Source organism: Erythrobacter sp. JK5, from assembly GCF_018205975.1.
GTDB lineage: Bacteria > Pseudomonadota > Alphaproteobacteria > Sphingomonadales > Sphingomonadaceae > Erythrobacter.
On record NZ_CP073577.1, the window covers coordinates 2264404 to 2375049 of the forward strand.

General features: G+C 65.7%; 113 protein-coding genes, 1 tRNA gene and 1 pseudogene (2 of these 115 cut by a window edge). 47 read left to right on the forward strand and 68 right to left on the reverse strand.

Annotated elements, in window-relative coordinates; all coding sequences use genetic code 11:
- The 14 genes in view from KDC96_RS10945 to flgB are tightly spaced (at most 49 nt apart) and all read right to left on the reverse strand, a layout consistent with a single transcriptional unit that may run on beyond the window.
- Positions 1 to 194 carry the 5' end (the start) of a flagellar motor protein MotB gene (locus KDC96_RS10945; protein ID WP_212452618.1) on the reverse strand. The gene continues 712 nt to the left of window position 1, outside the view, so 194 of the gene's 906 nt are visible here — the first part of the coding sequence; its start codon is at positions 192 to 194; its stop codon lies beyond the left edge, outside the window.
- Between the two features lie 49 nt (positions 195 to 243).
- Positions 244 to 1107: a flagellar motor stator protein MotA gene (motA, locus tag KDC96_RS10950; protein WP_212448468.1), complete on the reverse strand. Its 864-nt coding sequence runs from the start codon at positions 1105 to 1107 to the stop codon at positions 244 to 246.
- A gap of 16 nt (positions 1108 to 1123) precedes the next feature.
- A complete protein-coding gene (locus tag KDC96_RS10955; RefSeq protein ID WP_212448469.1) occupies positions 1124 to 2041 on the reverse strand; it encodes a flagellar biosynthesis protein FlgL in 918 nt (305 codons plus the stop codon).
- A gap of 13 nt (positions 2042 to 2054) precedes the next feature.
- On the reverse strand, positions 2055 to 3395 hold the full coding sequence (gene flgK / locus KDC96_RS10960; RefSeq protein WP_212448470.1) for a flagellar hook-associated protein FlgK: 1341 nt from the start codon (positions 3393 to 3395) through the stop codon (positions 2055 to 2057).
- Entirely contained in the window at positions 3395 to 3697 is a 303-nt protein-coding gene (locus KDC96_RS10965; protein ID WP_212448471.1) for a hypothetical protein, read from the reverse strand. The genes flgK and KDC96_RS10965 overlap by 1 nt, the downstream gene beginning before the upstream one ends.
- Positions 3694 to 4791, reverse strand: a complete 1098-nt coding sequence (locus tag KDC96_RS10970) for a flagellar basal body P-ring protein FlgI (protein ID WP_212448472.1) — start codon at positions 4789 to 4791, stop codon at positions 3694 to 3696. Before KDC96_RS10970 ends, KDC96_RS10965 begins: the two co-directional genes overlap by 4 nt.
- Before the next feature lie 13 nt (positions 4792 to 4804).
- A complete protein-coding gene (locus tag KDC96_RS10975) occupies positions 4805 to 5497 on the reverse strand; it encodes a flagellar basal body L-ring protein FlgH (RefSeq protein ID WP_212448473.1) in 693 nt (230 codons plus the stop codon).
- 14 nt (positions 5498 to 5511) lie between these two features.
- Positions 5512 to 6303, reverse strand: a complete 792-nt coding sequence (flgG, locus tag KDC96_RS10980) for a flagellar basal-body rod protein FlgG (protein ID WP_212448474.1) — start codon at positions 6301 to 6303, stop codon at positions 5512 to 5514.
- A gap of 25 nt (positions 6304 to 6328) precedes the next feature.
- A complete protein-coding gene (locus tag KDC96_RS10985; RefSeq protein WP_371815477.1) occupies positions 6329 to 6874 on the reverse strand; it encodes a flagellar basal body rod C-terminal domain-containing protein in 546 nt (181 codons plus the stop codon).
- Entirely contained in the window at positions 6808 to 7068 is a 261-nt protein-coding gene (locus KDC96_RS16695; RefSeq protein WP_371815478.1) for a flagellar basal body protein, read from the reverse strand. Before KDC96_RS16695 ends, KDC96_RS10985 begins: the two co-directional genes overlap by 67 nt.
- A gap of 28 nt (positions 7069 to 7096) precedes the next feature.
- Positions 7097 to 7909 carry a flagellar hook-basal body protein gene (locus KDC96_RS10990; RefSeq protein ID WP_212448475.1) on the reverse strand — a complete coding sequence of 271 codons (813 nt, stop codon included), beginning with the start codon at positions 7907 to 7909 and terminating at the stop codon, positions 7097 to 7099.
- A 33-nt stretch (positions 7910 to 7942) separates the two neighbouring features.
- A complete protein-coding gene (locus tag KDC96_RS10995; RefSeq protein ID WP_212448476.1) occupies positions 7943 to 8275 on the reverse strand; it encodes a flagellar hook assembly protein FlgD in 333 nt (110 codons plus the stop codon).
- Positions 8272 to 8688, reverse strand: a complete 417-nt coding sequence (flgC, locus tag KDC96_RS11000; protein WP_371815479.1) for a flagellar basal body rod protein FlgC — start codon at positions 8686 to 8688, stop codon at positions 8272 to 8274. The genes KDC96_RS10995 and flgC overlap by 4 nt, the downstream gene beginning before the upstream one ends.
- Positions 8685 to 9032 (reverse strand): flagellar basal body rod protein FlgB, encoded by a 348-nt coding sequence (flgB, locus tag KDC96_RS11005; RefSeq protein ID WP_212448478.1) that lies wholly within the window; start codon positions 9030 to 9032, stop codon positions 8685 to 8687. Before flgB ends, flgC begins: the two co-directional genes overlap by 4 nt.
- A 254-nt stretch (positions 9033 to 9286) precedes the next feature.
- Here flgB and KDC96_RS11010 point away from each other — a divergent pair, with 254 nt between their 5' ends.
- Both KDC96_RS11010 and KDC96_RS11015 read left to right on the forward strand, forming a co-directional pair.
- The gene (locus KDC96_RS11010; RefSeq protein ID WP_212448479.1) at positions 9287 to 9940 is read left to right on the forward strand and encodes a MotA/TolQ/ExbB proton channel family protein; all 654 of its coding nucleotides are present in this window, start codon (positions 9287 to 9289) and stop codon (positions 9938 to 9940) included.
- A gap of 15 nt (positions 9941 to 9955) precedes the next feature.
- The gene (locus KDC96_RS11015) at positions 9956 to 10372 is read left to right on the forward strand and encodes a hypothetical protein (RefSeq protein WP_212448480.1); all 417 of its coding nucleotides are present in this window, start codon (positions 9956 to 9958) and stop codon (positions 10370 to 10372) included.
- 27 nt (positions 10373 to 10399) lie between these two features.
- On the opposite strand, the gene KDC96_RS11020 is transcribed toward KDC96_RS11015, so the two are convergent.
- Entirely contained in the window at positions 10400 to 11524 is a 1125-nt protein-coding gene (locus KDC96_RS11020) for a GGDEF domain-containing protein (RefSeq protein ID WP_212448481.1), read from the reverse strand.
- A 193-nt stretch (positions 11525 to 11717) separates the two neighbouring features.
- Between KDC96_RS11020 and KDC96_RS11025 the strand changes: the two genes are divergently transcribed.
- The 6 genes and pseudogenes from KDC96_RS11025 to KDC96_RS11050 all read left to right on the forward strand — a co-directional run bounded on the left by KDC96_RS11025 (position 11718) and on the right by KDC96_RS11050 (position 16829).
- A complete protein-coding gene (locus KDC96_RS11025) occupies positions 11718 to 12245 on the forward strand; it encodes a flagella basal body P-ring formation protein FlgA (protein ID WP_212448482.1) in 528 nt (175 codons plus the stop codon).
- Between the two features lie 109 nt (positions 12246 to 12354).
- Positions 12355 to 12630, forward strand: coding sequence for a flagellar biosynthesis anti-sigma factor FlgM (locus KDC96_RS11030; RefSeq protein WP_249171763.1), 276 nt, complete (start codon positions 12355 to 12357; stop codon positions 12628 to 12630).
- Between the two features lie 4 nt (positions 12631 to 12634).
- Positions 12635 to 12967: a flagellar protein FlgN gene (locus KDC96_RS11035; RefSeq protein WP_249171764.1), complete on the forward strand. Its 333-nt coding sequence runs from the start codon at positions 12635 to 12637 to the stop codon at positions 12965 to 12967.
- Positions 12968 to 13073: 106 nt separating this feature from the next.
- Positions 13074 to 13988 carry a transglycosylase SLT domain-containing protein gene (locus KDC96_RS11040; protein ID WP_212448484.1) on the forward strand — a complete coding sequence of 305 codons (915 nt, stop codon included), beginning with the start codon at positions 13074 to 13076 and terminating at the stop codon, positions 13986 to 13988.
- Positions 13989 to 14032: 44 nt separating this feature from the next.
- A pseudogene (locus KDC96_RS11045) lies at positions 14033 to 16095 on the forward strand (flagellar biosynthesis protein FlhA).
- Positions 16092 to 16829: a sigma-70 family RNA polymerase sigma factor gene (locus KDC96_RS11050; RefSeq protein WP_212448485.1), complete on the forward strand. Its 738-nt coding sequence runs from the start codon at positions 16092 to 16094 to the stop codon at positions 16827 to 16829. The pseudogene KDC96_RS11045 and the gene KDC96_RS11050 overlap by 4 nt, the downstream one beginning before the upstream one ends.
- A gap of 37 nt (positions 16830 to 16866) precedes the next feature.
- Here the strand turns inward: KDC96_RS11050 and KDC96_RS11055 are convergent, their stop codons facing one another.
- From KDC96_RS11055 to KDC96_RS11065, 3 genes are all read right to left on the reverse strand, one after another.
- On the reverse strand, positions 16867 to 20172 hold the full coding sequence (locus KDC96_RS11055; RefSeq protein ID WP_212448486.1) for an amidohydrolase family protein: 3306 nt from the start codon (positions 20170 to 20172) through the stop codon (positions 16867 to 16869).
- 361 nt (positions 20173 to 20533) lie between these two features.
- On the reverse strand, positions 20534 to 21820 hold the full coding sequence (locus KDC96_RS11060; RefSeq protein ID WP_212448487.1) for an acyl-CoA dehydrogenase family protein: 1287 nt from the start codon (positions 21818 to 21820) through the stop codon (positions 20534 to 20536).
- 148 nt (positions 21821 to 21968) lie between these two features.
- Positions 21969 to 23333, reverse strand: a complete 1365-nt coding sequence (locus KDC96_RS11065) for a phosphotransferase (protein ID WP_212448488.1) — start codon at positions 23331 to 23333, stop codon at positions 21969 to 21971.
- An 81-nt stretch (positions 23334 to 23414) separates the two neighbouring features.
- On the opposite strand from KDC96_RS11065, the gene KDC96_RS11070 reads away from it, so the two are divergent.
- The gene (locus KDC96_RS11070) at positions 23415 to 24755 is read left to right on the forward strand and encodes a dienelactone hydrolase (protein ID WP_212448489.1); all 1341 of its coding nucleotides are present in this window, start codon (positions 23415 to 23417) and stop codon (positions 24753 to 24755) included.
- 55 nt (positions 24756 to 24810) lie between these two features.
- On the opposite strand, the gene KDC96_RS11075 is transcribed toward KDC96_RS11070, so the two are convergent.
- Entirely contained in the window at positions 24811 to 26238 is a 1428-nt protein-coding gene (locus tag KDC96_RS11075; RefSeq protein WP_212448490.1) for an aldehyde dehydrogenase family protein, read from the reverse strand.
- A gap of 205 nt (positions 26239 to 26443) precedes the next feature.
- Here KDC96_RS11075 and KDC96_RS11080 point away from each other — a divergent pair, with 205 nt between their 5' ends.
- Positions 26444 to 27148, forward strand: coding sequence for a glutathione S-transferase family protein (locus tag KDC96_RS11080; protein WP_212448491.1), 705 nt, complete (start codon positions 26444 to 26446; stop codon positions 27146 to 27148).
- 57 nt (positions 27149 to 27205) lie between these two features.
- Positions 27206 to 28078 (forward strand): S-methyl-5'-thioadenosine phosphorylase, encoded by an 873-nt coding sequence (mtnP, locus tag KDC96_RS11085; protein WP_212448492.1) that lies wholly within the window; start codon positions 27206 to 27208, stop codon positions 28076 to 28078.
- Here mtnP and KDC96_RS11090 read toward each other — a convergent pair.
- From KDC96_RS11090 to KDC96_RS11110, 5 genes are all read right to left on the reverse strand, one after another.
- On the reverse strand, positions 28075 to 28653 hold the full coding sequence (locus KDC96_RS11090) for an isochorismatase family protein (RefSeq protein WP_212452622.1): 579 nt from the start codon (positions 28651 to 28653) through the stop codon (positions 28075 to 28077). The two genes, mtnP and KDC96_RS11090, sit on opposite strands and share 4 nt — an antisense overlap.
- A gap of 91 nt (positions 28654 to 28744) precedes the next feature.
- Entirely contained in the window at positions 28745 to 31276 is a 2532-nt protein-coding gene (locus tag KDC96_RS11095; protein ID WP_212448493.1) for a TonB-dependent receptor, read from the reverse strand.
- A 68-nt stretch (positions 31277 to 31344) separates the two neighbouring features.
- Entirely contained in the window at positions 31345 to 31755 is a 411-nt protein-coding gene (locus KDC96_RS11100) for a nuclear transport factor 2 family protein (protein ID WP_212448494.1), read from the reverse strand.
- Entirely contained in the window at positions 31755 to 32186 is a 432-nt protein-coding gene (locus KDC96_RS11105; protein ID WP_212448495.1) for a nuclear transport factor 2 family protein, read from the reverse strand. Before KDC96_RS11105 ends, KDC96_RS11100 begins: the two co-directional genes overlap by 1 nt.
- Positions 32186 to 32938, reverse strand: a complete 753-nt coding sequence (locus tag KDC96_RS11110; protein ID WP_212448496.1) for an aspartate/glutamate racemase family protein — start codon at positions 32936 to 32938, stop codon at positions 32186 to 32188. Before KDC96_RS11110 ends, KDC96_RS11105 begins: the two co-directional genes overlap by 1 nt.
- A gap of 185 nt (positions 32939 to 33123) precedes the next feature.
- On the opposite strand from KDC96_RS11110, the gene KDC96_RS11115 reads away from it, so the two are divergent.
- The gene (locus KDC96_RS11115) at positions 33124 to 33798 is read left to right on the forward strand and encodes a GntR family transcriptional regulator (RefSeq protein ID WP_212448497.1); all 675 of its coding nucleotides are present in this window, start codon (positions 33124 to 33126) and stop codon (positions 33796 to 33798) included.
- Positions 33799 to 33804: 6 nt separating this feature from the next.
- Here the strand turns inward: KDC96_RS11115 and KDC96_RS11120 are convergent, their stop codons facing one another.
- Entirely contained in the window at positions 33805 to 34986 is a 1182-nt protein-coding gene (locus tag KDC96_RS11120; RefSeq protein WP_212448498.1) for a CaiB/BaiF CoA-transferase family protein, read from the reverse strand.
- Positions 34987 to 35174: 188 nt separating this feature from the next.
- Between KDC96_RS11120 and KDC96_RS11125 the strand changes: the two genes are divergently transcribed.
- The 3 genes from KDC96_RS11125 to KDC96_RS11135 are packed head-to-tail and all read left to right on the forward strand — an operon-like array spanning position 35175 to position 40076.
- Positions 35175 to 36083 (forward strand): hydroxymethylglutaryl-CoA lyase, encoded by a 909-nt coding sequence (locus tag KDC96_RS11125; RefSeq protein ID WP_212448499.1) that lies wholly within the window; start codon positions 35175 to 35177, stop codon positions 36081 to 36083.
- Positions 36084 to 36113: 30 nt separating this feature from the next.
- Positions 36114 to 38171: a hydantoinase/oxoprolinase family protein gene (locus KDC96_RS11130; protein ID WP_212448500.1), complete on the forward strand. Its 2058-nt coding sequence runs from the start codon at positions 36114 to 36116 to the stop codon at positions 38169 to 38171.
- Between the two features lie 3 nt (positions 38172 to 38174).
- Positions 38175 to 40076: a hydantoinase B/oxoprolinase family protein gene (locus KDC96_RS11135; RefSeq protein WP_212448501.1), complete on the forward strand. Its 1902-nt coding sequence runs from the start codon at positions 38175 to 38177 to the stop codon at positions 40074 to 40076.
- 5 nt (positions 40077 to 40081) lie between these two features.
- Here the strand turns inward: KDC96_RS11135 and KDC96_RS11140 are convergent, their stop codons facing one another.
- Positions 40082 to 40822, reverse strand: coding sequence for a hypothetical protein (locus KDC96_RS11140; protein WP_212448502.1), 741 nt, complete (start codon positions 40820 to 40822; stop codon positions 40082 to 40084).
- A 57-nt stretch (positions 40823 to 40879) separates the two neighbouring features.
- Between KDC96_RS11140 and KDC96_RS11145 the strand changes: the two genes are divergently transcribed.
- From KDC96_RS11145 to KDC96_RS11160, 4 genes are read left to right on the forward strand one after another with little or no spacing between them, the layout of a single operon-like run.
- The gene (locus KDC96_RS11145; RefSeq protein WP_212448503.1) at positions 40880 to 41533 is read left to right on the forward strand and encodes a hypothetical protein; all 654 of its coding nucleotides are present in this window, start codon (positions 40880 to 40882) and stop codon (positions 41531 to 41533) included.
- The gene (locus tag KDC96_RS11150; protein WP_212448504.1) at positions 41530 to 42507 is read left to right on the forward strand and encodes a quinone oxidoreductase; all 978 of its coding nucleotides are present in this window, start codon (positions 41530 to 41532) and stop codon (positions 42505 to 42507) included. Before KDC96_RS11145 ends, KDC96_RS11150 begins: the two co-directional genes overlap by 4 nt.
- A 10-nt stretch (positions 42508 to 42517) precedes the next feature.
- Positions 42518 to 43012 carry a DUF4440 domain-containing protein gene (locus KDC96_RS11155; RefSeq protein WP_212448505.1) on the forward strand — a complete coding sequence of 165 codons (495 nt, stop codon included), beginning with the start codon at positions 42518 to 42520 and terminating at the stop codon, positions 43010 to 43012.
- The gene (locus KDC96_RS11160) at positions 43009 to 43593 is read left to right on the forward strand and encodes a carboxymuconolactone decarboxylase family protein (RefSeq protein ID WP_212448506.1); all 585 of its coding nucleotides are present in this window, start codon (positions 43009 to 43011) and stop codon (positions 43591 to 43593) included. The genes KDC96_RS11155 and KDC96_RS11160 overlap by 4 nt, the downstream gene beginning before the upstream one ends.
- Before the next feature lie 10 nt (positions 43594 to 43603).
- On the opposite strand, the gene KDC96_RS11165 is transcribed toward KDC96_RS11160, so the two are convergent.
- The 11 genes from KDC96_RS11165 to KDC96_RS11210 are packed head-to-tail and all read right to left on the reverse strand — an operon-like array spanning position 43604 to position 52589.
- Entirely contained in the window at positions 43604 to 43909 is a 306-nt protein-coding gene (locus KDC96_RS11165; protein ID WP_212448507.1) for a YciI family protein, read from the reverse strand.
- Positions 43909 to 44808 (reverse strand): hypothetical protein, encoded by a 900-nt coding sequence (locus KDC96_RS11170; RefSeq protein ID WP_212448508.1) that lies wholly within the window; start codon positions 44806 to 44808, stop codon positions 43909 to 43911. The genes KDC96_RS11165 and KDC96_RS11170 overlap by 1 nt, the downstream gene beginning before the upstream one ends.
- Complete coding sequence (locus KDC96_RS11175) at positions 44805 to 45560, reverse strand: enoyl-CoA hydratase/isomerase family protein (protein ID WP_212448509.1); 756 nt, start codon at positions 45558 to 45560, stop codon at positions 44805 to 44807. The genes KDC96_RS11170 and KDC96_RS11175 overlap by 4 nt, the downstream gene beginning before the upstream one ends.
- Positions 45557 to 45853 carry a hypothetical protein gene (locus KDC96_RS16455; protein WP_249171765.1) on the reverse strand — a complete coding sequence of 99 codons (297 nt, stop codon included), beginning with the start codon at positions 45851 to 45853 and terminating at the stop codon, positions 45557 to 45559. Before KDC96_RS16455 ends, KDC96_RS11175 begins: the two co-directional genes overlap by 4 nt.
- Positions 45814 to 46443, reverse strand: coding sequence for a polysaccharide deacetylase family protein (locus tag KDC96_RS11180; protein ID WP_249171766.1), 630 nt, complete (start codon positions 46441 to 46443; stop codon positions 45814 to 45816). Before KDC96_RS11180 ends, KDC96_RS16455 begins: the two co-directional genes overlap by 40 nt.
- On the reverse strand, positions 46443 to 47243 hold the full coding sequence (locus KDC96_RS11185) for an SDR family NAD(P)-dependent oxidoreductase (protein ID WP_212448510.1): 801 nt from the start codon (positions 47241 to 47243) through the stop codon (positions 46443 to 46445). Before KDC96_RS11185 ends, KDC96_RS11180 begins: the two co-directional genes overlap by 1 nt.
- 1 nt (position 47244) lies before the next feature.
- On the reverse strand, positions 47245 to 47553 hold the full coding sequence (locus tag KDC96_RS11190) for an REDY-like protein HapK (RefSeq protein ID WP_212448511.1): 309 nt from the start codon (positions 47551 to 47553) through the stop codon (positions 47245 to 47247).
- Positions 47544 to 48719, reverse strand: a complete 1176-nt coding sequence (locus KDC96_RS11195) for an amidase (protein ID WP_212448512.1) — start codon at positions 48717 to 48719, stop codon at positions 47544 to 47546. The genes KDC96_RS11190 and KDC96_RS11195 overlap by 10 nt, the downstream gene beginning before the upstream one ends.
- Positions 48716 to 50083 (reverse strand): phenylacetate--CoA ligase family protein, encoded by a 1368-nt coding sequence (locus KDC96_RS11200; RefSeq protein ID WP_212448513.1) that lies wholly within the window; start codon positions 50081 to 50083, stop codon positions 48716 to 48718. The genes KDC96_RS11195 and KDC96_RS11200 overlap by 4 nt, the downstream gene beginning before the upstream one ends.
- Complete coding sequence (locus KDC96_RS11205) at positions 50080 to 51363, reverse strand: MmgE/PrpD family protein (RefSeq protein WP_212448514.1); 1284 nt, start codon at positions 51361 to 51363, stop codon at positions 50080 to 50082. Before KDC96_RS11205 ends, KDC96_RS11200 begins: the two co-directional genes overlap by 4 nt.
- Positions 51360 to 52589, reverse strand: coding sequence for an MmgE/PrpD family protein (locus KDC96_RS11210; protein ID WP_212448515.1), 1230 nt, complete (start codon positions 52587 to 52589; stop codon positions 51360 to 51362). Before KDC96_RS11210 ends, KDC96_RS11205 begins: the two co-directional genes overlap by 4 nt.
- Before the next feature lie 41 nt (positions 52590 to 52630).
- Here KDC96_RS11210 and KDC96_RS11215 point away from each other — a divergent pair, with 41 nt between their 5' ends.
- Entirely contained in the window at positions 52631 to 53389 is a 759-nt protein-coding gene (locus tag KDC96_RS11215; protein WP_249171767.1) for a GntR family transcriptional regulator, read from the forward strand.
- Positions 53390 to 53397: 8 nt separating this feature from the next.
- Here KDC96_RS11215 and KDC96_RS11220 read toward each other — a convergent pair whose 3' ends face one another.
- The 5 genes from KDC96_RS11220 to KDC96_RS11240 are packed head-to-tail and all read right to left on the reverse strand — an operon-like array spanning position 53398 to position 58267.
- Positions 53398 to 54498, reverse strand: a complete 1101-nt coding sequence (locus KDC96_RS11220; protein WP_212448516.1) for a CaiB/BaiF CoA-transferase family protein — start codon at positions 54496 to 54498, stop codon at positions 53398 to 53400.
- A gap of 5 nt (positions 54499 to 54503) precedes the next feature.
- Complete coding sequence (locus KDC96_RS11225; RefSeq protein WP_212448517.1) at positions 54504 to 55721, reverse strand: CaiB/BaiF CoA-transferase family protein; 1218 nt, start codon at positions 55719 to 55721, stop codon at positions 54504 to 54506.
- A gap of 13 nt (positions 55722 to 55734) precedes the next feature.
- Complete coding sequence (locus KDC96_RS11230) at positions 55735 to 56919, reverse strand: acyl-CoA dehydrogenase family protein (RefSeq protein WP_212448518.1); 1185 nt, start codon at positions 56917 to 56919, stop codon at positions 55735 to 55737.
- 21 nt (positions 56920 to 56940) lie between these two features.
- The gene (locus KDC96_RS11235) at positions 56941 to 57450 is read right to left on the reverse strand and encodes a MaoC family dehydratase (RefSeq protein WP_212448519.1); all 510 of its coding nucleotides are present in this window, start codon (positions 57448 to 57450) and stop codon (positions 56941 to 56943) included.
- Positions 57443 to 58267 (reverse strand): CoA ester lyase, encoded by an 825-nt coding sequence (locus tag KDC96_RS11240; RefSeq protein ID WP_212448520.1) that lies wholly within the window; start codon positions 58265 to 58267, stop codon positions 57443 to 57445. Before KDC96_RS11240 ends, KDC96_RS11235 begins: the two co-directional genes overlap by 8 nt.
- Before the next feature lie 141 nt (positions 58268 to 58408).
- Here KDC96_RS11240 and KDC96_RS11245 point away from each other — a divergent pair, with 141 nt between their 5' ends.
- Entirely contained in the window at positions 58409 to 59341 is a 933-nt protein-coding gene (locus KDC96_RS11245) for a DUF1838 family protein (RefSeq protein WP_212448521.1), read from the forward strand.
- A 9-nt stretch (positions 59342 to 59350) separates the two neighbouring features.
- Complete coding sequence (locus KDC96_RS11250; protein WP_212448522.1) at positions 59351 to 60772, forward strand: NAD(P)/FAD-dependent oxidoreductase; 1422 nt, start codon at positions 59351 to 59353, stop codon at positions 60770 to 60772.
- 68 nt (positions 60773 to 60840) lie between these two features.
- Here KDC96_RS11250 and KDC96_RS11255 read toward each other — a convergent pair whose 3' ends face one another.
- A complete protein-coding gene (locus tag KDC96_RS11255) occupies positions 60841 to 63327 on the reverse strand; it encodes a TonB-dependent receptor (protein WP_212448523.1) in 2487 nt (828 codons plus the stop codon).
- Positions 63328 to 63477: 150 nt separating this feature from the next.
- Positions 63478 to 64158, reverse strand: coding sequence for a hypothetical protein (locus KDC96_RS11260; protein ID WP_212448524.1), 681 nt, complete (start codon positions 64156 to 64158; stop codon positions 63478 to 63480).
- Positions 64159 to 64343: 185 nt separating this feature from the next.
- On the opposite strand from KDC96_RS11260, the gene KDC96_RS11265 reads away from it, so the two are divergent.
- Genes KDC96_RS11265 through KDC96_RS11300 form a run of 9 tightly spaced genes read left to right on the forward strand, consistent with a single transcriptional unit; the run spans position 64344 to position 75021 of the window.
- Positions 64344 to 66902 carry a TonB-dependent receptor gene (locus KDC96_RS11265; RefSeq protein ID WP_212448525.1) on the forward strand — a complete coding sequence of 853 codons (2559 nt, stop codon included), beginning with the start codon at positions 64344 to 64346 and terminating at the stop codon, positions 66900 to 66902.
- Positions 66902 to 67933, forward strand: a complete 1032-nt coding sequence (locus KDC96_RS11270; protein WP_212448526.1) for a VOC family protein — start codon at positions 66902 to 66904, stop codon at positions 67931 to 67933. The genes KDC96_RS11265 and KDC96_RS11270 overlap by 1 nt, the downstream gene beginning before the upstream one ends.
- On the forward strand, positions 67923 to 68048 hold the full coding sequence (locus KDC96_RS16580) for a hypothetical protein (protein WP_256439005.1): 126 nt from the start codon (positions 67923 to 67925) through the stop codon (positions 68046 to 68048). The genes KDC96_RS11270 and KDC96_RS16580 overlap by 11 nt, the downstream gene beginning before the upstream one ends.
- 26 nt (positions 68049 to 68074) lie before the next feature.
- Positions 68075 to 69127 (forward strand): serine hydrolase, encoded by a 1053-nt coding sequence (locus KDC96_RS11275; RefSeq protein WP_212448527.1) that lies wholly within the window; start codon positions 68075 to 68077, stop codon positions 69125 to 69127.
- Positions 69124 to 70422, forward strand: coding sequence for an MFS transporter (locus KDC96_RS11280; protein ID WP_249171768.1), 1299 nt, complete (start codon positions 69124 to 69126; stop codon positions 70420 to 70422). The genes KDC96_RS11275 and KDC96_RS11280 overlap by 4 nt, the downstream gene beginning before the upstream one ends.
- On the forward strand, positions 70422 to 71978 hold the full coding sequence (locus tag KDC96_RS11285; protein ID WP_212448529.1) for an FAD-binding oxidoreductase: 1557 nt from the start codon (positions 70422 to 70424) through the stop codon (positions 71976 to 71978). The genes KDC96_RS11280 and KDC96_RS11285 overlap by 1 nt, the downstream gene beginning before the upstream one ends.
- Positions 71979 to 73136 (forward strand): nitrilase-related carbon-nitrogen hydrolase, encoded by a 1158-nt coding sequence (locus KDC96_RS11290; RefSeq protein ID WP_249171769.1) that lies wholly within the window; start codon positions 71979 to 71981, stop codon positions 73134 to 73136. It begins immediately after the preceding gene.
- A complete protein-coding gene (locus KDC96_RS11295) occupies positions 73136 to 73858 on the forward strand; it encodes a hypothetical protein (RefSeq protein WP_212448530.1) in 723 nt (240 codons plus the stop codon). The genes KDC96_RS11290 and KDC96_RS11295 overlap by 1 nt, the downstream gene beginning before the upstream one ends.
- Positions 73858 to 75021, forward strand: coding sequence for an FAD-dependent monooxygenase (locus KDC96_RS11300; RefSeq protein WP_212448531.1), 1164 nt, complete (start codon positions 73858 to 73860; stop codon positions 75019 to 75021). Before KDC96_RS11295 ends, KDC96_RS11300 begins: the two co-directional genes overlap by 1 nt.
- Positions 75022 to 75023: 2 nt before the next feature.
- On the opposite strand, the gene KDC96_RS11305 is transcribed toward KDC96_RS11300, so the two are convergent.
- The 9 genes from KDC96_RS11305 to KDC96_RS11345 are packed head-to-tail and all read right to left on the reverse strand — an operon-like array spanning position 75024 to position 82374.
- Positions 75024 to 76073: an NAD(P)-dependent alcohol dehydrogenase gene (locus KDC96_RS11305; RefSeq protein ID WP_212448532.1), complete on the reverse strand. Its 1050-nt coding sequence runs from the start codon at positions 76071 to 76073 to the stop codon at positions 75024 to 75026.
- 4 nt (positions 76074 to 76077) lie between these two features.
- On the reverse strand, positions 76078 to 76326 hold the full coding sequence (locus KDC96_RS11310; RefSeq protein WP_212448533.1) for a hypothetical protein: 249 nt from the start codon (positions 76324 to 76326) through the stop codon (positions 76078 to 76080).
- A complete protein-coding gene (locus KDC96_RS11315; RefSeq protein WP_212448534.1) occupies positions 76323 to 77510 on the reverse strand; it encodes a class I SAM-dependent methyltransferase in 1188 nt (395 codons plus the stop codon). Before KDC96_RS11315 ends, KDC96_RS11310 begins: the two co-directional genes overlap by 4 nt.
- Complete coding sequence (locus tag KDC96_RS11320) at positions 77507 to 78016, reverse strand: DUF1330 domain-containing protein (RefSeq protein WP_212448535.1); 510 nt, start codon at positions 78014 to 78016, stop codon at positions 77507 to 77509. Before KDC96_RS11320 ends, KDC96_RS11315 begins: the two co-directional genes overlap by 4 nt.
- The gene (locus KDC96_RS11325) at positions 78013 to 78474 is read right to left on the reverse strand and encodes a hypothetical protein (protein ID WP_249171770.1); all 462 of its coding nucleotides are present in this window, start codon (positions 78472 to 78474) and stop codon (positions 78013 to 78015) included. Before KDC96_RS11325 ends, KDC96_RS11320 begins: the two co-directional genes overlap by 4 nt.
- A complete protein-coding gene (locus KDC96_RS11330) occupies positions 78471 to 79904 on the reverse strand; it encodes an aldehyde dehydrogenase family protein (RefSeq protein ID WP_212448536.1) in 1434 nt (477 codons plus the stop codon). Before KDC96_RS11330 ends, KDC96_RS11325 begins: the two co-directional genes overlap by 4 nt.
- A complete protein-coding gene (locus KDC96_RS11335) occupies positions 79886 to 80797 on the reverse strand; it encodes a polysaccharide deacetylase family protein (RefSeq protein WP_212448537.1) in 912 nt (303 codons plus the stop codon). The genes KDC96_RS11330 and KDC96_RS11335 overlap by 19 nt, the downstream gene beginning before the upstream one ends.
- On the reverse strand, positions 80794 to 81687 hold the full coding sequence (locus tag KDC96_RS11340) for a polysaccharide deacetylase family protein (protein ID WP_212448538.1): 894 nt from the start codon (positions 81685 to 81687) through the stop codon (positions 80794 to 80796). Before KDC96_RS11340 ends, KDC96_RS11335 begins: the two co-directional genes overlap by 4 nt.
- Before the next feature lie 3 nt (positions 81688 to 81690).
- Entirely contained in the window at positions 81691 to 82374 is a 684-nt protein-coding gene (locus KDC96_RS11345) for an isochorismatase family protein (RefSeq protein WP_212448539.1), read from the reverse strand.
- A gap of 185 nt (positions 82375 to 82559) precedes the next feature.
- Here KDC96_RS11345 and KDC96_RS11350 point away from each other — a divergent pair, with 185 nt between their 5' ends.
- The 7 genes from KDC96_RS11350 to KDC96_RS11380 are packed head-to-tail and all read left to right on the forward strand — an operon-like array spanning position 82560 to position 89008.
- Entirely contained in the window at positions 82560 to 83831 is a 1272-nt protein-coding gene (locus tag KDC96_RS11350; RefSeq protein ID WP_249171771.1) for an alpha/beta fold hydrolase, read from the forward strand.
- Entirely contained in the window at positions 83828 to 84328 is a 501-nt protein-coding gene (locus tag KDC96_RS11355; protein ID WP_212448541.1) for a DUF3598 domain-containing protein, read from the forward strand. The genes KDC96_RS11350 and KDC96_RS11355 overlap by 4 nt, the downstream gene beginning before the upstream one ends.
- Before the next feature lie 7 nt (positions 84329 to 84335).
- Entirely contained in the window at positions 84336 to 85715 is a 1380-nt protein-coding gene (locus KDC96_RS11360) for a 3-isopropylmalate dehydratase large subunit (RefSeq protein WP_212448542.1), read from the forward strand.
- Positions 85712 to 86320, forward strand: a complete 609-nt coding sequence (leuD, locus tag KDC96_RS11365; protein WP_212448543.1) for a 3-isopropylmalate dehydratase small subunit — start codon at positions 85712 to 85714, stop codon at positions 86318 to 86320. The genes KDC96_RS11360 and leuD overlap by 4 nt, the downstream gene beginning before the upstream one ends.
- Positions 86317 to 87237 (forward strand): hydroxymethylglutaryl-CoA lyase, encoded by a 921-nt coding sequence (locus KDC96_RS11370; RefSeq protein WP_212448544.1) that lies wholly within the window; start codon positions 86317 to 86319, stop codon positions 87235 to 87237. The genes leuD and KDC96_RS11370 overlap by 4 nt, the downstream gene beginning before the upstream one ends.
- Positions 87234 to 88415, forward strand: coding sequence for a CaiB/BaiF CoA-transferase family protein (locus KDC96_RS11375; RefSeq protein WP_212448545.1), 1182 nt, complete (start codon positions 87234 to 87236; stop codon positions 88413 to 88415). Before KDC96_RS11370 ends, KDC96_RS11375 begins: the two co-directional genes overlap by 4 nt.
- A complete protein-coding gene (locus tag KDC96_RS11380) occupies positions 88412 to 89008 on the forward strand; it encodes a VOC family protein (RefSeq protein WP_212448546.1) in 597 nt (198 codons plus the stop codon). The genes KDC96_RS11375 and KDC96_RS11380 overlap by 4 nt, the downstream gene beginning before the upstream one ends.
- Before the next feature lie 4 nt (positions 89009 to 89012).
- On the opposite strand, the gene KDC96_RS11385 is transcribed toward KDC96_RS11380, so the two are convergent.
- From KDC96_RS11385 to KDC96_RS11410, 6 genes are read right to left on the reverse strand one after another with little or no spacing between them, the layout of a single operon-like run.
- Entirely contained in the window at positions 89013 to 89261 is a 249-nt protein-coding gene (locus tag KDC96_RS11385; RefSeq protein ID WP_212448547.1) for a DUF6356 family protein, read from the reverse strand.
- A 14-nt stretch (positions 89262 to 89275) separates the two neighbouring features.
- A complete protein-coding gene (locus KDC96_RS11390) occupies positions 89276 to 90373 on the reverse strand; it encodes a YeiH family protein (protein ID WP_212448548.1) in 1098 nt (365 codons plus the stop codon).
- A 4-nt stretch (positions 90374 to 90377) separates the two neighbouring features.
- Positions 90378 to 90683: a DUF1330 domain-containing protein gene (locus tag KDC96_RS11395; RefSeq protein WP_212448549.1), complete on the reverse strand. Its 306-nt coding sequence runs from the start codon at positions 90681 to 90683 to the stop codon at positions 90378 to 90380.
- 12 nt (positions 90684 to 90695) lie between these two features.
- Positions 90696 to 91388 carry a hypothetical protein gene (locus KDC96_RS11400; RefSeq protein WP_212448550.1) on the reverse strand — a complete coding sequence of 231 codons (693 nt, stop codon included), beginning with the start codon at positions 91386 to 91388 and terminating at the stop codon, positions 90696 to 90698.
- 24 nt (positions 91389 to 91412) lie between these two features.
- The gene (locus KDC96_RS11405) at positions 91413 to 91772 is read right to left on the reverse strand and encodes a hypothetical protein (protein WP_212448551.1); all 360 of its coding nucleotides are present in this window, start codon (positions 91770 to 91772) and stop codon (positions 91413 to 91415) included.
- The gene (locus KDC96_RS11410) at positions 91769 to 92995 is read right to left on the reverse strand and encodes a class I SAM-dependent methyltransferase (RefSeq protein WP_212448552.1); all 1227 of its coding nucleotides are present in this window, start codon (positions 92993 to 92995) and stop codon (positions 91769 to 91771) included. The genes KDC96_RS11405 and KDC96_RS11410 overlap by 4 nt, the downstream gene beginning before the upstream one ends.
- A gap of 227 nt (positions 92996 to 93222) precedes the next feature.
- On the opposite strand from KDC96_RS11410, the gene putA reads away from it, so the two are divergent.
- Entirely contained in the window at positions 93223 to 96330 is a 3108-nt protein-coding gene (putA, locus tag KDC96_RS11415) for a bifunctional proline dehydrogenase/L-glutamate gamma-semialdehyde dehydrogenase PutA (protein WP_212452633.1), read from the forward strand.
- 26 nt (positions 96331 to 96356) lie between these two features.
- A complete protein-coding gene (locus KDC96_RS11420; RefSeq protein WP_212448553.1) occupies positions 96357 to 96887 on the forward strand; it encodes a hypothetical protein in 531 nt (176 codons plus the stop codon).
- Positions 96888 to 96910: 23 nt separating this feature from the next.
- Here KDC96_RS11420 and KDC96_RS11425 read toward each other — a convergent pair whose 3' ends face one another.
- Positions 96911 to 97501 carry a GNAT family N-acetyltransferase gene (locus KDC96_RS11425; RefSeq protein ID WP_249171772.1) on the reverse strand — a complete coding sequence of 197 codons (591 nt, stop codon included), beginning with the start codon at positions 97499 to 97501 and terminating at the stop codon, positions 96911 to 96913.
- A 140-nt stretch (positions 97502 to 97641) separates the two neighbouring features.
- On the opposite strand from KDC96_RS11425, the gene dcd reads away from it, so the two are divergent.
- Positions 97642 to 98196: a dCTP deaminase gene (gene dcd / locus KDC96_RS11430; protein WP_212452637.1), complete on the forward strand. Its 555-nt coding sequence runs from the start codon at positions 97642 to 97644 to the stop codon at positions 98194 to 98196.
- Between the two features lie 65 nt (positions 98197 to 98261).
- Here dcd and KDC96_RS11435 read toward each other — a convergent pair whose 3' ends face one another.
- Positions 98262 to 98900: an FAD-binding oxidoreductase gene (locus KDC96_RS11435; RefSeq protein ID WP_249171773.1), complete on the reverse strand. Its 639-nt coding sequence runs from the start codon at positions 98898 to 98900 to the stop codon at positions 98262 to 98264.
- Positions 98901 to 99290: 390 nt separating this feature from the next.
- Here KDC96_RS11435 and KDC96_RS11440 point away from each other — a divergent pair, with 390 nt between their 5' ends.
- Positions 99291 to 100466: a trans-acting enoyl reductase family protein gene (locus KDC96_RS11440; protein ID WP_212448554.1), complete on the forward strand. Its 1176-nt coding sequence runs from the start codon at positions 99291 to 99293 to the stop codon at positions 100464 to 100466.
- 90 nt (positions 100467 to 100556) lie between these two features.
- Here the strand turns inward: KDC96_RS11440 and KDC96_RS11445 are convergent, their stop codons facing one another.
- Both KDC96_RS11445 and KDC96_RS11450 read right to left on the reverse strand, forming a co-directional pair.
- Complete coding sequence (locus KDC96_RS11445; protein WP_212448555.1) at positions 100557 to 102746, reverse strand: TonB-dependent receptor; 2190 nt, start codon at positions 102744 to 102746, stop codon at positions 100557 to 100559.
- A gap of 353 nt (positions 102747 to 103099) precedes the next feature.
- Positions 103100 to 103174 (reverse strand) — tRNA-Gly (locus tag KDC96_RS11450).
- 225 nt (positions 103175 to 103399) lie between these two features.
- On the opposite strand from KDC96_RS11450, the gene trxA reads away from it, so the two are divergent.
- From trxA to KDC96_RS11465, 3 genes are all read left to right on the forward strand, one after another.
- Positions 103400 to 104329 carry a thioredoxin gene (gene trxA, locus KDC96_RS11455; RefSeq protein ID WP_249172018.1) on the forward strand — a complete coding sequence of 310 codons (930 nt, stop codon included), beginning with the start codon at positions 103400 to 103402 and terminating at the stop codon, positions 104327 to 104329.
- An 8-nt stretch (positions 104330 to 104337) separates the two neighbouring features.
- The gene (locus tag KDC96_RS11460) at positions 104338 to 104949 is read left to right on the forward strand and encodes an LON peptidase substrate-binding domain-containing protein (protein WP_212448557.1); all 612 of its coding nucleotides are present in this window, start codon (positions 104338 to 104340) and stop codon (positions 104947 to 104949) included.
- A gap of 134 nt (positions 104950 to 105083) precedes the next feature.
- On the forward strand, positions 105084 to 105731 hold the full coding sequence (locus KDC96_RS11465; RefSeq protein ID WP_212448558.1) for a TetR/AcrR family transcriptional regulator: 648 nt from the start codon (positions 105084 to 105086) through the stop codon (positions 105729 to 105731).
- Between the two features lie 135 nt (positions 105732 to 105866).
- Here the strand turns inward: KDC96_RS11465 and KDC96_RS11470 are convergent, their stop codons facing one another.
- The 5 genes from KDC96_RS11470 to argB all read right to left on the reverse strand — a co-directional run bounded on the left by KDC96_RS11470 (position 105867) and on the right by argB (position 109555).
- A complete protein-coding gene (locus KDC96_RS11470) occupies positions 105867 to 106493 on the reverse strand; it encodes a MarC family protein (RefSeq protein WP_212448559.1) in 627 nt (208 codons plus the stop codon).
- Between the two features lie 49 nt (positions 106494 to 106542).
- Positions 106543 to 107307 carry a hypothetical protein gene (locus KDC96_RS11475; RefSeq protein WP_212448560.1) on the reverse strand — a complete coding sequence of 255 codons (765 nt, stop codon included), beginning with the start codon at positions 107305 to 107307 and terminating at the stop codon, positions 106543 to 106545.
- Positions 107308 to 107362: 55 nt separating this feature from the next.
- A complete protein-coding gene (gene folD, locus KDC96_RS11480; protein WP_212448561.1) occupies positions 107363 to 108256 on the reverse strand; it encodes a bifunctional methylenetetrahydrofolate dehydrogenase/methenyltetrahydrofolate cyclohydrolase FolD in 894 nt (297 codons plus the stop codon).
- A gap of 14 nt (positions 108257 to 108270) precedes the next feature.
- Entirely contained in the window at positions 108271 to 108564 is a 294-nt protein-coding gene (locus KDC96_RS11485) for a YggT family protein (protein WP_212448562.1), read from the reverse strand.
- Between the two features lie 91 nt (positions 108565 to 108655).
- Positions 108656 to 109555 carry an acetylglutamate kinase gene (gene argB / locus KDC96_RS11490; RefSeq protein ID WP_212448563.1) on the reverse strand — a complete coding sequence of 300 codons (900 nt, stop codon included), beginning with the start codon at positions 109553 to 109555 and terminating at the stop codon, positions 108656 to 108658.
- A 229-nt stretch (positions 109556 to 109784) separates the two neighbouring features.
- On the opposite strand from argB, the gene KDC96_RS11495 reads away from it, so the two are divergent.
- Complete coding sequence (locus KDC96_RS11495) at positions 109785 to 110138, forward strand: DUF2282 domain-containing protein (RefSeq protein WP_212448564.1); 354 nt, start codon at positions 109785 to 109787, stop codon at positions 110136 to 110138.
- 107 nt (positions 110139 to 110245) lie between these two features.
- A protein-coding gene (locus KDC96_RS11500) for a thermonuclease family protein (RefSeq protein ID WP_212448565.1) crosses the window boundary here: on the forward strand, positions 110246 to 110646 show its 5' portion. 157 nt of this gene lie beyond the right edge of the window; the window shows 401 of its 558 coding nt (coding positions 1–401); its start codon is at positions 110246 to 110248; the stop codon falls past the right edge of the window.

The window sequence follows — 110646 nt, forward strand, 5'->3', positions numbered from 1 at the left end:
GGGGTGAAATAGTCGGCGAGCCCCTTGCGCTGGTCCTCGGTGGTCGCGCCGAGCAGCCACAGCAGCAGGAAGAACGCCATCATCGCGGTCACGAAATCGGCATAGGCGACCTTCCACGCACCGCCGTGATGCCCCCCTTCCTCGATCGTGATCTTCTTGACGATGATCGGCGGAAGCGCGGCGGCAGCCGCCAGAGCTTCGCCCGACTGGGTGGGATCGGGGCCCGGGTCTCTTGGTGCCACCTCACTTGCCCCGCATCATGTCGAGCAGCTCGGTCAGCTGCGGGCGGTGCGCCGGAGGCAGGCCCGAACGCGCCGCCTCGAGCACCAGCGGCTGCGGATAGCCGTGCAGCGAGGCGACGATAACCTGCTTGATCGAATGGAAAATCTGCTGGTCGTGGGCGTTGACCTGCTTCAGCCGGCTTCCCATCGGCCCTGCAAAGCCATAGGCGAGCAGCACCCCGAGAAAGGTTCCGACCAGCGCGCTGCCGATCATCTTGCCGAGCACTTCGGGCGGCTCGTTGATCGAGCCCATGGTCTTGATCACCCCCAGCACCGCGGCGACGATCCCGAGCGCGGGAAAGGCATCGGCGAGCGCCTGGATCGCGTGCGCGGGCTCGTCCATCTCGTGCAGCTGGGTCTTGATCGCATTGTCGATCACGTCTTCGACCGCATGCGTATCGAGCGTGCCCGACGACACCACGATCAGCGTCAGCGGATCGCAGATCAAATTGCGGACCATCTCGTCCTTCTGCAGCCTGGGATACTCGCTGAAGATCGCCGAATTGTCGGGATCGGTGACGTGGCTTTCGAGCGCGACCGCGCCTTCGGCCCGCAGCAGTTTCATCAGCTTGCTGGTCAGCGCGATCGCATCCAGATGGTCCTGATCGGAATATTTCGGGCCCTTGAAGACCTTGCCGACCCCGCCGCCCAGCAGCTTGATTTCGTGCATCGAATTGCCGATCAGCGTCGCGCCCAGTGCCGCCCCGCCGATCATCATCAGCTCAAGCGGCAAGGCTGCCACGATCGGCCCGAGCGCGCCGCCCGCCAGCACGTAGCCCCCGAACACGAGGACGATCAGAACGACGATACCGATCGCGGCAAACACGGGCGCTGCCTCCTGCCTAGAGCGCGTTGAAAAGAGTCAGCGAGCTGACGCGGGTGAACGTGGTCTGCGTCGCTTCGAGCGCGGTCAGGGTCTGCTGCAGCCGTGCGATCGCATTGCCGACATCGGTATCGCCCACCAGCGAGCGTTCCTCCGCAAGCGCGATCGTGCGGTCGAACTGGTTCTGCTGCACCACCTCGATCCAGGCGAGCCGGGTTCCCACCACCGTCTGGCTGCGGTTCGCAGCGTCGAGCGCGACGTCGAGCCCGGCCAGGGTATCGCGCGCGATGGCCCCGGGGTCGGCAGCACCGCCACGCAGAGCCGCGGCCAGTCCGGAGATCAGCGCGAACGTGGTCGTCGGCGTTCCGGCTACATCGAAAGCGAAGACCTGTGGCCCGGCGACCCCGCGCTCGATCGCGGTGTCCGGCGCGACCGGGACCGAACCGGCATCCGAATTGCCCGCATAGACCACGCTGCCGTCGGCGGCGCGGATATAGGCCGGCCCCCCTGCGGTTCCGGCGAACAACGGCTCCCCGGTCAGGGTCTGCCCGTTGGCCCGGGTGAAAAGCTCCTCGCTCAACTGCTCCAGCTCGGCGGCGATCGCTTCGCGTCCGCTGGCGCCGAGCGTGTCGTTGCCCGCCTGCGAAGCCAGTTCACGAGCGCGCGCGATCACCTCGCCGACCCCGGCAAGTTCGGTCGCTGCCGAGGTGAGGTCCTGCGAAAGCTTGGTCGCGTTGTATTCCTCGATGTCCCCGAGCTTCTCGCTGCGGGCGATCGCGCGCAGCCGGGCCGCAGCCGCGGGGTCCTGCGAGGCGCGCTGAAGCTTCTGCCCGGTCGCGATCTGGGTCTGCAGCGTCTCGATCGCTTCGCGCAGCGCGCTCATCTGCCCGAGCGAGCGCTGAAAGAAGGTCTGGCTGGAATTGCTGATGATGCTCATCGTTTCGATCCCGTCACCGCAGCGCCAGGATAGTGTCGAACAGCTGGGTCGCGACCTGGATGATCCGGCTGTTGGCCTCGAACGCCTGTTGCAGGCGGATCAGATTGGTCGCCTCGGCGTCGAGATCGACCCCGGTTTCGATCAGCAGGGCGGATTGTGAGCTCTGCGCAATCGTGGCGAGCGCGGAGCGCGTGACCTGCTGTCCTGAAATGCGGCTCGACAGGCCGAGCAACAGCGCGTCGGACCCGGCCACGGGGCCGTCATCGGCCCCGATCGCGGCGATCAGCGCAGCCAGATTGCCGGCGTCGCGGCTGTTGGCGGGCGCTCCGGAAGGCGCGGTGGCAAGACCGCTCGGACCGCCGAGGGCAAGCGCGATGTCGCCCGCGCCCGTGCCCGAGAACAGCGGCTGTCCGGCGCTGCCATCCTGCGCGGCGCCGCTGGCCTGCCCGCTGTTGGCGCGGGTGATGGTCGACAGCGCGATCGCATCGAGCTGGGTCTGCAAATCGGCCTGGGCGGCGAGCGCGCTTGCCCGGCCCGCCAGGGCACCGGTGGCGGGAGCGACAGCGCTGCCTCCCAGATCGAAACTGGCGGTGCCGTCTGCGGCGAAGTTCGAAGACAGGCTCGTCGCGCTGGTGCCATCGACCAGCAGGGGGCCGCTGGCAGTGCCAAGGCGCACATTGGCAATTCCGCGCTCGCCGAACGAGACCGAAATGCCCAGTTCATCCGACAGCGCGGCGAGCGCCGCATCGCGCTGGTCGAGCAGCGCCGCGTGTCCCGCCGTGTTGGGTTCGGTCCGGGTCAGGCGATCGTTGATCCGGGCGAGCGCCGTTGCCTGGCTGTTGACCTCGTCGACCCCGAAGGCAACTTGCGACCGGGCCAAATCCCGCGCGTGGCCCAGCGCCGTGTTTGCCACCTGGAACGTTTCGGCCAGCTGCCGCGCGCTTTCGAGTGCGGAGATGCGCAGGGAGGGATCCAGCGGGTCGCTCGCCAGCCGCGTCAGCGCGGCTTCGAAATCGACCAGGCCTTCGTAGAGCCGCGACTGTTCGAGCGCGGTTTCGGCCCCGCGCAGGCCCGCCAGTTCGGCATCGGCGCGCGCGAGATCGCTGGCGCTGGCGCGGACCTGTTCGCGGGCAAGCACGTTGTCGGCGCGGCGCACATCGCCCAGCCGCACGCCGCCGTAGCTGGTCGAGGAATAATACGCGATGGTGGCGCTGCCGATCAGCTCGGATTGCCCGAGCGACCGGCGCGAATAGTCGCTGCTGCCCGCATTGGCGATGTTCTGCGCGGTGAGCTCGAGGCCGGCGCGCGCCGCAGCGGCGCCGCTGCGTCCGATGGTGATGAGAGCGCTCGACATTATCCGCCCTCTTTCGCATCGATATATTGCGCAAGCTGTTGCTCGATACTCAGGGCAAACCCGAAGGCCCCCGATGACGAAGCGATCTCGGCGATGTGTTCGTCGCGCATCTTCTCGAACTGCCTGAGCCCGCCACCGGTCAGCGGCGTCTGCTCGGCAAAGCTCGCGGCGCGTGCGGTTTCGAGCATGCGGCGGATCATGATCGCCTCGAACCCCTCGGCTGCCTTGCGCAGCTCAAGCCGTTCCCTGGACAGGGGAGCATCGACCGGGTCGGCGGGCAACGAGGCGGGCAGGCCGATCACAGCACCACCATCTCGGCCTGCAGCGCCCCGGCCTGCTTGAGGCTTTCGAGGATCACCACGAGATCGGCCGCGCCGACGCCGAGCAGGTTGAGCGCATCGACAATCTCGCTGAGCGATGCCGCGCCGGGCATCAGCGCCACCCGGTCGGACCGTTCGGAAATCGATATGTCCGAAGCTTCCTCGATCGCGGTCTGCCCCCTGCCGAAGGGTTCGGGCTGGACCACGCGCGGAGCCTCGTCGATGCGGATCACCAGTTTCCCGTGGCTGATCGCTGCGGGCGACAGCCGCACCGCCTCGTTGATCACCACCGTGCCGGTGCGACTGTTGACGATCACCCGCGCCGCGACCGCAGCCGGAGTCACGTCGAGCATTTCGATCATCGCCAGCCTCGCCGCGCGCTCGTCGTTTCCGAACGGCAGCACCAGCTCGATCGAGACCCCGTCGGCAATCCGTGCGGTTCCCGGGAATTCGGCGTTGATCGCATCGCGCACCCGCGCGGCGGTAAGGAAATCGGCCTGGTGCAGGTTGAAGCGCAGCGTGCCTTCGCGGTCGAACCCGGTGGCGACCGCGCGTTCGACGCTGGCCCCGTCTGCGATGCGGCCCACGGTGGCCACATTGACGGTCAGCTGCGATCCATCGCGGCCCGAGACGCCGAGCCCGCCGACCGCGACATTGCCCTGCGCCATCGCGTAGATCTGCCCGTCTGCACCGTATAGCGGGGTCAGCACCAGCGCTCCGCCGCGCAGGCTCTTGGCCTGCCCGAGAGTGGAAACGGTGATGTCGATCCGCTGGCCGGGCTTGGCAAAGGCGGGCAGTTCCGCAGTGATGATGACCGCTGCGGCGTTGCGCAGGTTGGGATTGACCCCGGGCGGCAATTGCAGCCCGAGCCGGCCCGAAACCCCGCGCATCGCCTCGGTCACATAGGCGAGATTGTCGTCGCCGGTGCCCTGCAGCCCGACGACCACGCCGTAGCCGGTAAGCTGGTTGGCGCGCAGCCCGTCGAACTGGCCGATGTCGCGGATGCGTTCGGCAGAAGCGCTCGCGGGGACCATGGCTGCCACAAGAGCGGCGAACAGGAGAAGCAGGTAACGCATGATCTTCTCCCCTTCAGAACGGTGAAATCAGGCTGAAGAAGCGCGACAGCCAGCCGGGCCTGCTGGCCTGCTGGACCGCGCCCTTGCCCGAATAGATGATTCGCGCGTTGGCCACCTGCGACGACGCCAGCTGGTTGTTGGCGTCGATATCGATCAGCCGGATGCGTCCCGAAAACTGGACCCATTCCTTTCCCTGGCTGAGCGACATCTGCTTTTCTCCGAGCACTTCGGCGGTTCCGTTGGGGTAGATCGCCGCGATCGTGACCGCGACAGTTCCGCTCAGCCGGCTTTGCTGCGCGGCCTTGCCCCCTCCTGTGAACGACCCGGTGGCCGCAGCATTAAGGGCGTTGGGGTTGAGAAATGCGAGCGGCCCGGCGGTCGGCGGGGTCAGCGCAAGGCTGCCCTCGCGATCGGTCTGGCCGGTGGTGCTTTTCGAGGTGCTGGTGTTTTCGACCAGCACGATCGTTACCATGTCGCCCAGCGCGCGCGCGCGGGTGCCGGTGACGAGCCCGGAATAGCCGGTGTTGACCCGGAAAATCGCACCGGCGGTCTCCTCAGGCGCGGGCATGGCCGGCGCCTGCGCGATCGCCACCGGGCCGCCGGGTGGCGGCGGCGCGGCAAAGCCGGTTTGCGGACTGCCGCCCATGCCCATGCAGGCCGAAGCGAGCAGCGCGAAGAGAAGCGGGGTGATCGTGCGAAGGCGCATCGTGGCAGTCTCCCTCACAGCGTCTGGTTGGCGTTGCGCAGCATCTCGTCGACCGCGCTCACCATCTTGGAATTGATCTCGTAGGCGCGCTGCGCTTCGATCATCTCGACCAGTTCCTCGACGACGTTGACGTTCGAGCTTTCGAGCATCCCCTGCCGCACTTGCCCGCGCCCGTTCTGTCCGGCGGCGCCGACATCGGCGGCTCCGCTGGCGGCGGTTTCGACGAGAAAGTTGTCGCCGATGGCGCGCAGGCCGGCGGGATTGACGAAGCTGGCGATCTGCAGCTGCCCGATCTGGACCGCGCTCGCATCCTGGCCGGTGGTCGCGCTGACCGTGCCGTCGGGTGCGATCGCGATCGAGGTCGCACCCTGCGGAATCTGGATCGGCGGGGTCACGGAATAGCCCTGCGACGTCACCAGCTGGCCTTCGGGCGAGAGCGTGAAATTGCCCGCACGGGTGTAGCCGGTCTGCCCGCCACCCGGCAGTTCGACCTGGAAGAAGCCCGGGCCGTCCAGCGCAACGTCGAGGTTGTTGCCGGTGGTGTTGAGCGTGCCCTGCGTGTCGATCCGGCTGGTGCCCTGGACCTGCACCCCGGTGCCGAGGTTGAGGCCGACCGCATAGGCAGTCTGCCCGGTCGATTGCTGCCCGGCGACACGCTGTTCCTGATAGGCGAGCGTAGCGAAATCCGCGCGATCGCGCTTGAACCCGGTGGTGCCGATATTGGCGAGGTTGTTGGCGATGACGCGCATCCGCGCGTCCTGCGCCTCGAGCCCGGTGCGGGCGACGTGAAGGGCTGAAGTTGGCATGTCGTGTTACTCCGGTTGAATGGGATCAGCGCAGCGTCATCAGGCTCGCGCCCGCTTCGTCGATATCGCTGGCGGTGCTGATGATCTTCGCGCGCTGTTCGAAGGCGCGCTGCGCCTCGATCATGGCGATAAGCGTTTGCGCGGTTTCGACGTTCGAACCTTCGAGCGCGCCGCTGGTGACGGTGGCGGTCGGATCGGGCGGAAGCACCCCGCCGCCCGGAACCTTGAGGAAAGTGTCGATGCCCTTGGCCAGCAGCGAGCCGTCAGGCGAAACCAGCTTCACCCGATCGAGCTGCTGCGCAGGCTGATCGGGCGCGGCGGGATCGCGCGCGAGCACGCTGCCGTCCTTGGCGATGCTGATCTCGAACCCGGCGGGCACCGTGATCGCACCGGCATTGCCCAGCACGGGCAGGCCTTCGCCGTTTTCGAGTATGCCGGAGGCTGCGATCCGGAGATCGCCGCGCCGCGAATAGACTTCGTCGCCGGCCGGGCCCCGGTACGCGATCAGCGCCGCGCCATCGACCGCGATGTCGAGCGGGCGGCCGGTCGGATTGACCTTGGCCGCGTCCATGTCCGCCCGCGCACCGCGCCGCGCGCCACCGCACGGGCTTCGAGCGAACCGTCCCGCAGCGTCGCCGGAGTGACCGCGAACACCTCTTGCCGAAACCCGGGGGTATTGGCGTTGGCAAGGTTGTTCGCGGTCGCACGCTGGCGATCCATCGCCGCGTTCATGCCCGTAAGGGCGGTGTAGATCATCCGGTCCATGGCTTATCCTCGCGGCGATCCAGCGCGGTTAGCGCTGCAGGTTCAGCACGGTCTGCGAGATCGCGGTCGCGGTATCGATCGCGCGCGCGTTGGCCTGGAAGTTGCGCTGCGCGGTCAGCAACGCGACCATCTCTTCGGCGAGGTCGACATTCGAGCGTTCGAGCGTGCCGCTCAGCAATTCGCCGAAATTTCCGATCCCCGGCTCGCCGAATTCGGCCGGACCCGATGCGCCGGTCTGCTCCCACTTGGACTGACCGAGCGAGCGCAGGCCATTGGTCGAAGCGAACGAGGCCAGCGCGATTTCCGCAACCGGCTGCGTGGTCCCGTCGGAATAGGCGGCGGTGACGACACCGCGGCGATCGATCGTGATGCTCGACAGGCCCGAGCCCGCAGCATTGGTGATCGGCACGACGGTATTGCCGGGCACATTGGAGGTCGCATTGCCGTTTGCATCGACGGGAAAGGACTGCACCAGATCGCCGTTGGAATCGGTCAGCTGACCACTCGCATTGAGCACGAAGCCGCCGTTGCGGGTAAAGTTGAGATCACCCGAAATCGGATTGGCGGTGGCAAAGAACCCGCCGCCGTTGATCGCGATGTCGAGGCTGCGCCCGGTCTGTTCGATCGGGCCGAGAGAAAAATCCTGGTTGATCGAGGCAACGGTCGCGCCGATGCCTGGCGTGCGGCGCGGATCGCTGGCCGAACCGCTGGCGACGAGATCGCTGAAATTGGCGTTGCTCTTCTTGAAGCCCGCCGTTTCGGCATTGGCAATGTTGTGCGAGATGACGCGAAGGTCGGTTTCGGCGTTTTTCATGCCGCTGAGCGAGGTGAAGAATGACATGGCGGACTATCCTTTCGTGGAATGGGAAGACGTTCAGGCGATGACAGGCTGCGCCGCCTGGACAGCGGCCCGCTGGGCCTCGATCAGCGCATCGAGCTTGGCCGAAATTTCGCTCAGCCGCGCTTGCGAACTCACCGTTGCCTCGAGACTCGAAAACTGTGCCAGCTGAGCCAGCATCTGTTCGTTGCTTTGCGGTTCGAGCGGGTCCTGATTGGCCAGCTGTGCGGTCATCAGGCGCAGGAAATCGGCCGAATCGAGCGACGCCGCCGCGCTTTGACGCGGGATCGTCGACGGCGCGTTGAGCCGTTCGAGCGTGTCCTGAATTCCGGGATTGCCAGAGGCTGTCGCCTGGGTCTGCATGATCATTGGCTCCTGAGTGTTTCGAGCATCAGCTGCTTGGCGGTGGTCAACGCCTGGACCAGGTTCTGGTACTGGCGCGCACTTTCCATGATCTCGACCATCTCGGCGGTCTCATCGACCGGCGCTTCGAAGATGTGGCCGGTTTCGTCGGCGAGCGGGTGTCCGGGGTCGTAGCGCTTGGTCGGCGCGGTCCGGTCGCGCATCAGCCCGTCGCTGCGCACGCTGGCGAGGCCCGAAGCCTGGTCGAGCTCGCTGGCGAACACGACCCGCAACGGGCGATAGGCGTCCTCCTCCCGGGTGGTCACGGATCCGGCATTGGCGAGGTTCGACGTCGCCGCGTTCATCCGCACCAATTGTGCCGACAGGGCGCGCTCGGTCATGCCGAACAGGGTCATGCGCTGGTCGCCGGGCATCGTCATTCGCCCTTCAGCGCGCGGGTGATGGTGTTGACCTTGCCCTGCACGAACGCGAGCGTGGCGGAATAGGCCACCGCGTTTTCGGTAAAGGCGATCTGCTCGCGCCCCAGCTCGACCGTGTTGCCATCGAGCGAGGGCATGGTCGGGATCTTGTAGACCAGATGCGCGTCGGCGCTGGCGGTAGCGTCGCGACCGTCGAGCCGCGCCTGCAGCGCCGCGCCGAAATCGATGTCGCGCGCCTTGTAGCCGGGCGTCGCGGCGTTGGCGATGTTCGAGGCGAGCACCCCCATGCGCTGCGAGCGCAATTCGAGCGCCGCGCCGTGGATGCCGAAGATCGTTTCGTTCATGGCGATTGCCTTTCACAAGGGCATTCGTGGTTGGTTCGCCATGCCAACAGCAGAAAGCGTGCCAAACTCATTCAAGTGGTTGAAATCCCTGTCTTTCAGGAATGGGCGTCAGGTATCGCCCACGGCGAGCGGCAAGCTCTTGCCGATCGGGGTGCAAGGAACTGCCCCGATCGTGCGGGGGCGCTTAATTCCCGCGCGCCGCAGCCGTTCTCGGTTGGGACGACGACAGGAGAAGGGGTGCAAGAGTGACCGGCGTGATCGCCCAGATGTACGACCCCGGCGCGCTCGTCATCGTCCTTGCCGGAACGCTGATCGCGACCGCAGCCCGCTGCGGGGCCCGCGACCTCGGCGTCGCCGGCGCTGCCCTGGCAGCGCTGGGCCGCACCCGGTTCGACGAGGACGCCAATCGCGTCGCGCTCGCCCGCACGGCGCATGAAGTCGAACAGCGGGGGAAACTGTGCGCCGCAGTCGCAATGCCCCCCGACGCTTCGCTGGCGCGGCTGATCGATGCCTATGTGCGTCACGGTTCGCTCGACGCCATGCACCAGCAGGCCGGGTCCGATCGCGCGACGCGCGAGGCCGCCCGCGCGGTTGCCGTGCGAACCTTCGAATATGCCGGTGAGCTCGCCCCGGTCTTCGGGCTGGTCGGCACGCTGTTCGGGATCACGCGACTGGTGCCTGGTGCCGGCGATACGATCGAGACCACCATGGCCGCGATCGCCACGGCCGTGCTGTCGACGCTGTACGGCGTTCTCACCGCGCACCTCCTGTGCATCCCGCTCGCCCGTGCGATCGAGCGCCGGGGCGAGCGCGAGGAGGAGGCGCGCGAACGGCTTGTCGACTGGCTCGCGCCCCACTTGGGCACCGCCACACCGATCGCGCTGCGCCCGATGCGCGGCGTGGCCTAGGAAGGAGCGACGACGATGCGCAACGCCGCCGGATGGCAACTGATCCTCGCCGATCTGGCGCTGATCCTGTTTCTCGTGACGATCTCTGCCCTGGCGGAGCAAGCGGACGAGCAGGACGCGCCAGAACCGGCAGGCGCGGCGCTCCGCGAGGGCGACACGGTGGAGATCGCCCCGGCGCAGGCGCTGTTCCGGCCTTCCGCCAACGGCCCGTCGATCGCGCACTGGCTTGACGAGCAACAGCGCGATCCGCGCTCCACGCTCAGCATCGTCGCGACCCATCGCCCGGGCGAATCGCGCGAGGGCTGGGAACGGGCCGAGGCGCTGGCCGGGCAGGCGCGCGGACGCGGCATCGATGTCAGGATCGTGATCGGTCCGGCGTCGACACCGGACCTCTATGCGACCCTGGGATACGACGTGCAGCAGCGCGATTGAGGCGCAGGCGTTTTCGCGCGATCCGCGTCAGACCGATACGATCCGGTTTCTGCCCGACGATTTCGCCTCGTACAGGGCGGCATCGGCCCGGGTCAGCGCACTGCGATCGTCGGCGTCTTCGGTGACTTCGGCGATACCTCCCGAAAAGGTGATCTTGCCGAACGGTTTGCCGGTTTCGCGGTTCATCAGCTGGCGGCCGGCAAGCACCCGGCGCAAACCGTCGAGCTTGCGCCACGCCGCTTCCTTGTCGAGACCGTAGAACAGCAGCACGAATTCCTCGCCGCCATGACGCGAAACGAAGCACTGATCGCCGGCGATCTCGTTGAGGGTGCTGGCAATCGCACACAGGATCCGGTCACCGGCCTCGTGGCCGTGGGTATCGTTGACCGCCTTGAAATGATCGACATCGCAGAATGCGACGCACAGCGGGATGCCCTTTGCGCGAGCTTCCTTGGCGGCAGAGGCAAAGCGACGTTCGAACGCGCGGCGATTGGGCAGGCGGGTCAGATGATCGACATCGGCCTCCATTCGCGCCTTGGCCAGGCTGGAACGCAGCTGAGCGGATTCGGACTGGCTGCGTTCCATCGCCTGCTCGACCCGTTCGATGCGTTCGAGCATGACCCGCGCGAGATCGAGCACCTGTGCCATGTCGACCGTCCCACCGGAGGGCCGGTCGACGCTTTCCGAGGCGCGCGCGATCGCGTCGATATGCGCGCCCAGCGCTTCGCGGCCGTCGCTGGTTTCATCCTGCGCGGACTTGGCGGTTTGCGCGAACCGCATCAGCGAATATTCGAGCCGATCCATCAGCCGCTCGAGCTCGCTCATGCGGTCGTTGGAACCGGGATCGAGACGCACGATCGTATCGAGCCAGCGCTGATCGATCGGCTCGCCGGCGCTCTCGCGCGCGGCAAATGCTTCGGCGAGCGGGCCGTTGGAACCGGACAGCGCCCCGCATATTGCCGACAGGTTGGGGCCGGTGACCGCCAGGTCGTGCCTGATCGTGAATTCGGTGATGCTGCCGAGCAAGGCACGCCGTTCCTCGCGCACCTGGGGAGAGGGTCGGTCGCGTGCCGCGCTGCCCGCGCCTTTCGGCCCCGGGCCTGGGGCCTTGCTGTCCCGCGACGGGCGACGGACGACGCTCGGATACGACATGGTGCGACACGATCCTCTTGATCTGCTGTGTTTCGCGTCACTTGGTAGCGGCATATCCTCAACGCCGGACTGCATGAGGCCCTGCGGACAACACCTAGCCCACTGCCTTCCGGCGATCTGGCACGACCCTTGCTGCGTTCTGCGCATGATCGGGACGGTCCCGATTGCCGATCACGACAAAAGGCAGGCAGACATGCGTTCTTTCATCAATCTATTCGGATTTGCGCCGGTGGCGCTGATCATGTTCGTGCCCCTGTTCTCTCCCGCTTTCGGGGCGGGTGCCGGGCAGGCCTTCACCGACCCGGGCGATATCGACCGCGCGGTGGCCGAATTCACCGGCGCCGCGATCGGCGAGGTGGGCGGCGCGCGCGCGCCTGCCGACCGGCGTCTGAAGCTGGCGCGTTGCGACGCGCCGCTGCTCGCCGACTGGCACGGCACTGCGAAGACCACGGTGCGGGTCGAATGCCCCGCCGCCGCCGGGTGGCGTATCTTCGTCGCCACCCGGCCGCATCCGCAGGACGCGCAGCAGCAGCGTGTGGTGAAACGCGGAGACCCGGTGACCGTGCTGGTGCGCGGACGCGGGTTTTCGGTCCAGCAATCGGGCGAGGCACTGGAGAACGGGGCCATCGGAGACTGGATCGGAATCCGGACCGCACGCCACGCCGACCCGGTCCGCGCGCGGATCGAACGCCCGGGACTTGCGGTGATTCCGGCCAGCTGAAAATTCCTCGCTACGCCACTTAAGACTTCCCGAACGGCGCCGTTCTGATGATCAGAAATCCACCTGGAGACGCAACATGCCCTCTATCGAACTGAGCAGACTGCAGGGAGTGAGTGCCCCCCGCGCGCTTTCCGAAAGCGACCGCGCGCAGCTCGATGCCCGTGCCAAACCGCGCGCCGACGGCGCTGCCGACCGTGCCGCCACGCCCGGCGTGGCGATCGAGGTCGGTGCCCTGGTCGACGCAGGCCAGCCTCCGGTCGACAGCGACCGCGTGGCGGAAATTCGTGCCGCTCTCGAAGACGGCAGCTACCCGCTCGTCCCGGCGCGCATCGCCGATGCGATGATCGCGGCGCGGGTCGGCTTCACCCTGGCCGGGGAGCGCTGAAACCGTGCCCGACCGTCATGACGCGCGCGCCGATATCGCCGGCAACCTGCGGCAAATGATTGCCGTTCTCGAGCGCGAGCGGCAAGCGCTTGCCTCGCTCGATGCCGATGGCCTGACCGAATCGACCCGCGCCAAGGAACAGCTGTGCGAAGCGCTGGCGACGGCGGGGCCGGATACGCTCGATGCCGAAAGCCGTGCGCTGGCGGAAACCGCGCGGGCGCTCAACGAGGTCAACCGCCGGGTGCGCAACCTGCTCGCCGCCAATGTCGCCGCCCGCATCGACGCGCTTGGCGGGCCGCGCGCGACCTATTCCCCGGCGCAATTCGCCCACGTCTGATCGCCGGGGATCGCTCCGATCCCGGTTTGGCACGCCTGTTGCTGAGGCTGTGCGTGCGCATCGTCCGTGATGCGCCCGAAAAACCAGGCAAGACGATGGGCCCATTGTGAGCAACCAGAACCCGATCGCCAGCATCCCGCCAGCCGCTCCGGTCACCACCGGCGCGGACGCTGCGTCGAGCGTCCAGCGCGCGATCGCCGATGCCGCGCGGCGCACCAGCATCGACTTCGATTACCTGCTCGCGCAGGCCGAAGTCGAATCCTCGCTCGACCCGCGCGCAAAGGCGCGCACTTCGAGCGCGACCGGCCTTTACCAGTTCATCGAGAACACCTGGCTCGACACGCTCAAGCGCCACGGCCCGCGCTTCGGGCTGGGAAAAGTCGCGGCGCAGATCGGAACGACGCAGGGCGGATCGTCCTATGTCGGCGACCCCGCGCAGCGTCAGGCCATACTCGACTTGCGCAAGAACCCGCAGGTCGCATCGTGGATGGCGGCGGGACTGGCGGAAGACAACCGCGCGCACCTCGTGCCGATCCTCGGCCGCCAGCCGGATCACGGCGAGCTCTATCTCGCGCATTTCCTCGGCGCGGGCGGCGCGGGCCGGTTCCTGTCCGAACTGGCGCGCGATCCCGGCCAGAGCGCCGCCGACCTGTTTCGCCGACCGGCTTCGGCCAACCGCGCGATCTTCTACGAGCGCGACGGATCGCCGCGCAGCCTGGCGCAGGTGATGACCGTGATCGACGGCAAGATGAGCCACGCCCTCGCCCGCGCCGGTGGCCCGGAGAGGGGCGTCGGGCCCCATCCGGTTGCCGATCGGGCCGCATTTATGCCGCGCAATAGGTCCACGGTCGCCCCGATCCCGACGCTCGCGTCGGTCGCCGCCGGCCGGGGCGGTGGCTCGTCCGCGATGTCTGGCCTGCTGCGCGCCGCTTCCGGCGGGGAGCGGTTGCAGCCGCTCAGCGCCGAAGGCAGCGCCCAGGTCAGGCGCGCCTACGACCGGCTGAAAGCGCTCGGCCTGTGACCTCTGCGACTCTCACTTCCGGCTGGCGCAACGCCCCGGTCGCGATGGCGCTTCCGGTCGGCATTTTCGCGCTGTTCACGCTGATGGTGATGCCCATCCCGACGCTGCTGCTCGACATCTTCTTCGTGCTCAACATCGCGATCACGATCGCAGTGCTGATGGTCGCGCTCAACGCCCGCACCCCGCTCGATTTCTCCTCCTTCCCGTCGGTGCTGCTGTTCGCGACGCTGCTGCGGCTCGCGCTCAACGTCGCCTCGACCCGGATCGTGCTGGTCAACGGGCACGAGGGGGGGCTGCGGCGGGCGAGATCATCGAAAGTTTCGGCCAGTTTCTGGTCGGCGGCAATTTCGCAGTCGGCCTGTTCGTCTTCGCGATCCTGCTGATCATCAACATGATCGTCATCACCAAGGGCGCCGGACGCGTCTCGGAAGTGTCGGCCCGGTTCGTGCTCGACGCCTTGCCCGGCAAGCAAATGGCGATCGACGCGGATATCGCTGCGGGTCTCATCACCGCCGAGGAGGCGCGCGAGCGCCGCTCGCAGGTTACGATCGAAGCCGATTTCTACGGGTCGATGGACGGTGCCTCGAAATTCGTGAAGGGCGACGCGATTGCCGCGCTGCTGATCCTCGCGGTCAACGTGGTGGCGGGCTTTGCGCTCGGCATGATCAGCCACGGCCTGTCCGCCGCCGAAGCGGGCGAGCTATACGTCACGCTCGCGGTCGGCGACGCGCTGGTCGCGCAGGTGCCCGCGCTGCTGCTGTCGATTGCCGCCGCAGCAATTGTCACCCGCGTCGCCGACAAGCGCGACCTTACCGGCCAGATCGGCGGACAATTCGCCGATCCGCGCGGGTGGTTGCCGGTGGCGCTGATCCTCGCCGCGATCGGCATGGTCCCGGCGATGCCGCAGCTGGTGTTCTTCCCCGCCGCCGGGATCGCCGGAGCGATCTGGTGGACCCTGCGTCGGCGTGCGGCGCAGCCTGTCGAGCAACCGGCTGTCGAAGAGGAGGCGTCGCCCGACCGGATCGAGCTCGCCGATGTTTCGGACCAGACGCTGGTGACGATCGAACTCGGCTACGGCCTCGTGCATCTGGTCGATGCCGCCAAGGGCGCGCCGCTGCTGACCCGCATCACCGGTATCCGCAAACAGCTTTCGCGCGATCTCGGCTTTGTCCTGCCGCAATTCCGCATTCGCGATTCGCTCGACGCCGGAGCGCAGGATTACGCGGTCATGCTGGGCGGGGTCACGCTCGCCAGCGGCTCCGTGCGTCCGGGCAAACTGCTCGCCATCGATGCGGGCGAGGTGCGCACCGGTCACGGCCTCACCGGCGAGGCGACCCGCGATCCGAGCTTCGATTGCCCGGCGCTGTGGATCGACCCCGCGCTGCGCGACCATGCCGTCGCCGAAGGCTTCATGGCGGTCGATCCGAGCACGGTGATCGCGACCCATGCCAACCAGACGCTGCTCGGGCACAGCGACCAGCTGCTCGGCCCCGAGGAGGTGCGCGACCTGCTCGATGCGCTCAAGGACCGCGCGCCCGCGCTGATCGAGGCGGTCCATCCCGAGCCGCTCTCGCTCGCCGCGGTCACCCGCATCTTCCGCGCGCTGATCGCCGACGGGATCGGGCTGTCGCATCCGCAGCCGATATTCACCAGCCTCGCGCTCGCCCTGCAGACAACGCAGGATTTCGACGCGCTGGTCGACGCGGTGCGGATCGACCTTGGCGCGCGATTGGTCGCGCGGGTCTGCAAGCCGGGCGAGCGGCTCAAGGTCGCGACACTCGATGCCGGACTCGAAAGCGCGATTCTGGGCGGGATGGCCGATCCGGCCACCGGTCAGCCGCTGATCGAGCCCGATTGCGGGGCGATGATCGCCCGGCGCGTCAACGATTTCATCGCCGAAGCCGACGGCCCGATCGCGCTGATCGTCCAGCCCCCGGCTCGTCGCGCGCTGGCCGGGCTGCTCAAACAGCGCGCCCGGTCGTGCCTCGTCCTTTCGATCAACGAATTGCCCGCCACCCAGGGCGTCGAAGTGGTCGGCGTGATCGGCGCGGAAGAGAATGCGGACGAGACGGCCGCCCTGCCGAATGAAGGAGCCCTGGCGGCATGAAGCACGATCCCCACAGTTTCGCCGCTGCCACGCCGGTCGCCTACAGCAACGCCTCGCGCGCCGAGGTCGAAGACCGGGTGCGCCGGTTCCTACCCATGGTCCGGCGGGCCGCGTGGCACATCTACGGCATGGGGCGCGAAGGGCTGGAAATCGAAGACCTGATCCAGGCGGGGATCGTCGCGCTGACCGAGTGCGCGCAGCGCCATTCCGGTCCGGGCGAAGACGGGTTCGCCGCCTATGCCAAGATCCGCGCGCGCGGGGCGATGCTCGATTGCATCCGCAAGCTGATGAACGATACCCGCACCGCGCGAAAGAAGCGCGCGGCCTATCACGACACGCTCGATCGCCTGCGCCAGCAGCTCGGCCGTGAGCCAGGCCGGGCCGAAATCGCGCAGGCGATGGGGATCGGCGATGGTGAGCTGCTCGAAATCGAGGCTTCGGGCGTCGCCATCTCCTCGATCAGCGATGAGTACGACGAAAGCAACACCGCCTTCGCCAGCGACGGCCCCGACCCGTTCGAAGCCCTGTGCGCGCTGGAGGACCGCGAGCGGCTGGTGCGCGCGATGACCGCGCTGCCCGATCGGCTGAAGCTGGTGCTGCAGCTGTTCTTCGTCGAGGAAATGAACCTCACCGAGATCGCCGAAGTGCTCGAAGTCAGCGTCCCGCGGGTCCATCAGCTGCGCGCCAAGGCGCTGAAGGACCTGCGCGCGCTGATGGAGGCGGAACTGGCCTAGTTACCCCCGTCCGTTCGCATCGAGCGAAGCGAGCCGCCTAGCCGCCGTCCGAATGCCCGGCCCCTGCCGCGTGCGCGGCCGCTTCGGATCCGCCCGCGCCGCGACCGCCATCGGCCTCCCACCAATACGCCCGGCGTTTGGCAGTGCCGGTGCCGACTTCGTTCATGGTCTTCGCATCGTAGAGCCGCCCGCCGAGCATCACCTGCACGATCGAATCGGAATTGCGGATGTCGGCGCTCGGATCCTCGCTCAGCACCACCAGATCGGCGAGCTTGCCGACCTCGAGGCTGCCGATATCCTTGTCCATCCCTAGCGACTGGGCCGAGGCGATGGTGCCGGCCTTGAGCGCCTCGACCGGGCTCATGCCGCCGCGTGCGAAGCTCCACAACTCCCAATGCGCACCAATTCCGGCCTGCTGCCCGTGCGCGCCGATCGCCACCTTGACCCCGCGCTGCGCGATCTTCCTCGCCTCGCGCGCGGCATCGTCGTCGACGAACGCCCAGTCGGGCGCCTTGGTCCGCCGCGCATTGTCGGCCAGCAGCTGCCTGGGCGGGGTGTGGATCATCAGCGGATGCGCGAACACGTCCATCGCCTGCCGCCAGTAGGGATCGCCCGCAAGCCCGCCATAGGTCACCGCCAGCGTCGGCGTGTAGTTCGAGTTCGACTGGCCGAAGAATTGCAGCACGTCCTCGTAGAACACGTCGCCCGGCACATTGTGTTCGATGGTCGAGTTGCCATCGGCGATCAGGTTCATGTCCATCCCGAACAGCGAACCGCCCTCGGCCACCACCAGCATGTTCTCCGCCGCCGCCGCGCGGGCGACCATCTGGCGCTGTTCGCGGCGCGGCTGGTTGTAGTTCTTGACCGAGATGCCGCCCTGCGCCTTGATCCGGCGGACATGCGCGAGCGCGTCTTCGTAGCTGTCGATCCGCGCATAGACGCTGGGTGCCTTGGCGCCGTAGATGATCTCCCCGGTCGAGAAGATGCGCGGCCCCAGCATCCGACCCGCCTGCTGGCGTTCGGCAGCGGCGAACACCGTGCTCGCCTGGCTCGACGGATTGTGGATCGTGGTGACGCCCAGCGCCAGGTCCTGCACCAGCGCCCAGTTCTGCTGCGGGATCAGGTCGCCGGTGCCGTAAGGCCCGTGCGCGTGTGCATCGACGAGGCCGGGCATGATCGTCTTGCCGCTGGCGTCGATGGTGGTCGCGTTGTCCGGAACATTCACTTCGCCCGCCGGGCCGATGGCCGCGATCCGGTCGCCTTCGATCACGATGACGCCGTTCTCGATCACGCCTGCATCTTCGGTATCAAGACCGGCGGCCATGGTGAGGATTTTCGCTCCAGTGATTATGGTGGTCCCCGTTGGCGCGGATTTGGGCACCGTCATCGCCAGCGAAATGCCGGTTTCGGGCGGGGTGAAGCCCTGCTCCTCCTCTTCGCCCTTGGGCGCGTTGCGGAAGAACGCGCCGACCTGCGCGCTTTGCAGCTGCGGGCCGATCGACCAGAACAGCGTCGCCCCGCCATTCGCCCAGCCGAGATAGTCGGCCCCGCCGGTCGAAATCTTGGTGACCGGCAACGCGCCGCCGCTTTCGCCGACGTCGACCGGCTTGCCGCCGGGCAGCAGCGGCATCGCGAAGACCTCGTAGTTCTGCCGGAAGGCCACCGTCCTGCCATCGGGCGAAACGCGGAAATCGTTGGCGAGCTCGCCGCGCGCGTGGGTGCGCTGCGCCTCCCCATCGAGATCGGCGGAGACCAGCGAGAGCTTGCCGTCGTCGCTGGTGGTCATGAAGATCCGGCTCGCATCCGCGCCGAACTGCGGGTTCGATCCCGAACGCGAGACGAGCCGCGGCTGGCCGCCGCGTGCGGGCACGACGTAAATCCCGGGATTCTCGGAATATTCGGGCGAGGTCAGGTACCCGCCCGAGCGTTTCTCATAGGCGATCAGCGAACCGTCGGGCGAGAACGCGAGACTGGCATAATGCCCGGGCTGCTGCGTCACCACCCGCCGGTTCTGCCCGTTCGCGTCGGCGACCACGATTTCGCCCAGCCCCTCGTCGCTCCACCGCACGTAGGCGAGGCTGCGCCCGTCGCGGCTGTAGGCGGGCCAGGCTTCGACCGCGTCGGCCCTGTCGCCGGTCAGCGGGCGCGGTGCGTCCTTGCCCCGCGCCGACTTGGTGTGGAGCCGTCCGAGGCTTTCGAACACCACCCGGCTGCCATCGGGCGAGAGCGTCGCGTATTTCGGCATCGCGGTGACGAAGCGGTCGGGTGCGACCGCGATCGCCGGATGCGGCGCATCGGCCACGCCGCGCGTATCGTCGATCGCAAACGGGATATCGGCCAGGTTCGATCCGTTGCGGTCGATCCGCCTGAGCTTGCCGCCCGCCCAGAACACGATGCTGCGGCTGTCGGGCGTCCAGTCCATGTTGGGATAGACGCCGTAGACCGCCCAGGTCTCCTGCAGATCGAGATCGAGCGCGTCGTAGATCATCCGTTCGCGGCCGCTGGCGAACTCCTTGACCCACAGCTGGCTGGTATCCTTGTCGCGCCGGACGAAGGCGATTTCCTTCCCATCGGGCGAGGGCGCCGGACGCACCGCGCCGCCATAGCCATCGACCGCGGTGGTCACTTCGCCGGTCGCGAGCTCGTGTTTCTCGATCGCGAAAATGCCGGTCTGGCTGTCCTGCGCGTAGATGAAGGTGCTGCCCGGCGTGGTGTTGCGGGTGTAGTAGATCGCGCTGCCATCGGGGGAGAAGACCGGCTCGCCGAGCTCCTTCTGCAGGCTCTCGCTCGCGCGCTCGACCACCTGCACGCCGCCGCCGCCGGAGACATGGTACATCCAGATTTCGCCCGTCCCGGCGCTGCGCTGCGTGGTAAAATGCTTCTTGGCTGCGATGAACTCGCCATCGGGCGACCAGGTCGGCTGGTTGAGCAGGCGGAAGTCCTCCTTGGTCACCTGCCGCTTGTCCGAGCCGTCGCGGTTCATGACCCAGATATTGTCCCCGCCGCCGCGGTCCGAAGTGTAGGCGATGCGCTGCCCATCGGGCGAGAAACGCGGCTGCACCTCCCACGACAGCCCCTCGGCAATGCGCGTCGGCGTCCCCCCGGTGATCGGCATGGTGTAGATATCGCCGAGCATGGTGAAGGCGATGGTCCGCCCGTCGGGCGACACGTCGACATCCATCCAGGTTCCTTCGTCCGTCCGGATCGGCACCTGCTCGATGGTCGCGCCGCGCGGAGCCTCGACGTCCCACTTCTCGTCCTTCTTGTCGTCATCTTGCGCGAGCGCGATGGACGGCATCGCGAGTATGGAACCGGCAAGAAGGGCGGTGGCAAAACGGCGCATGAGTGTCTCCCTGTGTTGGAACGAGAGACTAGCGGCGCGAAAGGATATTGCTAGGGGCGTTCATACCTCGGATCGAACCAACCCCTGCTGCGTGGCCAGAAGATCATTGAGGTCAGCATCACGCCAAATACGATTAGCCACGGTATCATCATGTAGTGAATCGTCGCCCAGAAACTTCCGACACAGTGCGGGATGCCCCTTAGTTCGATGACGATATCCCGACCGCTGCCGCATTGCAGATAGTCACCGTTGCCGAAGACAAGCAAGTATAGGAGGGCCACAAGTCCGAGCGGTATGAGCACGAACGTCCTTGCTAGCCAAAGCCTGATCTTTTGCAGTCTTGTCAGATCAGACACCCTTTTCACCCAAACATCCCCTTCTTCGGCCCCAGATACCCGAACAGATACGCCGCCACCTTGCGCATCTGGATTTCCTCGCTGCCTTCGGTGATGCGGTAGCGGCGGTGGTGGCGGTAGATGTGTTCGAACGGCTTGTGCCGCGAATAGCCGATGCCGCCGTGGACCTGCATCGCGCGGTCCGCCGCCTCGCAGCACAGTCGGTTCGCCCAGTAATTGCACATCGAGACCTTGTCCGAAATCGTCCGCTCGATCTCCTCGTGCGGCATGTTGTCCATCTCCCACGCGGTCTTGAAGATCAGCAGCCGCAGCATCTCGGCCTGCGTCGCGAGCTCGACCAGCGGGAACTGGATCGCCTGGTTGCGCGACAGCTCCTGCCCGAACGGTTTGCGGGTGCGGGCGTATTTCACGCTCTCATCGATGCAGAACATTGCCGCGCCGCAACTCGAGGCCGCCTGCCGGATGCGGTTCTGGTGGACGAAGCTTTGCGCCAGCGCGAGCCCGCGTCCCTCGACGCCGAGCATAGCGCTATCGGGCACCCACACGTCCTTGACCGAAAGGCGCGGGTGGTCGGTCGGCATGTTGAAGGTCCACATCCACTCCTCGATTTCGAGGCCTTGGGTGGGATTGGGGACGAGGAAGCAAGTGATCCCGCTCGCATCGCCCGCCGCGCCGCCAGTGCGCGCAAACATCGCGCAATGCGTCGCGACATGCATGCCGGTGATCCACATCTTCTCGCCATTGATCAGCCAGCCATCGACCCCGTCGCGGGTCTCTTTGACCGCGTGCGTTTCCATATGCGTCGCGTCTGAGCCGTGATGCGGTTCGGTCAGGCCGAAGGCGACGCGGCGGGTGCGTTTGAACCCGCCGAGGATGAATTCCTGTTTCTGCTCCTCGGTCCCCCACTGGTCGAACATGGCGACGAAAGGGAAGTTGCCGACAATCGAGTGTTCGTTCTGGAGGTCGTTGTGGAGGCCGAGGCCCATCCGCGCAAAATGCTCACGGATCACCGCCATCCAGAGGTTCGATCCGTCCTTGCCGCCATATTGCTTGGGCGCGGAGAATCGCCAGTGTCCAGCCTTGTCCGCGCGAGCGGTGGCTGCCTTCAGCAGTTCCTCCCATTCCTCACGCGGCAGCCCGCCCGCCTCGAAGTCCGTCCGCGCCCATTCGCGGCGATGGTCGAAGAAGCGGATGTTGTCGTCCTGCTGCTCAAGCGGTTTGATCTCCGCCTCGATAAAGGCGTCGAGTTCGCCCAAATAGGCCTGCAGGTCGGCGGGAATTGCGAAGTCCATTATTGTGTCTCCAAACTCTTCAGCACCCGCTCGCCCTGAGCCTGTCGAAGGGCAGCCGCAAGGTCCGCCCAGCCGTGGGGCAAGCGTCGGCGCGTGTCCTTCGACAGGCTCAGGATGAGCGGGAGTGGTGCAGAACCCGGGCGGGTCACTACAGCCACCGTTCGCGCGCCACAGCTAGCGCCGGGTATTTGGGGGAATCAGTCCTCACACATTCGAGAGCCATGAATCTCAGATCGGATAGGAGATACTTGTCGCTCAGGTCTCTACTGCCCGAGAGTATAGCGAAAGACAGGTCTTCTGGATAATCGGCGACTCGATTGAGGTAGGCCGAAGACGTTTCCCGCTCGATAATCCCTAAGGCATTCCGCGCCACCGCCAACTGAAAGCGATCATGCCCCTTCATTTGATCTTTCATTGAGGCAAGCCATTCCGAAACCGCTACGGCGATTTCACTTGCAGTCGCCTCACCCTTCGGTTCGAAAGGTTGGTCCGTAAGACTGTCCCCAACCTGCGCCCGCCGCAGCTTGAGAGGCGCATCCTCTTCCAGCAGCATCAGCAAATCGAGCTCCTGCTCGCTGGTCCGCCTTGAGATCACCACCCTCTCCAGCATGCGGTCCTGCCCGCTGCGCCAGTGCTGCGCCATCTTTAGGCAGCCGAGCGCCCACCAAACGGTGCGGTGGATCAGCCAGTAGCGGAAGCGCTCGCGGTCGACTGTCACCCCCGCCTCGGCTTCGTAGGCGGCGAAGTAGTCCTCCAACGACCCCAGCCCCAGCGCGGGGCGGTCGTAGCGGGCGAAGCGCCATACCGCCATGCAGCCGAACGCCAGATCCTCGTGTCGGTCGCCGAAATGCGCCAGTTCCCAATCCAGAACGCCGGTCAGCCTGCCCGGCTCGGCGAGGAGATTGCCCATGCGATAGTCGCCGTGGACCAGCACCGGGTGGGCCGGGTCGGGGCAATTGTCCTCCATCCACTTGAGGCCCAGCGCGATGATCGGACGGTCGCCGCCCGCTTCCTCGAACTGCTGACGAAGGTCGGCAATTGCCGCGCGGTAGTCCATCACCGGCACCGCATCGGGCACGTCTCCCCGCTTGATCGAGTGAATCCGCGCCAGATCGCGCGCCGCCTGCCCGAGCAGCGCGTCGGCACCGTCGAACTCAAGGATTTCCCTGGGATTTGGCGTACCCGGCAGCGCGCGCATCACGAAGCCCGAACCGATCTCGTCCTCGGGTTCGAGCTCGACCACCACCTCGGGCGCAGTCACCCCCGCCGCCTTCGCCGCGCGGATTACCGCCGCTTCAACATCGTGGCCATAGGGGCGGTCCTCCATGAATGCGAGCGACGGCGCGCGGCGCAGCACGAACTCGTCACGCCGCCCGTCATTGGCACACGAAAACCGCCAGCTCTCCATAGTCGCGCCGCCGGTCAGCCGGTGCAGTCCCTCTGGCACGCCCAGCCCGGCGCGCTCCATCGCCCGCGTCAGTCCCGCGTTCAATTCCTCAGGCGTAGCCGCCATCGCTTCCTTCTCTCCCCATTCGCTGCCATGAGTGCCTGCAAAACCGGCCCTTCGGCAAGCTCTCAAATGACAGGATCACGCATGAAGAAACGCCATATCGCCCTCGCCGCGCTGGGAGTGCTCGCCGTGGGCGCGGGCACCGCCGCCTATGTCGCGACGCCGACGGTGCACGAAGGCGCGCCGGGCGAAACCCCCGAACTGGGGCGGTTTGGCGATTACACCGTCGGCACCAGCCTGCTCGAAATGACCCTGCCCGACCGCGTCACCTTCGGCGCGCTCGGCATGGCAACCGGCCAGACCGAGACCGGGGACCGCGTGCTCGACGTGCGCCTGTACTACCCGGCGGTCGAACGCACCGGGACCGGCGCGGTCGCCTACACCCACACGATGGACCCGCCCGACATGGAGCCGGTGACGCTCGACTATCAGGGGCGCGCGCTGGACGGCGCGGAGGCGCTGGCGGAGGGGCAGTTCCCGCTCGTTATCATGAGCCACGGCTTCAACGGCTGGAGCACGCAGTTCAGCAACCTCGCCGAACACATCGCCTCGCGCGGTTATGTGGTGGCGTCGATCGACCATGCCGACATGAAGCTGGAGGGGACCTCCGATTTCGTGCTGTCGTTCAGCCGGGTGTTGGCCAGCCGTTCGCTCGACCAGCGGCAGGTTTTGGCGCAGATACTGGCGGCGAGCGGTGAGGGAGCCGAAGGACCCTTTGCGCTGATCGACCCTGAACAGGTCGGCCTGATCGGCTATTCGATGGGCGGCTATGGCGCGCTGGCGACGGCGGGGGCGGATTACGATTACGAAAGCGGCACCTTCGCGACCGTACCCGGCGACGCGCTGGCGCCTTTGCGCGCGGTTGCGGGTGAGGATGCCGGGATCGACGCGGTCGTCGCCTTCGCTCCGTGGGGCGGGCAGCCGGACAACCGCGTGTGGAGCAGCGAAACGCTCAGCCGGATCACCGCACCGGTGCTGATCGTCTCGGGCGGTCAGGACGACGTTTCCAACCACGCCGAGGGCGTCAGCTGGATCTTCGACCAGCTCACCGGCACCAGCCGCCATATGCTCGTCTTCCGCGAGGCGCGGCACAATATCGTCGGCAACGCCTTCGCCATGCCCGAAGATGCGCCGTTCCGCGCGATCGAATTCGTCAGCGAGCCGGTGTGGCGGCAGGACCGGATCAACGGAATCAACCAGCACTTCGTCGCCGCCTTCCTCGACCTCCACCTGAAGGGCGATGCGGACAAGGCGGCCTATCTCGATGTGCCGACCACCGACGCCAACGCGGGCACATGGGAAACCGGCTTCGGCGAGCAGCTCAACGGCAAGTTTGCCGGGTCGGACGAGCCCGACCACTGGCGCGGCTTCCAGAAACGCTGGGCGGCCGGGCTGGATTTGTTCTCGAAGAAAGCAGGCGAATAGCAAACGGCCGCCCGGATCGCTCCGGACGGCCGCAAGCCAGTGCCGAATGCCCTCGTCAGGCGGGCACGTTGTCTTTCTTCACCGTAATGACCTGCGGATAGGTGAATTCCTTGAGCCCTTCCTTGCCGTATTCGGCGCCGAAGCCGGACTGCTTGTGCCCGCCGAACGGTGCGAAAGGCGACAGGTGCAGGTACTCGTTGACCCACACCGTGCCGGTTTCGAGCTGTTCCGCGATCTCGACACCCTTGTCCGGGTTGGCGGTCCACACCGCGCCCGCAAGGCCATAGTCGGAATTGTTGGCGCGCTGGATGACTTCGTCTTCGGTCGAGAATTTCATCAGCGGCATGACCGGGCCGAACTGCTCCTCGGCGACGATCCGCGCGTCTTCCGGCGGGTTGTCGAGGATCGTGATCGGGACGTAATAGCCGGTGCCCGAAGGATCGACATTGCCACCGGTCAGGAACTTGTAGCCCTTGTCCTTGGCGTCCTCGATCAGCTCGAGCACGCGCTCGTACTGCTTCTTGTTCTGGATCGGCCCGACCCCGGTGCCTTGCTGCGATCCGTCGCCGACCTTCACCGTCTTGGCGTATTCGACGATCGCCTCGCTCAGCTCGTCATAGATATCCTCGTGGATGTAGACGCGCTTGGCCGCGACGCAGATCTGGCCGGCATTGGAAAAGCTCGACCAGAACAGCTGTTCGGCAACCTTCTTGGGATCGGCATCGGGCAGCACGATCGAGGCATCGTTGCCGCCCAGTTCGAGCGTGATGCGCTTGAGATCGGCGCTCGCGCCTTCCATGATCTTCTTGCCGGTCGCGGTCGAGCCGGTGAAGGTGATCTTGTCGATATCGGGATGCTGGGTGATCAGCGGGCCGAGCGAATCCTCGCCGGTGATGATATTGACCGTTCCCGCCGGTACCTTGTCCGCGATCAGTTCGGCGAGGCGCAGCGTCGTCAGCGGGGTGAAGGGTGAGGGTTTGAGCACGATCGTGCAGCCGCTCATCAGCGCCGGGATGATCTTCTGCACCGCCATCATCACCGGGAAGTTCCATGGCACGATCCCGCCGACCACGCCCACCGGCACGCGGCGCGAACGATGCAGGCGGGTGTCGTCGTCCTGCACGATTTCCTCTTCGAGCTTGAGCGTCGCCTGCGCCGCCGACATGCCCGCCGCGCCGTAGATTTCGCCCTTGGCCTGTTCGTGCGGCTTGCCCTGCTCGCTGGTCAGCAGTCGATACAGCTCCTCGGCGTTCTCCTTGATCGCGCCGGAGATCGCCATGCAGGCGGCGTTGCGCTCTTCGAAGGAGGTGTTCTTCCAGGTCTTGAACGCGGCGCGCGCGGCGGCGACCGCGCGGTCGAGCTCGTCCTGGCCGCAGGCCGGGACCTGGCCAATCACCTGCTCATTCGCGGGGTTGACCACGTCGAGCCATTCGCCGGTGGCGACCATCTCGCCGTTGATCAGGTTCTTGTACTGGGTGACCATGTGTGTTCCTCTCTCGAATCCCCGCGCGGGGACGTCTCTCTTGCGCGAAAGTGGACTTTCATGCGCAAAAATCAATTGCGAAAACCGATCGCGATCCAGAGTCAGGACCCTAGGCCCTGGGACGCAAGCTTGCGCCTATCAGTTGCACCAAGTCCGTTGCTTCTGGCAACCGAAACCGTATGCAAGGCTGCAAAAGGAGACCCCGATGACCGAATCCGCCCCAGACTTCGTGATTTACGGCAGCCCGGTATCGCCGTTCGTGCGCAAGTGCGCGGCGCTGTGCCTCGAAAAGGACGTTCCGTTCGAAACCGAAGCGGTCAACGTGTTCGACCCGCCGCAATGGTTTGTCGACATTTCGCCGATGAAGCGCATCCCGGTGCTGCGCGATCGCTCGATCGCGGCGGAGGGGGTCGCGGGAACGGTGGCGGATTCCAGCGCGATCTGCGCGCTGATCGAGAAGAAACATCCCGAACCGCCGCTCTATCCCGCCGATCCCTACGCCCACGGCCGCGCGCTCTTCATCGAGGAATATGCCGACACCGTGCTCGCCCCGGTCGGCGGTCTCGGCATCTTCCGCCCGATCTTCTTCGCGGCGCAGAAGGGCGAGGAGCCCGATCTCGCGACCGCGCGCGAGACATGGGCCGCCAAGCTGCCGCCGGTGCTCGATTACCTCGACGGCGCGCTGGGAGATAACGGGTTCTACGCCGGGGATGCGCTGTCGATCGCCGACATTGCGGTCGCCTGCGTGCTGATGCAGATATCGCTGGTGGCCGAAACCCCGATCGACAGCTGGCCGCGCCTCGCCGCGCATTTCGAGCGGATGAAGACGCGCCCATCCATCGCTGGTCCGTTCGCAAAGGCGGACGGCTTCATCCGCAAGGCCTTGCCCGAGCGGTTTAACCTGACTTAAGGCCCTTTGCCTACACAGCGTGGCGAAGCCGCGTTTCGCGAAGGGGGCTGCACATCTATGGCCAGCGAATGGTGCATCGGGATCATCGGCGGATCGGGCCTGTACGCGATAGACGGGCTCGAGGACGAGCAGTGGATCGCGATCGAGACGCCGTGGGGCGAGCCCTCGGACGATATCCTGTGCGGCACGATCGGCGGGGTCAAGGTGCGGTTCCTGCCGCGCCACGGCCGCGGGCACCCGATCTCCCCGACCGAGCTCAACAGCCGCGCCAATATCGATGCGCTCAAGCGCGCGGGCTGCACCGATATTCTCGCCATCTCGGCAGTCGGAAGCTTGCGCGAGGAAATCGATCCGGGCCGCTTCGCGGTCGTCGAGCAGTTCATCGACAACACCAGGAAGCGCGAAAACACCTTTTTCGGCAGCGGCTTCGTCACCCACGTCTCGATGGCCGATCCGGTGTGTCCGCGCCTGTCCGACATGGCGGCCAAGGCCGTGTCCAAGGCCGAGGGCAAGGTCGCGACCGGGGCGACCTATCTCGCGATGGAAGGCCCGCAATTCTCGACCCGCGCCGAGAGCCGGATGTATCGCGCCTGGGGCGCCGACGTGATCGGCATGACGGCGATGCCCGAAGCCAAGCTCGCGCGCGAGGCCGAGCTGCCCTACGCGCTGGTCGGCATGGTCACCGATTACGATTGCTGGCGCGACGGAGAGGCAGTCGACGTGGCAGAGGTGATCGCGCAGATGGAAGCCAACGGCGAACTGGCGCGGGCGATGGTGGCGAATGTCATCGACGCCCTGCCCAAGAAGCGCAAACCCTCGCCGATCGACACCGCGCTCGACGATGCAGTCATCACCGCGCCGGATGAGCATGATCCCGACATGATGGCGAAGCTCGACGCGGTGGCTGGCAGGTTGCTTCGCGACCTCTAGGCGCCGGCAAGCGCGGCCAGGTGCTCCAGTACTTCGGCCTTGCCCACCACGTCGCCGTATTTGGCGTTCATGTCGAACAGGTTCGCGCGGTGCACATCCGCGTGCCGGTCGCCAACCGCTTCCTCGACCACGATCGGAATGAAGCCGTGCTGGCAGGCATCGACGCAGGTCGCGCGCACGCAGCCGCTGGTCGATAGCCCGGTGATGATCAGGCTGTCGTGCCCGTTCGCGGTCAGCGTCGAGGCGAGCGAGGTGCCGAAGAACGCGCTGGCGTATTGCTTCGAGATCACCAGTTCATCCTCGCGCGGCTCCAGCCCCGGGGCCACGCGCCCATCGGATTGCCGCGCACGAAACTGGTCAGCGCGCCGATCTTCTGGGCGAACCGCCCGCCATCGACCATCGAGGGATGGAACTCGACGTTGGTGTAGATCACCCGCACTCCCGCCGCACGCGCCGCTTCGCGCAGCTCCAGCGCGGCGGCGAGCGCGGGTTCGACATCGGCGTAAAGCGGGCTGTCCTTGGCGAAATACGCCGCGACGAAATCGATCAGGATCAGCGCCGGACGCCGCCCGAATCCGATCCGGCCGTCGAAGACGCCCGAATAGTTGCTCCCTGCGTCTTCGCTATCGCCCACCCGAAGGGCTCCCGTTCATGCGGCGCGTGCCGTCAGAAATTGTATCCGACCTCGATCCCCAGCCGCTGCCTGCCGCCGGGTGAGATGAACGATCCGCCGAACTCGATCGCCGGGATCACCTCGTTGAGATACTTGCGGTTGAGCAAATTATCGGCAAACGCGGTGATGTTCCAGTTGTCGCCTTCCAGCCCGAAGCGCAGATCGAGCACCCCGAACGCCTCGCGCTCGGTGATCGAATAATCGGCATCCCCGACAAAGCCCGGCAGCATCAGCGCCGAAATCGGCAGCAGCCCGCTGAACAGCGTCGGCGAGGGATCGTCCTGCACCGTGTGGAACCAGGTCGGCCCGGTAATGCGATAATCGGCGCGCAGCACCAGGTCGAAAGTGCGCGCAATCGGCGCGACCATCTGGGTGCCGAGGTTGATCGTGTAATCGGCGGTGTAGGGCGATTCGTTGCCCACCGTGATCGGTCGCGAGGCGTTGGCCTTGATCTCGCTTTCGGTGACGTTGAACGCGCCGAAGATATCCCAGCCGGGAATGATCTCGGCATTGAGATTCAGCTCCGCCCCGTAGACCTCGACCTCGTCGATGTTCGAGACCACGCGCAGCAGCCCGAACGCGCCGACGAAGAATTCGAAGAACTGCATGTCGTCGATCTCGGTGTAATATCCGGCGAGGTCGAAGGTCACCCGCCCGTCGATCAGCGAGCCCTTGAGCCCCGCTTCGAACGCGCTCGACTTCTCCTTGCGGAAGATGTCCTCGATCAGCACGTTGGTGCCGATGAACTGGTTGAACGCCTGGTCGACGATCGCTGCCGAACCCTGGTTGTTGAACCCGCCCGATTTGAAGCCGATCCCCCAGTTGGCGTAGAAATTGAGATCGTCGTTCAACGCGTAGCGCAGCGAGACCTTGGGCTGGAACTGCTTGAAGGTTTCCGACTGGTCGGCGATCGGCTGCACCACCCCGCCGAGCACCTGCTGACCAGGATTGATCGGGCCGCCCGTGAACGGATCGAACACGGTCGGCACGAGGTTGCGCACGCTGCGTTCCTCGATGTCGTAACGCCCGGCCAGGCCGATCTCGAACCGGTCGGTGACTTCGAAATCGACCGACGCGAACGCGGCGTAGACATCGGTCGAGAAATCATCGTTGTAGAGCTGCGTGGTCGGGTTGATCGAACCCGGCGCGTTGTAGAGCTCGGTGATGATCCCGCCGCCGAGATCCGCGCCTAGGCTCACCCCGACCTCGCGATCGATATGGAGGTAATAGGCCCCCACCTGCCATTCGAACGGTCCGTCGCCATTCGAGGCGAGGCGGATTTCGGCGCTGATGTCGCTCTGTTCGCGGATCTGGTACTGCGTCCCGTCGCAGGTCGTCGGGCTGTAGGGGCCGAAGGTCGATCCCGTCGCCGGGTCGAAGATGAACGGGACCGGCGTCTGGCCGATGAAGGTCGGCGGGTTGATCGGGAAGCCGGTCAGTGCCGCGGTGCTCGCAAAGCACGCATTCGACGCATCGACCGATGCCTGCGTCGCGCCCGGGAAGGTGAAGCGCGCGAAGTCGGCCGATGTTCCGTCCGCGGTCAGTGCCTGGTCGACATCACTGTAGAGCGCCCATGCCGTCAGCGTGACGCCGTCGAATTCATGTTCGATCTTGGCCGACGCCTCGAACGTCTGCTGTTCGTTGGTGGGGCGGATGTTGGAGAAATAGTCGAACGGATGATCGTTCACGTCCTCGAAGAACGCCGGATTGACGCCCGCGAAATTGGGCAGGTGGAACGCGGCGTTGAAATTGATCGATCCGCCCGACAGATCGGCATAGCGCGCCTTGATGTCGACTTCGGTAGCCGGACCGAGCTGCGCCACGAACCGTCCGTCGACCGACCAGACTTCCTGATCGTCGACCGAGTTGGAATTCAGGAAGCGGTTGAAGAAGAACCCGTCGGTGGTGGAATAGCTGCCCGACAGGACGATCCCGGCATTCGTGCCGATCGGTGCCGAGATATAGGCGCTGCCCGCATAGGTATCGTCCTGCGCAGCGGAAAGCTGGATGCCGCCTTCGAGCACGTCGCCGGGCTTGAGCGTCTGGATCACGACCGCACCCGCCGCCGCGTTGCGGCCGTAGAGCGCGCCTTGCGGCCCCTTCAGGATTTCGATCTGGCGCAGCGTGCCCTGGTTCTGGTTGAGTTGCGCGGTGTTGGTCTTGAGAATACCGTCGACCACCAGCGCGACCGAGCTTTCCGCGTCGCGCGCGCCGTTGATTCCGCGGATGTTGATCTGGGTATCGCCCGCTTCGGCGGTGCCGGTAACGATGGTGACGCCGGGGGTGAGCTGCACGAACTGGTCGGCGCGCTCGATCCCCGCCTTTTCCAGTGTATCGGCGGTAAACACCGTGACCGAGGCCGGAACTTCGGCAAGCGATTCCGACTGCCTCCGGGCGGTGACTATGATCTGGTTGCCATCGTCGGCAGCGGTTTCGGTGTCCTGGTCCTGGGCCAGCGCGGGGACAGCGGGCAGCAGCGCGGCCATGGCGACGCCGCCGGCCAGTGCGAATTTGAAGTTCCTCATCGTATTCAGACCTCCTTGGTCCTTGGTTGTCGGGCGCGCGCGGTGGCGGCCAGAAGGCTGTTCTCGTGTCAGGTCAGGACGTTCGCGCCGCTCATGTAGACGTAGACTTCCTGGAATTTCGGACCGTCATCGCCGGGGCGCAGACGCCAGAAGTTGGTGTTGTGGAGCAGGGTCACCTGGCCTTGCGAATCGTGCAGCTCGGCAACGAAACAGGCGGAAATGCGCCCGTTCGCCTCGTCCACGGTGCAGATGAAATCGCGGTGGATGATGGTTTCGTAGGCGGCGAAGAAATCCTCGAACATGCGGCGGATCTCGTCTTTGCCGCTGTGCCGGGTGAAATCGGTCTGGACGCAGAACAGCGCTTCGTCGTGGAAGCAATCGAGCGTCGCCTCCATGTCCTTGGCATCGACATTGGCGAAATATGCCTTGGTCGCGAATTCGATCAGCTGCGCGCGGCCCAGCGTGGGTTCGTACTGCATCAGGCGTCTCCTTCCTTCAGCAGGTTGTCGCCGCTCATGTAGACGTAGACGCGGTGGAACAGCCGGTCCTTGAGGTAGAAGCGGTTGCAGTTCTCGTAGCGCAGCTGATCGCCGCCATTGGGCGTTATCAGCACGGTAAACTGGCTGTTGATCGCGTTGGTCGCCGGATCGGCGGTGTGCACGAAATTGCCGTGCCAGATGTTCTCGAAATCGGCGAACAGCTTGACGAACATCGCCCGGATCGCCTCGCGCCCCTCGTGCAGCGTATCGCTCGTCACCTCGTGCAGATTCGCGTCGGGCGTGAAGCAGTTGAGCACCCGGTCGAGGTTCTTGTTGTCGACCCCGTCGAAATAGCGCTTGGTCACGATATCGACGTAGAACGGGTAGGGCAGCGGCACCTGGCCGCTTCCACCTTCGGTCCATTCGCTCATCAGTACCACCCCTTTCGGATGTCTTCGGTCTTCGGAACTTCGGGCGCGGGAAACGCCTTCTTCGAATGGGTGAGACCCAGCTCGATCTGCGTTTCGAGCAGCTTGTAGGCGACCTGTCCGGGGTTCAGCACCGGGATCGGCAGCTCGCTGTCGAGATAGGCGGCGGACTGGTGCATGGTGGTCGATCCGAGCACGATCACGTCGGCACCGTCCTCCTCCATCGCCTTGGTCGCCTCGGCCTTGAGCTTGCCGAACACGACCTCTTCCTTGCCTTCGAGCAATTCGGTCACGTCGGGCCGGGTGTCGATCGAACGGAGCGAAGCGCACCGGCTCCACCAGCCGTATTCGGTGAGCGTCTTCTCGTAGAGCGGAAACCATTCGGGCCACATCGTCAGCACCGAGAATGTCTTGCCGAGCATCATCGCCATCGCGAAGCTCGCCTCGCCCGGGCCGACGACCGGGATCGACAGCACGCTGCGCAGCGGACGCATCCCGCTATCGCTGACCGTGTCGATCAGGACCCCGGCATAGCCTTCGTCCTCGGCGGTCACCCCGGCCTGAAACACCGTCCAGTCCATCAGCAGCGTATCGTGATAGGAATCGCCCAGCGCTGCACCCCAGCGCACCGCCTCGAACTCGGGCTGGAAACCGGCACGAACGAAATCGTCCGGCAATTGCTCGGCGCGGTTCGAAACCCCGGCCTCATCCATCGGGATGGGGACGATAACCTTGATACGCCTGACCTGCGCCATCGGTGATATCTCCCTTTAGGCCGCGCCATATTGTATACAATTTGCCTGCGTCAAGGAAAATTGGTAGCTGTTGGAAATAAGCTTTCGCGGCGGATGGGATTGATGATTTCTGGTGACACTCGGCAATGGTCAGGCGTCGGTTCGGACCGGTCAGGCCCCCTTCAGCCCGCTTTGAGCACCCTTCAGTGACGCGCGCCTCGGACGCCGCCTATGCGCGCATTCGCGACTTCCTGCTGGGCGGCAACGTGCGGCCCGGCGACCAGCTGACCGAAGAGCAATTGTCCGAAATCGCCGGGGTCAGCCGCACCCCGGTGCGCGAAGCGATGCGGCGGCTCGAAGGCGAAATGCTGCTGGTGCGCAGCCCGTCCAAGCGGATCTTCGTCGCCGACTGGTCGCGCGACGATATCGACGAGATGTTCACGCTACGGCAGATGCTCGAAGGGCACGCCGCCGAACGCGCGGCGCGGCGCCTCGGCCCGGCAGAAATCGACCGGCTGGAAACGGTCAATCGCGAGCTTCACGATGCCGTCGAGCGCTCACCGCCCGACATCAACCGCTTTCTCGATGCCAATCGCGTGTTTCACCAGATCATCACCGACGCCGCGCATTCGCCGCGGCTTGCGCAGGTGCTGGCGATGCTGGTCGAAGCGCCGGTGGTGCTGCGCACCGCGCGGCATTACTCGACGGAGGACCTGAAGCAATCGGCGCGCGATCACGACGAGCTGATCGCGGCCTTTCGCGCGGGAGATCCGGGGTGGGCCAAAGCCGTCATGGGCAGTCACTTGCGCCGCGCTTTCCATACCTTCGCCGACGCGGCAGAGAGCGCCGCCAACGACGATCCGGCACAGGCGGCGGAATAGCCGGCGTCAGATAATGCCGCGCTGTTCCAGGTCGGAGCGCTGCGCCGAATCCATTCCCAGCAGCGCGCCGTAGATTTCTTCGTTGTGCTGCCCGAGCTCGGGGCCGACCCATTCGATCTCTCCCGGTGTCTCCGACAGTTTCGGCGCGACGTTCTGCATCCTGAAGTTCTCGTGGCGCGGATGCGGCAGCGCGACGATCGCTTCGCGCGCAGCGAAATGCGGGTCTTCGAGCATCTCCGGCGCGCGGTAGATATTGCCCGCCGGTACGCCATGTTCTTCACACAGATCAAGCACTTGTTTGCTGGTCAGCTGGCTCGTCCACTCGCCGATCAACTGATCCAGCTCGGCCTGGCGCTCGCCGCGCGCGACGTGGCTGTTGTAGCGCGGATCGTCGCCCAGCTCGGGCATCCCCATCATCGTCGCCATGCGTTTCCACACGCTGTCCTGGTTGCCCGCGACAAGCACGCTGCCATCGCTGGTGGGATAGACGTTGGACGGTGCGATCTTGGGCAGGATCGAGCCGGTGCGCTCGCGGATGTGCCCGGTCACGGTGTATTCGGGCACAGTCGATTCCATCATCGCCAGCACCGCCTCGTAGATCGCCGAATCGACCACCTGGCCCTTGCCGGTCTTGTGCCGATGCTCGAGCGCCATCAGGGCGCCGAGGCAGGCATAGGTCGCCGCCAGGCTGTCGCCGATCGAAAGCCCGGCGCGGCTCGGCGGGCGGTCGGGCTCGCCGGCGACATAGCGCATCCCGCCCATCGCCTCGCCGATCCCGCCATAACCGGCACGGCTCGAATAGGGGCCGGTCTGGCCATAGCCCGAGACGCGGATCATGATCAGCGCCTCGTTGAGCGCGTGCAGTTCGTCCCAGCCGAGATTCCAGCGTTCGAGCGTGCCGGGGCGAAAATTCTCGAGCAGGAAATCGGCCTTGGCGACCAGTTGCCTGGCGATCGCCTGGCCTTCCTTCTCGCGCAGGTTGAGCGTGATCGATTTCTTGTTGCGCGCGACCACCGAGAACCACAGCGGGATGCCCTGCCCCCAATTGCGCATCGCATCGCCGATCCCGGGCGGCTCGATCTTGATCACCTCCGCGCCGTGATCCGCCATCAGCTGCCCGCAAAACGGCCCGGCGATGAGTTGCCCCATCTCGATGAGCCGCAATCCGTCGAGCGCACCCTGAGCCATGTCGAAGCCTTTCCGATTCGCCAGATCCTCACCGCCGTGCCCAAGGGGTGCTGAAAGCATCCCAGAAGGGGCTGAACGCCGCAGAGAGGACCGCAAGGGACGCCGGGCCTATACGCATTGGATTTGCATTTGTATACAATTTGCGTATCACGCGCTCATTCCTCGAAAGATTCGAGAGCCCGACAGACATGACCCGCAACAGCATCGAACTGGTCGAAGTCGGCCCGCGCGACGGGCTCCAGAACGAGCCCGATATCGTGCCGAGCGCCGACAAGATCGCGCTGATCGAGCGCATGATCGGCTATGGCGCGCGACGGCTCGAGGTCGCAAGCTTCGTGCATCCGGGCCGGGTGCCGCAAATGGCCGATGCCGAGGATGTGATCGCCGGCCTGCCCGATCGCGACGACGTTACCTACATCGGCCTCACGCTCAACAAGCGCGGCGTGCTGCGCGCGTTGGCCACCCGCGACAACGGGAAGCGCGGTATCGATCAGGCGGGCTGCGTGCTCGTCGCCAGCGACACCTTCGGGCAGAAGAACCAGGGCCAGACCATCGCGGAGGGCATCGCCGAGAACCGCGCCATGCTCCGCTTCGCCAAGGCCGAGGGATTGAGCGCGCAAGTCACGATCTCGGCCGCGTTCGGCTGCCCGTTCGAAGGCGAGGTGAAGCCCGATACCGTGCTCGCCATCGCCGAGGAAATGGCGGCCGAAGACCCCGCCGAAATCGCGCTCGCCGACACGATCGGCGTCGGCGTGCCCGCGCAGGTCGAGGAGCTGTTCGGCAGGCTCGGCGAATTGCTCGGCGGACGCATTCCGATGCGCTGCCATTTTCACGACACGCGCGGCACGGGGATCGCCAATGCCTGGGCCGCCTATGGCGCGGGCGTGCGCACGTTCGATGCGAGCCTTGGCGGGCTGGGCGGATGTCCGTTCGCACCCAAAGCTACGGGAAATATCGCGACCGAGGACCTGATCTACATGATGGAGCGTTCAGGTATCGAAACCGGAGTCGATCTCGAAGCGGTGATTGCCGCCAATCGCGGCTTTGCCGCAAAGCTGGGCCGCGAATTGCCATCGCGCGTGGCGCGCGCCGCGTAGCGACAACCGGTTGAGGAGCTGGGAGACCATATGACCTACAGAATGGGCGTCGATGTCGGCGGCACGTTCACCGACCTGCTGCTTTTCGACGAGGACACCGGGAACTTCTGGCGGCACAAGACCCCGTCGACCCCGCACGACAGCTCCGAGGGAATCCTCAACGGGGTGAAGGCAATCACCGAGGAGGCCGGAGTGTCGGCGGAGGATATTGCCTATTTCCTGCACGGCACCACGGTCGCGACCAACGCCGTGCTCGAAGGCAAGGGCGCCAAGGTCGGGCTGGTCACCACGCAGGGCTATCGCGACATCATGCAGATCGCGCGCAGCTATGTCCCCGGCGGGCTTGCGGCGTGGATCGTGTGGCCCAAGCCGCAGCCGCTCGCGCATCTCGAAGACACGGTCGAAGTACCCGGCCGGATGGACGCCGACGGCAACGAAGTCGCCCCGCTCGACGAGGATGAAGTCCGCGCTGCGCTGCGCAAGCTCAAGGCGAACGGGGTCGAGGCGGTCACGGTCAGTCTTATCAACGCCTACGTCAATGGCGCGCACGAGCAGCGTATCGGCGAAATCGTCGCCGAGGAGCTGCCCGGCCTGCCAGTCTCGCTGAGCCATGAAGTGCTGCCCGAAATGCAGGAATACGAGCGAACGCTCTCGACTGTCGCCAACGCCGCCGTCCGCCCGGTGGTCAGCAAATACGTGTCCAGCCTGCGCGAAAAGCTTGAAGAGCAGGGTCTGAAGGGGCGGCTGTCGCTGCTGCGCTCGGATGGCGGGCTGATGAGCAGCCAGAAGGCGGAAGAGCATCCGGTCAACATCTTGATGTCCGGCCCGGCTGGCGGGGTGACCGGCGCGCTGTGGGTGGCCAAGAATGCGGGTCTCACCAACATCCTGACGCTCGATGTCGGCGGCACCTCGACCGATGTCGCGCTGATCGAACGGCTGGAACCGCGCCGCCAGCGCACCACCGAAGTCGGCCACCTCTCGGTGCGCGCCTCCGCGCTCGACGTGAAGACCGTGGGCGCGGGCGGCGGTTCGATCGCGCACGTGCCCGAATTGACCAAGGCGCTGCGCGTCGGCCCGGAAAGCGCCGGCGCGGTGCCCGGCCCGGTCGCCTATGGCAAGGGCGGCGAGCTGCCGACCGTGACCGACGCGAATGTCGTGCTCGGCTACCTGCCCGAAGACCTGCTCGGCGGCAGCTTCCACCTCGATCGCGAGGGCGCGAAAAAGGCCGTGCAGACCGTGGCCGACGCGCTCGGCGTGGGTCTGATGGAGGCCGCGCGCGGGATCATCGACATCGTCAACGAGAACATGTTCGGCGCATTGCGGATGATCTCGGTTCAGCAGGGCTACGACCCGCGCGAATTCGCACTGATGGGCTTTGGCGGCGCGGGGCCGCTGCACGTCAATGCCGTAGCAAAGCTGATGGGCAGCTGGCCTGCGGTCTCACCCGTCTCGCCCGGCGTGCTGTGCGCGCTGGGCGATGCCACCACCCGGATGCGGACCGAGACCGCGCGCAGCTTCTCGCGGCTGGCGCGCGATACCTCGGTCGCCGATCTCACCACGGTGCTCGACGAGATGGCCGGGCAGACGCGCGGCGAGCTGCTCGCCGATGGCGTGCCCGAAGACCAGATCACCAGCCAGTTCGAGGTCGATATCCGCTATGCCGGGCAGGCTTTCGAAGTGCCGCTCACGATCGACGCGGGAGTACTCGACCGGGACGGGATCGAAGGCATCCTCTCCCGCTTCGACGAGGAGCACCGGCGGCTGTTCACCTTTAACATGGATACGCCGCACGAGATCGTGAACCTGCGCGCAGTCGCACTCGGCCAGGCGCCGGGGCTGCCCGCCGCCGAACTGCCCGAAGGCGACGGCGATCCCTCCGCCGCGAAGATCCGCGATCATACCTTGTGGATGGACGGACGCGAGCAAGCGGCGGTGATCTACGACCGCAGCAGGCTGCGACAGGGCGACACGATCCACGGCCCCGCGATCATTACCGAGATGGATTCGACCACGCTGGTCGAAAGTGGCTGCGCCGCGAGCGTCGACAGGGTCGGCAACATCCTCATCAATCTCGTGCAGGAGGCCTGAGACATGCCCGCACAAATCGTCCAGACCAACGACACCCCATTCGAGACGATCGAGATCGATCCGGTCACGCTCGACATCATCGAAAACGCCCTGCGCAACGCCCGGATCGAAATGGACGCGACGCTGGTGCGCACCGCGATGTCGCCCGGCATCCGCGAACAGGGCGACGCCTTCCCGCTGATCGCCGATCCGGCGGGCAAGATGATCGTCGGCCAGTTCGGCAGCTTCATCGACGGGTTCCTGAAACAGTTCGACGGAACGATCGAAGATGGCGACATGATCTTCCTCTCCGATCCCTATTCCTGCGACGGCGCGGTGAGCCATTCGAACGACTGGCTGGTGCTGCTGCCGGTGTTCAAGGACGGCCGCCTGATCGCCTACACCGCGATGTTCGGGCACCAGTCCGATATCGGCGGCTCGGTCCCCGGATCGATGCCGATCGGTGCGTCGAGCATCTTCGAGGAAGGGGTGCGCATCCCGCCGGTGAAGATCTGGAAAAGGGGCGAATACAACGACGACCTGATGAAGCTCGTGATGCACCAGACGCGCAAGCCCGACTGGTGCCAGGCCGATCTCAACGCGCTGATCGCCAGCTGCCGCGTCGCTTCGCGCCGCGTGATCGAGATGGCCGAGCGGTTCGGCGACGACGTCTACGTTTCGGCGACGCAGGAACTGCTCGCGCGCAACCACCGCGCAATGAAGGCGCTGCTGCTGCAGGCGGTGGGCGAAAACCCGGTCAGCTTCGAGGATTTCGTTTGCGACGACGGCAAGGGCTTCGGCCCGTACAAGATCAAGTGCTCGATGTGGCGCGAAGGCGAAACCGTGATCCTCGATTTCGACGGCACCGACCCGCAGAGCGCCGCTTCGATCAATTTCTTCCTCAACGAGAACATGTTCAAGATGTTTTTCGGCATCTACATGATCATGGTCTTCGACCCGCAGATCCTGTTCAACGACGGGTTCTACGACCTGATCGAAGTCCGCATTCCCGAAGGCTCGCTGCTCAAGCCGCAGTTCCCCGCCGCGCTGTCGGGCCGCACCCATGCGCTGGGCCGGATCTTCGACATCCTTGGCGGATTGCTGGGCCAGGGCACGCCCGAATTCCTCAACGCCGCCGGGTTCTCATCGTCGCCGCACCTGTTCTATTCGGGCTGGGACAACCGGCCCGCCAAAGGGGGCGAATGGTTCCAGCTGTTCCAGATCGGCTTTGGCGGCATTCCCGGCAGGCCGCTGGGCGACGGGCCGGACGGGCATTCGCTATGGCCGGGCTTTACCAACGTGCCCAACGAGTTCCTCGAACGCTATTTCCCGCTCAGGATCGAGCGCTATTCGACCGAACCCGACAGCGGCGGCGCGGGGCTGCATCGCGGGGGCAACGGCATCCACATGACCTACCGCTTCCTCGCCGATGGGGAAATCGCGATCCACGACGATCGCTGGTTCGTGCCGCCGTGGGGCGTCAATGGCGGGCATCCGGGCAAGCGCGCGAGGAAGGTGCTCGAACGCGCCGATGGTTCGACCAAGATCGTCGGCAACAAGATCGAGGACGTTCCGGTCAAGGCGGGAGACCTGCTGCACTACATCACCTGGGGTGGCGGCGGCTGGGGCGATCCGCTGGAGCGCGATCCCGAAACCGTCGCGCTCGAGATCCGGCAGGGCCTCGTCACACCCGAAGGCGCGCGCGATTACGGCGTGGTCGCCGATGCCGAGGGCACGGTGGACACCGCGGCCACCGACACACTGCGCGGCGAGATGAAGGCGAAACGCGGCGAGCTGCCGTTGTTCGACTATGGACCCGGAATCGAGGAACTGCGCGCACGCTGCGAGGAGGAGACCGGTCTGCCCGCTCCCAAGCAGCCCGAATGGAACGGCGACACGGTTCGGCTCGCCGAAGCGGCGGAGTAGGAGAGCTACTCTACAGGCGGAGCAAAGATCGCCGGGTCGATCGGTTCGCCGACGCGGGTTTCGGTCCACCGCACTATGTTGCTGACGGTCCCGTCGTAAAGCAGGGTTACCGAGCGCGCCTGGACCCAGCCGTTGTCGAGCTTCACGAAGTCATCGTAGAGCCGCTCGTGCCAGCCGCGCGGGGACCGGAACGCCAGATAGCGGATGAAGCCGCTTTCCGCATCGAATCCGAACAGAGTCGCCGATCCCTGCGGGTCGATCACCCGGACCAGATCGACCGCACGACCGCCGATCTCGCGCGGTGGCGCGCTTTCCAGCGTGAAGCCTTCGCCGAGCGCGGAGCGGATGATCCCGAAGCCGAAATTGCTCGCCCAGAACGCATCGGCCTCCGCCTTGGGCACGATTCCGCGCTCGTTCCACGTGGTCTCGCCATCGTATCCGACTTCGAAGAGGATCCGCTCGCCCGCCTTCGCTGTGATGCGCACCTTCCCTTCGGCCCCGTGGGCGGAATCGCGATCGGGGTTCATCACGCGCCACATGCGGTAGTCATCGGCGTGACTGCGCGGTGCGGTGCCATCGGGCGCAAAGAAGGTCGCTTCACCCGAAAGGGTCAGTGTGCCGGGCTCCAGCCAGACGTTGCCGCCATGCGCCGCGACACCCCGTTCGACGATGTCGCGCGGGGTCGGAGGTTCGTCCGCCGCAACCGGTCCGCCCAGCGCAACCAGAATGCCAGTCACAAAGACCATCCAACGCCGCATTGTGCCCTCCCGAATTTGTCCGGACATCTTTCCAACCATGAGGGCGTGGTCTACGCAAGTGCGATGATCATTTCGCTCAGGTCCGTCGCGCTCGCCCTGCTCGCTTTCGCCGCACCCGCTATCGCGCAGGACAGCCTGCCGCCGGGCATCTGGACCAACACCGAAGACGTCTATTTCGCCGAAGAGGAAGGTCGCGAGCGTCATGCGTGGGTCGGATACGAGGTTGCCGAGGATGGCAGCTGGCGCGTCATCGACGCGTTCGGCCAACCGCAAGGCGAATTCTCGGACGCGCCGATCCCCAACCTCTCGCGGCGAGGGGAGGGTTCGGGCTGGCAGGTGTTCGACAGCGAATTGCGCAAGGCCGAGCGGTTCTCCTGCTGGATCTCGGTCCGCAAGTTTGCGGGCAAGCCCGATGGCAGCGACGACTGGTCTTTCGTGCACGGTCTCGACACCTTCGACCAGGGCGGGCGCGTGCGGGTGCCCGGCAAGGGCGAAGCCCCCGACGTCACGTTCCGCCTGCGCAATGTCACCTGGGCCAGGGGCAGCCGCAACCGCCCCTCGCTGGTGCTTTACGTTCACAAGCAGGATCCGGAGCGCGCCGAAAGCTACAGCTGGGCCTCGCCCGATGCCGCGCTGATCGGGATCAACCTGCGCTGGGTGCAGGGCAGTTGCAGCCGGATCGAGGAGGATGAGCAATGACGCTGACACGCGCACAAATCGCGCAGCATGGCGGTCCCGAGGTGATCGATTGGGTCGAGGACGGCATTCCCGCTCCCGGCCCCGGCGAAGTGTTGATCGAGCATAGCGCGATCGGCCTCAACTTCATCGATACCTATCACCGCACCGGGCTCTATCCGGTCGAACTGCCAAGCGGCCTCGGGCTCGAAGCGGCAGGAACCATCGCCGCGTTGGGTGAAGACGTCCACGACTACGCGGTGGGCGATCGCGTCGCTTACATGGGGCCGGGGCTCGGTGCCTATGCGACCCACCGGGTCATGCCCGCCTCGGCAATGTTCAGGCTTCCCGACGCCATCACGAACGAAATCGCCGCCGCCGCGATCCTCAAGGCCGCGACGGTCGAGGGACTCGTCGATCGCTGCGCCGACGTGCAGCCGGGCGACACCGTGCTGGTCCACGCCGCCGCCGGGGGCGTCGGGCTGATCATGGTGCAATGGCTCAAGGCGATCGGCGCGCAGGTGATCGGAACCGTGTCGACCGAAGCCAAGGAGCAGCATGCACGCGAGGCGGGCTGCGATCATGTCATCCGCTACACCGAGACAGAGATCGCGCCGCAAGTGCGCGAGATCACCGGCGGCGCCGGGGTGCCGGTGGTATTCGACGGGGTCGGCAAGGATACCTTCCTGGCGTCGCTCGACAGTCTCGCCCCGCGCGGGCTGCTGGTCAGCTACGGCAATGCCAGCGGACCGGTCGAGAATGTCAATCTCGGCATCCTCGCCCAGAAAGGCTCACTGTTCGTCACCCGCCCGACCCTGTTCCACTATTACGCGACTCCCGAGGAACGCGGCGCCGGGATGGCGCGCGTGTGGGACATGATCGGCAGCGGCAAGGTCCGAATAGAAATCGGCCAAACCTACGCCCTGACCGACGCCGCGCAGGCGCACCGCGATCTCGCGGCGCGCAAGACCACCGGTTCGACAATCCTGATCCCCTGAGGAGCCTGTCATGCAAAGACTGCTGATCCCGCTCGCCGCACTGGCGCTGACCGCATGCACCACCATGGAAGCCCCGCTCGCTGCCACCCCGACCAACGAGCAATCGGCGGAAGGGCTGGTGGAGGCTGGCGAACGCTGGCGGGTACTCTACGAGGCCGGCGAGTGGGAGACGTTGCGCACGCTCTACACCGATGATGCGGTGCTGATGACGCAGGGCCAGCCGAAGATCGAAGGCGCCGACGCGATCCTCGCCTTCCTCCAGCGTCTGTCGCAATCGGGCGCCGAGGTGTCGTTCCGGTTCGAGCCGGAAGAGGCGCTGGTCGAGAACGGGCTGGGTTTCGTCACCGCCAGATATCGCATGGACATCGCCTTCGCCGGGCGCGACCCGGTCGTTGTCGCGGGGCGATCGCTGCTGGTCTACAAATGGCAGGACGGCATGTGGAAGCTGTGGCGCGACATCGACAACCTTGCGCCCGACGCGACGGCCGAAGACTTCGAGCAATGACCCGGATCGCGCCGAAAGACCCGGCCGAAGCGCTGGGCGGAAAAGAGGCCGCCGAGTTTGCCCGCCGGATGATGGGCTATATCCCCAATTCGGTGCTGACGATGGCGCACTGGCCCGAATTGCTCGACGCGTTTCGCGGCCTCGTCAGCGTGATTTACGGCCAGAGCCGACTCGACAACGGGTTCAAACGGCTGATCGGCCACGCCGCGAGCCTTGCCGCCGGGTGCCGCTATTGCCAGGCGCATACCGGGCACGGCGCGATCGAGCAGGGGATCGACCCGGCCAAGCTGGAGGCGCTTTACGACTTCGAGAATTCGGAACTGATTTCGGATGCCGAACGCGCCGCGCTTTCGCTCGCCTTCGCCGCCGGTGCACAGCCCAATGCCGCCACCGATGCCCATTTCGAACGTCTTCGGGCACATTTCGACGAGCGCGAGCAGGTCGAGATCATGGCGGTGATCGCGATGTTCGGGTTTCTCAACCGCTGGAACGACACGCTCGCGACCAGCCTCGAAGCCGAACCGGGCGACTTCGCGGAATCGATTCTCAGTTCACGAGGTTGGGACCGCGGCGCGCACTAGCGCGGGCGCGCTATTTCTTCCACGCTGCGCCGTCGACCCAGTCGCCCGCCACGCCAAGGAATTCGCTGGTGCGGATCGATTGCCACACGCCCGCATCGAAATAGGGGTCGGCCTCGAACTTGGCGCGCGCTTCGGCTTCGTCGTCGGCCTTGATCACCAACAGCGAACCGATCGTCTCGTCGCCCCGCTTGAGCGGCCCGGCGACCGCGTAATCGTCGATATGCGCCTCGATATGGGCGAGGTGCTCGGCCAGCAGGCGCTCGCGCATCCTCGGCGCGTGTTCCCCGTCCTGGCAATAGAAGCAATAGAGCGGCATCAGCCGACCTCTACGCATTCGACCAGCTCGCCGCCAGCCCCGATTGTCGTGGCCGCGCGGCGGCCTTCGTAGAGCACGCCTCCGTGAACCTGGGGTGGTGTCAGCCAATCCCCATCGCACGCGTCGAGATCGCGCACCGCCAGCGTGACCAGCGCGTTTCCCGGCGGCAGCATCCCCTCGTGGCGCGCACGTGCGGATGCGTTCTCCGGATAATCGTCGACCTCGACGATCGGCATCCGGCCATGGCTGACCATCGTGATCGTCGTCTGCGTCTCGGGCGGCAGGCCGAACGCGTCGTTGATCATGCTGTAGGGCAGCGTGTAGTCGGCCCCGCGTACCAGCCCCAGCCGATCGCAATACCACGCGATGCTGTCTTCGCGGCTCGGGGTCGCCAGCACGACGATGAAGATCCGGTCGACCGGCGATCCGGCGCGCGGCAGATCGGTATCGGGCAGGTCGCCGAGCACCTGGTTGAGGTAGATCATCTCGCGCCCCGGCCCCAGCGCCTGCATCGGGATAAAGGCGGGCTCGATGTTCTCGAGCACCTTGGGCGGACCGACGATCTCGAACAGGTCGGGAGGCAGCGCCTCGGGCCAATGCCACACATCCGCGACCGTGGTCTCGAACGCGGCCCAGCCATAGGTGGTGGTCGGCTTAAAGTCGGAATGCGCTGGCTGCTCAACCAGCCGGAACCAGCACGGCGCGCCGCTTGTGGGCCGCAGCACCGCATAGGGCGAACCGGCATTGGCGGGGCAATCCCAGCTTGCGGCGAGATCATGCGCCAGCTCGCCCTGCTCGACCAGCTCGAGGCCGAGCACATCGCGATAGGCGGCGAGCCCCTGCGCGAGATCGGGCAAGGTAGAGAGCCCGCCCAAGATGGTTCCGTGGGGGATCGTCATTTGCCGAACTCCGGTTTGCGTTTTTCCACGAAGGCGCGGGTCCCTTCGAGGAAGTCCTTGCCCGTAAACGCCTCGGCAAAGATCCGCAGGGTCTCGGCGTCGTCCTCCGTCTGACCGTCGAGCACACGGCGCACGAAGCGCTTGGTCTCGCGGATCGAATGCGGACTGGCGGCGAGGATCGCGTCGACCAGTTCGGCAGGATGGTCGGCGACCATTTCGACCAGCCCGATCCGCTGCGCTTCGGCGGCCTCGATCAGGTTGCCGGTGTAGAGAATGCGCCTGGCCTGCCCCGGCCCGACGAGGTCGGTCAACAGCTTCACATCGTGCAGCGGGTAGACGAGGCCGAGCTTGGCCGGGGTGATCCCGAACCGCGCCGCCGGGGTCGCGACCCGCAGGTCGCAGGCGAGCGCGATCCCGCAGCCTCCGCCGATGCAGTCACCCTCGATGAACGCCAGCGTCGGCAACGGATGGCGCGCAAGCTCGTATTGCACGCGGTTGATTGCCGCCTGGTTCCTGGCGCGCCAATCCGCATCGTCCTTGTTGGCCAGCAATTCCTTGATATCCGCCCCGGCGCAGAACGGGCCGCTCACCGCCGCACGCACCACCAGCAGACGCAGTTCGCTGTTGCGCGCCGCCTGGTCGAGCAGGCCCGGCAGCGCTTCCCACATCGCCATGTCGAAGGCGTTGCGCTTGTCGGCGCGGTCGATCAGCAGCTGCGCGATCCGGCCTTCGGTCTCGAGCCGCAGGTTCATGCCGGGTGGGTCGCGATGAAGTGATCGGCGATCGCCTTGCGGGTCGTCACCCACACGCCCTTGTGCCGGCGGACGTGGCGGAAGAATTCCTCCAGCGCCCAGATCCGTCCGGGCCGACCGATGATCCGCAGATGCAGGCCGAGGCTCATCATCTTCGGGTTACCCTCCTCGCCCTCGCGATAGACCTGATCGAAGTTCGCCTTGGCATAATCGAGCCATTGATGCGGGGTGAGCGCCGGATCGGTCCACATCTTCATGTCGTTGTTGTCGAGCTGGTAGGGGACGATGCACATCGGCTTGTCTTTGGGGGCTTGCCGGGACCGGTACCCCGATCCCAGAACGGCACGTCGCCGCTGTAATCGTCCATGTGATAGGTGAAGCCCTCCTCAGACAGCAGCCGCCGGGTGTTGTCGGTGAGGAGGTAGCGGCTGAGCCAGCCGTAGGGTCGCACGCCGCAGGTCTTCTCGATACTGGTCACTGCCTTGCGGATAAAGTCGCGCTCCTCGTCCTCGTCCATCTTGAACTGGTGCACCCAGCGCCAGCCGTGGCTCACCGGCTCGTGGCCGAGGTCCACGATCGCCTCGGCGATTTCGGGATGGTTCTCGAGGCTCAACGCCGCGACGGTCCAGCTGGCCGTGATGTCGTATTGCCAGAGCAGCTTGACGATCCGCGGCGCGCCGGCCTTGATACCGTAGAGGTAGTTGGATTCGTTCGAGTAATTGCGCATCTTGGACTTCACGAACACGCCCAACTCGTCGACCGGTTCCATCCCGCGATCGCCGCGCGCGATGGTCATCTCGCTGCCTTCCTCGACATTGACGACGACCGACAGAGCCATTCTGGCGTTGTCGGGCCAGTCGATACGTTCCTCGGTAAGCGGCATCAGTGCATTTCCTCCCCGCCCGAAATGTTGAGCGCCTCTCCGGTAACATAGAAGGCCTCGTCGCTCGCCAGCCACAGGCACGCCGCCGCCGTATCGGACGGCAGGCCCGGTCGGCCCATCGGGTTTTTCGCGCTCATGTTGGCGAGATATTCTTCCACCGTGCCGAAGCCGAGCAGCTTCGAGAAATACTCGTTCTGCTTGGCGCCCAGCCCGGTGGTGACATGATTGGGGCACACCGCGTTGACCGTGATCCCGTGCGCGCCCAGTTCCACCGCCGAGGCGCGGGTCAGCCCCACCATGCCGTGTTTCGAGGAAACATAGGCGGGCAGGTGCGGAAAGCCGGTCTTGGCGGCCTGCGAAGCGATGTTGATGATCCGTCCGCCCTTGCCCGCCTCAACCATCGCGCGCGCCGCCGCCTGCGTGCAGTAGAACGCGCCCGAAAGGTTGACCGCGATCACCTGGTCCCATTCGTCGGCGGTGTCGACCTCGAGCAGCGGCTTCATCTTGAAGCCGATCCCGGCGTTGTTGACGAACACGTCGACGCCGCCGAAATGCTCCTTTGCCGCTGCGACGAGCGCCTGGCACTGATCGGCCCTCGACACATCGCAAGCAACCGTCGCAACCTTGGCACCGCGCCCACGCAAGTCTTCGGCGACGGTGTCGGCTTCGGCATCGATCGTCAGGTCGGAAACGATGCAGTTTGCGCCTTCATCGGCGAATGCCCGCAAGATCCCTTGCCCGAGCCCCTTCTGCTTGCCCGATCCGGTTACAATGATGGTTTTGCCGGTGAATTTTCCCACCTCACAAATCCTCGGTCAGGATGAATTGCGGGCCGTCGGCATAGTCCTGGAACGGCGCGGCCTTGGCCTGGAACTCGGGGTCCGACACATCGGCGATGAAGGCATCCATGTCGGTTATGTCGAGCACCTCGAAATAGGCGTAGGGCGGTGTCGCATCCGGGTCGCCGAACAGGCCGGTCGCCTTGTGCACGGTAAAGCTTGTGACCGAAGGCAGCGCGCTGGCGGTCGGGATGTCCTTGTCCTTCGCCCACGCTTCGTATTCGGCGATGTCGGTACCGGGCTTGAGGTTGAACGGAACGATTATTCGCATGTCGTTTCTCCCATGGCTGCGGGCGCACGATAGGCGCCGAGATTGTCGTCAAGTTGGCGGGCGAGCGCAAACAGCCCCGCTTCCGAGCCGGCCGCACCAACCATCTGCACACCGATGGGCAGGCCGTCCGTGGTCCAACCGGCCGGAATACTGATCGCGGGCAGCCCCGCGATGTTGGCGAGACAGGTGAAGTCCGCCTGCGCCGCCGGTTCGGGTTCGGCATGCGGGAAAGGCGGGTTGGGCACGGTCGGCAGGATCAGGAAGCCGTGCTTGCGAACGATGTGCTGGACCTCAAGCTGCGCCTGGTTGAGAACATCCATGTCCACCGCCAGTTTCCGCTCGCCCCGGTTCGGGCCGTAGGTCAGCAGGTCTTGCAGGTGCGGGGATAGCCCTTCGACACCGGCCAGGTCGGCAGCCATCGTGTGCGAAACGCGGATGAAACCGGCAAACCGGATTCGCGAGTTGCTCTCGCTCAACCGCTGTTCGGAAGGGCGATGAGGCAGCGCCGACAGCGCGCTTTCGAAGACCGCCGCGACCTCCGGATCGATATCCACGCCGTGTTCCACCAGTGTTGCACCGGCTCCCGACAAATCCCCATCGCCGAAATCCGAGATCGCCCTTCCAACCCGCTCCAGCGTATCAAGATCGAGCGCCAGCGGACCGATCGCATCGAGCGTGGGATCGGCGGGGATCAAACCATCCTGGCTCACCCGGTCGGTCGCAGGCTTGAAGCCGTAGACCCCGCAATGCGCCGCCGGGATCCGCACCGAGCCCATCGTGTCGGTGCCCAGCGCCGCGTCGCACAGGCCCGCCGCGACCGCCGCGCCGCTGCCTCCGGAGGAGCCGCCGGGCGAGTATCCGTGCCGATGCGGATTATGGGTCGGGCCGAAATGCGGATTATCGGTCTTCGCGCCGAGCGCACCCTCTTCCATGTTGGTGATGCCGACAATCGCCGCGCCCGCCTCGCGCAGCCGCCGCACCACTTCGGCGTCGCGCTCGGCCTGCCGATCCTTCCATGCGACCAGCCCGGCGTGGAACGGCATCCCCTCCACCGCAATATTGGCCTTTACGCCGATCGCCATTCCCGCGAGCGGTCCCTCGCCGCCGGTTGCGTGCTCGTCGCGGTAGAGAAAGGCGTTGTAGGGATCGAGCATGGCTATGGTCACACACCCCGTTCGTCGATCAGGCGCAGCGGCTTTTGCCGCGTGTCGATTTCGGTCGCCTTGGCCGTGCCGCCGGGCTCGCACAGCACCACGTCTACCTCGACGCCGAGCCCCTGCTTGAGCGTCTCCGCCAGCGCCGCCGCATCGGTCCCGCCGCGGCTTTCGAGCGTGACCGTCATGTGGTCCTTCTGCTGCGCGTCGCGCCGCAGGTGGCAGACATACTCGCCGGTGAGGTCGCTGCGGTTCTCGATGATCGCGCCGATCGCGTGCGGGAAGACGTTGATCCCGCGCAGCTTGACCATGTTGTCGCTGCGCCCCTTGAAGCCCGCGATCCGCTTGAACGCGATCTCCCCGCGCCCATCCAGTTCATGCGTGATATCGTGGGTGTTGAACCGGATGCAGGGCGCGATGTCGTCCTTGTAGAGGCAGGTGACCACCATGTCCCCGGTCTCGCCCTTCGCCACCGGAGCGCCGCTGTCGATATCGAGCAGTTCGAGATATTGCGCATCTTCCCAGACGTACATGCCGTCGCGCTCCGGCCCCTCGCCCGCGATCGAGCCGGTGTCGCCGACGCCGTACCAGTCGTATGCCTTCGCGCCGTGCCACGCGGCCTCGGTGCTGGCGCGGTCCTCGGTCCCGAGATGGCCGATGATCATGCGGATATCGATCCTGTCGAACAGCCCTTCGGCCTCGGCGGTTTCGGCGAGCTTGCGGACGTAATCCACAAAGCCGACGATGCAGGTCACGCCGAAATCGGCCATCAGCCGCACCTGGTTGACGCTGCGGGTCTCGATCCCCGTTCCAGCGCTCAGGAACACGCTGTTGGTGAAGTGCGTCACCGCTTCGCGGATATAGTGCCCGCCATTGATCATGCCGTGGCCATAGACCGAATGGACAACATCGGTCGGCTCGAGCCCCATCCAGCGATACATCCGCCCGACCAGCAAATTGCCGACCTCGCGCCCCTTCGGCCCGAACATCAGCGTCTGCGGCTTGCCAGTCGTACCGCTGGTGGTGTGAAATATTGTCGGCGGGCGGGTTTCAGGCGCACCCATGCCGTGAAAATCGCCATAGGGCGGATGCTCGGCGATCGATGCCATCAGGTCGCTCTTGTCGTAGACCGGCAGTCTGGTGATGTCCGCAAGGCCGCGAATATCGCCTGGCTCGATCCCCTGTGCCCCCCATAGGCGCCGATAGAACGGCACCTGCCAGCCGCGCTCCATCAAGCGCCGAAATTGCTTATCCTGAATCGCGAATAGCTCGTCGCGTGACATCGATGCATAGCGCGCGGTGAAGGCATCGCCGATCGGGTAATCGTCGAGCAACTGCTTGTGATCGAGCGCTTCGAAATAGGTCGGGTAGGTCATTGCGGGTCCGTGAAATAGGCGAGAGGGTCGTCGAATATGCGCGGGTCGGCATCATCAGGGGCGAGTTCGCGGGCGAGCGTACGCTTTGCCTCGGCCTGCGTGTCGGAAAGCGGGCTTTGCGGACTGCCCAGCGTGTGCGGAACCTCGACGACGATGTGCCCATCGCGCAGTTCGACCACCATTTCCTGAGGGCTCAGCGCGTTGGGATCTGCATTGTCGTCGAGACGGATGGAGATACGTCCCGCGAGTTCGGCGAGTTCGCGATCGGCAAAGGTTTCGGGTGTGAAGCGGCGCGGGTCGATCAACCCGTCGCGGATCGTCAAAGCGCCGAGGAACTGCCCGCACAGCCGGGCATAGGCCGGGGTCATCTCGACCTTGAAGGGGCGCCCGATGAGGCGGTGGACCAGCGGCGGCACCTTCATCGAGAGTGATTTGACGTCGGGCGGTCTGAGAGACAGATCCTGGATTGCAGCGACCAGGGCATGGCTCGCCCGGCCGGAGGGGAACGGCTTTACGCTCACCTCGCTGATCCGCCAGATGTTGCCGAGATCCCTGGTGTAGCGCGACAAGTCGCCGCTATCGAACAGCTTGAAATAGCCGAACTCGCCCTCCAGCGGGTCTTTCGGGCCTGGGAACCCCGCCTTCGCAAGGTCGCTGGCGGTCACCGCCGCGCGCGCGGCATTGGCGATCTGGAACGGCAGCGTCGCCAGCCCCTCGACATGCGCCTGCATCGTCCCGGCGGCGGACGAGTAAGCGATGCCGAGCGCCTCATCCATCGGCGCACCATCGATCCGCGCCACCGCCAGCGCCGCGCCGATCACTCCTGCGGTCGCGGGACGGAAAAAGGTGAGCGCGCTGTCGGCGGCAAGGCCCAGACCCGCAGCGACATCGACGCCGACCGCCAGAGCGATCAACGCTTCCTCAGGGTCGCAGCCGCCCTTGCGGTCGATCGCCGCACCGAGCGCTGCGACCACCGTGCTGAGCGCATGAACCACCGCAGGCTCATGCACCGCGTCCCATTCGAGGCTGTGGATGCGATATCCGTTGACGAATGCCGCGCCGGGCGCGGGCAGGCGTTCGTCGCTGCCGACCACCCGCGACTCCTCGCCGGACCCCATCGCACGCGCCGCCGCCAGTATCGCATCCGCGCCCGGAGCCGTCGCCCCTGCCGCGCCGACCGCCAGCGTGTCGCTGAGCAAGCGCACCGCATCGGCGCGCACGGCTTCGGACAAGGCGTGATCCGCCGCCGCGAATTCCAGCAGGTCCGCAGTCGCGCTCACCGGATCCACTCCTCGAGCATCGCGTCGATTGCTTCGGGATCGTGCTCGTGCAGCGCCAGCGACACCGCCTTGCTCGCCTCGCCTTCGGGCAGGCCGCCCCAGCGCGCGAGGCTGTGCATCTTGGCGATCAGTTCTTTCTCGCCGATCGGGCGCTCCGGATCACCGCGCGTATCGAGCAGTTCGAACCCGTTGACCCGTGCGCCGAAATGCGCCGGATAGCGTGCGGTGATCGCCGGGTCCTCGCTTACCGAAACCTGCTTTCGAAGAGGCGCCAGCGCCGCGATGGCCTCCTCGGTGAAGTCCTCCGGCTCGGCCTTGCGTCCATCGGCCACCACCGCGACCGCGTGCTGGAGCGAGAACTTGGCCTCGAGCTCGGTCGCCGGTTCGGGCCGGTCGCAGAAGGTCAGCGCGTCGCGGAAGGTCTCGACCGTAAAGGGCGGCTCCAGCTTGCCCGCCGCGCGCAATTCCAGCGCCGCGTCGATGGCCGGATGCGCATGGCGGCAGGCGGCGAACGGCTTGAAGCTCACCGTGTCGATCAGCCAGCGCTCACCGTTCGACGCCAGATCGCCGGGTTGTTCGGTCATGGCGGCGAACAATCCCTGCGGCCCTTCGAGAACCGCCTGCGGCCCGGTCGCGCCGTAATGCACGTGCAGCGCCGCATCGCGCCCGGTGCGCACCGCGTGGTAGATATGCCATTGCTTGGTCAGCACATTCGCATCGTGCCGCATGTGCCACAGCCCGCCCGCGACCGATCCCGCGTTGCCCAGCGCGTTGGCGTATTCGACCGGCGCGAAGCCGAGCAGCGAGCCGAATGCCGTGCAGGCTCCGAGCACGCCCATGGTCGCGGTCGGGTGCCAGTGCGCGTAATGATGCGCATCGAACGCCGCCCCGATAGCAATCATCGCCTCGTAACCGCGCACAGCCGCATCGAGCCGCGCGTCCATGCCGGCGCTCGGCAGGCTCATCGCGGCAGGCCACACCACCGGGCCCGGATGGAGCAGCGCGGTGCGGTGGACGTCGTCCATCTCGAGCACGTTGCCGAGATAGGTGGCGCGCTCCCAGCCCTTCAGCGAGATCGCCCCGCCCAGCTCGCCCGCCTCGCTGCGCCGCCCGCCCGCTACGCAGGCGAGCCAGTCGAGCAGGTGGAGACGTGCCCGCGCACGCTCGCTTTTCCCGACCGGGCGCGCTAATGTCTGGACAAACTTGGCAAGCAGCGGGTCGCTCACACCATCGCTCCGTGTTTGCCCGTGGGACGATGGAGCAGGTATTGGCGAGCAAGCCGCACAACAGCAAGAAGCCTGCGCGCACACCGCGTTACCTGCAGCTGGCGGGCGAATTGCGCGAGGCGATCCTTGCGGGCGATTTCGCCGGCGGCAAGCAGTTTCCGACCGAAACCGTCCTGTGCAAGCGCTTCGACGTCAGCCGCTTCACCGTGCGCGAGGCGCTGCGGCGGCTCGAAGCCGAGGGCCTGATCCAGCGCAAGCGCGGATCGGGCACCACCGTGCAGCCGGCGGCCGCGCGCGGCGGAGCGTTGCACCAGCCGCTGTCCAATGTCGGCGAGCTGCTGCAATATGCGCGCGACAGCGAGGTGAGCTACGCCGCGAGTGAATGCGGGGCGCTGCCCGAGCAGGTGGCGGAACAGATCGGCGATCCCACCGACGGCGAATGGAGGTGTTTTCGCGGGGTGCGCCGCCACGCCGACGATGCCCTGCCGATCGCGGTGACAGACGCCTATTTTCACGAATTGCTCGGCGATGCGGTCGACCAGCTCGATCTCGATGCGGGCACCCTGTTCAGCCAGATCGAAACGCTCGCGGGCGTTCGGATCGGCAAGGTCACGCAGGACATTCAGGCGATCGCTGCCGACGCGCCGACCGCCGATGCGCTCGAAGTCGAGGAAGGCAGCCCGGTGCTGCGCATCCTGCGCTGCTACTTCGATCCCGACGGGCGCATTTTCGAGATTTCGGTGAGCCATCACCCCGGCGATCGTTTCGCCTACGCGATGCATATCGACGTCGAGGGGTAGGCACCCGCTCATCCGTCGCGCTCGCCCAGCTCCGGCACCGCGCCGGGATGCCATTCCTCCCCGGCAAAGCGGATCGCGGGCGCGATGTGCCGCCCGCCGCCTGCGCTTTCGACCCACAAGCCACGCTCGGCGACATGCGGCTCGTTCAGCGCTTCGCGGAAATCGAGCACCGGCGAGAAGGCGACGTCCTTGTCGGCGAACCATTGCACCCACTCGTCGCGGGTCTTCGTCGCGAAGGTCGCTTGCAGGAAGGCGATGAGCTCGCCCTGTTCGCCCGCTTCGCGCTCGGCGTGGGGGATGAGATCCTCTCGCCCCATCGCGGTTAGCAGGTTGCGCGCGAACTTAATTTCTCGCCCGCCCAGCACGACGTGCTTGCCGTCACTGGTTCGATAGACCTGGTAAAACCCGGCCCCGCCGAGCGAGCGCTGCCGCGCGGAAACCGGGCTTTCTCCGCCGGCTATCGCGCTGCCAGCCGTGTGCGCGCACCACGGCAGCAGGCTGTCGAACATCGCGCAGTCGATATAGGCACCTTCGCCGGTCCGCTCGCGTCCAACCAGCGCCATCAGCACTGCCGACAGCGCAGTCAGGCCCGCGGCGAGGTCCGCGCTCGGCGCGCCGGGAACCACGGGCGCACCATCCGGCCCGTCATTGACCGCGAGGAACCCGGCCAGCGCCTGCACCGCCATGTCGTGCGCGGGATGGTGCGCCAGCGCACCCTCCTGACCGAAAGCGGAAATCGAGCAATAGACGATATCGGGCCTGATCGCCTTCACCGCCGCATAGTCGAAGCCGAGCCGTGCCATCACGCCGGGCCGGAACCCTTCGACGAAGACGTCAGCGCTGGCGATCAGCTCGCGCAGCGCTGCCTTGCCTCCATCGCTCTTCAGGTCGAGCACCACGCTGCTCTTGCCGCGATTGAGGTTCGCAAACCACACCGAATGCTCGGCATCGCCATAGGTATCGAATGGGGCCTGTTCGCGCGCCGGATCGCCGTGGGCGGGTTCGACCTTGATCACCTCCGCCCCCTGATCGGCCATCATCACCGTCATCATCGGACCCGGCAGGAATTGCGTGAGGTCGACGACCCTGATGCCCGACAGCTTGCCCATTGCGCTCAGACGACCCCGCCCGCACGCAGCCGCGCGATGTCGCCAGAATCGTAACCGAGCTCTTCGAGCAGCGCTTCGCTGTCCGCTCCCAGCAGCGGCGCGGCGCGATTGGGCGGGCGCTGGCCATCGAACTTGAGCGGGCTGGCGAGCACCTTCAGCTGCGAATTGTCGGGATGCGCGACCTCGTCCCGCATCCCGATCTCGTCCAGCCACGGATTGTCGAGCGCATCGGCCAGCGTATAGACCGGCGCGACCGGCACGTGACCGGCGAGCAGCTCCTGCCAATGCGCCATCGGGGCCTTGGAGAATTCCTCGTCGAGCAGCCGGGTCAGCTCCTCGCGATACGCAAGGCGACCGGCATTGTCGGCGAAGCGCGGATCGTCCTTCAGGTCTTCGCGCCCCATCCGCGTCGTCAGGATATCCCAGAACTTGGGCAGCTGGCACATCACGAACATCCATCCGTCGGACGCGCGGAACATCTGGCTGGGCGTGGCGGTCGGATGCGCGCTGCGCGGCGTGCGCTGGGTCTCGTCGCCGTGGTTCATGTACCACAGCGCGGGATAGCTGGTCTGGTGCAGCGCGGCGGAGAGCAGATCGGTGTCGACATCGCGCCCCTTGCCGCTGCGCTGCGCATCGACCAGCGCGCCTAGCAGACCGATGCAGAAGATCGTGCCGGTGATGAAATCGACCATCGACAGGCCCATGCGCTGCGGCTCGCCGCCGGGTTCGCCGGTCACCTGGCAATAGCCCGCTTCGGCCTGCATCAGATAGTCGTAGCCCGGCCACTTGGTGCGCGCATTGTCGCGGCCATAGGCGGAGAGGTGCGCGCACACGATCGCCGGATTGACAGCTTCGAGCGCGGCGTAATCGAGCCCCAACCGAGCGGGCAGGTCACCGCGCATGTTGTTGGCGACGACGTGGCTGGTGGCGACCAGCTTGTGCAGGATTGCTTGCCCCTCGTCGCTGTTGAGGTCGAGCGTCAGCGAGCGCTTGTTGAGGTTGAAGCTCTGGAAATACGTGCTCTCGCCCTCGCGCAGGAAGTGCGGCCCGACGGCGCGCGCCGTGTCTCCTGCACCACGGCGCTTGCCGTCGGGCTCCGCCTTGCCCGGCGGTTCGATCTTGATCACCTCCGCACCCATCTGGGCGAGGAACATCGTGCCATAGGGGCCCGCGCCGTATTGCTCGGCGCTTATGACGCGGAATCCCTTGAGCGGCAGGTGCATGCGCGCACCCGGCCTAGGCCGGGTTTTCCTTGATGTGCTGCTTGGCGATGATGATCCGCTGCATTTCGTTGGTCCCCTCTCCGATACACATCAGCATGCTGTCGCGATAATAGCGCTCGATGTCATACTCCTTGGAATACGAATAGCCGCCATAGATGCGCATCGCCTCCTGGCTGTTTTCGACCGCCGCTTCGGAGGCGAAGAATTTCGCGATGCCCGCTTCCTTGTCGCAGCGTTCGCCCCGGTCGTAGGCTTCCGACGCGTCGAGCGTGAGCAACCGCGCGGCACGGGCGCGCGTGACCATCTCGCCGAGCTTCAGCTGGATCGCCTGATGCTGCGCGATCGGCTTGCCCATGGTCTCGCGCTGCTGGGCATATTCGGTCGCCAGCCTGAGCGAGCCTTCGGCAAGTCCGACACCGCGCGCAGCAACGTTGATGCGCCCGAGTTCGAGCCCGCCGGTGGCCTGGAAGAACCCCTGCCCCTCGACCCCGCCAATCAGCTGGTCGGAAGGTATGCGGTAATCCTCCATGATCAGCTCGGCGCTGTCGATCGACTTGTAGCCGAGCTTGTCGAACTTCTTGCCGGTCGTCAGCCCCTCCCGCTTGTCGGCGATGAACAGGCTCATGCCCTTGTAGCGCGGATCGGCGTTCGGATCGGTTTTGGCCAGCAATGCGAAGCACTGGCCGTTCAAGGCGTTCGAGATCCAGGTCTTCGTGCCGTTGAGGACGTAGTCGTCGCCGTCGCGCTTCGCTACCGTGCGGATCGCCTGCAGGTCGGTTCCCGCGTTGGGTTCGGTCAGCGCCAGCCCGCCACGGATCTCGCCGGTCGCGAACTTCGGCAGCCATTTGGCTTTTTGCTGCGGCGTCCCGAAGCGCTCGACCGCCGCCGCCATGATGAGGTGCGAATTGAAGATGCCGGTGATCGCCATCCAGTAGCTGGAGATGTGCATCACGATCTTGGCATAGGTGGTCGCGGGTAGACCCAGCCCGCCATATTCCTGCCCGATCGTGGCGCCGAACAGGCCCATCTCGGCCATCTGTTCGACCAGTTTTTCCGGCCAGATATCGCCGTGATCGTGCTCCTTCACGACCGGGATCACTTCGCGTTCGAGCCAGCGGTCGATCGCATCCATGAAGGCGCGTTCCTCGTCCGGGTCGATGGTGCGGATCTGGTTGTCGAGATGAGGGGCGGTAGCCATGGCAGGTTCCTTGCGGGGTGATTAAGCGTCGAGATTGCCGAAGCCGCGCTTCCAGACGAGCACGGTTCGCTTGTAATGCGCGACCACGTCGCCATGCTGGTTTTTGGCGATGGTCTTGAACGTCACGATGCCCTGTTCAGGGCGGCTGTTGCTTTCGCGCTTTTCGAGCACCTCGCTCTCGCAATAGAGCGTGTCGCCGACGAACAGCGGCTTGGTCATCCGCACCTCGTCCCAGCCGAGATTGGCGATCGCCTTTCCGCTGGTGTCGGAAACGCTCATCCCGGTCATCAAGGCGATGGTGAACGGGCTGACCACCAGCGGCTTGCCGAATTCGGTGTCTTTCGACAGCTCGTAATCGAAATGCGCCGGATGGGTGTTCATCGTCAGCAGAGTAAACCAGACATTGTCGGCATCGGTGATGGTCCGCCCGGGACGGTGCTCGTAAACATGGCCGACTTCGAAATCCTCGAAGTAGCGTCCCTGGACCTCGCGAAAGCGGCCCGGGGAAATTTCGATCACACCATCACGCATTTGCCTGCTCCTCATGCCGCGCGATCACGGCGCGGTATTTCTTGATGAAGGGCGCTTCGAGCATCCGCCCCCTGAACCGGATCGCGCGCCCGCCGCCCGCCTCGTAGGCATCGAGCGCTTCGCGCGCCTCGCGGACTTCGGCCTCGCTTGGTGCGAAAGCCGTCTTGATCGCTGGTACCTGGCGCGGATGGATTGCAGCCTTCGCGGCAAAGCCGATGCTGCGCGCTTGTGCGCACTCGTCGGCGAGGCCGGCCTCGTCCTCGAGCCGGATGTAGGGAACATCGATCGCCGGCTTGCCAGCCTCTGCGCAGGCGAGGATCAGCTGCTGGCGCGCCGCCAGCAGCGGCTCCCACGCCAGCTCGACCCCCAGTTCGCCCGAAAAATCGCCGCCGCCGAACATCATCGCTGCAACCCGGTGATGCGAAGCGATGTCGAGCGCATGCCGCAATCCGCGCGGCGTTTCGACCAGCGGAACGAGATCGGGGCAGCGATCGCCCAGCGCGCCGGCGACCACGTCGAGCTCGGCAGCGGCTTCGACCATCGGGACCAGCAGCACCTCCGGCAGCGCTTCACTGTCGGACAGCGCCGCAAGATCGCGCACCCCGGCGGCAGTCGTCACCGCGTTGATCCGGATCGCCCAGCCGGCGCGATCGCGTGCAATCTGGCCGAGCGCAGCGTTTCGGGCCGCAATCTTGTCGCCGGCCGCAACCGCGTCTTCGAGATCGATCACGGTCAGGTCCGCACCGCCCGCTCTGGCCTTGCCGAAGCGGTCTTCCCGCGATCCGGGCACGAACAGGAGGCTGGCTGAAGAAAACACGGTCGAGCGATCAGTCCCAATGAGGCCCGCAGAAAGGGCGATTACAGGCTTCACAATTTGTCCGGACAAATCTAAAGTCAAGGACGAAATGAGCAAATGTCCGGACAAATTCCGATCCGGGCGTACAGTCGGAGGGAACTGATGAAATCCACGAAGCCGTTTTTGGTTGCCGCGAGCCTCGCCGCGAGCGCTCTGGCCCTGTCGCAACCGGTCAGCGCGCAAATGCTCGATCCCTCCGATCCCGAAGACGCGCTGGAGATATCCAAGCGGATGCAATGCGGCGTCTCCGCAGACGAGCCGGCAGTATACCACTGGTCGGGCAATATCTACGGTCGCAGTCCCGGACAGCCCGACAAGCTGCTGTTCAAGGGCGAGGGGATGAACATCCGACGCTGCGTCGAGGTCACCGATCCCGAGCGCGGCACCGGCTGGCGGCTGATCAGCCGCGAGCTCATGCTGATGCTCGATCCCGCAACCGGCGAAGTCGTGAACGAATGGGAAAATCCCTACACGGGCAAGACGGTGTCGGTGATGCAGATCCACAATGATCCGGTGAACGGTCGCCCCAACTTCCCGATCGGGCGGCGCGGAGAACCGTTCAGCCTCGGCACGCTGCGCGAGGCCGGACCCTATGTGTTCATGCCGTTCGAAGTGCCGCTGTTCTATACCAACCCGCTGGCGGGCGAATACCAACAGTATGTCGGCGGAACCTATCACGCGATGGAGATCTTCGATTTCGCCGCGCTCAAGGACGAACTTTTCGATTCGACCAGCCCGACCGCCTACCCGATGATCAGCTGGGTGCGCATTTCGGGCTGGGCGCCGTGGATGGAGATGGGCGACCGGCCCGGCCAGATGGTGTTCAACGCGATGGGCCGCAAGCTGCCCGGCGGATTCGAGGAATTGCCCGACGTTCTCAAGACCGAGATCCGGGCCAATTACCCGATCTACGAGCAGGCTCCGCCCAAGGACGATGCCCGCCCGAACGAGACAACCTGGACCAAGTTCAAGCTGCTGACCGACCGCGCGCGCGCAGCCGAAGGGGACGCGGCCAAGCCGGGCGAAGGGCACTAGCCCCGGTCGATGGTCACCCGGCGCGGCTTTCTCGCGGGGAGCTCGGCGGCGATTATTGCCGGCGCTGCCCCGCGGATCGCGTGGGGCCGAACCGAAGTCGATGTCGCGATTATCGGGGCCGGTCTCGCCGGCCTCAACGCGGCTCGCATGTGCGAAGCAGCGGGTCTCAAGGTGGTCGTGATCGAAGCCGAAAATCGCGTCGGCGGTCGGCTCTTCACGCTGGACGATATGTCCGGACGACCGGAAGCTGGCGGAATCCAGATCGGTGCAGGCTATGCACGCCTGCATGCGATCGCCGGCGAACTGGGCGTGGAGCTGTCCGACGGTGCGAGCACGGGCGCGGGTGGAGCCGAATCGAACGGCAATCTCTATGCGATCGGCGGGATGACCAGCACCGCGCCAAGCTGGCCCGAAAGTCCGGCAAACCGCTTGCCGGAAAACGAAAGACAGACCGAACCGGCCGCCTTGCTGCGGCACTATTCCAGGGCCTTGCCCGATCTCGTCGGGCCGCAGGACTGGCTCGATGCGTCGTCCGACCACGACATTTCGGTCGCGCAGGCATTGCACAATGCCGGGGCCAGCGAGGAGGCGCGGCGGCTGATCGCGGCGAATTTCAACGGCAACAGCCTCGCGGGAATGTCGCAGCTGCATCTCGCTCGGAGCCTGGCGATCTTTCGCAGCCAGCCCGGCCCGATATCCACGGTGGCGGGCGGATCGCAGCGGCTGCCCGAAGCTATGGCGGCGAGGCTTGGCGGCGAGATGCGCCTTGGCACAAGGGTGGAGGGAATCTTCGCGCGCGATCGCGGCGTGTCGCTATTGCTTTCACCGTCCGGCAATGCGCTCCGGGCGCGGCAGGCGATCTGCACCATACCGTTTTCGGCGCTGCGCAGCGTGCCGGTGCATTCGGCGATGTCGCCGCACATGGCCCACGCCATGGCCCAGCTGCCCTACACCCGCGCCAGCTTCGCCTATCTGGCTGCCACCGAACCGTTCTGGCTCCACGATGGCTATCCGGACACGCTCTGGACCGACGATCCGCTGATCGGGCGGGTGTTCGCGCTGTCTGACGGCAGTGCAGACGCGCCGCCCAGACTCAAGCTCTGGACCACCGGCGCCGGAGCCGACTTGCTCGACCGCATGGCGCCGGAAGATGCCGGAAACGCGATCGTGAAACGGATCGAGACCATGCGCCCCTCAGCCCGGGGAAAATGCAAGGTCGAGCGCTTGTTCAGTTGGCAACGCATGGCGGGCGCGCGCGGAATCTACCATCACATCGGCACCGGTATGGCTCGCCATCTCGCCACCGCATGCAGGGAGGCAGGCACCGATCTCCACTTCGCGGGAGAGCACCTCGCGATTGCGAGCAGCGGGATGGAAGGTGCGCTCGAAAGCGGAGAGCGCGCCGCGCAACGGGTAATCGCCCGCGCTTGAGCCGCTTCGAGAACACGGGGCGGGAGCATTCGCCCCCACCCCGATCTTCGTTTCGCAGTCGCGGCGCGTCAGAACCCGGTCGAAAGCACCACGCCGAACCGCCGGCCCGGCCGCAGACCCGCGATGAAGCTGCGGCGGAAATCGAGATCGGCATCGGCGTAGCGGATGATCTGCTGCACAGCATCCTCGTCGAACAGGTTGTTGACGTAAAGCTGGACGCGAAAACGGTCGTTCTCGATCCCCATCCGCGCATCGACCTCGATCGCCGAGCCGGTTTCGGCAAGGTTGTGGACCTGCGCGAAGCTCGTCGAAGTGAAGGTGATGTTGCCGCCCGCGAAGAAGTCCCAGTCGCCGCCACCGATGTCGGTCGCCGAGCGGTAATCGAGGTCGGCGAAGATGCGGTGGCGCGGCGCGCGCGGAATGCTCTTGCCCTTGATCGATCCGAACAGGCTCTGACAGCCGGCAACATCGGCGAACTGGTCGCCGGTCGAACAATTGACCAGCCCGTCATCGGCAACATCGTTGAGCACGCCCTGGTTCTCGTCGAACCCGCTGGTGAACTCGCTGTTGGCAAACGCGTAGTTGGCGGTCAGCGTGAGCCCGCGCGACAGCTCGCCCACCAGCTCGGCTTCGAGGCCGATGATCTCGGCGTTGCCGGCGTTGGTGATGACACTCACCTGGTTGGGCGGAACCGACACGTTCTGGGTCAGCTGGTAGCCCTCGATGTCGGTCAAGAACGCGGCGAGGTTGAAGATCACCCGTCCGTCGGCAAAGCTGTTCTTGAAGCCAAGCTCGTAGGACGCGTTTTCTTCCGCGTCGAAGCTGGGCACCCCGGCGGCGATCGCCAGCGGACCGTTGAAACCGCCCGGCTTCTGTCCTTCGGCATAGATCGCATAGAGCAAATTGTCGGGCGAAAGCTGCCAGTCGAACGTCACGCGCGGGGTGAATTCCTTGAACGTGCGCGAGGCGGTGACCGGAGCGGGGCGCGCCTGCCCCTCGTTGAAGTCGAACGCGACCTGGCTGATCTTCTCTTCCGAATAGCGCCCTTCGAGCCCGAGATTGATCTCGGGCGTGATGTGCCAGTTGATCGCGGCGAAGGCGGCGATGTTCTCGATATCGAGCAGGTTCTCATCGCGCGCGTTCGGGGTCGAGGGGCCGAAGAACGGCGCGACCCGGCCACAGTTCGGATTGGCATTGCAGCGCGCGATCTCGTTTGCCAGCCGCGCGCCGAAACTCGCGCCTGCGCGTGCCGCCGCATCGGCGGGCACATCGCGGATCGAGAAATTGTCGTCGCTCTGGTCGAAATAATATCCTCCGAGGATAAAATCGAAGGCGTCGCTTTCGTAAACCAGCTTCAGTTCCTGCGACCAGTCCTGCGTCTCGTTGCGATTGGCGAAGCTGAAATCGACCGTGGTGCCGACGAAACCGAACGGGAAGATCGGACCGGCCGGGCCGAACCCGATCGGAGCGCCTGCCGGGAACCGCGCGAAGACCGCGGTCTGGAAGCTGTTGGGGCCATAGTCGCCATCGGTCAGGATGGTCTGGGTGCGGTCGTTGTAACCGGTCAGCGACACCAGCGTCAGTTGGTCGGACAGTTCGTATTCCATCCGCAGCGACACGTTGTAGGTGTCGGCCTCGATCCCGACATCGCTCGGGTCGGCGAACTGGCGGGCGTAATCGGTGTTGATCTGACCCGGTGCGATGATGCCGCAGAAATACCGCCCGCCCCCGGCATAGAGCGCGCCGTTGTCGAACAGGCAATTGTTCTGCCCCGCCCCTTGCGCGAAGATCGCGGGCTGGCCGTCATCGGTGCGGTTGTAATAGCCGCGCAGCGTAGCGGTGAAGGGTCCGCCATCGTCCCAGCGCAGCACCCCCGATGCCGACCACGAGCTCTGCTTTCCGACCTTGTTGCCGTCGAACTGATTGGTGAACTCCCCGCCGAAATCGTAGAACCGGCCGTTGATTCCGAGCGACAGCCCGTCGCTGATCGGTCCGCGGATCCCGGCGGTCAGTTCGTAGCGGTCGTGTTGGGCGATATCGGCCGAAATTCGCCCCTCCCAGGTGTCGCCGGGAAGCTTCGAGATGATGTTGATCGCGCCCGAGTAGGTGTTGCGGCCGTAGAGCGCGCTCTGCGGCCCCTTGACGATCTCGATCCGGTCGATCGTGTCGACGTCGTAATCGGCGAGGCTGCCGGTGTAATAGATACCGTCGATGAAGAACGCGACGCCGGATTCGCCGAGGATGTTGGCCTGCCCGCGGATCACCGGGCGGTTGCCGTCGCGACCGAAGCTGTCGTCGAAGACGAGGCCCGGCGTGGTCTGCGCGATGTCCTGAAGATTGTTGAGGTTGAGCCGCTCGATCGTCTCGGAAGTCGCCACCGCGACCGTTGTCGGTACCGATTGCAGCGTCTCTTCGCGCTTGCGTGCGGTGACGATGATTTCCCTCGGGTTGCTATTGGCCGACGCGCGCTCCTGCGGAGCGACCTCGTCCTGAGCCCAGGCTGCGCATGGCGTGAGCGCTGTGGCCAGCAATGCGCCGCGAAATACGTTTCTCATGTCTTTCCTCCCATCCAGTTGCCGCGATCCCGTTGCGGCGTGATCCGTCCCTTCCGCCAAATCTGGCGCAGCCTCAAAATTTGTCCAGACAAATTATTGCGCGTGTCCCCCGATTTTGATCCGAGCCATTTGCGCGGTGCCCTCCAGCGGTCAGATCGGTTTGACGTTGCCGAGAAACGCGGTGATCAACAGCAGCACGTAGACTGCCCAGACCCAGATTCGGGTTCGATCCATCGTCTTGCGCAAGGGAATCTCGGTCTCGTCGTTCGACCCTTGTTCGAGCACTGCCGCGAGCTGCGCGCCGACCGGTTTGAACGCCACGTCGATCATGATTGCGGCAACGAAGATGAAGCCGAACAACAGCGCCTTCCACGCCAGCCAGTCGGGCTGGAGCGGCGCATCGGTGAGCAGGCTCTGGCCGCCCAGCCAGAGATAGAAGCCACCGATGATCCAGCGCAGCCAGCCTTCGATCGCGCGGTTGCGCGCGGCGCGCGGCGTCTGGTCGTGCCAGTGCGAATCCCACACCAGCCACAGCCAGAACAGTCCGATCGCCCAGGCACCCCACAGCAGCCAGCCGGGCACGTCCCACCAGTTGCCGAGATCGACCACGCTCAGCGACAGCGGCACCATCAGCGCCCAGGCGCTGCGCGGGACCATGTCGATTTCCACCAGCAGCTTGAGTAGCGCGATCCGCTGGTCGAGCGTGTAGTCCTCCCGCCTGCGGAAATGCTGCCCCAGCACGAACACCCCGACATCCGCACCGAGCCACAGCACGAACAGCAGCAGGTGCACATAAACAAGCGCCGGATAGGCAAGATCGGAAACTGCCATCGGTCTCCCTTCGCAAAACTGTTGCTCAAACGGCACGCCACGCGACACATTCGGCAAATTTGTCCGGACAAATTGCACTTCTCCGCTTGACAAGCAAGAGGTTGTCCGGACAAATTTGTGAAGAGAATGGGAGATACGACCGGCACTCGAGCCGGCACCACCAGGTTTGAGGAAGGAAATCGCACATGGTTCTGCGCAATTCGACGAGGCTTTCGCTGCTTGGAATGACCTCGTTCATCGCTTTGGCGGCCTTCCCGTCCCTCGCTGCGGCGCAGGATGAGGTGAGCGCGGAACAGGACGAAGGCGGCGTTTCCACGATCATCGTCACCGCCCAGCGGCGCGACGAAAACGTGCAGGACGTGCCGATCGCGATCAGCGCGTTCAACCAGGAGGAGCTCGCACGGCGCGGCATTTCCAACGCGCTCGAAGTCGCGCAATTCGTGCCCAATCTCGTGGGGCTCAACAACACCGGCCTTGGCACCGCCAACGCCTATTACCTGCGCGGGATCGGCAACACCGAAAGTATCGCAACCTTCGATCCGCCGATCGGCACCTATGTCGACGACATCTACCTTTCGCGGCAGAACGCCAACAACCTGTCGCTGTTCGACGTCAACCGGGTCGAGGTGCTGCGCGGCCCGCAGGGCACGCTGTTCGGCCGCAACACCACCGGCGGCGCGGTGAACGTATTCCTCAACGAGCCGGGCGACGAGTTCGCCGGCTATGTCGAGCTCGGCTATGGCAGCTACGATCAGAAGCTCGCGCGGGCATCGATCGACGTGCCTCTGGCGGACAGTTTTGCGGTCAAGGTTTCGGGCTACTGGCAGAACGATGACGGCTACGCGATCAACAACCTGACCGGCGAACGCACCAACGAGAACGACGGCTGGGGCGTGCGCCTCGGCCTGCGCGGCGAGCTCTCGGACACGGCCCGCTGGACCGGTTCCTACATCCACACCTTCGCGGACTCCGCCAACCTACTCAATTTCGATTGCGACCCGACCAATCCGGCGAATTGCGATGGACGGTTCGTCGCCACCGGGCTGACCGAAAACGGCACTTTCGACAGCGCAATCTTCGGCCCGCTGCTGACCGGGGACAAGAACGGTTACGGCCTCGGCAACCGGGCGACGATGGATTTCATCTCCTCGAATCTCGAATTCGAACTGTCGCCAGACTGGACGCTCAACATCATCACCGGTTTCGTCGATATCGGGCAGAAGTTCGCGCTCGATTTTGCCGACGGGCGCGGGCTGCCCAGCACCTCGAATCCGGTTCCGCCGGTCGTCGGCTTTACCTTTGGCGGCTTCACCATCTCCAACGAAGGCGAACACACCCAGTTCACGCAGGAGGTCAAGTTCACCGGCTCGATCGCCGATGGGCTGATCGACGTGGTCGGCGGCGTCTACTATTTCTACGAGGACAACCGCACCGATTTCGGCGACATCTTCTCGCTCAATCTCGGTCCGGGCGGCCCTCCGCCGGACGGGTTTCCGCTGATCCTGGCCGACCGCACGCTCACCAATACGGCGGAGGCGTGGGCCGGATACCTGCAGGCGGACATCAACCTCACCGAACAGCTGACGGTGACCGCGGGGATCCGCTACACCGACGAGGAAAAGACCTTCGACATTCGCGACAACCGGGCGCGGGTCGGCAATTCCAGCCTGTGCCGGGCGGCAGCCCAGTTCGGCCCTTCGACCTGCATCGACACGGTCAACCTGATCGCCACCAACGGCCGGGCGATCCCGACCAAGCAATCGGTCGACCTGTGGACCCCGCGCTTCGCGATCAATTACGCGGTGACCGACGATGTGCTGCTGTTCGCCTCGGCGACGCGCGGGTTCAAGTCGGGCGGGTGGAACGCGCGCGGCACCTCGCCGACCGAGTTGCTGCCGTTCGGTCCAGAGACGGCGTGGAGCTACGAAGTGGGCGCGAAGACCGAGCTGCTCGATCGCAGGGTGCGGTTCAACGTCACCGGTTTCTGGCTCGACGTATCCGATCTCCAGACGCCGTCGGCCTTCATCCGTCCCAATGGATCGCTGGCCTTCATCACCCGCAACTTCGCCGATTACGAGAACAAGGGCGTCGAGATCGAGATCACGACCGTGCCGGTGGAGGGTCTGAACCTGTTCGCCTCGGTCGGGTATCAGGACGACGAATACGTCATCGATGCCAACGCCCCGGCGCTCGACGAATTCGGCGTCCAGGCGGTTGCCGCGCAGCAGGCGGACTGCCTCAACCAGCTGGCCGCCGGCCGGCTGCCCAATGCTGCGGGAGCCGACAACGCCCCGGCGTGCGGGGTCGGCATCGTCGCCCCGGACGGATCGATTGCCGAACCGGTTCGCACGCCCGACTGGACCGTCGCGATCGGCGGCAGCTACGATGCCGAATTCGGCGATTTCACGCTGACCCCGTCGATCAACGCCAACTGGCGCAGCGACAGCGAGGTCGGGACCAGCGAAGTGACGCTGTTCGACCAGAGCGTGACCGGGCCCTCGGGCGCGGTGTTCCCGAGCAACACCCTCGGCCTCGGCAATCCGATCGACCCGGCGTCGGGATCGTTCAGCCCGGATCGCTGGATCGTCAACGCCTCGCTCACGCTCAAGAACGTGGCCGGCTGGTCGCTGATCGCCGAATGCCGCAACTGCTTCGACGAGGAAGCGGTGGAATCGGCGCTCGCCAACTTCAGCTATCTCAACCCGCCGCGCACCTGGATGGTCCGGGCCAAGTACGATTTCTGATGATTAGATTTGCAGCGGCGGCGGTGGCTTTAACCGCTGCCGCCGCTTCTCCTCTTTCAGCCCAGACCGCCGCGGACCATGGTGTCGAGCCATGGTCCGAAGCCGTTGTAAGCGTCGCCGATCTCGAAGAAAGCGCGGGCTGGCTTATCGAACACGGCGGGTGGCGCAAGGTTGCGAGCGGTGCGTTGGACCGCGCCGAGCTCGAATACTGGAACCTGCCGACAAGCGTTGCAGGTGCGTTCCTCAGGGTCTGCGCGGCGCAGGCCGAGACCGGCTGTATCCGCTTCGTCCGGTTCGACGGTGCCGAGAACCAGCGCCCGATCCGGCTCGCCGCACGACCGTGGGACACCGGCGGCATCTTCTCGATTATGCTCCGCACCGACAGTGCGCAGGCGGCGTTCGACGCGGCGATCGCGCGCGGGTGGTGGGCGGAAAGCGAGCCTTATCGCTTCAGTTTCGGCGGCAGCGATCTCGCCAACGTCGTGGTCCGCGGGCCGCACGGTGTGAATTACGCGCTCTACGAACGCGAAGCCCCGCCCTTCACCGGCTTCCCGATCGGCCCGTTGAGCCAGGCGTTCAACACGATGCGGATGGTGAAGGACCAGCCCGCGAGCCTTGCCTGGTATCGCGACGGACTGGGCTTCGGAGTGCTGTTCGACGCGCCGTTCACCGATCCCGAGCCGCGCTCGAACAATTTCTCAGTCCCCGCCAACCTTGCGACCACACTGGTGCGCCGCGCGGCGGTGGCGCAGCCGGTGCTGCCGGGCGAGACCGGGCGGATCGAGGTGATGCAGTTCGAAGGGTTCGAAGGTCGCGATTTCGCCGCCCATGCCTCGCCGCCCAATTGGGGCATTCTCTCGGTGCGCTACCCGGTGGGAGCGCTCGCCTCCTACCGCGATCGTCTCGAAACGCAGGGGATCGCCGTCGAATATGCTGCCGAGAATGTCGCAATCGCCGGACTGGGCAAGGTCGACCTGATCGCGGTGCGCGATCCCGACGGCAACCTGACGGAATTCTACCATGCGGATTAGAGCGCTCATGCTGGCACTGGTAGCGGCGTGGAGCGCCCCGCTGGCCGCGCAGGAGACCGATCCCGGTTTCGAGCGTCGCTGGGAGAGCCTGCTCGCGGGGGATACGAACCGCTGACCATCCCGACCGACTGGTACGATCCTGTGGCCGAGGTCGAAGGGGCGGAAACCGGCGTCGGGATGATCGCGCCGGAGGATGCCGGGATCAGCTCCACTGCGCTTGCCGCCGCCGCATCATGGGCGGAGACGCAGAACTCGACCGCGCTGCTGGTCGCCCGCGACGGCGACCTGGCATTCGAACGCTACTGGCAGGGCACCGGGCGCGACACGCGTTTCAACCCGCAGAGCATGTCGAAGACGGTGCTGGCGATGCTGGTCGGGATCGCGATCGACAAGGGCGTGATCGGCTCGGTCGACGATCCGATCGGACGCTACGTCACCGAATGGGCGCGCGAGCCGCGCGGCGCGATTACCTTGCGTCAGATGCTGTGGATGTCGGCCGGGCTCGAACAGGGCGACGATGGCTACGGCTATGAGATCACGCCCGAGAATCCGATTGTGCGCCACAGTCTCGGCAGCGATTTCACCCGGCTGCTGCTGTCGCTCGAGCCGGTCGGCGCGCCGGGCGAAACGTTCGACTACAACAACCAGGTCAACCAGCTGCTCGGCCTCGCGCTGGAGCGGGCCAGCGGGCGCGATTACGAGGTGCTGCTGTCCGAATGGCTGTGGCAGCCGCTCGGGCTGAAGGACGCGGCGCTGCCGCTCGACCGCGAGGGCGGGCTGGTGCTGACCAGCTGCTGCATTCTCTCGCGCCCGATCGACTGGCTGAGGATAGGCGGGCTGTTCGCGACCGCCGGACGCTATGAGGGAAAACAGGTGGTGCCCGAGGCATGGCTCGCCGAGATGCTCCAGCCTTCGCCCGGCTATCGCGGTTACGGCTATCAGGTGTGGGTGCACGATCAGCAGGTCGGCGGCGAGCGTCCGCCGCGCGTCCCGCTGGTGCCGTGGCAGAGCGAGCCCTTCGCCGCGCCGCAAGTGGTGATCTTCCACGGTCACGGCGGGCAACGGGTCTATGTCATGCCCGACAAGCTGCTGGTGATCGTGCGCGCCGCGCGGCAATGGCCCGACGCTTGGGACGACGCGTTGCTGCCAAACGTGATATGGCGGGGCACCGCCGATCGAGGAGAGACCGAGTGAGCGCCAGCCAGACCGATCCCGTCGCCGAGCGCGGCGAGTTCTCGAAGGGCTGGACCGTCCTGTTCGCCGGGGTGCTCGGCGTCATGTGCGGCGCCTCGCCGATACCCTACAACGTCATCGGCTTCACCGCCGAACCGCTGCAGGCCGAATTCGGCTGGTCGCAGACGCAGGTGCTGCTGCCGATCACGCTGTTCGGGGTGATCGCGAGCTTCCTCGCCCCGGTGTTCGGCTGGATGGCGGACAAGTTCGGTGTGCGTCCGGTGGCGCTGTGGTCGCTGTTCGCCTTCGCGCTGGCTTTCGCGGCGATTTCGCTGACCCCGACCGCGAACGAGCCGACCACGCTTTACGTCTATTACGGATTCTGGGTCGTGCTTGGCCTGGTCGGGATCGGTTCGACACCGGTCACCTGGAGCCGCGCGATCAACCTGTGGTTCTTCAAGCATCGCGGGCTCGCGCTCGGCGTCTTGCTGATGGGGACCAGCCTCGCGGCGATCGTCGTGCCCAAATTCGCGGTCTGGGTGATCGAGGCCTATGGCTGGCGATCGATGTTCGCTTCAGTCGCGCTGTTCCCCGCCGTGGCGCTGATCGTCGCCTATGTCCTGTTTCGCGAACCGCGCCCGGACGAACGCCCGAAAGCGATTGAGAGCGAGTCCGGCAGGCTCACCGGAGTGACGCTCGGCACCGCGCTCAAGGATTACCGGTTCTGGCTGATCTGGTTGTCGATCGCGATGATCGCGGGCGCTTTCGGCGGGGCGTTCATCAACATGCCGACCATGCTGCGGCTGCGCGGGGTCGATGCGCAGACCGCCGCGAGCGTGATGGGCATCCTTGGCATCGGCATCTTCGCCGGGCGGCTGATCACCGGCGCGCTGCTCGACCGGTTCTGGCAGGGTTTCGTCGCGTTCCCGCTGCTGTGTCTGCCCGCGATCTCGGCCTGGCTGCTGCTGGGCGACAGCATCACCTTCCCGCTCGCGGCACTGGCGGGTTTCCTGCTCGGTTTTGCCGCCGGGGCGGAAAGTGATCTCATCGCCTATCTCACCGGGCGCTATTTCGGGATGGCGCATTATGGCAAGATCTACGGCATGCTCTACATGCCATTCGGACTGTTCAGCGCCGCCTCGCCGGTGATCTACGCGCAGGTCTACGACCGCACCGGCAGCTACGATCCGATCCTCGAGATCGCGATATTCATGTTCGTGATCGGCGGGGCGTTGCTGCTGTTCCTGGGGCGCTATCCCGATGGCTTCCCCGAAATGGTCGACGACGATTCCCCCGCAGTCATGGAGCTTGCCTGATGGCCACGCTCGCCACCACCCATGAAGCCCTTGCCGACAGCCTCCGCGCATCCGGCGCGGACGTGCTGACCGACGAGGCCAGCCTCGATTTCTACGCGCACGATATCTACGACCGCGGGGCCGATCTCGCCGCGGTCGTGCGACCGAAAGACAAGCACCAGCTCGCCGCCGCGGTGAAGGCCGCGACCGAGGCCGGCCACCCGGTCGCCCCGCGCGGCGGGGGGATGAGCTACACCGGCGGTTACACCCAGGATCGACCCGGCGCGGTGCTGTTCGACCTGGCGCAAATGAACCGCGTGCTCGAGGTCGATGACATATCGATGACGGTCACGGTCGAGGCCGGATGCACCTGGGCCGCGCTCAGGGAACGGCTTGCCCACCACCACCTGCGCACTCCGATGTGGGGCACGCTGTCGGGGCTCAAGGCGACGATCGGCGGCGGGATGAGCCAGAACGGCATCTTCTGGGGCACCGGACGCCACGGCACGGCGGTGCAAAGCTGCACCGCGCTCGAAGTGGTGCTCGCCGACGGCACCTTGCTCAACACCGGCAAGAAGCACACGCGGCCCTATGGCCCCGACCTCACCGGGCTGTTCCTAGGCGACACCGGAGCGCTCGGGATCAAGGCAACGGTCACGCTCAGGCTCGTCCCCGAGGCCGACCATCACGGTTATGCCAGTTTCGCATTCGACGATGCGGCGAGCTGGTTCGCGGCTTCGAGCGCGATCGAGCGGCACGGAATCGCCACCGAATGCTTCGGTTTCGACCCCTATCTCAACGCCATCCGGATGAAGCGCGACAGCCTGACGAGCGACGCCAAGCAGCTGATGGGCATGATGAAGAAGCAGGGCGGCGTGATGAAGGCGCTGAAGGAAGGCGTGAAGGTCGTCACCGCCGGACGAAATTTCCTGAAGGACGCGAATTACTCGCTCCACGTACTGACCGAGGGTCGGATTGCAGCCGCAGCCGATGCCGATATCGACATCGCCCGGCAGCTGGTCGAGCATTACGGCGGGCGCGAGGTCGAGAACACGATTCCCAAGATCATCCGCGCCAATCCGTTCGGCCCGCTCAACTCGATCCTGGGGCCCGAAGGCGAGCGCTGGGCACCGATCCACGGCCTCGTTTCGCATGGCCGCTCGGCGGCGTGCTTCGCCGCGTTCGAGTCGCTGTTCGACGATCATGCCGAGGAAATGGACGAACTCGGGGTCCATTACGGCACGCTGATCGCGGCGGTCGGGGGTGCGGGAATGGTGATCGAGCCATGTCTGTACTGGCCCGATGCGCGCAATCCGGTGATCGAGGACACGATCGAGAAGGCGCATCTGAAAAAGCTGCCCAGACACCCGGCCAATGCCGAGGCATGGGCGCTGACGAGGAAGCTGAAACAGGCCATCGTCGATATCTTCCACGAACACGACGCAGCGCATTTCCAGATCGGGCGGACCTATCGCTATCGCGACAGCCTGCATCCGCGCGCGGACGCCTTGCTGCAGGCCGCCAAGGCCGAGCTCGATCCCAAGGGGCTGATGAATCCGGGATCGCTGGGGCTATAGGTGTCGCTGGAGATCGATCGCAGACGGGCGCTGGCGGCGGGCATGTGCGCCGCGATCGCGACCCACGCCCCGCTTGCGGCCAATGAGGGAGACAACGTGAACGACAGCTCGACCTATTGCGCGATGGCGATGCAACTGACCGCGCGTTCGCTCGAACGGCTGCCCGATGCCGCTGCGGCGCGCGCCGCGATGCTCGAACATATCGCCGAAATAGAGGGGCAAATCCGCACCAGCGCGATCTTCGTCGCGCAATATTCGGGCAAGCCAGTGAAGCTGGTGGTGCTGCCCGAGTACCTCTTCACCTCCTATCCCGGACGCATCTCGATCCCCGACTTCGCGGCGCGCGTCGGATGGGCGGCGGACGGACCGGAATACGCAGCGCTCGGCGTCGTGGCAGAGCGGCTTGGTGTGTTCCTTGCCGGCAACGCCTACGAGACCGACGCGGCGTTCCCGGCCTTCTATTTCCAGACCTGCTTCATCGTCGCGCCGTCGGGTGAAGTGGTGCTGCGCTATCGCCGCTTGCTGTCGATGTTCGCGCCCTCGCCGCACGATGTGTGGGAGGCCTATCTCGACAAGTATGGCCTCGAAGGCGTCTTTCCGGTCGCGCGCACCGAAATCGGCAATCTCGCCGCGATCGCTTCGGAGGAAATCCTTTATCCCGAAATCGCCCGCGCGCTCGCCCTGCGCGGAGCCGAGGTGTTCTGCCATTCCTCGTCCGAAGTCGGCTCCCCGCTCGCCACCAACAAGGATGTGGCCAAGCAGGCCCGGGCCTTTGAAAACCTCGCCTACGTGGTCAGCGCCAACACCGCCGGGATCTCGGGCACCGCGATGCCGCTCAACTCCGCCGAGGGGAACAGCCAGGTCGTCGACTGGAAGGGCCGCGTAATCGCGCAATCGGGCGACGGTGAAACCTTCACCGCCTTCGCCCCGATCGACCTCGCCACCTCGCGCGAGGCACGCCGCACGCCCGCCATGACCAATTATCTCGCCCGCCAGCGCCCGGCACTGTTTGCGGAGGCCTATGCCGCTGCGGCCGAACCGTTTCGCGGCCCCGACGGCATGATGGCAGACGGGAAACCGGCGATCCCCGACCGCGACTATTTCCGCCGCGCGCAGGAGGAAGTGATCGAACGCCTCGTCAAGGCCGGAGTGATCTGATGCAACACCGAAACGTTCGCGGAAAAATACGCTATTCCTCGATGAAGCCGGGCATGGAGGGGCAGGAGCGCGGGCGCGAATGGTTCAACTTCTCGCACCACGCGGACGGATCGGTCATCATGAGCGCGCAATGCGAGATCGAGGAGCCCGATCCCACCGTCCTGCGCAACATCACCTGCCATATCGGTCCCGATCGCAAGCCTCAGAACCTGCTGGTGCACCTGACGCTCGGCGACGAATTCCTCGGCTCGGGCTGGATGCGTTACGATCAGGCTGCCGACCGGATCACCTGCGAAAGCTACGGCCCCTCGATCGGACGCAATTCGGAAAGCCGCGAAGCTGGCGAGTTCGACGCGTTCGGCACCCATCCGGTGGTCGGCGACGGCTTCACCACGCGGTTGATGGATGTGAGCAAGGGGCCGCATCGCCGCCGGCTCAGGTTCTACCTTCCTTCCCCCGACCATCGCGGCGCGACGCCGCCGCAGATCGCCTACCTCGAAATGACGATGGAATATGTCGGCGAGGAGGAGAAGACGGTCGAGGCTGGTACCTTCGCTTGCCGACGCTATCGCTATGTCGATGAAAGCGACGAAGGCATGGGCGGCACGCGCCACCCCGATTTCGACATGTGGGTGACCGCCGACGACGACTCGATCCTCGTCTATGGTTCGATCGACGGCTACATGATGAACCGCTACGAACTGGTCGAGCTGGAGCGCTGATGACACTCGATCGGGTTGCGATCATCGGCGCGGGGCTCGGCGGGCTGACCTGCGCGATCGCACTGCGTCGGAACAATATCGAAGTCGACGTCTACGAAGCCGCCGCGCGGATCGAGGAAACCGGCGCGGGGCTGACACTCGGTCTCGGCGCGCAGCACGTGTACCGCGCGCTCGGCGTGCAGGGTGCGGTCGCGGCGCAGGCGTGCCCCGCCGGCAACCTGCCTTTCCTGCACTATCGCAGCGGAGACATTCTGCTCGGTGGGCTCGATACGGGCGACGGCCTCGGCGACGATGGCACAGCCAACATCGTGCGGCATATCTACCGCGCGAACTTACAGAATGTTCTGCTGGCGGAGCTCGAACGGCTCGGCGGGCGGACCCATACCGGGCATCGGCTAGCGCATATCGAGCAGTCGGACGAAGCAGCGACCGCGCATTTCGACAATGGCACGAGCGCGACGGCACCGGTGCTGGTCGGCGCTGACGGCGTGCGCTCGGCGGTGCGCGCGCAGTTGGTGCCCGGAGACGCGCCGCGCTTCACGGGTCACGTCGCCTATCGCTTCCTTGTTCCGATCAAGCGCGCCAGCGCGTTTCTGAGCCTGGGGCGCAGCGCGATCTTCATCGGGCCGCAGCGGACTTTCAACCGCTACACCATGGCACAGGGCCGCATCGTCAATGGAGCGGCTCTGGTCGAAACCCGCGAGGAAGTGCCCGAAGGCTGGTCCACCGCCGCTTCGGTCGAGGAACTGGAGGCTGCATTCGCAGGCTGGCATCCGGAGGTAACCGGCCTGATCGGCGAGGCGGGTGCGATCATCAAATGGGGACTGTACGACCGCGCACCGCTTGAAAGCTGGTCGCACGGGCGCGTCACCATGCTCGGCGATGCGGCACATGCGATGCTGCCGTTTCTCGGCATGGGCGCGGCGATGGCGGTCGAGGATGGATACGTGCTCGCGCAAATGCTGGCGCGGCACGAGGAAGTCGGAGAGGCTTTTGCCGAATACGAAAGGCGGCGCATCCCGCGCACCGCAGAAGTCCACCACGCGTCAAAGGTGCAAGGCGAGATCACCCAGAGCATCGACCCGGACGACTTCGCGCTGGCCGGGGCGCCGGTGAACAATCGCGCGATGATGGAATTCGATCCGACGGCCGAGTTCGCCTGACCCTATTCCCTCGGAGTCTTGCGACGTTCTTCGACCCGGACCATGACCTTGCCCATATGACCGCCGCTTTCGAGATGGCGGTAGGCTGCGGCCGCATCGTCAAAGGCGAATTGCCGGTCGACCAGCGTCTTGACGCCCTTGTCGGCGATCACCGCAAGCGCCTGCTCGAACACGCCGCGATGCCCGCTGGTAATCCCCTTGATCGTGATATTCTTGCCGAGGATCGGACCCTGCGCGAAGTCCGCATTGTCCTGCGGCGATCCCGACAGCGCGCCGAGCGTGCCGATGCGGCCCTCGAGCCCCGTCGCCTCGAGCGTTTGCGCGAAGTCTCCAAAGCCGATCGTGTCGACCACTACGTCCGCGCCGCGCCCGCCGGTCGCTTCGAGCAGCGCTGCCGCCCAATCGGCTCGCTCGCGGTAGTTGGCGGTGTAGTCCGCTCCCAATTCGCGCGCCTTGGCCAGCTTCTCGTCCGACGAAGACGTGATCGCGAACTGCGCACCAAGCGCTTTGGCGAGTTGAAGCGCAAAGATCGACACGCCGCCGGTGCCTTGCGCCAGCACCAGCTTTCCCGGACCGGCGCCGCCGAACGCAACCATCGCGTGCCAAACGGTGCAGGCGACCACCGCCAGGGTCGCCGCCGTCGCATCATCGACGGTGTCGGGCACCTTGATCGCAGCCTTGGCGGGAAGAACGATCTTCTCGGCAAGCCAACCATCCATCGTCACGCCGATATCGCGCCCAAAAATATGGTAGCCGAAGCCGGTTTCCGGATCCCAATCGACGAAATTCGCCGCGACGATCCGGTCGCCGACCGCAAATCCCTCGACGCCGTCACCCAGCGCTTCGATGATGCCGACACCATCGGTCAGCGGGATGCGGTCTTCGGGCAGGTTGTTGCCGTAGTGGCCGCGCAGAATCATCAGATCGCGATAGTTGAGGCCTGCCCCGATCACGCGCACGAGTATTTCGCCCGGCCCCGCCACAGGGTCTTCGCGCTCGACGAGTCTCAGATTCTCAATGCCGCCGCGCGGTCCGATTTCCCATGCCCTCATCGGATCATGCCTCCCGGATCGGGGCGAAGACGCGGTCGATGAATTCCTTCACCTTCGCCTCCCTGTCAGCCGCCTCGCCAGTTTTCCCTTCCTCGAGCGCCAGCAGCCGCTCCTCCTGCACCCACACTTCCTGCGCGAGGTTCACCACCACTGCGACGAACCGGTCCATGCCCGGATCGGAAAAGAAGCGCGGATTGCCCTGGTCGTCGTAGAGGCTCGGCGGTGCGTCTTCGGGTCGGAGTTGCTCGCTCACCGCTTGAACGCCCCGAAGCCGTACCACATCACCCCTTCGGCGAGGCGTCCGGTGGTCTCCTGCCCCACGCCTTCGGCGCGGTCGCCCTTCGCCGCGTCGGCCACCGCCTGCGCGCCGTAAATGCCGATCGAAGGGACGACGAAGTCGAAAAAGTCCTCCGCGCCGAAACCCGCCCGCGTGCACAGCTCGCGCGGCACTTCGTCGCGATAGCCTTTGTAGTAAGGCTCGTTGTTATAGTAGCTGTCCCAGTCGAGATAGAACCCGTCGAACGCGCCCATCTGTTCGTTGGGCGGCAGCTCCATGTGGATCACCAGCCCGCCGGGTTTGAGCACGCGATACGCTTCCTCGAAGGCCTTGGCGCGCTGCTTTTTCGACAGTTCGTGCAGGAACATGCTCGACCACACCACGTCGAAGCTTTCGTCCTCGAAGGCGAGATCGTCGGCACACATCTGGCGGAAATGCACCTCCTGCCCCTGCATCTTCGCGCGCGCCGATCCATAGGCCAGCGGACCGGGTGCGGCGTCGATCGCGATCACTTCGGCATCGGGATAGGCCTGCTTCCACGGCAGCGTGTTGTGGCCGATCGTGCAGCCGGTATCGAGGATGCGCTGCGGCGCGAAATCAGGGAAGCGCTGCCTGACATACTGGCTCATCGACAGTCCGATATCGTCGAGATTTGCGCCCATCAGCCCCATCGAGAACACCGCAAGGCCCCGGTCGTAGACCGCGCCCGCCTCGAGGCTGTCCTCGCCGCGGGTGTAGCTGCCCGGCATCAAGTGAACGTCGATCGCATGGACGTTCGTCGGCACTTCCAGCGCGGGATCGAGCGTCAGCGACCCCGGCGCGTCCGCCGCCTTCGCCGCTTCCCCGGCCAGCCGCTCCGCCTCACGCTCGACACTGTCGGCGACGCTCGCCCACACCATTTTCTGCGCCTGCACCCGCATTGCGGAATAGATGTTGAACGCCGGATCGCCGCGCAGTGCCTGATGCGCCTCGCGGCTGGTCTTCGGCTCATGCCCGTGCTCCTTGCGGAATGCGGGGGCGGCGCGGCGTTCGTAGGCAGAGCGCATGTCGCTGGCGAGATCGTTGAGGATCAGGCTGCGCATCCCCGACACGAAGCGCCCGCGCGCGATCTCGTCCGGCGTGGCATCGGGTTTCATCGGGTGCTGGAGTTCGACGGTCATGGGCTGTCTCCTTCGGCGTCTGGTCCGACCACGGGCTTGTCGACCTGCGGAACCTCGGGGTCGGCGAAATCGGCGGTAAAGCGGTTGTCTCCCACGCGTCCTACCATATCCTCGCGCAGCGGCGCCTCGGCATAAATGGTAACGGTGTAATCGCCCGCTGCCGGGTTCTGGCGCAGCGGCAGGATCTTCTCCTGATAGACCCGGCTGTTCCAGAACGCGCGGGCATTTTCGATGCAGGGAAAGCGCACGGTGAGGTTGACGTAGTCGGGCGACACGTCGCCCTCGAACACCTCGAGCGGGCGCGGCATGGTGACGTAATACCCGCCGAGCTTCTGGTAGATTTCGCTATCGGCGATGGCGCGACCATAGGCCAGCATCCGGTCGCGATCGAGCGTGCGCCCCTCGACCACCATGTAGACCGGCGCGTCGCAGGTCGATGCAGGCGGCGGCGGCGCGGCCCCGGCGGGGACACCCTGCAACAGCAGCACGAGGGCAGGCGAAATCATGGGCTTTCAATCCTCCATTCGTCGCACAGTGTGCGCTTCCACGGCTTGCCGCCCTTGAACCATTGCCAGGTGCGCGCGCGGCTCTGCCCGTCGGGGGCGATGTTGATCATCTCGACATAATAAGCACCGGGTTCATCGAGCCGGTCGAGCTTGAGCATCAGCGTGTCCTCGGCCGTTTCCCAGCCATAGCCGCGGAACCGGTCGGTCTCCCAGTAGAGGCGGCTGCCATCGAGCCTGCCGCCGAATTCGTAGGTGGCCTCGCGCCCGTCTTCCCAGCTGAGCCAGTTGTGCTGGACGTAATGCCACTCGCCGGTGTCGGGAAACTCGCAATGGGTCCTGACCTTGTGGGCGTCGATCGGCGAGCCGTCGGCGTCGCAATGGCGGTACCAGCCGTCCCACCATCCTTCGTGGCGCAACATCGCGGGCATCGCCGCTTCGAGTTCGGCACGGTTGCTCACCCGCCTTGCCCCTCGCGATAGGCGTCGATCGGCAACGGCTGGCCGGTCTGGCGGATCAGCGCCTGTTCGCGCAGGAACCGCAGCATGCCGGTATCGCCCATCCGGCTCGGACCAAGCCCGGAGGCCTTGCGCGACACATTCGCCGCATCGCCGACCATGCTGGTGAGCGCGCCGTCCTGAAGGCTGATCGCCCCGGCATCCAGCCGCGTGCCGATACTTGCCGCCTCTTCCAGCGAGCCCGCCAGCACCGCGGCGGACAGGCCGTAATCGGTGTCGTTCGCCTGCGCGATCGCCGCGTCGAGATCGTCGTAGATAGTCACAGGGATGACCGGGCCGAATGTCTCCTCGCGCATCACCGCCATGTCGGCGGTGACCTCGGCGAGCACGGTCGGGCGCAGATACTTCCCGCCACCGAGCGTTTCGATCGTCCCGCCGGTCAGCACCCTCGCGCCTTTCGCTCGGGCATCGTCGATCTGCGCCTGCACCTTGTCGGCCTGGGCCGGGAAGATGAACGGGCCGAGATGACCCTGCGCCGGATCGGGATAGGTGAGGTCTACACGCTCGGCCCCGGCCACCAGCGCGGCGAGGAACGGATCGGCGATTGCTCGCGCGACATAGACTCGCTCGATCGACTGGCACGCCTGCCCGGTCGCCACGATCGAAGAGCGCAGCGCCACGCCCGCCGCCCATGCAGGATCGGCGCTAGCGGTGACGATCATCGGGTCCTTGCCGCCGAGTTCGAGATTGGCCGGAATCAACCGGCGCGCGGCGGCTTCCGCCACCTTGCGTCCGGTTGCGGTCGAGCCGGTAAAGCAGACATAGTCGACCTCTTCGATGAGCGCCTGCCCGACCTCAGGCCCGCCCATGACATAGGCAAGCGGCAATTCGGGCACTTGCGCGATCACGTCGCGCATCGGCTCGACAAAACGCGGGGTGACTTCGGACGGCTTCACCAGCGCCGCGCTGCCGGCCATCAGCGCCGGAACCGCGTCGATATGGCTGAGGATGACCGGGAAGTTCCATGGACAGATCGCGCCGAACAAGGGGAAGGCGCTGTATTCGGTTACGATCTCGATCCCCGGCGTCGCCGAGGGCTTGGGACAGCGATCGAGCGCAGCGAACAGCTCAGGACCACGCGCCGCCCAGCGACGGATATTGCCGACGCAGCCCTGCACCTCGATCCACGAAACCGCACCGCGCCCGGTATCGACGGTGAGAGTTGCGGCAATCTGAGGGGCTGCGGCCTCGATCGCATCGGCGAAGCGGCTCAGCACCTTGGCGCGCCCAACAGGCCCCATCGCTTCCCATGCAGGTTGCGCTGCACGCAAGCGCGCGGCTTCGGTGGCGATCTCGTCGCGGGTGGAACCAGAGAATTCGTAATCCTCTTCTCCCGTGCGCGGATTGCGGGCCTTCACTGCTGGCTCTCCCATGCGCTCACGATGTCTTCCCCTCGCGCAAACCATGCCTCCGCTCGCTGGGCGAGATCGGCGAGCAGGCATTCGAGCGCTCCGATGCGGTAGGGCAGGCCCATGATGTAGGGCGTCAGGTGGATCGGCAGCATCCGGCCCGACCCTTCGCGCGCCGCCTCGGCCACAAGCCACTCGAACGCGTCGCGCATGCTCTCGGCCCAGCTGTCGGCGCCTTTCTGCTGGACGGTGATGATCTGGCGGTCGCTCAGCTCATGATTGAGCGGCAGGTCGATCAGGCCGTTCTCGAAACGATAGGGCAGTTCATCGTTCACCCAGTCGCAGCAATAGCTCAGCCCCTCGTCCTTGAGGATGTCGAGCGTATGCCAGCTTTGCTGCCGCGCGATCGACAGCCAGCCCTTCGGCCGCGCGCCGGTTGCGCGTTCCAGTCGCCCCATCGCATCGCCGATCAGCGCGCGTTCGTCGGCTTCGGAGAGGGTGGAATCGATCGTGCCGTTCATGTCGGTCGAATAGGCGATGATTTCGTGCCCGCCCGCCTGCACCGCTGCGATCAGTTCGGGATAACGTTCCGCGACGGCAGCGTTGGCGGCGAAACTGGCTGTCACCCCGGCCCTTTCGAACGCCTCCAGCATCCGCCATGCGCCGACGCGGTTGCCGTAATCGCGCGCGGTGTAGTGGCGATAGTCGGGATAGGGCGTGACCATGTGGCCCGGTGCCTTGAACGGACCGCCGGGCGTGATCGGGAACCATTCGAGGCTGACGCACAGCCACACCGCGACCGAGCCGCCCGGCCATTCGACCGGCGGGCGGGTGTGCATGTTCGACCAGCGATAGAGTTCGTGATCGTAGCCCTCGCGGCGCTTCCGGTATTGGGTGTAGCTGTCGGGGAGAGTCATCGCTGCGCCCTCCCCACTTGGTCACGCCAGGCATCGACGATTTCGCCCGCGCGCGCGATCCATGCGCGGCCATCCTTGGCGATATGCTCCAGCGCTTCTTCGAACGGGCCGATCCGGTGCGGCTGGCCGATCAGGTAGGCGTGCAGCGGGATGCACATCACGGTGCCCGAACGCTCGCCCTCCTCGGCCAGCCTTTCGAACTGCCGCACCAGCGTCTCGGCGTATTCGCGGCCCGACATGTTGTAGACGAAGAAGCCGTAATGGTCGTTGACCTCGAGGCTGTAGGGGATCGAGGCGAGCCGCCCCTTGGCGACGTTCACCTCCTGCACCTGGTCGTCGTGATAGAGGTCGCAGGTGTAATCGAGGCCGTATTCCGCCAGCAAGTCGAGCGTGCGCGGCGTATGCGTCAGCGCCGGGGCGAGCCAGCCGCGGATACGCTGGCCGGTCGCGTTCTCGACCGTCTTGATCGAGTCCTCGATGATCGCGCGTTCCTGCGCCTCGGTCATGTCGTAGGAATAGCGGGTGTTGTAGATGCCATGGCTGAAGAACTCCCAGTCGCGCGCGTTCGCGTCGGCGACGACTTCAGGATGGTGCTGGCACAGCGCGACCGACAGGCTCACCGAACCGGGAAAGCCGTGTTTCGACATGACCTCGGCCATGCGCCAGTGGCTCACCCGGTTGGAGTGGTCGCGATGCGAATAGCCGACGACGCTCGGTGCGGGATGCGGCCACGGGTTGCGCTTGGGATGGATCGGGGGGTCGATTTCGTAATATTCGAGGTTTGGCGCGACCCACACAGCGACCGATTTGCCGCCGGGCCATTCGATCTTGGGGCGTCCTTGGTACGGTTGGTAATCGTAAAGCCCGGGATCGGGCGCGCCTTCCTGCATGCTTCAGCGCGCCTCCAGCCAGTCGATCACCGCCTGAACCGGCTCGACATCGGCGTATTTCAGCTGAAGGTCGGTAAGGTTGGCGAAGTGATAGCTTTCGTGCTTGTCGGCGCAGGTTTCGATCGGAACGATCGTGCGATAGCCGTGGCTCAGCGCATCGACCGCCGTCGCGCGCACGCAGCCCGAGGTCGATCCGCCCGTCACCACGACGGTGTCGACCCGGTGAAAGGTCAGGTAGCTCGCCAACGGCGTCTCGAAAAACACGCTCGGCGTCCGCTTGGTGAAGGTCAGATCGTCGGCGTCGATTGCGCAGCGCGGATCGAAGCGGTGACGCTCGCTGTCATACCTGATGTTCTGTAGCGAATCCTCGGTATCGGTGCGCGTGCCCCATACTCCGGCATCGCCCGCGTCATGCTTGTACGCGACCCGGCTCCAGATCACCGGCATGCCCTTTGCGCGCGCCAACCGACTGATCGTATTGATATATTCGATCTGGCGCGGATCGGTTTCATAAGCGGTCTTGAACAAATCGGTGCGGGTATAGGCCTGCTGCACATCGACATTGACGATTGCCAGCTTTGCGCCAAAGCCGAACTTCTTGCGCGCCGGATTGGCCATCACTTCGTCGAAGATCTGGCGCGCGGTCCTGCCATCCTCGACCATTTTCGTGCCGATCAGCTCCGCCATCGATGCTCCCTTCGATTCCGCTTTGACAACGGACAATAGAGACGCGTAGAGGCTTGTCGAGCAAAATTTGTCCGGACAACTTTGTGCACCCGATCACTCGCCATATCCTGACCATCCCGGCCCAAAATGGAAAGGGCTCGCGGAAGGTCCATTATCGCCGCTGCGGCAGCGGTCCGGCCCTGTTGATGGTGCACCAGAGCCCGCGCTCCTCGGCGGAATATGCCGCGCTGATGCAGCAATGGGGCGAGCATTTCACCTGCATCGCGCCCGATACGCCGGGCTTCGGCCAGTCCGATCCGCTGCCGGGCGAACCCGAGATCGCCGAATTCGCCGATGCGCTGTGCGAATTTCTCGACGCGTTGGGGGTCGGGCAGGTCCCGGCCTACGGCTTCCATTCGGGCGGGATCATCCTCGTCACCGCGCTCAAGCGCCAGCCGCACCGCTTCGCCTGCCTCGCGGTCGGCGGCTATGCGATATGGACCGAGGAGGAAATGCGCATCTTCGGCACCCGCTACCTCCCCGAGTTCCACCCCAGCGATTACGGCGAGCATCTCACCTGGCTGTGGAACCGGATGCTCGAACAGAGCTGGGTGTTCCCATGGTTCGATACCCGCGAAGACGCGCGGCTGTCGGTCGCCCATGCCGATGTGGCACGGGTGGCGCAGGCAGTCTCCGAAATGCTCGACGCGGGCAATGCCTACCGCGCGGGTTATGGCGCGGTGCTGCGCGCGCCGCGCGACATTCCGCCTGCCGATGCGCCCCCTGAAACAGGAAATTGGCCGCCGTGCCTCATCACCGCCTATGATGGCGACCCGCTGCAGGCGCATATCGACCGGCTGGGCCACATGCCTGCTGGCTGGCGCGCTGAGAAAGTGCGCTCGCCAGCCGATCATCAGGCGGCAAGCCTCGCTTTCCTGCAGGACCATGTCGACGATGCGGCATGCCCAGAGCTTGCCGAGAATGCGGATGAAGGCTGGTTGTCGCTGGATGGAGGCCTCATCCATTGGAAGGGCACGAAGGGCGGAAGCCTCATCCTGCACGGTCCAGCCGAACAAATGTGCGAGCCGGGTGAAGGGGACATCGCCATCGACGTTCCCGGACACGGCCAGTCGGACGCTTTCGATGACGCGAAAGCCGCTGTCGATTCCGCCGCCTCCGCGCTCGGTGCAAGCGATATCGTCTGGCCCTCCCCACCTGCGGGCGATCCCAACCACCTCTATCCCGACATGACGCCCGACCGGTTCGGCGAGTACCTCCAGCGCGCCTGGGCCGTCGCTCGCGCCGAGGCATTCTTCCAGCCGTGGTACGAAGCAAGCGCCGCCAATGCGATCCCGCTCGATCCTGCCCGCCTCGACCCCGCCGCCCTCCACGCCCGCGCCCTCGCCCGGATCCGCGCCGGCGATGCCGCGCGGCGCTGGCACGAAACCCTTCTCAACCTCGACGGAGCCCCCCGATGACGACGTTCGCCGAAGCCATGCCGCTGCTCGCTCGCCACGAAGGCGTGTGGGATGGCACCTATTCCTATTTCAATGCCCAAAACGAGAAGATCGACGAGCATGCCAGCCGTTTGCTGTGCCGCATCACCGGCGACGACGACATTCCGTACCACCAGACCAATTACTACACCTGGCCCGACGGCCGCACCGAGACGCGCGATTTCCCCGCGACCTATCGCGATGGGCGCATCTGGTGGGACAACGAGCTGATCCAGGGCTGGGCCGCCGAAGTCCCGCTCGACGAATACAACCGCACCATGATGCTGTATTGGCAGCGGACCGGCGATCCGTCGCTGTATCTCTATGAGCAGATCCAGATTTCGGACGACGGGCAAAACCGCTGCCGCACGTGGCACTGGATCCGCAACGGGTTGCTGGAAACGCGCACCGCGATCCAGGAGACCTTCGTGACCAGGGACTGGCGGAGCGTCGACGAGGAGATGAAGGCGGAGGCCTGACGCGACGATGGGACGAACGCTGTTCGACAGGATCTGGGAAACGCATGCCGTCGCCGACACGCCCGGCGGTGCGACCCTGATCGCGATCGACCGCGTCTTCCTGCACGAACGCACCGGCGCGGCGGCGCTGGGCCGGATGGCCGAACTGGGCCGTGTGGTGCGCGATCCTTCTCGTGTTTTCGCGGTGATGGACCACATCGTCGACACGCGTCCCGGGCGCGGCGACGGCACTCTTCTTGAAGGCGGGGAAGGCTTCATCACCGAGACGCGCGCGGCCTGCAAGGCGGCAGGGATCACGCTGTTCGACGTCAACGATCCCGGTCAGGGCATCGTCCACGTCATCAGTCCAGAGCACGGAATCGTGCTTCCCGGCCTGACGCTGGTCGCGCCCGACAGCCATACCTGCACGCAAGGCGCGTTCGGCGCGCTCGCCTGGGGCATCGGCAGCAGCGAAGCCGAACACGCGATGGTCACCGGGACCCTGCGGCTCGACAGGCCCAGGACAATGCGCGTGCAGTTCGACAGCGCGCTTGCGCCGGGCGTCACCGCCAAGGACATGGTGCTGTCGCTGATCGCCAAACACGGCGCGGGCGGCGGTGCGGGTCACGTGGTCGAGTTTGCGGGCGAGGCCGTTCGGGCGCTCGACATGGAAGGGCGCATGACGCTGTGCAACATGGCGACCGAATTCGGCGCGATGACCGGGCTGATCGTTCCGGATGCAAAGACCTTCGCGTATCTCGCGGGCCGCCGATACGCGCCCGAGAGCTTCGACGGTTCCTACTGGCACGCGCTCACCAGCGACGAGGACGCGGCGTTCGACCGCGAGATCGTCATCGACGCGTCCGCCATCGCGCCGATGGTGAGCTGGGGCACCAGTCCCGAACAGGCGATCCCGGTAAGTGGCACGGTGCCGCAAGGACCGGAGCGCGCGCACGAATACATCGGGCTCGAACCGGGGGCGGCGCTGGCCGGAACCCCGGTCGATGCCGCGTTTATCGGCAGCTGCACCAACAGCCGGATTTCCGACCTGCGCCGGGCGGCGGCAATTCTCGAAGGCCGCCGGATCGCACCGTCGATCAGGAAGGCGCTGGTCGTACCCGGCTCGCTCGCGGCAAAGCGGCAGGCCGAGGCCGAGGGGCTCGACGCGGTGTTCGAAGCCGCCGGGTTCGAATGGCGGATGAGCGGCTGCTCGCTGTGCTTCTTCGCCGGGGGCGAGGCTTTCCCCAAAGGCTCGCGGGTGATCTCCAGCACCAACCGCAATTTTGAAGGGCGCCAAGGGCCCGGCATCCGCACCCACATCGCCTCGCCCGAAACGGTCGCGGCAAGCGCCCTCGCCGGCGCCATCGCCGACCCGCGGGAATACGTCCGCGAAGAGGTTCCGGCATGAGCGCCTTCCCCGAGCCACTGACCAGCATCGCCGTGCCGATCCTGCGCGACAATATCGACACCGACACGATCATCCCGAGCCGCGAGATGCGCTCGACCGGGCGCACCGGTCTCGCCGATGGGCTGTTCGCCCCGTGGCGCTACACCGACGCGGTGACGCGCACTCCGGATCCGGACTTCGCTCTCAACCGGCCCGAATATCGCGACGCGCGCATCCTCGCCGCCGGAGCCAATTTCGGCTGCGGATCGAGCCGCGAGCACGCGGTCTGGGCGCTCGCCGAATACGGCATTCGCGCGATTGTCGCGGAGAGCTTCGCGCCGATCTTCCGCGGCAATTGCATCCGCAATTTCGTGCTGCCGATCGCGCTTGAGCGCACCGCGATTGAAGCACTGGCGGGGCGCGAGATATCGATCGACCTCGAAGCGCAGGAAGTGCGCAGCGATGCGGGCGATCACCGGTTCGAGATCGATCCCGAGGCGAAGCAGATGCTGGCCGAAGGGCTGGATGCGATCGATCTTACCTTGACGCAAGCAAGCGCTATCGAAAACTGGACGGCACACGACCGTTCGGCGCGACCGTGGGTCTATTGGGAGGCCACAGCATGACCGAAATCCTCGTCTCCGAAGTCGGCCCGCGCGACGGGCTGCAGTCGATCGACCGGGTAATGCCGCTCGAAGCCAAGCAGCGCTGGATCGCCGCCGAGGCGGCTGCGGGCGTGCGCGAGATCGAGGTCGGCAGCTTCGTTCCGGCCAAGCTGCTCCCGCAGATGGCCGACACCGCGGAGCTGGTTGCCTTTGCCAAGGGGATCGATGGTCTGACTGTCGTTACGCTGGTGCCCAACGCGAAAGGCGCGCAATTCGCGGCGCAGGCGGGCGTCGACGCGATGAGCATCCCGTTCTCGATGAGCGAAACCCATTCGCTCAAGAACGTGCGCAAGGATCATCCGGCTATGCTGGAGGAGATCCGGGCCGCCGCCGAGATCGCGCGCGAACACGGCATCCACTTCGCAGTCGGGCTGTCGACCGCGTTCGGCTGCACGATCGAGGGCGCGGTGAGCGAGGATCAGGTAGTGCGCCTCGCCGAAAAGGCCGTCGAAGCCGGAGCGCGGGAACTCTCGCTGTCGGACACGACCGGATATGCCGACCCGGCGCAGGTCCGGCGGCTGACCCGCAAGGTGAAGGCGGCGGTCGGCGGCGACCTGCTCACCACTCTCCACCTCCACAACACGCGCGGGCTGGGCCTCGCCAATGTGGTTGCCGGACTGGAGGAAGGGATCACGACTTTCGACGCCTCGCTCGGCGGGTTGGGCGGCTGCCCCTTCGCGCCCGGTGCGAGCGGCAATCTCGTCACCGAGGATCTGGTGCTGATGCTCAATTCGATGGGCTACACCACCGGGATCGATCTCGAGAAGCTGCTCAAGGTGCGCAACATCATCGAAGAGGCGCTGCCGGGCGAACCGCTCTACGGCTTTACCCCCGATGCCGGGCCGATGCTCGATTACAAGCAGAGGGTCGCCGCATGAGCGCACCCGCCCCGCTCGCCGGGATCACCGTCGTCGAGTTCACCCACATGGTGATGGGGCCAGCCGTCGGTCATATCCTCGCCGGGCTCGGGGCCGAGGTGGTGCGGGTCGAACCGATCGGCGGCGATCGCACGCGGCGGCTGATGGGTTCGGGCGCGGGCTATTTCCCGATGTACAATCGCGGCAAGCAGTCGATCTGCCTCGACCTGAAGAGCGAAGAGGGCCTCGCCGTAGCGAAGGACCTGATCGCCGGTGCCGATATCCTGGTCGAGAATTTCCGCCCCGGCGCGCTCGACCGGCTCGGGCTCGATTACGACAGCTGCGCAACGGCCAATCCGCGCCTGATCTACTGCTCCGAAAAGGGCTTCCTGCCCGGCCCTTACGAGAACCGCACCGCGCTCGACGAGGTCGCGCAAATGATGGGCGGGCTCGCCTACATGACCGGCCCGCCGGGCCAGCCGCTGCGCGCCGGGGCGAGCGTGATCGACGTGACCGGCGGCATGTTCGGCGTGATCGGCGTGCTTGCAGCGCTCGAGGAACGTCACCGCACCGGCAAGGGGCAGAAGGTCACCGCGAGCCTGTTCGAAACCACCATCTACCTCGTAGGCCAGCACATGGCGCAATACGCCGTCACCGGCACGCCCGCCGCGCCGATGCCCGCGCGGGTCTCCGCCTGGGCGATCTACGACGTATTCGAGACGCGCGACGATCCGGTCTTCATCGGCGTGGTCACCGATGCGCTGTGGGAGAAATTCTGCGCGCTGTTCGGTCTCGACGAGCTGTGGGCGGACGAGAGCCTGCGCGAAAACAACGCCCGGGTGCAGGCGCGCGATCGGATCATGCCGGTGATCCGCGATCTCGTTGGGGGGATGACGGCGGCAGAGGTCATCGCCAAGCTCGATGGCAGCGGGCTCCCATTTGCGCCGATCGGCAAGCCCGAGGACATGTTCGACGACCCGCACCTCAACACCGGCGGTCTGGAGGACGTGACGCTCGACAACGGCACGCCGGTGCGCCTGCCGACGATCCCGCTCGAAATGGGCGGGCACCGGATCGGTGCGCCGCAGCACCTGCCCCAGCCCGGCCGCGATGCGCGCGCGGTGCTCGCTGGATTGGGCTACGGATCCGCGCGGATCGACGCGCTGATCGAGGGTGGCGCTGTGGGAGAGAGCGAATGAGGTGGATTGCTACGATCTTGGCAGCGGGCATCCTGTCCGGATGCGTGGTCGATATCGACAACCGCAGCGAGATGGCTGCTGCGCCGGCTCCCCGCGCCGCCGGGGTCGAAGCTCCGACCGAACGCCTGCCGACCGATGTCCGCCGATCGACCATCATCGTGCGCGATATCGAGAATTCGCTGACTCTCTACCGCGACGTGATCGGGCTCGAGGTGAACTACGACACCGAAGTCACCACATCGGGCGTCGCGCTGCCGGCGGGCGAGCCGGGCGCGACTGCGCGGCTCGTCCTGCTCAACGCCAACGACCCATGGGTCGGGTGGATCGGGCTGATGGAATGGCTCGACCCGCCGATCCCGGCGGGCGATTACCCCAAGCGCATGGGCCCCGGCGGCGTGGTGATCGTGCTCAACACCGACGATGTCGAAGGGCGCTGCGAAGCGGCCAAGGCGGTCCCCGGCGTGACCTTCACCGCCGAACCGCGCCTGCAGGTCTATCCCGGCCGCGATGGCGGGCCGGACATTCGCGTGATGGGCTGCAACTTCTTCGACCCCGACGGGATCCTGATCGAGCTCAACCAGATCCTGGAATGAGCCTCTAGATCACGAAGTCGATCGGGTCGGGCAGCTTGCTGCGATTGACCACCATCTGCCCGTGGAGGGTCTGGATCTGATTGCTTCCGGTCCTGACGAACAGGAACGGCAGCAGGCCGTGCAGCATGCAGGCGAACCCGCCCAGCACCATCCGCACGCCAAACCGCGTCGCATGGAGGAAGTGCTCGAAGTAGCTTTCCCCCACGCTCGCAGGGTGTTCGGTGAAGGCGCGCCTCAGGCGGGAAATCGGCATCGAAGGTGGCTCCTCTAATCGATCAGCAGGATCGCCGCAGCGAGTGCGGCCAGGAACGAGACGAAGGTCGCGGAAAAGACCGGGACCAGCGGTCGCCACCCGGCCTCGATCAGCAGCGACAGGCGCGACCGCATGGCGGTGGCAATAACTGCCAGAAGCAGCAGGAATTTCGACGCTTCGAGCCCGCCCTCGGCAATGTCCGGCGGGACTGCGACCACCGAACTGACCGCAACCGTGGCCAGGAAGGCGAGGATGAACCACGGCAAGGAAAGCCTGCGCCAGATTGGGCGCAATGTCCTCGATGCGTCGCCCGGGCTTTGCGACGCATCACCCAGCCAGACCGCGACAAGTGCGACGACTGGCGCCAGCAAGGCGACGCGGGTGAGCTTGATGATGGTCGCCTGCTCGCCCGCATTCTCGGAAATGGCGTAGCCGCCGCCGATCGCCTGTGCGACATCGTGGATCGATGCGCCGACGAGATAACCCGCCTGTGCGTCGGTCAACTCCAGCGCGCCGGCGATCACCGGATAGAGCGACAGCGCAAATGCGCTCGCCAGCGCCACGCCGACGAGGGTAATGGTAAAGCGTGCCTGATCGAGCCGGTCCTGCCCGATCACGGCATAGAGCGCCAGCGCGGCAGACGCGCCGCAAATCGCCGTAGCCCCTCCCGCCAGCGCGCCGGCGTAGCGGCCCTGTCCGCTAAGGCGCGCTCCGACGATCCCGGCGGCAAACGCGCTTCCCATGATCAACACCAGCCCGGCAAACGGCATCCATCCCAAACCGGATACGTCCATCACCGTCAGTTGCAGGCCGAGCAGCACGATCCCGAGGCGCAGGAAATGCCGTGCCGCGAAATCGAGTCCGGCTTCGAGCGCGCCCAGCTGCGCAAGGAAGTTCAGCGCCAGCCCGATCAACAGCCCGAGCAGGATCGCGGGAAACCCGTAGTGCTCGGCCAGCCACAAGGATGCGAGCGCCGCGATCAGGCAGGTGAGCAATCCCGGCACCAGCTCGCGCAGGGAAACACGACGCACAGCGGTTGGACGCTCCGCCTGATAGTATTCGCCGAACAGGTCGCCGGCATAGAGAGCTGGATCGGGCCGCTGCACCGTCATGCCTCTACACCGACAGGTCGGGTCCGTCGATCAGCAGCACCTGCACTTCGGCCAGCCCTTCGCGCAGCTTCTTTGCCTCGGCATACTCCGGGCTGTTCCAGAATGCTTTCGCCGCAGCGCGGTCGGGCCATTTGGAGATCACCATCGAGGCACCGTCTCCGAATTCGCCCTCGAGACATTCCGCGCCGGGGCCGCGCAAGAGGTATTCGCCACCGAATTTCGGGATGAGTTCAGCCGCCGCCGCGCCGTAGCCCGAAATGAATTTCTCGCGGTCGGAGATGGCGGCGGTGACGATCATGTAGGCGGGCATCGGCGTTGCTCCTCAAAAGGGTTTGACCGCGCCCAGGAAACAGACCGAGGCGATGGTGATCCAGTAGATATAGGCCGCGAGCCGCGCCATCCCGATCTCGCGGGCGAGCGCGGCCTCCTGTGCGGCGTCGGGTCCCATCGCCAGGATGCGAAACCGCTCGGTCCAGCGGCGCATGACGAGCCGCAGGAACAGCCCGATGCACAGCGCAAAGGCATAGAGCGCCATCTTCGCCGGGTACCAGTCGTTCCCCTCGCCGCTTGCGATCGGCCCGCTGCCGCCGAACGCCATGAAGGCGCTGACGAACAGCGCCGCGATCAGCGGATAACGCAGCAGTTCCTCGGCGCGAGTGACGGTGATCCCGATATCGGTCTCGCGCTTGATGAAGGCGGTCCAGGTAATCGCCAGCCAGACGGCGAAGAACAGCCACATCCACCAGATGCCGCTCCCTTCGAGCCACGGAACGAAACCGTAGATCTTGCCCATATGCAGACCGAGCGGCAGCAGCAGCACGATACCGGTGCGCGCGAGGATGTCGATGCGGTAGGCGGTTTCCATGTGCCGCCTGCGCTCCTCCAATGACAGCGCGGGGTTGGTGACGTGATAGCTGGTCTGGAACACGCCCCATTCGCCGCCCAGCCAATACACCATCGCGAGGATGTGAACCCAGCGCAGAATGCTGAGCTCGTTCACCGTCAAGAATTCCATGATCCCTCCCCCGTGCGCGAGCCGTTACTCGCGCGACAATCGCTCCACTATGTCCTTGATCGGCGGGTCGCTCGCTTCCATCGCCTCGACCTCTTGCTGGAACCCGCGCATGATCCGCGCGAGATAGGCGCGGGTGGCGAGCGCGCGTTCCTCGCCCGCCTCGCGATCGGGCTGATAGTTTTCGATGTCTGCGCGCTTCAGCACGCCCTTTTCGTCGAGCAGCCGCTCGATCGTGTCGTTGCGTTCGCGCAGCGCCGATACCTCGGCGGCGAGCGCGAACACGGTCGAATACAGCCGGTCAAGCGCCGGGTCGTCGAAATATTCGGGGCGCTTGCCCTTGGCGCGCTTGCCCGACAGCGCGACCCAGTCGATCCCCTCGGTCACGCCGCTGCCGCCTGGCTTGCCTGTTTCTGGGCGGGCTTCCACGCGCCATAGGCGTTCCAGATCGCGGCGCGGCCGAAATCCTCCTCGCCGTCGTCGGGCGAAGGCGGGAAGATCGCCGGATCGACCACCGCCCGTACGCCGGCGACAAACTGGCTTTCGCGCGGGAACCCGGCCTCGGCCATCACCTGCTTCAAGTCCTGCCCGTGCATCGCCGACCAGAATGGCTCGTTGTTGTTGAACGCATCCCAGTCGCGCATGAACTGTTCGAACAGCGGCATGTCGTCGGAATATTGCGGCTGTTCGATATGCAGGATCAGCCCGCCCGGCGCGAGCACGCGGTTGGCTTCGGCCAGCAGTTTCGGCATCGCCTTGCTCGAAAGCTCGTGCAGGAACATCGTCGTCTGCACCCAATCGAAACTGCCATCGGCCCAGCGCGACAGGTCTTCGCCAGAAGCCTGCACGAACCGGATGTTCTTGACCCCCATCGCCGCCGCGCGCGCCGCGCCATAGCGCAAGGAAGCCGCGGCGGTGTCGATTGCGATCACTTCCGCTTGCGGAAAGGCCTGCGCGATCGGCACCGCGTTGTGGCCGACGGTGCAGCCGATATCGAGGATGCGTTTGGGCTGCCAGTCGGGGCGTTCCTTCTTCACCCATTCGACCACCGCCTGACCGCCGCCATCGTTGAGCCCGCCCAGCGCGCCGCCGGTGGTTGCAAACAACCCGACATCATAATTCGCGCCGACCGTGACGTCGCCGGGGCGCTCCTCGGAATGATAGCCGCCCGGCTGGCAATGGATGTCGACCGCGGTCTGGTAGTGCGGCTGCGCGACCGCGGGATCGAGTTCGAGCATGTCCGAATGCTCGTTATACTGGCTCGCCATGGCGTCGAGTTCGTCGAGCTGGCGCAGCACAACCTGCCGCCCGAAATGCTGGCGCATTTCCATCGAGTTGCGCTTCAACGCCGACCACATGCGGTGCCACGAATCCTTGTTCATCGCGTCGCGGATCTCGTAGCGGTGTTCGGGATCGCGGCCATGCTCGGCGCGAAACGCCGGCAGCACGCGCCGTTCGTACGCGATCCGGTTGCCCGCGCCGATCGGCCCCGAAAGGTAGCGGTTGAAGTGCGTGAGGAAATTGAACCGCGCCGCTTCGTCGTGATTGGTGCGCGGCATCATCGGATGGCGCGTCAGCGCGGTGTAGGGCGGGGGCAGATCGGAAGCCATGAACTCACCTATTGTAAATTTGTCCGGACAAATTCGCGCGAACCATCCGTGTTGTCAACTCCAACCCTGCATACCGGGGCTTCGTTCCGCCGTCCTTGATCGCGCGCAAACGACCGGGCGGGCAGGCTGCGCTTGAAGTCGCCGCTTTCCGGGTCCAGATCGCTGCCATTCGACTCGGTTTCAGGATCCGCCCCCAAGTGAACGCCCCCGACTTTACCTCTGCCCAGATGCTCGATCGCAGCGAATTGCGCCGCGCCTTCCGCGCCGAGGAGGAGGCCTGCATCGCCGAGCGGCTCGAACAGGCACGCCCGGCGGCCAAGGTGCACGACCGCGCGGCGGCACTGGCGATCGAGCTGATCGAGGGCGCACGCGCGAAGAAAGCGAGCGGGATCGACGCGTTCCTGCAGCAATTCGGGCTCGACACCGAAGAAGGCATCGCGCTGATGTGCCTTGCCGAAGCGCTGCTGCGCGTGCCCGATGCCGACACCGCCGACGCGCTGATCAAGGACAAGATCGAACCGATCGACTGGGGCGAGCACCTCGGCGAAAGCGCCTCGACCTTCGTCAACGCCGCGACCTTCTCGTTGATGCTGACCGGCGAAGTGCTCGAACAGCCCGACGCCCACCAGCGGGGCATGGGATCGACGCTCAAGCGGACGGTCAACCGGCTCGGCGAACCGGTAATCCGCAAGGCGACCTTGCAGGCGATGCGCATCCTCGGCGGGCAGTTCGTCTACGGCCGGACCATCGACGAAGCGCTCAAACGCGCCAAGCCGGAGCGGGCGAAGGGGCTGACGCATTCGTTCGACATGCTCGGCGAAGCGGCGATGACCTATGGTGATGCGGAGAAGTACCGCCAGGCCTACGACCGCGCGCTCGATCGGCTGGCGGCCGAGGCGAGCGGCGGGATCGACCCGTCCCCGGGCATCTCGGTCAAGCTGTCGGCACTGCATCCGAAGTACGATGTCTTCCACGCCGAGAAAGCGCGCGCCGATATCGTTCCGGTGGTGAAGGCGCTGGCGATGAAGGCGCGCGATGCGAACATTCACTTCACCGTCGACGCTGAGGAAGCCGAGCGGCTCGAACTCTCGCTCGACATCATCGAGGCGCTGGTCGGCGATGACGAGCTGTTCACCCGCGCGGACGGCTCGCGCTGGGAAGGGTTCGGGCTGGCGCTGCAGGCCTACCAGAAACGCGGCGTGCCGCTGTGCGACTGGGTCGCGAAACTCGCGCGGCGGCACGGGCGCAAGCTGTTCGTGCGGCTGGTCAAGGGCGCATACTGGGACAGCGAGATCAAGATCTCGCAGGTCGGCGGTTATGCCGACTACCCGGTCTTCACGCGCAAGCTCGCCACCGACGTGTCCTACCTCGCCTGCGCCGCGCGGCTGTTCGAGCACGACGACGTGATCAAGCCCGCGTTCGCCACCCACAACGCCTACACCATCGCAGCGGTGAAGGAGATGAGTTCCGGCAAATCCTTTGAATTCCAGAGGCTCCACGGCATGGGCGAGGAAGTCTACGACGCGCTGCACAAGCTCGAAGGCAATTCCCGCACCCCCGTCCGCATCTACGCGCCGGTCGGCGGGCACAAGGAGCTGCTCGCCTATCTCGTACGCCGCCTGCTCGAAAACGGCGCCAACACCAGCTTCGTCAACCGCATGGGCGATGCCGATGTTCCGGCGGAGGAACTGGTCGGCGATCCGGTGGCGGAGCTTGCGGCGATGGAGCCGCGCCGCAACCCGGCGATCCCGCTGCCCAAGGACATTTTCGGCGAGCGGAAGAACAGCGCCGGGATCGACCTCGCCGATCCGCTGGTGCTGGGGCCGTTGCAGGCGCAGTTGGGCGAGCTGGCGAGCCGCGACTGGAGCGCCGAGCCAACGTTTCCCGCCGAAGAAGCGGGCGAAATCGCGCCGATCACCTCGCCGCAGGACACGCGCATCGAAGTCGGCACCCGCCGCGACGCCACGCCCGCCGAAGTCGACGCTGCGATCGCCCGTGCGCTCGAAATCCAGCCGGGCTGGGATGCGCTGGGCGGAGAGAAACGCGCGGTTCTGCTCGAAGAGGCCGCCAACCTGTTCGAAGCGCACACGCCCGAATTCCTGTCGCTGTGCCAGCGCGAAGCGGGCAAGACGCTGCTCGATGCGGTGCTCGAACTGCGCGAGGCGGTCGATTTCCTGCGTTACTACGCCAGCGAGGCGCGGCGGCAGTTTGCCGAACCGATGATCCTCCCCGGCCCGACCGGCGAGGAGAACACGCTGAGCCTCCACGGGCGCGGGGTGTTCGCCACCATCAGCCCGTGGAATTTCCCGCTCGCGATCTTCATCGGCATGGCGTCGGCCGCGCTCGCCGCGGGCAACAGCGTCATTGCCAAGCCGGCCGAGCAGACCCCGCTGATCGCCGCGCTCGCGGTGAAGCTGTGCCACGCAGCGGGCATTCCGCCCGAAGCGCTGCAACTGCTCCCCGGCGCGGGCGAAGTCGGTCAGGCGATCACCTCCGACCCGCGCATTGCCGGGGTCGCCTTCACCGGATCGACCGAGACCGCGCGCGCCATCAACCGCACGCTCGCCGCGCGCGATGCGCCGATCGCGACGCTGATCGCCGAAACCGGCGGGCAGAACGCGATGATCGTCGATTCCTCCGCGCTGCCCGAACAGGTGGTGCGCGACGTGCTCGCCAGCGCGTTCCAGAGCGCGGGCCAGCGCTGCTCGGCGCTGCGGGTGCTGTACCTGCAGGACGACGTCGCCGACGAGATGCTGGCGATGATCCGCGGCGGGTTCGAAGCGCTCACGGTGGGCGATCCGGCGGAACTCGCCACCGATGTCGGCCCGGTGATCGACGGCGATGCCCACGCCGCGCTCGAACGCCATGTCGCGCGCTGCAAGAAGCAGGGGCGGCCGATCGACCGCGTGGCGCTGCCGCGAAGCACCGCCAACGGCCATTTCGTCGCGCCGACGATCATCGAGATCGATTCGATCCTCGATCTCAATCGCGAGAATTTCGGCCCGGTGCTGCATGTCGCGCGTTTCCGCGCCGACGATCTCGGCCGGGTGATCGCAGACATCAACGCATGCCAGTACGGCCTGACGCTCGGCCTGCACAGCCGGATCGAGGCCACCCGGCGCTTCGTCCAGGCGCGCGCCTGCGTCGGCAATTTCTACGTCAACCGCAACCAGATCGGCGCGGTGGTCGAAAGCCAGCCGTTCGGCGGAGAAGGGCTGTCGGGCACCGGACCCAAGGCCGGCGGCCCGCACTATCTCGCGCGCTTCGCCACCGAACGCGTGACCTGCATCGACACGACGGCGGCGGGCGGAAACGCCAGCCTGCTTGCAAGCTGAAACAGAGACTTGTTATGCAGCGCCGCATGAAACGCTTCCTCACCCATCTTTTTGCCCTGCTGGCGCTCGTCTGGAGCGGCCCGGCGCTCGCCGACGTCCAGATCCACTTCCATTCGTTCAACGGATCGGTGCTGTTCGGGCGCTATCCGCACACCTTCGTCGTGCTCGAAGGGACGCTGGAGGAAACCGGCGAGGTCGTGAACGAGAATTACGGCTTTTCCGCGCGCAAGGTGACCCCGGCGATCCTCAACGGCCCGGTCGAACACATGGTGCTGGCCGAAAGCGAGAAGAACATCCGCAAGACCAACCGCCATTTCACCATCGACCTGACCGATGCGCAATATCGCCAGGTCGTCGCCGAAGTGCGCCGATGGCAGAACGCACCGGGCAAGTATTACGATCTGGAAAGCCGCAACTGCATCCATTTCGTCGGCAAGATCGCGCAGCTGCTGGGGCTGAAGGTCGATTACCCGCAAAAGATGCTCCGCCGGCCCAAGGCATGGCTGAACCATGTCGCCGCGATGAACCCGAAGCTGGGGGCGAAGGCGGTCAAGTAGCGGGCGCATACCGCCACCGTGGATTACGCGTCCTTACCATCCTCGAAAGCATCGAAAATCGCGGTCAGGCCCGGCACCTCGCGTTCCGCCCTGAGCGTGGCGATCGCGTGTTCGACGTCGATCTCCAGTTCGGTGACATTTCCTTCCCGCGCTTGCGGCACCGCGCCTAGCGACCGCGCCAGACCGAGAGCAGCCTTGTTTTCGGCGAGGATGTGCACGCTGAACTCGCGATATCCCTCTCGCCTGCAATCCAGCAGCAGCACCGCAGTGAGCAATCTCGCCAGCCCCAGACCATGATACGCATCGAGAACGCCCACGGAAAATTCTGCAGTCAGCGGATCGTCGTCATCGCGAAATGCATGGACGATGCCGATCGCAGGCTTCTCTGAGACATCGCTGCGCAGCGCACCCCAGGCGATGTGATCATGGCCATCGACGTTTACCAGCTTGTCTAGAACATTCTGCGGCGGTGTCTTCATTCCCGAAAAGAACCGGAGGTATCGCGACCGCTTCGAAAGCTGCTCGATTCCTTCTCTCAGGCGTTGTTCGTCGTCCTGGCGAACCGCGCGAATGCAGATCGGTGTCCCGTCGTTCAAAGTGGTGTCGATGATCACCCGGCCAGCTCCTGTTCGAGAACGCAGACGACAACACAAAGGCTAGCGCAGAAGGCTATTGCGGGCCATGGCAAAGACAATGTCGGGAAAAGGCAGGGCGCCTCCTTGCTCTCCGCATCGCCATGAGCGAAGCCTCCCGCATGGCGATTCTTTCCGACAAGTGGATTCGCGAGCAGGCGCAATCGCACGGCATGATCGAGCCGTTCGTGGAGGCGCAGCGGCGCGAAGGGTGCATTTCCTACGGCCTCTCCTCCTACGGCTACGACGCGCGGGTCGCGCCCGAGTTCAAGATCTTCACCAATGTCGACAGCGCGGTGGTCGACCCGAAGGATTTCGCCGCCAACAGCTTCGTCGATCGCGAGACCGATGTCTGCGTGATCCCGCCCAATTCCTTCGCGCTCGCCCGCACGGTCGAATATTTCCGCGTGCCCGAGGACGTGCTGGTGATCTGCCTCGGCAAGAGCACCTATGCGCGCTGCGGGATCATCGTGAACGTCACGCCACTGGAACCGGGCTGGGAAGGCCATGTGACGCTCGAATTCTCGAACACCACCCCGCTACCGGCGAAAATCTATGCCAATGAAGGCGCGTGCCAGTTCCTGTTCCTGAAAGGGAACGAGCGGCCCGAGGTCACCTATGCCGACCGCGCGGGCAAATATATGGGCCAGAAGGGCGTGACGCTGCCGCGGCTTTGACGGGGATCGCCGACCGGCCAGGCCACCTGCGGATCAGTCCTCTTCCATTACCAGCCTGTCTTCGCTCACCCCGAGCGCCTGCAGCGCGGTGGCGATGCCCTCTTCCATCGGGGGCGGGCCGCACAGGTAGAATGTTCCGCTAAAGTCGAGGCCCGCGCTTTCGAGGTATTCGCGGTCGATCTGGCCGTGGTGCGTGCCCCCACATCCTCGTCGCTGAGAACGAGGTCGAGCGCCAGCCCCGGCATCCGCTCCAGCTCTTCGCGCAGGATGATGTCCTTTTCCTCGCTGTTCGAAAAGATCAGGCGATAGCCGTCGAGCGTGCCGTGCTCGGCCTGGCGCGCGCGCAGGATCGACAGGAACGGGGTAAGCCCGGCACCGCCCGCGATGAAGGTGCCTGGCCCCCGGTCCTCGATCGCGCCCCACGGGTCCTCGATAATCACCCCGTCGCCAGCCTGCATCTGACCGATCTGCTCGGTCACGCCATTGTGCGAAGGATAGGACTTGATGGTGAATTGCAGGTGCTCGGCGCCGGGCAGCGAGGTGAAGGTGAAAGGCCGCTTCTCGTCGCGCCAGTCATCGCGATCGAGCGCTAAATCGGTCGCCTGGCCGGGTGTGAAGTCGTACCCCTCCGGCCGGTCGAAGGTCAGTTCGTTTACGTTGTGCGTTACTGGGCGAATGGCCCTGAGTGTCAGATCGTGCGGCATGAGGGGGTTCCTGTGAGTAGGGTTGGCCCGATCGGCGGGCCGGATGGTTCATGAAATTCAATGGCCTTCCCCCGCCGAGGTTCCCGTCGCACCGGGAGCTGCGCCCGCCGCTCAAGAGCTCGGAGGCACATCGTTTTCCTACATCGTGGAGAGCTGGCATGATCGCCCTGCCATGCTGGAATCGCTTACCCTCGCTCCAGAAATCACGTTTCAAGTTGGAGAAGTGTCAACTTCGCATTCTGGGCGTACGACACTCTATTCCTTCGATAATTCGCCCAAATCGCCGGGTGACACCGTGTCAAGTGTGTCAACTTCGCGGTCCGCCCGAAAGCTGCCCTTTGACTCGCCAGCGTTGCGCGAGCATTGCGCTTAGCCAAAGGAGAAGACCCCATGGCAACCCCCGAATTCGACATCATCGTCTATGGCGCGACCGGCTATACCGGCCGCCTCGTCGCCGAATATCTGAGCAATCACTACGGATCGCGCGATGACGGGCCGAAATGGGCGATGGCGGGGCGCAGCCTCGACAAGCTCGAAAGCGTGCGCGACGAAATCGGCGCGCCGGCGACGACGCCGCTGGTCGTCGCCGATGCCGAGGACATGGCGAGCCTCGAGGCGATGTGCGCGCGGACCAATGTCGTGCTGACCACGGTCGGGCCGTACCAGCTCTATGGCGACAACCTCGTCGCCGCCTGCGTCAAGACCGGTACCGATTATGCCGACCTGTGCGGCGAGCCGGCGTGGATGGCGGAGAAGATCGCCGAGCATCAGGACGAAGCGGCTAGGACCGGCGCGCATATTTGCTTTTCCAGCGGATTCGATTCGATCCCGTTCGATCTCGGCGTGCTGATGACGCAGAAGGTTGCGAACGAGCGCTTCGGCAAGCCCGCGCCGCGCATCCGCGGCCGCGTCCGGGCGATGGCCGGCACCTTTTCGGGCGGCACAGCGGCCAGCCTCGGCGCGACGATGAAGGCGGCGGCCAGGAACCCCAGGATCATCAACGTGCTGCGCGATCCGTTTGCGCTCGCTCCGGGCTTCGATGGGCCCAGCCAGCCGAGCGGGATGATCCCGATGTACGAAAAGGATCTCGACAAATGGGCTGCGCCGTTCGTGATGGCGCCGATCAACACCAAGAACGTGCACCGCACCAACTTCCTCGCCGGGCATCCCTATGGGGAGGATTTCCAGTACGACGAGATGGTGCTCACCAGCCCCGGCGAGGCGGGCAAGAAGATGGCCGAGGCGGCGGTCGAGATGATGAAGAACCCGTTCGGTGCGAAGCCGCCCAAGCCAGGCGAAGGGCCGAGCAAGGAAGAGCGCGAGAACGGATACTACGACGTGCTGTTCGTCGCCGAAATGCCCGATGGCGACACGGTGCATTATGGGGTCAAGGGCAAGTACGATCCGGGTTACGGCTCGACCAGCCGGATGCTGGCCGAGACCGGGATCGCGCTGCTGTCATGCGACAAGCCGGGCGGGATCGGGACGCCGGGCTACTTCCTCGGCGAAGACCTGGTGAAGCGGCTCGAGGAGCACGCCGAACTGACATTCGCGGCGGAGAACTGAGCCGTCACGAACCCAGAGAGTTCCTGCGAAAGCGGGAACCAATCCAATGCGGGCAAGATGGGCTCCTGCCTTCGCAGGAGCCCATAATCGTCAAAAACTGAGCCGCACGCTCGCGCGGACGTTGCGGCCCGCCAGCGGGACGAATTCCTTGGTGAAGCTCGCATGACGGCGACCCGTGACATCGAAGATGTTGTCCGCCGCGAGCTGCACGGTGACGTTTTCGCGGCTCGGCAGCGGGCGCCACGAGACGAGCACGTTGACCAGCGCGAAATCGTCGGTCGGGGTCTCGAATGCGGCGACGCGGTCCTGCTCGGCAAACCACTGGATTTCGCCGCGCAGGTCGAATGCCTCGGTCTGCGCTTCGAGCGCGCCAAGCAGGCTCAGCGGCGGGATCCGCGGGACCGCACTGCCATCGGATAGCTCGGCCTCGACATAGGATCCGCGCAAGTCGGCGATCAGCCCGACCCCGCCGGTGTCGAACAGCGGGAACGACACTTCGCCTTCGACACCGAAATAGTCGGCATCCTGCTGCAGGTAGACGAAGACCGGCAGCCCGTCTTCCTCGCCCCCGGCTTCCGAGAGGTAGATGTAGTCGTCGAACCACTGGCTGAAGACCGCGACGCTGAAGGTCGCGGTTCCGATCCGGCCGCGCGCGAAACCTTCGAGGCCCCATGCGCTTTCTACCGACAGGTCGGGATCGCCGACCTCGAAAGCCTGCGTCGCGATGTGCGGCCCGTCAGAGAACAGCTCTTCCGCGCTCGGCGCGCGTTCGGCGCGGGTGACGTTGACCCCGGCGCGGAACGCCTCGTCGGCTTCGTAGACCAGGCCGACCGCGCCCGAGAAGGTATCGAAATCGCGCTGGAGGCCGAGCGCGGGTGCCTCGACGTCGGTCATCTCGTAACGGGCGGCGGCCTCGATCTGGAACGGGCCGTTGCCGAACTCCTGCAGGGTGAACAGCGCGAACTGATCGGTGAGGTTGGGCGGAATATAGGCTTCCGCCCCTTCGGCGAAGAAGTCGCGGTGCAGGTACTGCGCCCCGCTCGCGCCGCGCCACGGGCCGGTCTGCTGTTGCAGCAGTTCGACCCGGGCCTCGATGCTTTCGCTGTCGAACACGGTTCCGATTTCGGCGCCTTCGAATTCGGTATGGGTGTAATCGGAATAGCCGACGCGCGCCTTCACCTTCGAAAAGAACCCGTCGCCCAGCGCGATGTCGGCGCGGAAATCGGCGCGGAACTGTTCGAGCCCGATCGTGACGATTTCCTCGCCTTCCTCTTGCTCGTCCGCTTCGTCCCCGTCCTCGCCTTCGTGCGCGTGTTCGGTGCCCGGACGGCCCGGGACGCCGTAATCGGTGTCGTACCAGCCGATCGAAGCGCCAAAGCTGCTGTCGCCGAGGATCACGCCAAACCCGGCGTTGACGGTCCAGCTTTCGCTCGCGGTGTTGGGAACGACACCGCGCCGACCGGCAGCCTCGCGCAATTCTGCCGCTTCCTCGACTTCGCCTTCGGCCGCTTCCTCGTCGGCTTCGTCGAGCAATTCGGCGCGCAGCGTATCTGAAAGCTGGAAGCCCGCGATCTCGAGATCGTCGCTCTCGCGCCAGCTGCCATCAAGATGGACAACGAAGACATCGCCGATCGGCACGTCGAGCGAGGCGCCGCCGGTGCGCAGATCGCTCGCGCTGTCGATCGAGGCGAGTGCGTCGAGATGATAACCCTTTTCGGGAATGCGGGTCGGAATGCGCTTGTCGATCACGTTGACCGCGCCGCCGATCGCCTGGCTGCCATAGAGCAGCACGGCCGGCCCGCGCAGCACCTCGATCCGCTCGGCGGTGAGCGGGTCGATCGTGGTCGCGTGATCGACCGAGGTGTTGGAAACGTCGGAGGTCCCCAGCCCATCGACCAGAATGCGTACGCGTTCTCCCTGGAAGCCGCGCAGCACCGGGCGCGAGGCACCCGGCGCAAAGCCGCTGGCCGAAACGCCCGGCAGCTTGACCAGAACCTCGCCGATCTGCCCGGCAAGATTGCGCTGGATGGCGTCGGCTTCGAGCACGCTGGTGCCCGCGAGAATATCGAGCTGGCGCAACCCTTCGGCGCTGACGATGATATTGCCCTGGTAGTCGATCTGGCGGTTGTGGAGATCGTCGTCTGGCCGCTGGTCGCCATCGGTCGAGCCACCCGGCTGCGCCTGCTCGTCATCGGTCCCGGCGTCTGCCCATGCGGGGCTCGCCGCCATGCCGAGCGAGAGCGCGCTGGCGAGCGCGAGGCGGGAGGGGGTGATCTTCATCGAGAATATCCGTTGCTGATAATGTAATAACGTATCACGCAGCTAGCAGCCATTCCGCAAACTGCAAGGCCAACCGACACGACTTCGACGAAACGCGCATTTCTGCGGACAATCGGCATCAGTGATGCGGGATCGTCACGGTCCTGCACGCCGGGCGAGACCGTCAACCAGGTCGGAACGAGTGCCGGGATGGTGCGGAGAGCACGGCTGCGAGCCGTTGGTCGAAACCGGAGGAGGTCACGTCGGCGAACGTCCGCCGGGTCCTGGCCGGGAAGCCGACGGCGAGTATCGGAAGTGCGATCCGCCCGCCGATCGGCCCGAAGGCTGCAAAACACCGAAAGTGCTGTAAAAACTGGAGCGGGCGAGGCGATTCGAACGCCCGACCCCAACCTTGGCAAGGTTGTGCTCTACCCCTGAGCTACGCCCGCTCACTGACGCTCGCAGGACAGCAATTCCGTGTCCCTGCGGGGGAGGCGGCGCGATTAGCAGCGCGCTGCACCGCCTGCAAGCCAAAAAAGGCGCGGCAAATATCGCTTGATCGAACCGGGCAGAGCCGCCAGCGCACGCCAACGCTTCACAATGCCGCGATACGCCCCACATTGGGGCAACGAAACGGCGCAAATCCAACGACAGGGAGCAGCCCCTTGGCCAGCATGGGTCTCAATATCGAAGAACAGAAAGCAGTCGACCGGTTCCGCAAGGAGGTCGTCGATCCGTCGCAAACCAAGCTCGTAATCGTCGATTTCTGGGCCGAATGGTGCGGGCCGTGCAAGGCGCTGACACCGACGCTCGAGAAGATTGCCGCCGAATACGCCGACAAGGGCGTGGTGCTGGCCAAGATCAATGTCGACGAGGAACAGTTCATCGCCAGCCAGTTCCAGGTGCGTTCGATCCCGACCGTCTACGCGATGTTCCAGGGGCAGCCGGTCGCCGATCTTTCCAGCGCGCGCACCGAAACCCAGTTGAAGCAGGCGCTCGACCAGCTGCTCGAAAAGCTGCCGATCCAGGCCGGTGCCGATGGTGCGCCCGCTGCGCAAGGCCCCTCGCCCGAAGAGCTGGCGCAGTTCGTCGCTATGGGCGAGCAGGCGCTGAGCGACGGCGATGCGCAACGCGCCGCGGGCATCTTCGCGCAGGTTACCGAATTCGCCGGCGATCACGGCCCCGCGCATGCCGGGCTGGTCCGCGCGCTGGTGCAGCTCGGCCAGATCGATGAAGCGAACCAGGTCATGGCGGCGATCGAAGCGGACGAAGCGCTGGCGAAGGATCCGGCGATCGCCGCGGCCAGGAGCGCGCTCGAACTTGCCGGAACGCAGGTCGACGACACCGAGCTCGAAGCGCTCAAGACCGCTGCCGAAGCCGGCGATGCCTCGATGGAGGCCAAGCTGGCCTATGCCGAAGCGGCCTTCGCGGCCGGACGCCGCGACGAGGCCGCCGATACGCTGCTGGCGATGATCGAGGCCGACCGCGAATGGAACGACGGGGCCGCCCGGGCCAAGCTGCTGCAGATCTTCGAAGCCGTGGGCCTCGAAGCCGAATGGGTGGTCGCCAGCCGCCGCCGACTGTCCAAAATCCTGTTCGGATAAGTCGCGCAATGTCGAAGCGCCTCTCGATCTTCCCGCTGCCCGGCGCCGTCCTGTTCCCCGGACTGCAACTGCCGCTGCATATCTTCGAGCCGCGCTACCGCGCGCTGGTGGGTGACGCGCTGGTGCGCGACCGGCGGATCGCGATGATCCAGCCGCAGCGTTCGACCGAAGGCGCTCCGCTCTATACGGTCGGCTGCGTCGGCCGGATCGGTGAGATCGAGGCGATGGAAGACGGGCGCTACAACCTCGTCCTCGAAGGGGAAGCGCGGTTCAAATTGCTGCGCGAGCTCGACGTCACGACCGCGTTCCGCCAGATCGAAGCCGAGCTGATCGACGACGACGAGGACGAGACGCTCACCCATGCACAGCGCGGTGGTTTCGAATACGAGGCGCGCAAGTTCGCCGATGCGCAGGGCTACAGCGTCGACTGGGATTCGGTCGAGCGGCTCGATGACCAGTCGCTGATCAACGGGGTATCGCAAATCGCCCCGTTCGATCCGGCATCCAAACAGGCGCTGCTCGAAGCGCAGAACCTTTCGGCCCGGTGCGAATTGCTGGTGCAGCTGATGCTGTTCTACGGCCGCCGCGACGGCGGCGAGGAAATCATCACGCTGCAGTGATCGCGCGTGCGCACCGCAAGGTGCGATCCCCGCGCTCAGCAACCCGCCAGCGCGCCTGCGCGCCGCAGGGCGTGCGACAATTCGTCGCAGATGAGCGCTTGGCCCTCGGCAGCGAAGTAACTAAACGGTTATTTATGAATGTCGCGGCCTTCCCGACCAAAGGCGAGCGTACCCGTGCGCATATCGTCGCCACTGCCGCCAGCCTGTTCTGGCGCCACTCGTTTCACGGCGTTTCGGTCGATCGGGTTGCCCTCGCGGCCGACGTCAACAAGGCCACCGTCTACCGCTATTTCGCCGACAAGCGCGACCTTGCGCTGGCGGTGGTCAAATACAACGGCGCGGTGACGCACGAGCTGATCTTTTCCGGGACGCTCGATCGGTTCGAAGCACCGCAGGATCGACTCGCGGCGATTTTCCGCCTCATCCACCGGGTCCATACCGACGCGCATACCGAAAGCGGCGATGTCTATGGGTGTCCGATTGTGGGGCTGGCGCTCGAACTCGGGCTCGACATGCCGGAAATCCGCAAGGAATCGCAGCGCATCTTCGACCAGATCGAAGCGTTCCTGACCGTAATCGCAAGCGAAGCGATTGCGCTGAATGACCTCGATGCCGATCGCGCGGTGCTGGGCCGCACGCTGGTCCAGTTGCTCCACGGGGCCTACGCTTCCGCGCGGCTCTCGTCCGATCCGGAGCGCGTGCTCGATGCCGGTCGCGCGGCGCTGGCTCTGATCGGCTTTCCCGACACCCCTATTCTCTTGCCGGAGCCCGACAGGCCTTGAAACTGCCGCTCCAGACGGCCGCGCCAAGCGCGGGTTTCAAGCCCTTCAGGTCGCACTGATCCCCCAGATCGGGCTCCGGCATTCCCGGCTGGTTGATCGGGTCGGCAAGGCATGCGGTCGCCGCGCGACAGACCGTCACATCGCGAAGCTGCCCTTCAGCCCGTCGATCACATATTGCGCCGCGAGCGCCGCCAGCAGCACGCCGAGCAGCCGGGTGATCACCGCTTCGACCTTGTCGCCGAGCAGACGGATAAGCGGCCCCGCCGCGACCAGCGCGGCGGCGGTAATCAGCAGCACCGCGCCCAGTGCCGCGAACACCTCGATCGTCTCGGCTACCCCGTCGGCTTCGTTCATCAGCAGCATCACCGCCGCGATCGCCCCCGGCCCGGCGAGCATCGGCATCGCCATCGGGAACACCGACACATCCTCGACTTCCGAGGCGCTGACTTTCTCCGCGCGCTCCTCGCGCCGCTGGGTGCGTTTTTCGAACACCATCTCGAACGCGATCCAGAACAGCATGAGGCCCCCGGCGATGCGAAAGCTGTCGAGCTCGATATGCAGCGCATCGAGCAGGTCTTCGCCGAAGAAGGCGAAGATCAGCAGGATTACCGCCGCGATCCCGGTCGCGCGCAGCGCCATCACCCGCGCCTGCGCCGGAGTGGCGCGTTTGGTCAGCCCGGCGTAGATCGGCGCGCAGCCCGGCGGGTCGATCACCACGAACAGGGTGATGAAGGCGGAAACGAAGAGTTCGGTGAAGACCATGGCGGCCTGGCGGATCCCGATGCGTGGTTGCGTGTCGCGCCGCCCCTCATCACTGTTTGGGCGGCGATGCAAGGCCTTCTTCTACCGCGGTGACCCATTCGCCGTTGTAGTAATAGTCCGCCGCGACGAATTTGGTGCCGTCGGGGCGATGCTCCCAGCGCCACCGCAGGGTTCTGTCGCGCGAAAGCTGCGCGTCGCCCGCCCCGTCGCTTCCGATCGGGATCGCAGGCGGGGGAGGCACGGTCTCGCCCTCGCGCGGGCAGGTGGCGACAAGCCCGAGGATCGAATCGAGGGCGGTCACCACGATGTCGCCGTCCTCGAAGGTCTCGCGCGGCGGCGGCTGCGGATCGTCGCGCCCGGCCACGTCGTAGCTCCATTTGTAGCGGTCGTCGGACTGCCGCACCCAGGTGGTAACGTAGTTCCCGACGAAGCCATCCTTGTCGCGGAACCGCCCGACGCTGAGCGCCAGCTCGCCATCACAGCTCATGACAACGGTGCGCGGACCCCATTCCTGCACTCCGTCGGCATCATCGAGCGCGCCCGCCACCGAGGAAAAGGCGACGGGCCCGTTGCGGCCGTGCAGCAAGGCCCCTGAAGCGGCGTATCGGGCGGCCGCGGTGAACTGGCCGATCTCCCTGGCGTCGCGGGCATAGGCGGTTTCGGTGGCGACTATCGTGCTCGGCTGCGCCTTGCCCGGCGCGTTGGCGAGTACCCGGTCGATGACGCGCGCCGGCGGTCCCTGACGCGGAGCGGCGCAGGCGGAAAGGGCAAGGGCTGCAGCAGCGGACATCAGCAAAGCGGTATGCGGTTTCATCGGAACTCCCTGCTTTGGGCGCGGTCCTTGTGCACGAAGGATTTACGGGGCCTGACTACAGCCCCTCGGGCACCTCGAGCCCGGCATTGCGCCAGGCCGCGACCAGGGTGTTGCGCAGCAGCACGGCGATGGTCATCGGTCCGACCCCGCCGGGCACCGGCGTGATCGCCGCCGCGACTTCGCTCGCTTCGTCGAATGCGACGTCGCCGACCAGTCGGCCCTTGTCCTTGCCCGGTTCGGGCGGCAGGCGGTTGATCCCGACATCGATCACGGTCGCGCCGTCCTTGAGCCAGTCCTTGCGGATCATCTCCGGCCGGCCGACCGCTGCGACGACGATATCCGCGCGCCTGACCACGCCCGGCAAGTCCCTGGTCCGGCTGTGCGCGATCGTGACGGTGGCGTTGGCATCGACCAGCAGCTGCGCCATCGGCTTGCCGACGATGTTGGAGCGCCCGATCACTACCGCTTCGAGGCCGGAAAGATCGCCCAGCCGGTCGGTCAGCAGCATCATGCAGCCTAGCGGCGTGCACGGGACGAAGCCCGATTGCCCGACGCTCAGCCGCCCGGCATTGATGACGTGAAACCCGTCGACATCCTTGTCCGGGCTGATCGAGGCGATGATCGATTGCTCATCGAGGTGGTCTGGCAGCGGCAGCTGGACGAGGATGCCGTCGACCGCATCGTCGGTGTTGAGCCGGTCAACCAGCGCCAGCAGCTCCGCCTCGCTGGTGTCGGCGGGCAGCCGGTGTTCGAAGCTTTCCATATTGGCCGCGACGGTCGCCTTGCCCTTGCTGCCGACATAGACCTGGCTGGCCGGATCGTCGCCGACCAGCACCACCGCCAGGCCCGGCTTGCGCCCGGCCTGCGCGGCGAATTTCAGCGCGCTTTCGCCCACCCGCTCGCGCAGGCGCGCGGCAAAGGCCTTTCCGTCGATACGAGTAGCGGTCATTGGGCCGGTCCGGGTCAGTAGGCGCTGGCGAGGCTGCCGATCACGATCAGGACGATCTGCAGCAACAGGATCAGGACCAGCGGCGAGAAGTCGATCGCCCCGGTCGAAGGCATGACATTGCGGATCGGGCGCAGCACCGGATCGAGCAGGCGATTGATCGATTCATAGACCTGCCGCAGGAAATCGTTCGACGGGCTGATCACGTTGAAGGTGAACAGCAGCCCGATCACGAACTGGATGATGATCAGCATCACAAACGCGTTCGTCAGCAGCCGAACGATATCGTAAAGTACGTCGAGTCCATTCATTGTGCGACATTCTCTCATTGTGCGGCGCGGGCATGGGTGATCCGCGCGCAATTGGGTCCCGTGAGGGGCGTGTTACCCGACTAATACGGCTTTATCCACCCCTCACCAGCGTCCCGGCTCCGCGGGCGGTGAAGAATTCGAGCAGCATGGCGTGCGCGACCCGCCCGTCGAGCACCACCGCCGCCTCGCATCCGGCCTCGACCGCGGAGACGCAGGTTTCGAGCTTGGGCACCATCCCGCCCTTGATGACACCGTCCTCGCGCAGTTTCGCGATCTGTGCGGGCGTCAGGTCGGTCAGCAGCGTGCCGTCGGCGTCGAGCACGCCCGCCACGTCGGTGAGCAGGAACAGCCGCGCCGCGCCCAGCGCCGCCGCGATCGCGCCCGCCATCGTGTCGGCGTTGATATTGTAGGTCGCGCCGTCCTCCCCGCCCGCAATGGGTGCGATCACCGGGATCATCCCGGCGGCGACCGCCGTGTCGATCACGCTGGTATCAACCTGCGCGGGTTCGCCGACGAAGCCGAGATCGACCGCCTGTTCGATATTGCTGTCAGGGTCGCGGGTCGTGCGTTCGACCTTGCGCGCAGTTACCAGCCCGCCATCCTTGCCCGACAGGCCCAGCGCCTTGCCACCCGCCTTGCCGAGCCAGCCGACGATTTCCTTGTTGATCGCGCCCGACAGCACCATTTCCGCGACTTTCGCGGTGGCCTCGTCGGTCACGCGCAACCCGTCCACGAACGTGCTCTCCACCCCCAGCTTCGACAGCATCTCGCCGATCTGCGGCCCGCCGCCGTGCACCACCACCGGGTTGATGCCGACCGCCCTGAGCAGCACGATATCCTCGGCAAAATCGCGCGCGGCCTGCGGGTTGCCCATCGCATGCCCGCCATATTTCACCACGAAGGTGCGCCCGGCATAGCGCTGGAAATAGGGCAGCGCCTCGATCAGCACTTCGGCTTTCGCCAGTGTCGCCTGGTCGTTGGCTGCAGTCATGGTGTGCGCTTTCCCCGCTGTTCGGCCGTCGTTCGATTATCGACCGTGCTCCGGGCGCTTAGCCGCTCGAATGCCCGCTGCAAAGCCGTAGCCGCCACCGGCAACGCCATGGCAAGGTGCACTATTTTGCACTTGGCACTGTAACCGTTTGTTGGTTGACTGCGAATCGCCTGTTGAACGGCGCGCAGATCGTGCCGTCAGGATTGCTTGAAACGGAGGAAATTCATCCATGAACACCACTCGCATCAAGGGCTCGATCGCGCTCGCCGCCGCAGCCGGCCTTGCCGCTGCCTGTTCGGGCGGCGCCGACGCACCGACCGAAGCCACCACCGCCGGTGGTGATACGACCCAGGTCGCCGCCAATGGCGCGGCAACCGAAGGGGCCAAGGAAAAGTGCTTCGGCATCTCCAAGGCAGGCGAGAACGATTGCGCCGCCGGCCCCGGCACCAGCTGCGCGGGCACCAGCGTGATCGACTACCAAGGCAACGCCTGGACCTATGTCGACGAAGGCACCTGCCTCACCATCGAACGGCCCGATGGCTCCAAGGGTTCGCTGAGCGAAACCGAAAACGTCCAGGCGTAACACTCGCTACCGGACTTGCAGGGCCGTCGGGATCGGATCCCGGCGGCCTTTGCCTTGCAGAGCAGGCTGTGGCGGGTCACATCCGCCGCTGCTATCGTTGCCCGGCCATGCTCAAACGCCGTTCAAAGTCTCCGCGCTTTCGTCGGCCGCGTTCGCGCGGCGGGTGGTTCGGCTGGTGGCTGGTCTGGCGCGTCCCGGCCCTGGCGCTGATCGTGATGGCTGGCTGGTGGTTCCTGGTCAGGCCGGTGGTGGACGAGCAGGGCTGGGTCACGGTGACGCGCGACTTCGCAATCTGCGGCGAGCGCAGCGGTGCTGCGGGCTGCGTCGCCGATGGCGACACTGTCATTATCGGTTTCGGCAGCGACCAGCGCCGCATTCGCCTGACCGGCTTCGACGCTCCCGAGCTCGACGGGGCCTGCCCGGCCGAACGTGAGGCCGCGCTTGCCGCGCGCGCCGCGCTGCACGAATGGCTCGGGCGCGGGCCGTTCCAGTGGACCGGCGCGGACGA

Excerpts from the sequence above, each read along its gene's own strand:
- KDC96_RS11220 (WP_212448516.1), bottom strand. The coding sequence starts at position 54,498 with ATGGGCAAGCTGTCGGGCATCAGGGTCGTCGACCTCACGCAATTCCTG.
- KDC96_RS11330 (WP_212448536.1), bottom strand. The coding sequence starts at position 79,904 with ATGGGAGAGCCAGCAGTGAAGGCCCGCAATCCGCGCACGGGAGAAGAG.
- KDC96_RS11315 (WP_212448534.1), bottom strand. The coding sequence starts at position 77,510 with ATGACCGTCGAACTCCAGCACCCGATGAAACCCGATGCCACGCCGGAC.
- KDC96_RS11165 (WP_212448507.1), bottom strand. The coding sequence starts at position 43,909 with ATGCCGCTCTATTGCTTCTATTGCCAGGACGGGGAACACGCGCCGAGG.
- KDC96_RS11140 (WP_212448502.1), bottom strand. The coding sequence starts at position 40,822 with ATGGTCTTTGTGACTGGCATTCTGGTTGCGCTGGGCGGACCGGTTGCG.
- KDC96_RS11155 (WP_212448505.1), top strand. The coding sequence starts at position 42,518 with ATGCAAAGACTGCTGATCCCGCTCGCCGCACTGGCGCTGACCGCATGC.
- KDC96_RS11060 (WP_212448487.1), bottom strand. The coding sequence starts at position 21,820 with ATGGACTTCGCAATTCCCGCCGACCTGCAGGCCTATTTGGGCGAACTC.
- leuD (WP_212448543.1), top strand. The coding sequence starts at position 85,712 with ATGAGCGCCTTCCCCGAGCCACTGACCAGCATCGCCGTGCCGATCCTG.
- KDC96_RS11080 (WP_212448491.1), top strand. The coding sequence starts at position 26,444 with ATGACCGAATCCGCCCCAGACTTCGTGATTTACGGCAGCCCGGTATCG.
- KDC96_RS11265 (WP_212448525.1), top strand. The coding sequence starts at position 64,344 with ATGGTTCTGCGCAATTCGACGAGGCTTTCGCTGCTTGGAATGACCTCG.
- KDC96_RS11380 (WP_212448546.1), top strand. The coding sequence starts at position 88,412 with ATGAGGTGGATTGCTACGATCTTGGCAGCGGGCATCCTGTCCGGATGC.
- KDC96_RS11050 (WP_212448485.1), top strand. The coding sequence starts at position 16,092 with ATGAAGCACGATCCCCACAGTTTCGCCGCTGCCACGCCGGTCGCCTAC.
- KDC96_RS11475 (WP_212448560.1), bottom strand. The coding sequence starts at position 107,307 with ATGAAACCGCATACCGCTTTGCTGATGTCCGCTGCTGCAGCCCTTGCC.
- KDC96_RS11075 (WP_212448490.1), bottom strand. The coding sequence starts at position 26,238 with ATGGTCACCCAGTACAAGAACCTGATCAACGGCGAGATGGTCGCCACC.
- KDC96_RS11170 (WP_212448508.1), bottom strand. The coding sequence starts at position 44,808 with ATGACGATCCCCCACGGAACCATCTTGGGCGGGCTCTCTACCTTGCCC.
- KDC96_RS11395 (WP_212448549.1), bottom strand. The coding sequence starts at position 90,683 with ATGCCCGCCTACATGATCGTCACCGCCGCCATCTCCGACCGCGAGAAA.
- KDC96_RS11440 (WP_212448554.1), top strand. The coding sequence starts at position 99,291 with ATGGCAACCCCCGAATTCGACATCATCGTCTATGGCGCGACCGGCTAT.
- folD (WP_212448561.1), bottom strand. The coding sequence starts at position 108,256 with ATGACCGCTACTCGTATCGACGGAAAGGCCTTTGCCGCGCGCCTGCGC.
- KDC96_RS11235 (WP_212448519.1), bottom strand. The coding sequence starts at position 57,450 with ATGCGTGATGGTGTGATCGAAATTTCCCCGGGCCGCTTTCGCGAGGTC.
- KDC96_RS11025 (WP_212448482.1), top strand. The coding sequence starts at position 11,718 with ATGCGTTCTTTCATCAATCTATTCGGATTTGCGCCGGTGGCGCTGATC.
- KDC96_RS11360 (WP_212448542.1), top strand. The coding sequence starts at position 84,336 with ATGGGACGAACGCTGTTCGACAGGATCTGGGAAACGCATGCCGTCGCC.
- KDC96_RS11255 (WP_212448523.1), bottom strand. The coding sequence starts at position 63,327 with ATGAGAAACGTATTTCGCGGCGCATTGCTGGCCACAGCGCTCACGCCA.
- KDC96_RS11340 (WP_212448538.1), bottom strand. The coding sequence starts at position 81,687 with ATGCAGGAAGGCGCGCCCGATCCCGGGCTTTACGATTACCAACCGTAC.
- KDC96_RS11350 (WP_249171771.1), top strand. The coding sequence starts at position 82,560 with ATGGTGCACCAGAGCCCGCGCTCCTCGGCGGAATATGCCGCGCTGATG.
- KDC96_RS11015 (WP_212448480.1), top strand. The coding sequence starts at position 9,956 with ATGCGCAACGCCGCCGGATGGCAACTGATCCTCGCCGATCTGGCGCTG.
- KDC96_RS10995 (WP_212448476.1), bottom strand. The coding sequence starts at position 8,275 with ATGATCATGCAGACCCAGGCGACAGCCTCTGGCAATCCCGGAATTCAG.
- KDC96_RS11445 (WP_212448555.1), bottom strand. The coding sequence starts at position 102,746 with ATGAAGATCACCCCCTCCCGCCTCGCGCTCGCCAGCGCGCTCTCGCTC.
- KDC96_RS11120 (WP_212448498.1), bottom strand. The coding sequence starts at position 34,986 with ATGGCTCAGGGTGCGCTCGACGGATTGCGGCTCATCGAGATGGGGCAA.
- flgG (WP_212448474.1), bottom strand. The coding sequence starts at position 6,303 with ATGCCAACTTCAGCCCTTCACGTCGCCCGCACCGGGCTCGAGGCGCAG.
- KDC96_RS11065 (WP_212448488.1), bottom strand. The coding sequence starts at position 23,333 with ATGGCGGCTACGCCTGAGGAATTGAACGCGGGACTGACGCGGGCGATG.
- KDC96_RS11180 (WP_249171766.1), bottom strand. The coding sequence starts at position 46,443 with ATGCCGCTTACCGAGGAACGTATCGACTGGCCCGACAACGCCAGAATG.
- KDC96_RS11485 (WP_212448562.1), bottom strand. The coding sequence starts at position 108,564 with ATGAATGGACTCGACGTACTTTACGATATCGTTCGGCTGCTGACGAAC.
- KDC96_RS11245 (WP_212448521.1), top strand. The coding sequence starts at position 58,409 with ATGAAATCCACGAAGCCGTTTTTGGTTGCCGCGAGCCTCGCCGCGAGC.
- KDC96_RS10990 (WP_212448475.1), bottom strand. The coding sequence starts at position 7,909 with ATGTCATTCTTCACCTCGCTCAGCGGCATGAAAAACGCCGAAACCGAC.
- KDC96_RS11100 (WP_212448494.1), bottom strand. The coding sequence starts at position 31,755 with ATGCAGTACGAACCCACGCTGGGCCGCGCGCAGCTGATCGAATTCGCG.
- putA (WP_212452633.1), top strand. The coding sequence starts at position 93,223 with ATGCTCGATCGCAGCGAATTGCGCCGCGCCTTCCGCGCCGAGGAGGAG.
- KDC96_RS16580 (WP_256439005.1), top strand. The coding sequence starts at position 67,923 with ATGCGGATTAGAGCGCTCATGCTGGCACTGGTAGCGGCGTGGAGCGCC.
- KDC96_RS11470 (WP_212448559.1), bottom strand. The coding sequence starts at position 106,493 with ATGGTCTTCACCGAACTCTTCGTTTCCGCCTTCATCACCCTGTTCGTG.
- KDC96_RS11390 (WP_212448548.1), bottom strand. The coding sequence starts at position 90,373 with ATGACGGTGCAGCGGCCCGATCCAGCTCTCTATGCCGGCGACCTGTTC.
- KDC96_RS11095 (WP_212448493.1), bottom strand. The coding sequence starts at position 31,276 with ATGAGGAACTTCAAATTCGCACTGGCCGGCGGCGTCGCCATGGCCGCG.
- KDC96_RS11055 (WP_212448486.1), bottom strand. The coding sequence starts at position 20,172 with ATGCGCCGTTTTGCCACCGCCCTTCTTGCCGGTTCCATACTCGCGATG.
- KDC96_RS11495 (WP_212448564.1), top strand. The coding sequence starts at position 109,785 with ATGAACACCACTCGCATCAAGGGCTCGATCGCGCTCGCCGCCGCAGCC.
- KDC96_RS11300 (WP_212448531.1), top strand. The coding sequence starts at position 73,858 with ATGACACTCGATCGGGTTGCGATCATCGGCGCGGGGCTCGGCGGGCTG.
- KDC96_RS11105 (WP_212448495.1), bottom strand. The coding sequence starts at position 32,186 with ATGAGCGAATGGACCGAAGGTGGAAGCGGCCAGGTGCCGCTGCCCTAC.
- KDC96_RS11230 (WP_212448518.1), bottom strand. The coding sequence starts at position 56,919 with ATGGCTACCGCCCCTCATCTCGACAACCAGATCCGCACCATCGACCCG.
- KDC96_RS11335 (WP_212448537.1), bottom strand. The coding sequence starts at position 80,797 with ATGACTCTCCCCGACAGCTACACCCAATACCGGAAGCGCCGCGAGGGC.
- KDC96_RS11295 (WP_212448530.1), top strand. The coding sequence starts at position 73,136 with ATGCAACACCGAAACGTTCGCGGAAAAATACGCTATTCCTCGATGAAG.
- KDC96_RS16695 (WP_371815478.1), bottom strand. The coding sequence starts at position 7,068 with ATGGACCGGATGATCTACACCGCCCTTACGGGCATGAACGCGGCGATG.
- KDC96_RS11125 (WP_212448499.1), top strand. The coding sequence starts at position 35,175 with ATGACCCGCAACAGCATCGAACTGGTCGAAGTCGGCCCGCGCGACGGG.
- KDC96_RS11150 (WP_212448504.1), top strand. The coding sequence starts at position 41,530 with ATGACGCTGACACGCGCACAAATCGCGCAGCATGGCGGTCCCGAGGTG.
- KDC96_RS10975 (WP_212448473.1), bottom strand. The coding sequence starts at position 5,497 with ATGCGCCTTCGCACGATCACCCCGCTTCTCTTCGCGCTGCTCGCTTCG.
- KDC96_RS11465 (WP_212448558.1), top strand. The coding sequence starts at position 105,084 with ATGAATGTCGCGGCCTTCCCGACCAAAGGCGAGCGTACCCGTGCGCAT.
- KDC96_RS16455 (WP_249171765.1), bottom strand. The coding sequence starts at position 45,853 with ATGTGCATCGTCCCCTACCAGCTCGACAACAACGACATGAAGATGTGG.
- KDC96_RS11400 (WP_212448550.1), bottom strand. The coding sequence starts at position 91,388 with ATGGAATTCTTGACGGTGAACGAGCTCAGCATTCTGCGCTGGGTTCAC.
- KDC96_RS11225 (WP_212448517.1), bottom strand. The coding sequence starts at position 55,721 with ATGCACCTGCCGCTCAAGGGATTCCGCGTCATAAGCGCCGAGCAATAC.
- KDC96_RS10970 (WP_212448472.1), bottom strand. The coding sequence starts at position 4,791 with ATGCGTTACCTGCTTCTCCTGTTCGCCGCTCTTGTGGCAGCCATGGTC.
- KDC96_RS11370 (WP_212448544.1), top strand. The coding sequence starts at position 86,317 with ATGACCGAAATCCTCGTCTCCGAAGTCGGCCCGCGCGACGGGCTGCAG.
- KDC96_RS11385 (WP_212448547.1), bottom strand. The coding sequence starts at position 89,261 with ATGCCGATTTCCCGCCTGAGGCGCGCCTTCACCGAACACCCTGCGAGC.
- trxA (WP_249172018.1), top strand. The coding sequence starts at position 103,400 with ATGGGTCTCAATATCGAAGAACAGAAAGCAGTCGACCGGTTCCGCAAG.
- KDC96_RS11305 (WP_212448532.1), bottom strand. The coding sequence starts at position 76,073 with ATGAGGGCATGGGAAATCGGACCGCGCGGCGGCATTGAGAATCTGAGA.
- KDC96_RS11435 (WP_249171773.1), bottom strand. The coding sequence starts at position 98,900 with ATGCCGCACGATCTGACACTCAGGGCCATTCGCCCAGTAACGCACAAC.
- KDC96_RS11355 (WP_212448541.1), top strand. The coding sequence starts at position 83,828 with ATGACGACGTTCGCCGAAGCCATGCCGCTGCTCGCTCGCCACGAAGGC.
- KDC96_RS11130 (WP_212448500.1), top strand. The coding sequence starts at position 36,114 with ATGACCTACAGAATGGGCGTCGATGTCGGCGGCACGTTCACCGACCTG.
- KDC96_RS11270 (WP_212448526.1), top strand. The coding sequence starts at position 66,902 with ATGATTAGATTTGCAGCGGCGGCGGTGGCTTTAACCGCTGCCGCCGCT.
- flgK (WP_212448470.1), bottom strand. The coding sequence starts at position 3,395 with ATGTCGAGCGCTCTCATCACCATCGGACGCAGCGGCGCCGCTGCGGCG.
- KDC96_RS11135 (WP_212448501.1), top strand. The coding sequence starts at position 38,175 with ATGCCCGCACAAATCGTCCAGACCAACGACACCCCATTCGAGACGATC.
- KDC96_RS11410 (WP_212448552.1), bottom strand. The coding sequence starts at position 92,995 with ATGGCTTCCGATCTGCCCCCGCCCTACACCGCGCTGACGCGCCATCCG.
- flgC (WP_371815479.1), bottom strand. The coding sequence starts at position 8,688 with ATGACGATGCCCGGCGACCAGCGCATGACCCTGTTCGGCATGACCGAG.
- KDC96_RS11375 (WP_212448545.1), top strand. The coding sequence starts at position 87,234 with ATGAGCGCACCCGCCCCGCTCGCCGGGATCACCGTCGTCGAGTTCACC.
- KDC96_RS11190 (WP_212448511.1), bottom strand. The coding sequence starts at position 47,553 with ATGCGAATAATCGTTCCGTTCAACCTCAAGCCCGGTACCGACATCGCC.
- KDC96_RS11250 (WP_212448522.1), top strand. The coding sequence starts at position 59,351 with ATGGTCACCCGGCGCGGCTTTCTCGCGGGGAGCTCGGCGGCGATTATT.
- KDC96_RS11345 (WP_212448539.1), bottom strand. The coding sequence starts at position 82,374 with ATGGCGGAGCTGATCGGCACGAAAATGGTCGAGGATGGCAGGACCGCG.
- KDC96_RS11160 (WP_212448506.1), top strand. The coding sequence starts at position 43,009 with ATGACCCGGATCGCGCCGAAAGACCCGGCCGAAGCGCTGGGCGGAAAA.
- KDC96_RS11460 (WP_212448557.1), top strand. The coding sequence starts at position 104,338 with ATGTCGAAGCGCCTCTCGATCTTCCCGCTGCCCGGCGCCGTCCTGTTC.
- KDC96_RS10985 (WP_371815477.1), bottom strand. The coding sequence starts at position 6,874 with ATGGACGCGGCCAAGGTCAATCCGACCGGCCGCCCGCTCGACATCGCG.
- KDC96_RS11175 (WP_212448509.1), bottom strand. The coding sequence starts at position 45,560 with ATGAACCTGCGGCTCGAGACCGAAGGCCGGATCGCGCAGCTGCTGATC.
- KDC96_RS11200 (WP_212448513.1), bottom strand. The coding sequence starts at position 50,083 with ATGACCTACCCGACCTATTTCGAAGCGCTCGATCACAAGCAGTTGCTC.
- KDC96_RS10955 (WP_212448469.1), bottom strand. The coding sequence starts at position 2,041 with ATGAGCATCATCAGCAATTCCAGCCAGACCTTCTTTCAGCGCTCGCTC.
- argB (WP_212448563.1), bottom strand. The coding sequence starts at position 109,555 with ATGACTGCAGCCAACGACCAGGCGACACTGGCGAAAGCCGAAGTGCTG.
- flgB (WP_212448478.1), bottom strand. The coding sequence starts at position 9,032 with ATGAACGAAACGATCTTCGGCATCCACGGCGCGGCGCTCGAATTGCGC.
- KDC96_RS11320 (WP_212448535.1), bottom strand. The coding sequence starts at position 78,016 with ATGATTTCGCCTGCCCTCGTGCTGCTGTTGCAGGGTGTCCCCGCCGGG.
- mtnP (WP_212448492.1), top strand. The coding sequence starts at position 27,206 with ATGGCCAGCGAATGGTGCATCGGGATCATCGGCGGATCGGGCCTGTAC.
- KDC96_RS11070 (WP_212448489.1), top strand. The coding sequence starts at position 23,415 with ATGAAGAAACGCCATATCGCCCTCGCCGCGCTGGGAGTGCTCGCCGTG.
- KDC96_RS11260 (WP_212448524.1), bottom strand. The coding sequence starts at position 64,158 with ATGGCAGTTTCCGATCTTGCCTATCCGGCGCTTGTTTATGTGCACCTG.
- KDC96_RS11420 (WP_212448553.1), top strand. The coding sequence starts at position 96,357 with ATGAAACGCTTCCTCACCCATCTTTTTGCCCTGCTGGCGCTCGTCTGG.
- KDC96_RS11020 (WP_212448481.1), bottom strand. The coding sequence starts at position 11,524 with ATGTCGTATCCGAGCGTCGTCCGTCGCCCGTCGCGGGACAGCAAGGCC.
- dcd (WP_212452637.1), top strand. The coding sequence starts at position 97,642 with ATGGCGATTCTTTCCGACAAGTGGATTCGCGAGCAGGCGCAATCGCAC.
- KDC96_RS11110 (WP_212448496.1), bottom strand. The coding sequence starts at position 32,938 with ATGGCGCAGGTCAGGCGTATCAAGGTTATCGTCCCCATCCCGATGGAT.
- KDC96_RS11285 (WP_212448529.1), top strand. The coding sequence starts at position 70,422 with ATGGCCACGCTCGCCACCACCCATGAAGCCCTTGCCGACAGCCTCCGC.